The following is a 115343-nucleotide window of genomic DNA, read 5'->3' as shown; positions in this document are numbered from 1 at the left end:
TTTCCTTTGGTGAGGCATCAACGAAAGCGTCCCAAAAGCAGGCAATACACTACTTTTGGGACGTCCCTTCTTTCCTTTAATTTACTGTAATATGCACATATTGCCCTTTCGCTTTTGAATCTTTTAAGGCTGCTGGGTGAATGATGAGCATGTATTGTGTTTGTTCAGCAAGCAGCTCTGTTGTTGTAATAACGAGCTGTTTATTTTTTTGAACAACTTTTATTGGAACAGCTTCGCCACCTAAAGCTACAAGCTCGATGGAACTTGCTGGAAGCTTCGAGGCAAGCAATTGGCTATAAGAAAGAGTTACTGTTTTACTTTCCTTCACTGTAACTGCTGGCAATGCCCTATAAAGCTTAAATTTGCCTACAAGCGAATCGAAATGTGCTGTCATTATTGGCGTAGTCGTTGTAATATGTGGCTTTACGCCAACTTCATTAATTGCACTACCATTTGGACCAGAGAATTTTCCTACTGTCAGCTTTAAATAGCTGCCATCGGAAAGCTCAAAAAATCCTTGCATTGTCCCTTTACCGTATGTTTTTTCGCCATAAACAACTGCTGACTTTTGATCAACTAATGCCGCAGCTAACATTTCTGATGCGCTGGCACTAAAGCGATTGACAAGTACGCGCGTGTCCGTAGGGAATTTTGTAGGCTGGAAGCTAGAATTGTATTTCGTCGTACCTGTTGCTGTTTGCAGCTTGTAAGCATATGGTGATTTAGGAAACATGCCAATTAATTGCTCGGCGGCTGTTACATAGCCACCGCCATTATCTTGTACATCTAAAATAAAGGAAGTTGCTCCCTGTGATTTCAGCTCGTTAAATGCTTTTTTTACAAGCTTTGCTGCATCCTCTGAAAAAGAGCTTAAATGAATAAAGCCTATATTTCCGTAAAGCAGCTTTGTTGTGACGTTTGGAATGCTGAATGGTTGACGAATGAGCGTCATCATTTTTGTCTGTCCATTATGCAGTATACCAAGGCGCACAGATGTATTTTGCTCTCCCATAATCAAGGACGTTGCTTCTTGAATAGACATTGGGACAGTTGATTGTCCGTTGATGCTGACGATGATTTGCCCGCTTTTTATGCCGGCTTTGTGTGCGCTACCACCTTCAATTACCTCTTTAATTAACACACCTTTATCGTGCTTTTCTACGACAACTCCAATACCAACGGAGGTCATTTCAATCGAACTTATATATTTTTCGAATTCAGCTGCAGTGAAGAAGGTAGAATAGGCATCAAGCATATCCATGACCTCTTCGATGGAAGAGGCATTTTGTAAGCTACCGTTAATATTGCCAACATACTCTGCTTTAATTAGTGATTTTACCTCATCTAAAGCGCTCGCATTTGCTGTTATTGGTATTAATAAAAAGAAGCTAAAAAGCATTGCTTTTAGTAAGTTTTTCATTCGTTCCACACCTTTATAAGTGATATTTTAAGCATTGCGATACTTATTTTTGACGCTATGAATCATCAAGCCAATAATTGTTGCGACACAGGCAGGAATTAACCAACCGATGCTTTGCTCGTATAATGGGAGGTAACTAATGATATTTTCGTATGTGCTAATTTCAATTCCTAACGTTTTTAAACCGTCGTATATACTAATAGCAGCAGTTACTAGCAAAGGTAGCCCGTACACAATGGAGCTGTGCTGGAAATGATTTGCGAATAACGCTAATAGCATAAGCACAATGGCAATTGGATAAATCGCTAATAAAACTGGTAGTGAATAAGAAATGATTGATTCTAAACCAAAATTCGAAATGGTTAAACCTAGTATAGTGAACACTATTAAGAAAACCTGATATGAAACACGTGGGAATAGCTTGTTGAAAAATGCTGCGTTAGCTGATAATAGTCCAACAGCGGTTGTTAAGCAGGCTAATATAATCGTTGCAGCTAAAATAATGCTGCCTGCTTTACCAAAGAGAGCATTCGTCGCTTTTGCAATAATGACCCCACCATCATTGTGAAAGCCGATAACGCTTGTGCTCGTCACACCGATGTACGCAAGTGATACGTAAACAAACGCTAAACCAAGTGCTGCTACAATACCTGAAAAAATAACGATTTTAATTTGCTGTGTTTTTTGCGTTAAACCACGTCCATTTAACGCTTGGACAATAACAATACCGAATACAAGAGCAGCAAGCACATCCATCGTTAAGTAGCCTTGAATAAAGCTCTCAAAAAATGGTGAAGTTTGATAATTCCCCTGTGATTCTCCGATTGGACCGAGTGGTGTAATCACACTTTTTAGGGCAAGTGCTAAAATAATTAGCAATAAAGCAGGCGTTAAGATTTTCCCGATACGATCTACAATTTTTGTAGGATTAAACGCTAAGTATAGCGTTATCACAAAAAATATAAGGGTTGTGATGAATAGGGAAAGTGGACTTTCAGCCATTTGCTGAGTTAAAAATGGTGCTTTAATTCCGATTTCATAGGATACGGCTGCTGTTCGAGGAATCGCAAAAAATGGTCCAATTGATAAATAAACAATCGATGTGAAAATAATACCGAAAAGAGGATTTACTTTACTGGATAGTTCATGTAAATCTCCTCCGCTTTTTGCTACCGTTATAACCCCAATAAGCGGTAAGCCAACTCCTGTAATTAAGAAGCCAATCATTGCGATTAAAATATGCTCACCAGCCTGTTGACCTAATAATGGTGGGAAAATAATATTTCCAGCTCCTAAAAACAGTGCGAATAGCATGAAGCCTACAACGAGGTTTTCACGAATAAATTTCATGGTACTTTCTCTCCTTAAAATAGTGACTGACACAAGTAGTATGTATACTAGCATACACTTTTTTGGGGGGCTTGGAAATGCCATTATTAGAATTTAACGAAATGTTTCAAATAATTAATATTGATTATGTTTAGTTTACGAAAAGGCTTTTTAAAATTGTTATAAAAGAGTTGCAGCCAATACAAAAAAGTCTGAAGAAGCTGTTAAACATGTAACATTAGAAATTCGACGTAAAAACCTAAGACGTGGTCGAGTAAGACTGAAAGATCCAACAGAAGAAAGAATATTAGCTCGCTTTAATCGTGAGTTAGGAGAGGGAAATGGGTTATCATCAAGCTAAATATCAAATCGAACTATTAAAAATATTATCGAGTAACTATGAATCAATAGATATAGAGTACCTTAAAGAGAAAATAGAAACAAAGCAGGAGTTAGCTATGCTAGAAGAATGGCTTAGTCAATTAGCAAGAGATTTTAAGAAGGAGTTACCCGAAGGAAGAGGGCACTGAAAAATCGATTTGTCACAAAATTTATGAGACAAATTGATTTTTTTAATGGAAAAGCGGTCACTCCCATTTAGGACTTGAGATGGAATTATAAAATTAGCTAGACAAAATAAAAAATCACAATAAGGGCAAATAGGCTATTGTGAATAGTTATATATATTCGTTACAATAACATTAATTATAGTAAAAAGTTCGTTATATGTAATCTAGAAAGGACGGGGTTTTGAAAATGGCAAGTAAATGGCACGCTGCGGTTGCGAGTACGCTAATATTGTCAGCGCTCGTAGTACCAGCAGCAGAGGCAGCATCTTATACAGTACAAAAAGGCGACACATTGACGAAAATCGCAAAAGAACATGAACTAACAGTACAGCAATTAAAGCAATGGAATAGTTTAAAATCAGATGCTATTTTCGTAAATCAAAAGCTAATGCTAGCAAGTCCAGAAGTAAAAGCAACTAAAGTGGAGAAAGTCGAAAAAGCTGTAGTTGAGGAAAAGACAACGAATGCAACTACTTATACAGTTAAGAGAGGCGATACATTAACAGTTATCGCTCAAAAAAATAATATGACAGTTGAGCAGCTAAAAGAACTGAATAAGCTGCAATCGGATTTTATCTATATTAATCAGCAGCTACAAGTAAATAACGTGGCGCAATCAAATTTAATATCGGAGCAAGTTATAACAGTTGCGCCGGGAACAAATGGACAAGCTGTTTATCACCGTGTTGTTGAACTTGCTCATGAATTGCTTGGGACACCTTATTTGTTTGCTGGAAATACGATAGAGGGCTTTGATTGTAGCGGCTTTGTCAAATATGTTTATAGCAATGCGGGCTTAGATATTTCTCGTAAAAGTAGCTTAGATTATTTTTTACAGGATACAACTGCAGTAGAGGAGCCTATGCCAGGGGATGTAGTGTTTTTCAAAAATACGTACATACCAAATATTTCACATATGGGTATTTATATAGGTGAAGATCAATTTATTCATGCGGGGACAACAGGTGTTGAAATCTCTAAAGTAACTCATAGCTATTGGGCGGAGCGTTTTGTTGCGTTCAAGCGCTTTAATGGTATTGAATAATTAAATCAGACTGCTAGAAAGCTAGGAAACGAGGCTTTTTGGTAGTCTTTCTTTTTGTTAAGTAAATGCCTAAAAAGTGCGTAGAAGTACCCTTTTTGGCTCCCTGAACAAAAAGTGAAAAGTATGTACAAGCAACTGTTATAGGTTTTGAAGATGCGTTGAAAATTAAGACTAAATTAACCTATGTTATATTACAAATGTTACAAAGGTGTAAGATGAAATTAGGGGAATGTCTCTAATGTTTTACATAGAACTGCAATGTTTTTGTAAAAAAGATGTTTAAATGTTGATATAACAGGGTATAGAAGGAAGTCGTCATTTAACACAGCTTTTTATATGTGTAACTGTATTGTTACAGAACTGTAATGTTACAGTGGAGCAACTCATGTTAATCTTAGAACAGTTAAATTATCAGAAAATTATTCGGCTGTGTGGAGGATTATTAATGAGTTACAACAATATTTTACGAAATACATTATTAACATTTTTAGCAGCATTAGCTATCTTCTTATCACCTATTGGGAACGATAAAGCATCTGCTGCGGATTTTACTTCAAGCGATTTTAAATCAACAGCTCAAAAATATTTAGGTGTACCATATGCATATGGTGGTACTACAACAAGAGGCTTTGATTGCTCTGGATATGTTCGTGCTGTATTCAGTGATTTAGGCATTACTACATTACCTCGCACTTCAGCATCTATGTACAGTGTAGGAACAGAGGTTAGTAAAAACGATTTAATTCCAGGTGACTTAGTATTCTTTAATACTTCAGGTAGTGGTATTTCTCACGTAGGTGTTTACTTAGGCGGTGGCAAATTCATCCACTCCCAAACGAATATTGGTGTAAGTGTTACAGATATTAATGACAAATGGTATTGGGGTAATCGCTATGTAGGTGCAAAACGAGTTGCGAATGTTTCATTCGAATAATATTATACATACTCTATACATAGTAAAATATACAGCTAATAAAGATTGGTGCGTGAGAACTATTTCACGTGTCAATCTTTTTTATATGACCCATTTCCCAATGTATGATAGAGTGCTGTGAAATATACCATAGGACATGACTTTAGGGAGAGTTGCAAAAATATGAGATGAGTGCCAATAGAGCACGGCAGGTCGCTGATAAAGAGGGACCGCATGCAAATAAAATTCAGCAAGCCACAACAAATGCTGAAACGCCAATAGAATCAAGACAAACGCCAATAGAAACAGACCATCCACAACCCTCTCAATCAAACAAAAAATGTTAGACCAAGTTAATCTCGGTCTAACATTTTGTTTTTATTGCTGTGGTACGCGTGCTGTCCAGCGTGAAAGGTCAATTCCTTTTACGTTTACTAGTTGGGCAGGGAAAATAAATGTCCACGGCTTTGTTGTATTTGGTAGTACTGTTAAAACAGGGTCAAGTTTGAATGAGCCTTTTGCTACTTGCTTACCGCGCGCGTCGATAATTTCAAGTGGTAGCTGCTCTAAGTTAATTGCTTTGTCGTTACCGTTACGAATAAAGATGGATACATGTAAGCTTTTATCGTTTTGAAGCTTTGCCTGTAAGCCAGTAAAGTTGACCTCTGATTTACCTAGCTTTGGTAAGTCCTTGACGATTTTTTCTAACGCTTCTTGCTGATCCACTGGCAATTGTTTTTTCCACGTTTCATCTAAATCAAGCTGATGCCCACGTAAAGAAATTAAGTTGAAGGCAATTTTCCATTCGTCTTCTTTTGGTACTTCCTTTACACCTTCTTCAATAGAGCCTTTATCAAACTCAAATACCCAAGGGCGGGCACTTTCAGCGGGAATAATGCCTAAATCCTGGAAGTGGAACGTTTTAGACGCTAGACGCTTGTCATCCTTATCTAAAATAAGTAATTCGATTTCTCCAAGTTCAATCGGTTCTGGTAATGAAGAACGGAAAAATACTTTGACATTCCATGTACCCGTGCGTGGGTTTTCTTCAATATTAATTGCTGATAGTGATAGCTGATTTGGTTTTAATGGCTGCAATTCATTTGCTAAGAAATTAAATACGTATTGTTGCTCTAATGGCACATTCCATTGTGGATGGAAGGATAATTTTGTTACGACATCACGTTCATCACCTGATTGCTTCGTATCCTTTAATAATTCCTTTGAGTCAACAGCGCTGTCTGCTCCTACTTTATCACCTTTTTTGAAAAAATCGAATAAGCCCATGTTTATAGTTCCTCCTGCTCTTCAATCATTGAAAGATTTTTCATAAATGCTACAAGTTCTTCTACAATGCTACGGCGCAGTTCCTGATAGTTTTTACCGAATAACTCTAAGCCTTCACGTTGGTAAATACGCATTGGGTCTTCTTGCTGGTAATGACGTAATCCGATACCTTCTTTTAAATGCGTCATTTGCTCTAAATGTTTTACCCATGTTGCGTCAATATAGCTTAATACAACTTGTGGGATGACACGCATCACTTGCTCGTTGCTCTCATAGCTTTCGATAAAGTCACGTAACTCAAATACACTGCTATTCAACGAATCTAAAATTTTAGTTACTTTTGTTTCTGTTCGGTCGATAGTAACGTCTGTTAAAAATAAAGTGTTAACCGTCTGCTCCATTTTATCGAAATTCCATTCAAGCGGGTCGGCTTCCTCTGGTGCATTATCGCGTACTGCAAAATCAACCGTTTCATACATCATACGTGTAATGAGTGCAAGTAAATCCTCACCTGCTAACACTCTATCGCGTAAATCATAAATGATTTTGCGTTGGTCATTAATGACATCATCTAGCTTTAAATTGTATTCACGCATGGAGAAATGAGCACCTTCTACGATGCGCTGTGTGCGATTAATAAGCTCGATAATATCTTTATTCTCAACGCGCTTAATATCGTTGACAATCATTTTTTTACGGAACTTTTCCACATCATCTTTAGCGAAGCGTTTAAACATATCGTCCTCTATTGATAAAATAAACTGGCTTTCACCAGGGTCGCCTTGACGACCAGAGCGTCCACGTAATTGATTATCCACACGACGGCTTTCATGCTTTTCTGTACCGATAACCAAAAGACCACCAAGCGCCTCAACACCTTCACCTAAAACGATATCAGTACCTCGTCCCGCCATGTTTGTCGCAACAGTAATACGTCCTTTTTGCCCAGCCTCAGAAATAAGCTCTACTTCTTGCTCCACCGTTTTTGCGTTTAAGAGCTGGTGCGGTAAGCTATATTTTTTTAGGTACTGTGATACTTTTTCAGATTGTAAAATAGAAGTTGTACCAATTAGTACAGGCTGTCCTTTTTCATGGCGACGCAGCGTTTCTTGCGCTACATACTCATATTTGTCTTCAATTGTTTCGAAGACGATATCTGTTTGGTCGATACGTTTTCGTGGTCTATTCGTTGGAATTTGAATGACGCGCATATTGTATACTTCTAAAATTTCCTTTTCCTGAGTTTTTGCTGTACCCGTCATCCCTGACAATTTCGGATACATACGGAAATAGTTTTGAATGGTAATTTGTGCTTGTGCTTTATTTTCCTCTGTTATTTCGACGCCTTCCTTTGCTTCAATTGCTTGATGCAAGCCGTCAGATAATGTTCGGCCTTCCATAATGCGACCTGTAAACATATCCACAAGCTCAATTTTATTATCACGCACGATATAGTCAACGTCGCGCTCAAACATTACGTGGGCACGTACAGCTTGAATAACGTAGTGATAAAGTGTTTGATGCTCTAAATCGTAAAGGTTGTCAACACCAAATGCCGCCTCTACCTTTTCGATACCTTGATCTGTTAAAGAAGTGGCCTTTGTTTCGTCGTCAAAATCGTAGTCCTCATCCTTTACAAAGCGCTTCGCTAGCATCGCAGCGATACGATGCAACTCTTCATTTGCCGACATTTTACCTGCAATAATAAGAGGTGTTTTTGCTTCGTCGATTAATACCGAGTCTACTTCATCGATAATCGCAAAATGATATGGGCGCTGTACTTTATCAGCAATCGAATGTGCCATATTGTCACGTAAATAGTCGAAGCCAAACTCTGTGCCGACACCGTATGTAATATCAGCATTGTAAGCATCTTTTTTTGCACCTTGCTCCATCATAGGTACGTTTAAGCCGACTGTTAAGCCGAGGAAGCGGTGAATTTGTCCAATTAATTCGAAGTCGCGCTTTGCTAAATAATCATTTACAGTAATGACGTGTACGCCTTTACCTTCTAGTGCGCGCACATAAGATGGGAGGGATGCGACTAATGTTTTCCCTTCACCTGTAGGCATTTCTGCGATATTACCCTCTGTTAATACTAAACCACCGATTAATTGCACATCGAAGTGGCGCATATTTAAAATACGCTTAGATGTTTCACGAACGACAGCAAATGCGTCAGGGATAATTGCTGTAACTTCTTCGCCATTTTCAATGCGTTCTTTAAATTTCAAAGTCATGCCTTGTAGTTCTTCATCTGACATTGCAGCATATGTTGCTTCAAGTGCATTAATTTGATCTACTATTTTATAGTATCGTTTTAATTCGCGAGCACTTGTTTGCTCTTTATTCCGTTTAAAAATTGAGAACATTTTATTACGCTCCTTTAAAGTTGTCTCCTTAAAATAGCTAGCAGACACTAGCTTATTCTATCAGAAAATCAGCTATATTACTACTCATGGCTGCATGAACAATCAGTGAGAGAAAGAGGCAAAGGTATAGTTTTCACCAAATTGCAGATAATATACAGTAATTTGCGAGAGAAACGCTATATTTTGTATATTAAACGTGTTATAATTATCATGGTTTATTTAGATTCAGTATATTATCTTGGTTAGAAAAGGAAGCGGCAAATACAAAACGTCCGCCCTGCAGATAGTGAAATGAATGCTAATTGACATTTCACTAACGTGAGCAGCGATATGCTCACTAAATCTAAATAAAGCCCCCGGCGGATGTCACGGATTTTGAAGCACTTTTCCACGCTTGCTCGAAAAAATCTGGACCAATTACGCCGAGGCGTAATTGATTATGACGATTAAATTTAAGGAGGAGAGACATGATTTACGTGTCTTTAATTGTCGCGTTTATTGCGGCCATTGTACTAACTCCACTTGTGAAGCGTTTAGCCTTTCGAATAGGTGCTGTTGATGCGCCAAACTACCGTAAAGTGCATGCTCGAATTATGCCAAGGTTAGGTGGACTAGCTATTTTTGGTGCGTTTTTAATCGGAGTAGCTGTATTGCGACCAGAGAGTGAATATACGCTAGCAATTATTTTAGGAGCGACGATTATTGTTGCAACTGGTGTTATCGACGATATGTATGAAATTTCCGCAAAGGCTAAGTTAATCGGACAAATTGCTGCTGCGGCAGTTATCGTATTTGTAGGCGGTATTGATATTGATTTCATCAATTTACCGTTCGGTGGTATTTTAGATTTTGGTTTTTTAAGCATTCCATTTACAATTATTTGGATTGTAGGAATTACGAATGCCATTAATTTAATTGATGGTCTTGATGGTCTAGCAGCAGGTGTATCAACGATTGCTTTAATTACACTTGCAGGAATGGCTTTAAGTATGGGTAATATTTTTGTACTTGTAATGGCGGCTATTTTAGCAGCGAGTACACTGGGCTTTTTATTTTATAATTTCCACCCAGCTAAAATTTTTATGGGTGATACAGGTGCGCTATTTTTAGGCTTTATGATTGCCGTTTTCTCCTTATTAGGATTTAAAAATGTAACGGTTATTTCATTTATTATTCCTGTTATTATGTTAGGTGTACCAATTTCTGATACATTTTTCGCGATTGTGCGTCGATTGCGCATGAAGCAAAAATGGTCGGATCCAGATAAATCACATTTACATCATCGCTTGCTTGATATGGGCTTCTCGCACCGTCAAACAGTGTTAATTATTTACGGTATTGCAAGTATGTTTGGTTTAGCGGCAGTTATCTTCTCAATGTCGACAGTATGGGGCGCTATTTTATTAGTGACAGTCATCTTAGTGGCAATTGAGTTATTTGTCGAAGTAATCGGCTTAGCAGGGAAAAATTACAAACCATTGTTAAACTTAGTACGTATTTTTAATAAATAAAATGAGAAACATCTGAAAAGCAGTGCTTTGCACGCTTTTCAGATGTTTTTTGTTTTCTTAACTTAAATAAATGCTATATTTCTGGTACATTAAGGGGACCTCATTTTTTTAGACTTCGCTCGCTTGGCAAATAAAAAGACTGTCTAAAAGTGGCGTATGCGCCTGCTTTTAAACAGTCCTTTTCAAATATATTATTGCTGGTTAGGCACTGTAGATGATTCTGATTGTGTTTGCTCCGAGCCATTGCCTGCTAATGATGAACCGTTTGAAGAGTTTATTGCATCATCTGTTAGGCCGAGATGGCTTTTTAAAATTACTTTTATATCTTCTAAAGATTGCTCATCAAGCTGATAGTAATATATACCAGTAGACATATCGTCATAGCCTTCTATTGACAGCGAGTCAATACGAGGCACACCTTGTGTTAAATAGCTGAAGAAACCTTTCATTTCTTTGAATGTCATGTTTGTTTTCATGTTTGCGCCAACCGCATCAATTACTTCATCATATTTCATGATTGATGATACGGAAGCCGCTTGCTGTGCAATAGCCTTTAAAATCTCCTGCTGACGTTTACCACGCTCTACGTCACTATCGAGTTTACGTGTACGTGCCAATGCTAATGCCTCGCGCCCGTTTAAATGCTGTATGCCAGGCTGTAAATTGACTGTATTGCGATCGAATTCATCCTTTTCAAGCATAGCATATGGTACTTCTGCCTCGATACCACCAAGAGCATCTACAACATCAATAAAGGCGTTAAAATTCATACGAACATAATAATCAACGGGAATATCGAATAATTCTTCGACCGTTTCAATCGTTGCAAGCGTACCACCGAATGCGTGAGCATGGGTAATTTTATCTTTATAGCCTATGTGAGGAATATAAACATAAGAATCACGTGGAATGCTTAAAAGCTTTACTGTTTTTGTCGTTCTATTTAATGTAGCAAGCAGCAATGCATCTGATCTAGAGCCCTCACCTTGACCACGTTGTTCACTATCGTCAATCCCTACGAATAATACAGAAACATTATCTTGTATAGGCTCCACCTTCACTTCAGTAGGACGTTTTGTTGAAACTTCGCGATTTTCGATTTCTTCATATGCTTGTTCAACCGCATGTTCTGCTTTTTTCGTTAAGTACATGCCGTAAGTTGTGACGCAAATTAATAAAGATGCGGCTAATATTAATGTTATTTTAAGAGCGAGAGAAAGCTTCGAAGGCTTCTTCTCTTTTTGCTTTGACCGTTTCATTTTCATTCTCCTCTAAATATGTTAGGAATATATCATTTAACCTTGTGCAAATTTACAATACTATTAATTATACTATGCTGTACCGTATCAGTAAACGGAAAAAGCGAAAATAAGGAGAGTCTTCAAAATCTCCTGGTGCTTTAAAGGATAAACTCGATAAATTGTTTGTCGACACAGGCGATTTGCGCTTGCCCATTCGTCAATTCAGTCATCCATTCAGCAAAAGCTTCTTCTTCATCCTTTAAAACGTAAACAAATACTTCGACAGCATCTGCATACTGGATTTCTTTTAAAGTATAGTGCGAATTTCGTACCTCGTTTTCTACTTTACCTAGCCATGTATAGTCAATAGACACTTGCATCAAATGATGTAATTTGCGCTCTACGACTTTTGCGGCATCGAGTCCTTCAGTAGTTGCCTTCCCATAAGCACGAATTAATCCACCGCCGCCAAGCTTTATGCCACCGAAATAGCGTGTTACGACAACGACGGTATCCTTTAAGCCTTGCTTCTTTAACACTTCTAACATAGGGACGCCTGCTGTACCACTTGGTTCCCCATCATCGTTTGCTTTTTGAATATTGTCATGCTCTCCTATTAAATAGCAGGAGCAATTATGTGTGGCAGAAGGATGCATTTTTTTTATTTTATCTATAAAATCAATGGCTTCCTGTTCTGTTTCGGCACGCTCGACATAAGCAATAAAGCGTGATTTTGAAATGACAATCTCCCTTTCACCAAAACCTTTAACAGTTGAATAATCTTTTCGCATTGTATTTCCTCCCTTAAAAATGTATAGAAAATAATGTATTTGTGAAGTAATAATTTAAAAGTATAATAATTAGTACGATACATATAAATAAGATTTATTTTTTCTGCCCTATATTATAAGATATTTTTATAGTAGCTAATGCGGAAAGCTACTTTTAAAAATAAAGGCTAAAATTCCTATTGCGGCTGGAAAAATAGATCTTCTATCGGTCTAAATTAGGGTGTTATTGTTTGACAATAATCATGAACTATATGTAAAGTTTGATTCAATACAGCACATATAGATGTCCAATGAGAATGGGGAGATTTGGTGTTTTTAAATGAAAAATTTGATATCGCCTCACTCGATGTTATTTTTAATCGCATGCTTGAAACAATTATGAGCTCTAAAAATGATATATTTATTATAAGTGAACAAAGTCAACGAAACTTCGAAGAAATGCAAAAAGAATTGGCAGCTATTCGAGAAGAAATCGCAGTAGTTATCGACGAAACAGATTGCTTAGAAAGAACTACACAGCTCGCAAAGCAGCGCCTTGTTGTAGTAAGTAAAGCATTCAATACGTTCACAGAAGAGCAGGTGCGTGAAGCATACGAAACGGCTAATAATTTCCAAATACAATATATGCTCGTTCAAGAAAAGGAAAAACAGTTGCGCGAACGACGCGATGATTTGGAAAGACGAATGAAAATACTCTATGATACGATAAAACGGGCTGATCAAATTGTCAATCAAGTAAATGTTGTCGTCAATTATTTAACATCAGATTTAAGGGATGTAGGTCAAGCGCTTGAGCAAGCGAAAATTAAGCAGGACTTTGGCATAAAAATTTTAGCTGCGCAGGAAGAAGAGCGAAAACGTCTGTCGCGTGAAATACATGATGGACCTGCACAAATGATGGCAAATGTTTTAATGCGCTCAGATTTAATCGAGCGTATTTACCGTGAAAAAGGTATGGATGCGGCAATTGAGGAAATTGCACATTTGAAGTTAAATGTGCGTGAGGCCTTGTCAGAGGTGCGCCGTATTATCTACGATTTACGCCCAATGGCATTGGATGATTTAGGTATTTTACCGACATTGAAGAAGTATTTATCAACGGTTATGGAGTATAATGAGGGTGTTAATATTCAATTCCAAACGTTTAATCAGGAAAAAAGATTGGATACAAATTATGAAGTGGCGATTTTCCGATTAATTCAAGAATGTACGACAAATGCTATTAAGCATGGAAAAAGCACAGAAATATCCGTAAAGCTAGAGTGGTTGAAGCGCGACGTTAATATTAGCGTGAAAGATAATGGTGTCGGTTTCGATAAGGAACTGATAAAGGACCAGTCATTTGGCATTATCGGTATGAAGGAACGAATTGACATTTTAAATGGTAAAATGAATATTCGAAGCGAAATTGGAAAAGGCACACTTGTAACATTTAAAATACCTTTTCAAAATGACGAAATATAGATTATAAGTGAAAATTAGGGGGAAATATTTATGACGAAAATTGTAATTATAGATGACCATCAACTTTTCCGTGAAGGTGTCAAACGCATTTTAGATTTTGAGGATACTTTCGATGTAGTAGCAGAAGGTGATGATGGTGTGGATGCGGTAAGCTTATATCGCACGAATACGCCAGATGTTGTCTTAATGGATATTAATATGCCAGGTAAAAATGGCGTAGAGGCTACGCGCGAATTAATCGATGAGTTCCCAGATGCAAAAGTAATTATGTTATCGATTCATGATGACGAATCCTATGTTACGCATGCATTAAAATCAGGTGCACTTGGCTATATGCTAAAGGAAATGGATGCAGATGAAATTGTAGAGGCGATTAAAGTTGTAGCAAACGGAGGCTCTTACTTACATCCAAAAGTAACGAAAAATTTAGTTGCCGAATTCCGTCGTCTGTCTGAGCACGAAAATAATGGCAACTTCCATCAAACAGAAATTCGCCGACCATTCCATTTGTTAACGAAGCGTGAATGTGAAGTATTACAGCTTCTTACGGATGGACAAAGCAACCGTACAATCGGCGAGACACTTTATATTTCTGAAAAAACGGTAAAAAACCATGTATCAAGCATTTTACAAAAAATGAATGTAAACGACCGTACTCAAGCTGTAGTAACAGCAATTAAAAGCGGCTGGGTAGAGGTACGCTAAAAACAAAGGGCTAGGGAGAAAGTTTAAACTTTCTCCCTAGCCCTAATTTTATTCTACCTGAAAACAAGGGGAAACTGATAAAATCCGGCTAGCCGTCTAAAAACAAGGCAAGCCGCAAATATATTCGAGAAGTCGCAAATAAAATGGGCAAGTCGCAAATATAATCGGGAAGTTGCAAATAAACCGAGGCAAGTCGCAAATATAATCGGGAAGTTGCAAATAAACCGAGGCAAGTTGCAAATATAATCGAGAAGTCGCAAATAAACGGAGGCAAGCCGCAAATAAAATGGGTAAGTTGCAAATATAATCGAGAAGCCGCAAATAAATCGTGGCAAGTCGCAAATAAAATGAACCTCCCAGCTACTTAAGGAGCGAGGAGCCACCAAAGTGCAAGGTACAGCTTCATAAATGCTAAAAAATTTCGAAATCGAGATGAAACCTCCTACTAGCTAATGCGTCTATATGAAACGGAATATTAAATAAGCAGATGTGCATGATATATGCTACAATATGTGCGCAGGAGGTTTTGAGGAAGATGAAAAAATGGTTGATAATGCTAATAGCAGCTTTTGGGTTAGCAGCATGTGGAGATACAGAGGAACAGCTAAGCGCGGAGCAAACAGCTGATATTATTGAAAAGGGTACGGTTGGCTTTGAGGTAATGGGGGACAAAGTCGAAGCTGCACCGGATGTACCAGATGCGGAAAGAGAGAAAATAATCGGGGTCTTCAATGAGTATATTGCAGCGTTTAATGATGAGGATCTTGATCGCTACAGTGCGACACTTTCCAAAAATGCAACAGGCTTTGATTATGAAAAGGATTTAGTAGAGGCGACAAAAGTTTTTAATTCCTATACAATTAATCGTCAAGCGGACAATATTACGATTATCAAATATGAAGAAAATGAAGCACAAGTATATGCAAATTTAGAAATTGAAATGACTGAGGATGAAACTGGAACAGCGCTTTCGAGTAAAGGCCGTCAAGTAACAGTTTTAGCAAATGAAGACGGAGCATGGAAAGTAACGAGCGTTTTTTATATCGGTAATGAATAAGCCAATATAATGTTTCATATAAATTCATGTTCCACTTTGAAGCTACATAAGGTAGAATTATCTTGATTCAGCAAAAAAGCTCCCACCTTACATAGGGCGAGATGAATGCTTAAATGGCTTTTCATTCAACGGATGGCTGAATCAAAATAAAGCCTCCGGCGGATGTCACAGGACGTGACGGTTTTAGGTTAACTCCACCAATTAGCTCGAAAAAATCTGGACTCGAGTTAGCTGAGGCGTAATTGAGGATGGCAGAGGAGTGGAATAATTGATGAAAATTGCAATTGTAACAGACAGTACAGCCTATTTAACAGCAGAGGAACGTAGCCGTTATAATATTCATATGATTCCTCTAAGTGTCAATTTAGAAGATGGTAGCTATGAAGAAGAGGTCGAAATTACGACTTCTGAATTTTATGATAAAGTGCGAAACTCAAAGGTTTTCCCAAAAACAACACAGCCACCAGTTGGCAAATTTGTCGAGTTATTCGAACAGCTTGCAAAAGATTATGATGAAGTCATTTCCATTCATTTATCTAGTGGGATAAGCGGTACATACCAAGGGGCAGTACAAGCTGCTGATATGGTTGAAGGCATTAAAGTAACAGCTTTTGACAGCGAAATAGCTTGTGCAATACAAGGGATGTATGTGTTGGAAGCAGCTAAAATGGTCGAACAGGGCGCCACTGTAGAGGACATTATAGCTCATTTAGAAAATTTAAGACCAACGTTGAATGCTTACTTTATCGTTGATGACTTAGCGCATCTACAGCGCGGCGGTCGTTTATCTGCGGCAGCTGCATTGATTGGTGGCTTGCTACAGGTAAAGCCTGTCCTACATTTTGTGGACAAAGTAATCGTGCCATATGAAAAAATTCGCACGCGCAAAAAAGCACTGCGTCGTGTGGAAGAGTTGCTGGCCGAGGCGGTTGAAAAGCATGGTGACCTGCAAGTAGCAGTAATCCATGGCAATTGTGAGGAAGAGGCAGCAGAGCTGATGGCGCAATTGCAGGCAAAACACCCAAATACAAGCTTCAAGTTAAGCTACTTTGGTCCAGTCATTGCCACGCATTTAGGCGAAGGCGCACTCGCAGTAGGCTGGTTAAAAAAATAACATTTCAAAAGTCTCTACATTGAATGTAGAGGCTTTTTGTTTTGAGTAGTAAAAAGGAGTTGATATATATTTTAAGAAAAACAAAAAAAGCGCATTATATAGGGCTGCTTATTGACCCTGCGCTAGTAAACTTAATGGAAGGTCGTATTATGCGTAGAGAAGACCTACCTTTTGGACAGGAAGTAATCGAGTCATATATAAAGCGTGGATTTTTTAAAACACATGAAGCAATTTCGGTAACGAATAGTTTTTGGAGGAGGCGTTATCGGTGTGAGCGTTGTTTCAATGAAGAGCAGAGAAAATTCATTCATTTTTATTGTGCGAAATGTGAGCAAACTTGCACTTATTGTCGACATTGCATTGTAATGGGGAGAATTTCGAGCTGTACACAGCTATTGACATGGGGGAGGTCATTTTTCCGTGCTTTAAAAAAACATCAATTTAATTGGGCTGGCACACTGACAAAATTGCAGCAACAAGCATCGCTTGAGTTAGCGAGCAGCATTATGAACAAGCGCTCGCATCTATTACATGCGGTATGTGGAGCAGGGAAAAGTGAAATTCTTTTTCAGCCTATTTATAGAGCACTACAAAAGGGACAGCGCATTTGCATCGCGACACCCCGTACAGATGTCGTATTAGAATTAGCCCCGCGACTTCAGCAAGTATTTCCTACAACAGTAATTCATGCATTATACGGGGGAGCGCAAAATCAGCATGGCTATGCACAGCTTGTTATTGCGACCACCCATCAGCTATATCGCTTTGTTGACGCCTTTGATGTGATGATTGTCGATGAAGCTGACGCCTTTCCTTATCGCTTTGATGAAGTACTGCAAAAAGCTGTGTATAAAGCGAAAAAGAAGGATGCCCCGGTTGCTTTTGTAACCGCCACTCCAGACGCTAAATTACTCCAAATTTGTGAGGGTTATTCGTTTATATCGAAGCGCTACCATGATTATCCACTACCTATTCCACGATTTCAGCCATTATGGGGCTATAAACAGCACCTAAAAAAAGGTAAGCTACCAAAGCCACTTCAGCATTGGACGGAACAACAAATTATTGCAAAGAAACCATTTCTCATTTTTTTCCCAACGATTGAAATGTTAGAGCAAGCTCACTCGCTCTTTCAACAGCTAGATACGAATATTTTAGCTGTGCATGCTGAAGATCCGACACGTAAAGAAAAAGTCCAGCAATTACGCAACGAAGAAATTCTAGGTTTATTAACGACGACAATTTTAGAAAGAGGCATTACGATTGCTAACTTACAGGTCGCTGTTGTTGGTGCAGAAAGTCCCATTTTTACTGCAGACGCACTTATTCAAATTGCAGGGCGTGTTGGACGTAGTGAGCTGTATCCGACAGGGGATGTCGTATTTTTTTATCATGGTATCTCGCTAGAAATGGATTTAGCGAAGCGAGAAATTCTGCGTTTAAATGAGGTGTCGAATGAATAAAGAAATAATAAACTGTTTGCTTTGTGAGCGAGAGCTACAACAAATAATAACTTGGCAAACGTTATTTGAACGAAGATTAGCTCCTGTTATTTGTGAACGCTGCAAGCTAAAATTTGAGCTTGTAAATTATCAAAAGGAGGGGCTCTATGCTATTTTTCAATATAATGAAGCAATGAAAAACTTTTTAAGGCAATATAAGTTTTTACAAGATATTATACTAGCAAAAGTTTTTCGACAGGAATTACATGATTTATTAAGCAAGCGTAGCGAAATAATTGTACCGATACCAATGCATCCACTAAAAAAGAAGGAGCGTACATTTGCTCATATTGATGAGCTACTGCATGCGGCTGAAATACCTTATGAGCATTTACTTGAAAAAACAACGGTAGAAACGCAAGTTGGTAAAAGCAAACTGGAGCGGCAACAAGTAGCTCCGCTTTTTCGTATCGCTCATCAAAAACAATTAACTGCTAAGCATTATATTATTGTAGATGATATTGTAACGACTGGTACGACGATTGCACATGCCAAAAGGGCGTTGCTTGACGCAGGGGCAGAAAGCGTAACCGCGATAGTTTTAATAAAAGGATAAAATTCAAACAATCCGTGATGTATGAAAAGCTCATGGATTGAAGATTCACTTTATTGTATAATGGAGGAAATTAAACGTAGCATTTAGGAGGAAAACATTATGGCGGAGATTAGAAATTGTCCAGAATGCAATGAGTTTTTTAATTACACAGGTTTAAGAGATGTATGCTACAAATGTGCACAAAAGGAAGAAGACATGTATCAAATTGTCTATCGCTTTTTACGTAAACGTGAAAATCGTGCGGCTAATGTCGACCGAATTGAAGAGGCGACAGGTGTAAAAAAAGATTTGCTCTATAAATGGGTACGTAAAGGCCGCTTGCATCCAGCATTATTTCCAAACTTAGGCTATCCTTGTGATAACTGTGGGCGTTTAACGACATCGGGCAAGCTCTGTGACAATTGTCAAAATGAATTGAAATCCGAGTTACGCACATTTGACGCAGCAAAAGAATTCCGTGAAAATGTAGTGCAACGTGAGAAAGGCACATATTTAGCAGATAGAAAGAAATAAAGAAACCGTAGAGACGTCTAAAAAGCCGTGCATAGCCGGCTTTTTGGACGCAAGCTAGAATGAGAGAAACCTCAGTGAAAGAAACAAAACGAACATCCGCTTTTGAAGTGAGTGCTATGAATAATCTTGAGAACGTAGAAGAAACCCTCAGAAATTTAGAATCCCCCTGAAAAACGTAGAATAAATCCCATAAAACGTAGAATAACTATCCGAAATTTTCAAAAGGGTAAATAAATATTAAACGAAGAAACAATTATCTGCCTGTTGCACTGATGATTATATTTTTCGCGTGGGCGTGTTAAATCCTTAATCAAAAAATATTAATTAAACAATTTCATCTACAAACCGAAATATAATGTAGAAGGAAATTGAAGGGAGGATATATAGTATGAAAATTAATCCATTAAATTTGAGAGCGATTAATCCATACAATGCCCAGCCACGAGTTACTAAAAACGAAGAAAAAGCAGCATCTTTTGCAGATAAAATTGAGATTTCTTCAGCTGCTAAGGAAATGCAAGTAACGGCTGATTACAATACAGAGCGTGCTGTTCGCGTACAACAGCTAAAGGCTGATATTCAGTCAGGTGAATATAAAGTGAATGCAAGGCAAGTGGCTGAGGATATGCTGAAATATTACCGATTCTAAGCATAATTTTGAAATAAAGGAGCTCATATGATATGTCAGTGCTATCCACACTTGAAAAACTAGAGCGCATGCACAAAAGCTTATTGGAGCTTGCACATAAAAAAACAGACATTATTAAAGCGAACGATATAGAAGCACTAGATGAATTAATTAAAACGGAGCAGGCACATGTAGCGGCGATCACTACACTTGAGCAACAGCGTCAGTTGATGGTAACGGATTACCTCCGAGCAAAAGGAATTGCTTACACTGACAACCCAACTGTAGCCGAGCTAATTGACGCCATCGATAGTGAAGAGGAAAAGCAGCAGCTAATCGCTACGAGGGAACGCTTGCTCACATTATTAACTGAGCTTAAAGTGCAAAACGATTTAAACCAAAAGCTCGTCTATCAATCTTTGCAATTTATCAATATCCAATTAGAGCCATTCCGCCCCACACGTCCAGATGCCTTTAACTATTCAGGCGATGAAGTGCGCGGTCAATCAAATCAAAAAAAAGTAACATACTTCGACTCACAAGCATAGAGAGGAGTGTCCCAAAAGCTGTGTATAGCTTTTGGGACGTTGCCGGGTGTGCTTCTATAAAGAGCACACCCTTTAAAATAGAGAGTGCTCTTTGAAAATAGCAAAACACTAGATTTAGCGACTTTCTTATGAATTTAAAGGAGGAACACTATGCGTTCAACATTTATGGGACTAGAAATAAATAAATCAGGCCTATTTTTACAGCAATCAGCACTTTATACAACTGGTCATAATATCGCTAACGCTAATACATTAGGCTACTCACGCCAACGTGTAAATATGCAAGCATTACCAGGTTACCCATCACCAGGCTTAAATTCACCCAAAATGCCTGGACACTTAGGAACGGGGGCAGAGGCTCACTCTGTTCAACGCGTTCGTGACGAATTTATCGACCGCCAATATCGCCAAGAAACGAATAAACTTGGCTATTGGGAGGAACAAACAAAGGCAATCGAGCAAATGGAAGATATTTTATCTGAGCCTTCTGAATTTGGTATAAATAAATCATTCGACAACTTTTGGCAGGCGATGCAGGATGTAGTCACAAATCCAAAAGATACAGCAGCAAGACAGGTGCTTATTGCAAAAGCACGTGCATTAGCAGAGTCTTTCAACTATACGGACAAGCAATTAAAAACAATTCAAAGTAATATCGGTGCACAAATCGAAGCGGATACGAATACAGTAAACTCTTTGCTTCGACAAATTGCGGATATTAACAGACAAATTATGGCGGTTGAACCGAACGGCTATGTGACAAATGATTTATATGATGCGCGCGATGTACTTGTAGATAGGCTGAACGAATATTTACCCGTACAAGTGGAGCGTGTACCGTCAGGTGGAAATGCTAGCCCTGTATCGGAAGGGAGTTTAACTATTACATACCGCCCAGTAGGCAGCGCGGAGCCAATAATACTCGTACATGGTAAAGAGTTTGCAGAAATTAGCATTAATAATGCTAGTGGTAAAATCAATGGAACAGAACCGCTCGAGCCCTTTACAGAAATGCTTGTTGATTGGAAAGGTAGTGCATTAGCAGATATCGTGCCGCCAATCGATAAATTGAATTCGGGTGCTGTGTTAGCCATAAATGAAAGCTATGATTACAGCACGTTTGAATCAGGCAAAGGCAAGCTTTTATCCAATATTAACTCTTACGGACATAGCGGTAATCAAGGGTTATACCCAGAAGCTATAGCTAATTTAAATGCACTTGTTGAAGAATTTGTCACAGTAATCAATAATCAGCATCGTTTAGGAATAGATTTAGATGGTAATTTAGGAGATGACTTCTTTGATCCGGCTGGTATAACTGCCGCTACAATTCGTGTACTAATTACAGAAGCGGATAAAATCGCTGCTTCTGATACAAGTAATAATACGGACGGTGAAAAAGGGAATAACGGAAATATTCTCGAAATGGCAAGACTGCAAACAGAAGTTAGAACAAACTTGAAAAATGGAACATTCCAATCCTTCTACAAATCAATGATTGGTGACTTAGGTGTTAAAGGTCAGGAATCGATTCGTAATGAATATAACTCTGGTACACTACGCTTAAGCGTTGAAAATAAACGAGCTGCAATGAGTTCGGTATCACTTGATGAGGAAATGACAAATATGATTATGTTCCAGCAAGCATACAATGCGAATGCTCGTATGATTACAGTAGTTGATGAAACATTAGATAAAATTATTAACGGAATGGGGCGCGTAGGTTTATAACCTTGCTAAATAGATAAATGAGAGGAGAAGGAAAATGCGCGTTACACAATCAATGTTATCAAACAATATGTTACGTAACTTAAACACAAGCTACGGTAAACTAGGAAAATTACAGGAGCAGCTTTACTCTGGTAAAAAAATTACTCGTCCTTCTGATGACCCAGTGATTGCAATTAAAGGGATGTCTTATCGTACAGAGCTAGACCGCACAGCACAATACAAGCGAAACATCGGAGAAGCAAATACTTGGTTAGACACTACTGATGATGCATTAGGACAGGCAGGAGAGATTTTAAATCGTGTGAAAGAGCTTGTCGTACAGGCTGCTAACGACACGAATACGGAAGATGACCGTAACAAAATGAAGCAGGAAATTGATCAAATTCGCAATCAGCTTAAAGACATTGCTAACACCCAAGTCGGTGACAAATATATTTTCGCAGGCACTCATACGGATATGCCTTTATATGTGAACGGTGTCCCAAATACCAACCTAACAGTTGATGGTGCAAACGCAAATGTCGATATCGATGTGTTCGAAGCGGTACGTCTTAATGTCAATACGCCTGGGCAAGAGATGTTTGAAAAAGTGGATGATTTAATTGGTAAAATTTCAGAAGCCTTAGAAACAGGGGATGTTAATAATAACGGTACGTATATCGGTGGCCTGCTTGGGGATTTAGCTGCTGGAACAGACGATTCATTAGCTGGAATACAAAATTTAGTACTTGAAAAACGAGCAGATGTAGGGGCACGTCAAAATCGCGTAGAATTAATGGAGCAGCGTTTGGATTTACATGAAGTTAATGTAACAAAGCAAATGTCGTTGAATGAGGATACTGAATATGCGGCTACAATTACAGAGCTTGTGACGCAAGAATCTATCCATCAAGCTGGTTTATCAGTTGGCGCAAAAATTATACAACAAACATTAGTAGATTTTATTCGATAAGTGTAAAGTAATAGAAAAGATTAAAAGCGTTTGGACTTGTGCCAAGCGCTTTTATTGAAAGGTAGGGATATTAATGCGATTCCCACAAATTCAAATAACAACAACAGATGCTCAAATGGATTGGCAAATCCAAAAACCTGTGCAACGCATTAGTCAACCAAAGGCAGAGCAAACAATTTCCCAACCTCCTGCAACAGTTGAAATTCGAACGACACCGAGCGATTTGAAAATTGATTCATCAGAAGCACGTAGAGATTTAGGTTATTTTCCAATAGTTGAAATGGTAAAACGTTATGCACAGGAAGGTCGCCAAGGAATTCTAAAAGGTATTTCACGTCGTGTACAGGAAGGTCGTCAAATGATGTTAAATGCAGGGAAAGGGCAAGAGGGGGCTATTATTCAACAAATTGCTAAGCAAAATACAGGTCCGAAACGTCCAGGACCATATAATATTAAATTCGTTCCTTCAATCGGTTCTGTAAAAATCAAATATACGCCCGCAACAGTAGATGTTAATATTACGCGTAATGAACCGAAAATTGATGTAAAAATTAATAAGCCTGTTTACGACTACACACCAGGTAAAGTAACAGGTACAATGGTACAAAGACCGCGTGTTGATATTGATGTTATTGGTTAAAAGGAGAGGGCAACGAAATGAATATTGAAACAAAGTTTTTAGGGACTGTAGAAATTAATGAACAAGATATTTTAACATTTGAAGCAGGGTTGCCGGGTTTTCCGGAATCACAAAAATTTGTACTACTTCCTTTAGACGCGGATTTACCCCTAGTGGTCCTGCAATCTATTGAGCAGCAGGAGCTTGGGTTTGTGCTTGCGTATCCATTTGCATTTAAAAATGACTATGCGTTTAACATTAGTGAACAAGAAAAGGTCGATTTACAAGTTGAAAAGGAAGAAGATGTGATTGCCTATACAATTTTAACTTTAAAGGAAACGTTTCAGGATTCGACGATGAATTTACTTGCGCCAATTGTGATTAACACGGCTAAGAAAATTGGCAAGCAAATTATTTTACAGGATAGCACAATGTATCCTCTGCGCCATCCGATCGGCGCTATGGAAGGAAGTGCTGAATAATGCTCGTGCTATCTAGAAAAACAGGTGAATCGATAATGGTTGGCGACCAAATCGAGGTGAAAATACTAGCTGTTGAAGGAGATCAAATAAAGCTAGGAATTATTGCACCTAAGTCTGTAAAAGTCCATCGCTCAGAAGTATTTCAGGCAATACAGGAACAAAATAAAGAAGCGTTAGCAGCACCAAGTGATTTATTGAAAAAATTAAAGAAAAACTAATTAAAAGGAGATACCTACGAAATTTTGAGGTATCTCTTTTATAAGTTTTAGAATATAGGAAAGAAGTGTATAGTATAAATAAAAGTAAAACACTCATGTAAAGGAGAATTTAATATGAGTAAATTAGAGGCCATGCGTATTCATAGTTTTCGTGGCTTGACAGATGTTACGTTAGACCATTTTTCTAAAATTAATTTGTTTGTCGGAGAAAACAATGCAGGAAAAACATCCTTGTTGGAGGCAATCTATTTAATTGCTAACTATTCCACTAAACAAGGTTTTTTACGATTAGCGAGAATGAGGGAGCAATATATTGGCGGCTTAGCTCGTACACTATCTACTGAGGAGTTAATTAGTTGGTTATTTAGTGAAACTATAAAGCCCATTAAAATAGAGTACGAATGGGCAGGTATGCATAAATATATTCAATGTACTTTAGAAGAAGAAGAATACCTCATATTAAATGATAGCAGTGATGAAAATATAGATATTATAGATAGAGAGCAGGTTGTTAAGGAACAATCGATTGAAATATATGATAATGAGGACAGTATAGGCAAGCCAATCGTATATCAATTTGGCACTTTAAATGAAAAAGTAATTGGAATTATCAAGAAAGGTGACAGTCTATTTAATTGCCATTTTATTTCAGCGATTGATCATCGTATTGCCCCTTTATCACCTTATATAATTGATGATCTTGTAAAAGATGGAGAAAGACCAATGCTTATTGAGGCTTTACGCCAATTTGATAAAAAAATAAATGGTATCGAACTGCTTATGGCAAATGATAAAGGAAGAAATACAAGACCTATCCCTTATATTCAGCATGAAGATTTGGGGTTAGTGCCTATCTCTATGTTCGGTGATGGTGTTAGAAAGGCACTTGTTATTGCGTCGCAGGCAATCCGCTTTAAAGATGGAATTATTTTAATTGATGAAATCGAAACAGGTATTCATACAAAACTCATTCCAACCTTTTTCACATGGCTAGCGGAAATTTGTAATCAATATAATATTCAGCTTTTTGCAACAACACATAGTTTGGAAGCGTTAGATGGTATGCTAAAAGCGGCTGAAGCAGACTACAATCAACTTTCTGTATATCGCTTAGGGGAAGATAAAAAGAAATTAAAATATTTTTCTGGCGAAAGGCTAAAAGTACTAAGATATGAGCTAGGGCAGGATGTGCGCTAAAATGAAAAAGTACTTTTATTTTATTGTAGAGGGCGTTCATGATTCGGCAGCTTTAGGGCGTTACTTAAAAAGAAAAAACATATCGTTAATTCGAAAAATTGAACAGGTAGATTTGTTTTGGGAGAGGATAATCCCTAAAAGTTTTCCATTCAATGGCGATTTATTAAAGCGTATGCCAGTCCCAATGTTTTATAGCAACGAGCAGTACTCGATTGCTATTCAGACGGCAGGAGGCGATTCGGGAATTGTAAAAGCCTTTGACAGTCTTTTGAATTTAGATTATGAACATTTAACAGGAGTTGCTCTATTTTGCGATGCAGATACAAAGCCAGCTGAGCAATGCTTTAATGATTTAATTAGCCGCATGCTTAATGAAGTGGATGAGGAGTATCATTCGATTTTTAAAGAGGCTGTATTTGGGGAAGTAACTCTTGGAAGTCCGAGTTTTGGTGTTTATATATTTCCTAATAATGAATGTGAAGGGACTTTAGAAAATTTATTGTTAGAAGGCGGCGAAATTGTTTATTCTGACTTAATGGCAAGTGCTAAAGAATATGTGAAGCGCATTTCTCTAGACTATCGTCAAAAGCATTGGTCCATTTCTAGTGAGCCAAAAGTATTGTTTGGTGTTATGGCAAATGCATTAAAGCCAGGAAAGGCAAATCAAGTATCTATTCAAGATAATCAATGGATTAGCGAAGAAACAATTACAACAAATAGCCAATCCCGTCTAAATGATTTTTTGGAACAGTTATTAAACTAAGGTTAGTTAGCTTTGTCTTCAGAATTAAAAATTTTTAAAAATTTTTTTGAAAAACTATTAAACATTTAAAATAACTTACGATATATAGTATGTAAGGTGAGGTAGTACATACTACTGACACCAAACTTTCCCACATGGATGTGGGTTATACAAAAACAATTCAAGGAGGAATTCTATCATGAGAATTCAACACAACATTTCAGCATTAAACGCACACCGTAACCTTGGTTTCAACAACGCTCAATCAGCTAAAAACCTTGAGAAATTATCTTCGGGTTACAAAGTAAACCGTGCTGGCGATGACGCTGCAGGTTTAGCAATTTCTGAGAAAATGCGTGGACAAATCCGTGGTCTTGATATGGCTACGAAAAACGCTCAAGACTCAATTTCTTTAATTCAAACTGCTGAAGGTGCATTAAACGAAACACACGCTATTTTACAACGTATGCGTGAGTTAGCAGTACAAGCTTCAAACGATACAAACGTATCAGCTGACCGTGAAGCATTACAATTAGAAATCGACTCTTTAGCAAAAGAAATTACACGTATTTCTACAGATACTGAGTTCAACACGCAAAAATTATTAGACGGTACATTTGGTAAAGGCGGTATCGGTTCTGGTAATGACTTTGATGTAACAAAAGCTACTGCTACTGGCGGTAAAGTATTCCATATTGGTGCAAACTCAGGTCAATCAATTAGCTTAAGCATTTCAAACATGTCAGCTAGTGCATTAGGTGTTAATGCACTATCTACTGGTGGAACTGCAGAAATCGGTTCAGCAGGTGAAATTGGTGGGGGTATCCGTATTACAACACAAACTGGTGCTGACAATGCAATCTCTGTAATTGATTCAGCTTTAAAACGCGTATCTGAAACTCGTGCATCTTTAGGTGCTGTTCAAAACCGTTTAGAGCACACAATCAATAACTTAGGTGCTACATCTGAAAACTTAACTGCTGCTGAATCTCGTATCCGCGATACAGATATGGCAAAAGAAATGATGCAGTTCACGAAAAACAATATTTTAATGCAAGCTGCACAATCTATGTTAGCGCAAGCTAACCAACAGCCACAAGGCGTTCTTCAATTACTAGGTTAATTATTAGCCTAAACGAAACCTCTAGCAAACTCGCTAGAGGTTTTTTCTATAATAAAGGTGATTTTTGCCGATATAGTATAGTGAGGTGAAAGAATGAATATTGAATATTTTGAGACGAAAATAGGTTTACCAACTGTAAAAATTAATGACTATTTTATACATAGTAAATATAATCCATTAGCTGAGGCGGAGCAGTTAGCTAAAAAAATATATACACCACATCATGCGCACATACTTTTTGGTTATGGCTGTGGTTATGTAATAGATGCTTTAATTAAAATGCAGCATTTTAATGAGCCTATTTTTATTATTGACCCATTATTTAAAAATAAGCAGCTTCATATTGCAGAAAAGCACCAGCATTTACATTTATATAATGAGGAATCGATTGGTAGATGGGATATTATTTTGAAGGAATTTGCGCCTGATTATCGCACATCCTTTAAAGTCCATTGTTTATCAAATTATGATAAACTTTTCCCAGCAATATATAAAGAATTGCTACTAGATATAAAAGGGGTGCAGTATAAGCATCGAGTCAATGATTATACGCTAGTGCGATATGCTAAAGACTGGCAAAAAAACTTGATGGATAATTTATTTTATTTAGAAAAAGATTATAGCTTATACGATTTACAGAAAAAATATACAGCGCCTGTTGTAGTGGCTGCTGGTGGACCATCTTTAAATAAGCAGCTACCATTGTTAAGAAAGTATCGACGGCAGTTCATTTTAATTGCTGCTGGCTCTACGGCAACGACATTATTGAAGGAAGATATTGAACCAGATTATGTAGTAACAATTGATGGTGGCGTACCAAACTATAATCATTTTAAAAATTTACTTTTTGAGCATGCAAAAATTTTATATACACCGCAGAATCATGCGGGTGTTCGTCAATCCTTTAAGCAGGAAGGTTATATGTTTACGACAGAAGGCTTTGCGACTTCTAATAGTTATTTAGCAACACAACTAAAATTAACGCTGCCAGATGTACCTGGAGGAGGGAGCGTGGCCCATAGTGCATTTTCCCTCGCGCAGTTTATGACAAGTGGGCCAATTGCTTTAATTGGGCAGGATCTAGCATTTACAGATAATTTAACACATGCAAAGCATAATATTCATGCGCGAGTCGTGGATGAGCAGTTTTTAACAGAGCGAGAGGCTTTTCAAACAGAAGGCTATAATGGAGAGCTTATTTGGACAACACCCGTTTTTTATTCCATGAAACTAGAGTTCGAGGATTTATTAGTAAAAGATCCGCCAAGCAATTTATTTTTTAATTGTACTGAGGGGGGGATCAAGCTAAAAAACTATGAGCAAATTTCTTTTGAGCAATTTTGTGAGCAATTTGCAGAAGAACAAGCTATTGAAATTATTACAACAGTAGGGCAAGGTATTTATCAAAATGCAATTGAACAATTGACTAAAGAAATTACTTTATATAAAGCGATTGTAAAGCAGTTGGATGAGGGGATTCGTGCTTTGAAGCGAAATAAGCTAAAAGATGCATTTGATCCTAAAACGATAAAAGAGCTTGATCGCATAGACAAACAAGTACAAAAAAGATTAAGACAGCTGGCTATTGAAATGATTACAGTTCCTGTAACGATGAAGGTAATGCGAGGCTATTTACCAAAAATTAATGAAACAAAGCAGGAGCAGTTTAATCGTGTGAAAGAGCAGACAGAGGTACTATACAAAGAGTTAAAGGAAGCGGTAGAATATTGTATAGAGGCAACAGAGCAAGTGCTAAATGAGAAAAAAGGTGGTCAAAATGATGAATGAAGTGGTTTCAGAAGTAGTGGAAAGCTATAATCAATATATAAAAAATATTGCGCCGGGGAGTCTACAAATTGCCACGCACTTACGACAAGATGAAATTCAGGAAGCATTGCAGTTAATCTTGCAATTTTCTGAAGGAATGGGCTGGCTTGTACAAGCGAGTGATTTATTAGCGAAAAATGAAGTGAAAACAACGCTTCAAATTGATCAAATTCATGATTTTTTAAATGAAATTAATAGCGGTTTAGAAATTCAAGACTATGTACTGGTAGCGGATATGTTTGAGTATGAAATCGCACCGTTTTTTGAACAAGTAACACAAATTGAAGGAATTGAGCAGTAGTGGAATGGGAAGTAGTAACAGCTAAAAATGGAGAGCCTTCTCTACAATTAAATAAGGTTTCCTTATATAGCCGTTACCGACCACGTGAGGATGCGTGGCGTTGGATTGATTCACAGTTTGAGCATGCACACTCTAGCTATTTGTTAATAGGATTAGGGCTAGGCTACCATGCAGAGCGATTAGCACAATTAGCAGAGGGAAAGACCGTATTCGTCTACTGCTTTGAGCAGCAGGAGTATAATTTATATAAACAACATAACCCTCAATCAACTAACTTTGAAATAATAACGAATGTGGAAAATAAGCAATTAGATGACAATGTACAAATTCTTATACCAAATCAATTGTTACAGGCAATAGGGGTGAAGCATCCTTTATTCAGTTCTTTAGAAGCGATTAAAATTAATCAAATAACGTATAGAAAATCTGCTGATATTATGCAGCAAAATTTCATGGCGAATATACAAGGATGGACAAAGCAAACGAGCTACCCTACATATAATAAAAAAATTGCTTGTTTAGTAGCTTCCGGCCCTTCATTGAATAGTACAATTGAATGGTTGAAAAAAATAGAAGAGCAAGTCGATATTTTCGTCGTAGGCTCTGCGTTAAAAATGTTACTAGCACATAATATTGTTCCAACAGCTACAATTATTTCAGATGCGAAGGATAGTATTATAAAGCAGCTAGCTGGAGCCAATTATCGTGGGCATTTGTATTATCTTAGCACAGCGAATGCAGCTACGGTAAATATTCATCATGGAGAGAAATATATAATGCTACAGCAAGGCTATTTAGCTGCAGAGCAAATTGCGCAGCAGTATAAGATGCCAGTATTAGAAACTGGTGGTTCCGTCTCTACGGTTGCACTAAGCCTACTTGATTATTTAGGTTTTGAGAAAATTATTTTATTCGGACAGGATTTTGGGTTTTTTGGAGATTCGACACATGCTAATCAAGCAACATCAGGACGAGTTGTGCAACAGGATGCCAATATAAGAGCAATAAAAGCAAATGATGGGACTACCATTTATACAACGCCCAATTTACAAGTATATGCTAAGTGGATTGAATCAAAGGTGCAACGTATGAAAGCTTGTGTATATACGACGTCTGCAAAGGGAGCTTATATCTCACGAATAAATTGTCTTAATGAACAAGAGTTAATAAATATAGTACAAACAGATTAAAAAACCTACACGACTGTAGGTTTTTTATTTACTTTTGAGGAATTATGTCGATATAAAGGATAGGAATTTTGATGTATAATATAATTTAATTCAGCAGAAGCCCCCTACGCTCATAAGTGAGGGAAAGAGACTCTCAAACTATCCTACCGATTTAAGTTAAGCCTCCGGTGGATGTTACAGATTTTGAAAGGGGTTTTTTGAGCAAGATCGAAAAAATCTGATTCGCAATTATACCTTGGCGCAATTGATACAATACAAAATTTTGTACGAAAAGATTGGAGAAATACATAGATGAGTATATTACAAAATAAAACGGTATTAGTGACGGGTGGCACTGGTTCATTTGGTAAGAAGTTCACAAGAAAAGCATTAGAGCTTGGCGTAAAAAAAATTATTATTTTTAGCCGTGATGAGTTAAAGCAATACGAAATGAAGCAGGAATTTGATGACAAGCGTCTTCGTTTCTTTATTGGAGATGTGCGTGACCAAGAACGTCTACATAGAGCGTTTGACGGGGTAGATATTGTTATTCATGCGGCAGCAATGAAGCATGTTGATGCGTGCGAATATAACCCATTTGAAGCAGTAAAAACAAATATTCATGGCGCGCAAAATGTTATTGAAGCTGCCATTGATTGTGGTGTTGAGAAAGTTATTGCTTTATCAACTGATAAGGCATGCGCGCCTGTAAACTTATACGGTGCGACAAAGCTAGCATCTGACAAATTGTTTGTTGCTGCAAACTCCTATGTTGGAGATAAACCTACGAGATTTGCGGTTGTACGCTATGGCAATGTCGTTGGTAGTCGAGGAAGCGTTGTGCCATTTTTTAAAAAGGTTAAAGAAACAGGTGTGCTACCAATTACGGATGAGCGTATGACACGTTTTTGGATTACGCTTGATCAGGGCGTTCAATTTGTACTAGACAATTTAGAGCGCATGCACGGTGGCGAGATTTTTGTACCTAAAATTCCAAGCATGAACATTATGGACTTAGCGAAAGCGATTGCTCCAGAGTGCAAAACAGAGATTGTAGGCATTCGTCCAGGAGAGAAGTTGCATGAAGCGATGATTATGGAGGACGACGCACGTCATACGCTAGAATACGATTCATACTATGTGATTCAACCTGAGTTCCCGTTCTGGTCAAAGCAGTTTGCTGATGGTGGGAAAGAGTTGCCTGAGGGGTTTGAGTATACGAGTGATAAGAATGATGAGTGGTTGAAGGTTGAAGAACTAAAAAAATTAGTAGAAGATATGTAGTGTTGGTTTGTAAGTTATTCCAAACATTTCGCCTATTTCTGTATTAACTAATTAACAATACTGAGTTTAAATGTAAAATTAATATAAAAAACTTTCCTTATTGTAATTATTATGATGAGTAAATTATAGAAGGATATGTTGAGTCTGTTAGGAGGAGAACGTAAATGAATATTTATGCTTTACAAACTGCTAGAGGTGGAAGCAAATCAGTACTACAAAAAAATATACAAATAGTAAAGGATAAGCCTCTATATTTACATAATATTTTATATGCCAAAAAATCAAAATACATTAAAGATGTATATGTAAGTACAGATATCGAGCTGATTAAAAATAATGCAGATGAATATGACTATAAAATTATTGATCGACCTAAGGATTTAATGGGAGACGATGCTTCCCACCATGATACGATAAAACATGCCATACTATGTATGGAAAAAGAGTTAGGTGAAAAAATCGATATTATTGTTATACTTCTAGGCAATAGTATTGGAGCTAGAACAGTCGATTTAGATAGTGCAATACAAATGTTAGCGGATTGCCAGGACCTAGATTCTGTACAAAGTGTTTCGAAATATAATATGTATAATCCATTTAGAGCTTTTAAAATTGAGAATGATAAATTAATTACATCAATCCCACAGAATCAAATTAAAGAAAATGCTGTTACATCTAACATTAATGAACGTGCTGCGGCAGGAGATATTTATTTCTTTAATGGGTCGTTTTTCGTTATAAGAAGAGATGTTGTATTTAAAGATGATGGGTTATTACCATTCACATGGTTAGGGAAAAATATAGCACCATTTATTCAAGATGCTTATATGGAAGTCGATGCCGACTGGCAATTAGAATACTTAAGAAAAAAAGAATTTTAAAAAAATTGGTGGGCAAATTAAATGAGTGAGAAAGTAGTTTTATTAACTGGCGGTACAGGGGGAATAGGAAGTACTATAAAAAAAATGTTGCTTCAAAATGGATATACAGTTATCACGCCATCAAGACAGGAGTTAGACCTAACTGACAGGGCATCGATAAAAACGTATGTTGAAAATCTACCATGTACTATTGATATATTAATTAATAATGCAGGTATTAATCCGATAAATACGGTTGAAAATTTATTAATGGAAGATGTAGAAAATACATTTGACATTAATCTGATCGCCCCGCTACTGTTAGTAAAAGAAGTAGTACCTTATATGAAAAGAAAGAATAGCGGCAATATTATTAATATTAGTTCGATTTGGTCTAAAGTATCTAAGGCAGGTAGAAGTGTTTATTCTGCAACAAAATCTGGGTTGGACGGGATTACAAGGGCGTTAGCGGTAGAACTAGGTGAGTACAATATTTTAGTGAATTCTATTGCCCCAGGCTTTGTATTAACGAATTTAACAAGAAAAAATAATACAGACGAGCAAATAGATGAATTAATGAAACAAATTCCACTTAAGCGACTAGCGGACCCGGAGGAAATTGCTAACTTAGTGCTATTTTTAATTTCCAACAAAAATACTTATATCACAGGACAAACAATTTATATAGACGGAGGCTTCACTAGTCAATGAAATCTATTACAGTTAAATCGGCTACAAAAAATTACCAAGTATTTTTTGAAGAAAACCCTAAAATACTACTTCAAAATCTAATTAGAACTGAAAATGCAATTTTTGTCATTGATAGAAATGTTCATGAACAATATAATGTGCTTTTTCAGACAATTGATGAATCAAAAAAAAGCATTATAGACGTTTCTGAGAATAGAAAGAATATGGATATGGTTTTAGAGTTATATTCATTAGTTTTAGAGAAGTCTATAAAACGTAATTTTACACTTATTTCTATTGGTGGAGGCATTACACAAGATGTCACAGGATTTGTAGCATCAACGTTATTCAGAGGAATTAAGTGGATTTATATACCAACAACATTATTAGCACAGTCAGATAGCTGTATAGGAAGTAAGACTTCATTAAACTACAAAGATTATAAAAATCTTATAGGTACTTTTTATCCACCAGACAATATTTATATATGTACGGAGTTTTTAAATAGCTTGTCAAATTCAGATTATTTAAGTGGGATGGGAGAAGTAGTTAAATTGAATATTTTAGCTGGTGAGGAAAATATTTTAAAAATGAAAAATACTCCAAAATTCTTTGATCAAGATAATAAGAATCTTTCGGATGTTATCTTCGAAGCTTTAATGATTAAAAAGGATTATATTGAATCTGATGAATTAGACAAGGGTAGAAGAAATTATTTAAATTACGGCCATTGCTTCGGACATGCTATTGAATTTGAAAGTCAATATCAAGTTCCTCATGGGCAAGCTGTAGTGATGGGAATGATATTAGCCAATATAGTATCGTTTAATAGGAACGAACTTTCTTTTGAAAAAGAAGAATTTTTAAGAAAAGAAATTTTAGCGAAGCTCCTACCAAATGAATTACTTCGATATCAGTTTAACAAGAAGGCTATTGCAAATGCAATGAAGAAAGATAAAAAGCGTGAGGGAACAGATTTGCCTTTAATTTTAATTGATGATAAATATAGACCTTCAAGAATTAATGATTTGAAAATTGATGAAGTGTATAACTCTCTTGACAAATACGAATCTTTGTTTCGTTAGTTTGCTTATTTTGGAAAATGGGAAATTTATAAATTTTGGAGGTGATTCAAATGGGGAGTGTCAAAATACTTGATTGTACATTGCGAGATGGCGGATTTGTTAACAATTGGTCTTTTGGCTTTTTAACGATTAAAGAAATTGTGAAATCATTGAATGAAAGTAGAATAGATATTATTGAATTAGGATTTCTAGATCGCGATGGAGTAGAGGATTACAATTTTACAAAATTTAATAGTTTAAATAACATTAGATATTTTGTGGAAAATGTTAAAGATAAAAAAAGTGAGTATGTCGTAATGATCGATTATGGAAGGTTTTCTTATGAGGAACTCTTGTTAGAGGATACAACTTTAATTGATGGAATACGAGTAATTTTTAAAAAAGATGATATGGAAGAAGCCTTGGAATTATGTAATAACATTAATAAAATGGGGTTAAACACCTATATACAACCTGTATCGATTACTTCATATTCAGATTTAGAAATATTACAACTGATTGAAAAAGTAAATTTAATTAATCCCAGTGCTCTATCTATAGTAGATACATATGGGCTTTTACAGAAAAGAGATTTATACAAATACTTTTATTTATTTGATACAAATTTAAATAAAAATATTGAATTAGGTTATCACTCTCACAATAATTTTCAACTTGCATTTTCAAATTCTATTGATTTTATTCAATTGGCAAAAAATAGAGATGTAATTTTAGATTGTTCTTTATATGGAATGGGGAAAAATGCAGGTAATGCCAATACGGAGCTATTGTTAATGTATTTAAATCAGTTTGGAGATAATTATGATATTAATTATATTTTGGAAATTATTGATACGCAAATAATGAAACTGAAGCTTAAGTTTAATTGGGGATATTCATTTAATCAGGTATTATCTGCCATGAATGACTGTCATCCATTATACGTTAAATATTTAGTAGATAAAAAGACATTAGATATTTCAAAGATCAATCAAATACTTACTAAAATACCGGTAAAACAAAAATTGAAATTTGATGAAGATCTTATTAATTCATTATACAACGGAGAAACCATCGATAATCAACTAGATTATTCAGAACTACTTCAGAAACACTTAAATGAAAAGGAAATTTTGATTTTAGCTCCTGGGAGTAGTTTAAAAAAAGCGCATGATCTAATAAAAAACATGAGAAAAGGTAAAGTTACAATTTCTTTGAATTTTGTATCGGAAGATATCGAAACTGATTTGGTCTTTATTAGTAACCAGAAAAGATATTTGCAAATAGCTAATAACAACAGAAATATTCCTATAATAGCTACATCAAATATAAATGGAAAAGCAGATTATCTCATTGATTATACCATGTTAACAGAAGGAAATTTAAAATTAAAAGATTCTAGTTTGTTATTACTTTTATCATTACTAGTCAAACTGAAGGTAAGGAAAGTATATATAGCTGGAGCGGATGGTTTTTCAGAAAATCAAAATTATGTGAATGGATTTTATGAATTAAGTAGTATGGAAAATAATTTTGCTAAAGAAAATAAAAGAGTTAGAGAGTCTATAATGAACTTCAGAGAATCAATTGAAATAGAATTTATTACAGAAACAGTTTATCTTAGCGAGTAATAATAAATATAGAATAAATTCGGATAGACATCGAAATTTATTCTTAGAAAAGATAACTACTCTAAGGGTTGCCCCTTCCGGATGTGCAGTAACGCCTAACCTGTAGATTGAATTTTAACAAATATATTTACAATATAAACTATTTTATAGAAAGACTTCTATTCTAGGATTGTTTGTCGCGACTTAATTCTACTTATAAAAGGTCTTTCTTTTATGGCTCTTTACCAAAACATGTTCTTGACTAAGAGCCATACTGAATCCATTCTTCATTGCATTCTAATAAAATATGTTGTTTATAGCACTCCCAGTTACGCGTGAAATAGTGACGACGTTGAAGCGCCTTGATTTTATTGTTTTTCCCTTCAACGGCCGCATTCGTAAAGCGTAATTGATGGTAATTACAGATTTCCTCTTGCCAATTAAGCATTGTTTTTAAACAGGATTCTACAATCGGATGCCCAATTGCTTTCCCTTGTGCCAGCCATCTTTTGTAGCCTTTTTGGGCAATTACATAGGATGGACTACAGTCATACCAAGCAATAAAGGCTTCTTTCCATTCATACACTTGGCGAAGTAATTTTGCATAACCTAAGAGTCGTTTTAAGATATCCATTTCGTCTTTTGTGAGCTGGTCATGGCGCTTCCCTAGTATACGGAAGTGTTGCTTTACATCCGCTTTCGCAAAGGGGGAGAGGCTTTTTTGAACCAACTTTCGCGTATTTTGTAGAGCGTCCGTTACATAACGATTGACGTGAAAACGATTGGCAATTCGAATGGCATTTGGGTACATTTCTTTTACGAATGTATGATAGCCTTGCGCTAAATCCATGACGACAGCGACGGGATTAAGCGTCTGCCAAATCGGCTGCGCTTGATAATAATCCTGTAATTCTGCAATCGTACGACCTGGGATGACATCTAAAAACGTGCCACCACGTAAATCGTGTAAGCCGGTGTTATAGCGATGTCCTTTACGAATCGCAAAGTCATCGATACCCAGTGCAAGACCCGTACTCACTTTGGCCTGTTGTTCGCATCGTCTTTGAACGCGAACCGACTCCACTGCCATCCATTGACGTACAATACGGTGAACCGTTGTTGGTGGTGTTTCAGAGAGGCGCGCTGCATGGGCAATCGTCGCCCTATCGCTTGTTTCGGTAACGTGGCTTCAAATGCCTTTGTATAGCGCTTTTTTGGCGCAACACAGTCGTAATGCCACACAAAATGGGCATGACAATCTTTGCATGTTAAACGGATTGCGGGCAGAAGTAAATACAATCGCTTCCCAAACGCAGCGAGGTGACGTACTTTTCGTTGATATGCCGTGCCACGACGAATCGTTTGCGTTGATGCACAAACTGGACAAGGCTGTGTGGCATCAAACGGTGTCACTTCAATGAGTACTTGATCTTTTTCTTTTTGAATAGCACATACATTTAACTCTGGTAAATCGAGTAAAACCTTGATAGAATGGGAATGCATCTGTATACCTCGTTCTGTTGTTTGGTCGTACTTTCAACATTAACGGATACAGATGCTTTTTTGTATGCTTTTTTAAATCAAGAACAGATTTTGGCGTTGAGCCTATATTTATACTGATTTGAATTTGGATGGGCGATATTTGAATTTAGCAGACGAAAATTTCTTTACGAAAGTTTTAGATGAAGTAACTAGAGTTTTGGAGCAGGAATATTACGTAGAAGTATTCAGACTCAGTATAAAAAAGCATTAGATATATTAGTAGATAGAAAGAACAAGGTGAATATAGATTTATTGAATTGGTTAAAGAAAAATGTAACTAGATAGAGGAAAAAGGAAATTATTTGACTTCTATTTTATGAATTAGGCTATAAATTATATAATATTATAAATATAACCTTAGGAAATGAATATGATATACTACTAATTGGGATTTTAAGGAGGAAAAATGATAAATTCTTTTAAAGATGGAAAAAAAATAATAGTTTATGGTTATGGACAAGCATTTCAAATTGTAAAAAAAATATTAAAGATGAATATAGAATTTATTATTGATGGTGATAGAACAAAAAGAGGAATAAATAATGATGGTATTGTTAAACATATTGATGATGTGAACAATGAAGACTTCGTTGATAAAATAATTTTTATTCTTCCATTTGAGTCTAGAGAAATAATGAAGGTTCTTATGGGAAAGGGGGTAAAAATCAATCAGTGTATTTTTTTAAAAGAATTATTAGATAACGAAATTTCTTTTAAAAATCAATATTTTACTAGCTTGAGTGAATATTCTAAAGGATTAAGAATGGAAAGGGCAAATAAGCTAGATTATAAAAATATTGATGCTGAAAAATTATTCAAAAAATGGTTTGAACAAGATCACTTATTATATAGAGGAATAAATTTAATAGAATTACTAGCTTCTGATATTTCTATAATATTAGATTATATATACACACCTCTAGCTGAAGTATACCTTTATTGGCATCCGTATGAAGAGAGTTACACTATTTATGGAGAAGGTGACATATTATATCCAATGTTTGTTAGAGGAAGAAATGACTATTATAAACGTTTAGAAAGTATTACAGCAGGAATCAAAGATGTGAAAATTATTACTTATTCAGATGTAAAATTAGATTTTACTAAGGATATGCCAATAACAACATATAAATTTGTATTTGAAAATAAAGCACATTATGATGAAATATCAAAATATTTTGTAGACCAATTTGAGAGGCTTTATATCAAATTAAATGCAACAGAAAAAAAATGGTTAGATTACTGTATTAGGTTTTATATGAACTGCATAGACTTTTATTTAGATACTTTAAAAATTAATTTTAAGATTTTAGTTTCGACATTACCATATTATGGTGAGGAGAACATTTTCAAGCAGTTATGTAATAAGGGAGAAGCAAAATCAGTACATTATCAACACGGTTATTATCCTTGCAAAAAGGATTATACGAAAATATATCACTATATTATTCATTTTTCTTCAAAAAGTGATTATTATTTATTATGGGATGAAAAAACCAAACAAATATTTGCTGAAGACTTTAAAATACAAGATAGTAATATGCATGTTTTAGGAGTAACTCCAGTACCTGAGAAAAAACAGTCAAAGAGATTAACTAACTCTTTTGTTGTAGTTTGTCCAGGAAAAATTACTAACGATATGGTTGTAATTAATGAATTAATTGAAGATGCTATTGAAATATCAAAAATTTTTGGTTTATCTTTTACAATTCGCTATCACCCATTAAATGTTAAATTTATTAATATAGACTCAAAATTATATAAAGGGACAGTTAGTTTGGATAATTTTAATGTCAATGACTACGATTTTGCAATAGGGACAATGTCGTCATTACTTTTTGAATTAAATGAAATGGGATTAGCAGTATACGAGAGAATTATACCTAATTGGCAGGGGAATTATAAGACAATTACAGAATTAATCGAAAAGATAGGGGTATTTTACAAGAAATATGAAATGAAAGAAACGCTTAAAATAATTCATGAAGAACCGGAAAAAAATCTTTATGGAGAATTTATAAAAAAACTTGTAGAAGAGTTATAAATATGCGATTTAATAAATGACAATTGAGGAGCTACTATGAAATTTGAATTTGAAAAAAAGAAAATTATTAGTGCTGACATATTTGATACATTAGTTTATCGTCTAGTTTCCAAGCCAGACGATATTTTTACACTTGTCAAAGATAAATATCAAGAAAAATACGGCGTAATTGAAGAAGATTATAAATATTTAAGGCGAATAGCAGAGCATAAAGCAAGAAAACAGACAATTACTTCAGAAATATCCTTTGAAGATATTTTTAAGGAAATGCCATATGATCAAGTTATTAATCAACGTTTATTGCAATTAGAATTCGAAATCGAAAAAGAAAATCTAGTATTAAATAATAAAATCTATGAACTACTTTTGGAACAAAAAAATAATGGATTAGATATTATTTTGATATCTGATATGTACTTTAGTAAATCCCAAATTACGGAACTTTTAATTTCGGTTGGTTGTGATTTGAATTTATTTAAAGATATACTCGTTTCTTCCGAATATAAAGCATCAAAAGCAAAAGGGGATTTATACATGATCTATAAAAATTTGTTCTCAGAATATTCAACTGACGAAATGGTTCATATAGGGGATAATTACAATTCTGATGTTGTTTCTGCTAACAAATTTGGCATTGAAGCAATATATTATCAAGATATTGTTGAAGATACGTTAAGTATATATTCTTTAGAGGAAGCTTGGTATGGTGAGTCTATCCAACAATTAAGAAGCTTAAGAAAACTTGTGAATGCAAATGATTCAGAAAATGGAGAAGAAAATCAATTGTTTAATATTGGTTCCCAAATATTCGGACCGGTATATTCATTATTTATTGAGTGGGTTATTCAATATGCTGTAGATAAAAATATAAAAAAAATCTGTCCTCTTATGCGTGAGGGTGAATTATTTTCGCATATGTTAAATGTAGCATTAGCCAATAGAAATTTAAATATTGATGTAGCCCCAATTTATGTATCAAGAAAAGCAACATATTTGCCAAGCTTAAAAGCATTTGACGAGGATGTAATAGAAGAATTGTTAAAGCGCAAGAAGTTATTACTTAAAGATCTATTTGATTTAATCCAATTAGATATTGTAAATACTATTTTTGAAGATCATTCATTGATTAGTATTGATGAAACTAAAACTACTAAGCTAGCAGAAAATACTTTATATAAATTGTTAGAGCAATTTTTATATGCAGAAGATACAAAAAATAAAGTAGAAGTGAATATTAGAAATCAAAAGCAACTGTTAAAGCAATATATTGATGAATTAACAAATAAAGAAGAGTTTATTACCGTTGACTTAGCTGGAAGTGGGTCTATTCAAAAGCAATTAGATTATACATTAGATAATGAGTATAAATCTCATCATTTAATGCTTTTAGGTAGAATTAAAACATTAGAATACAAAATTGACGGGCATAATTTTAAGACTTGGTTGGGGTATGATGATAAAAAAAACTTGAAAATAAAATCCATCTTTAGAAGTCCAGAAGTGATAGAAGCAGTAACAAATATTGCTGAACCGGGTACTAGTAAATATAAATCAGAAAATAATATGGTACTTCCTGTTAAAACTAACACTGTATATTCAGAAGCGATGATAAATAAACAAAAGGTTATTTGGAAAGGAATAATGGCTTTCCAGAAGTCATGGTTTAAATTGGATAAAGAAAAGAATATCAAAAGGGAATTGTTGTTGAATCGAGATGGATTTATAAATATTTTTAGTCGATTAATTAATTATCCTCTAGCAGAAGAGGCTGTCTTATTAGGTTCATTAATACAAGATGACCAGTCTCATTTTTCGAGAGACGAGACTATTGTCCGTATTAAGGAAAAAGAATTATTAAATAAAATAGGAGTTGAAAAATTCGTACTGTACGGTAAAGAAAGCTATTATGTAAATGAAATTTATTGGCCTCAAGGTGTGATTGCAACTGTCTTGCCTGAATTTTATATTTCTAAGTTTTTAAATGAAAAGCTATCAGACAATGTAACCCGAAAAGTCTATTTAACGATTTTGAAAATAAAGCAATTAGATATTAAGAAATTTTGTGTATACGGAGCAGGTGAAATAGGTCAAAAGATTTCTTATTTATGTAATAGTAACGGTATTAAAATTGACTCATTTATAGATAAAAACTTCGATAAGTCCCCTAAAAATATTTTAGGCATACCTGTGAATGGGAAACATTATTTAGATGAATCAGTTGATTGTATTTTGATTGGTTCTCAAGCATATTACGAAGAAATAAAAGAAGAATTAGTTGAATATTATTTGGGCAAAAAAATTCCTAATATTATAGGACTATTTAACAAATAGACATAAAATAGCTTGTTGTTATTAGGTACCCTCGTTAATAATTATGTAAAATCGATTAACAGAAAAGAGGCTAAGATTATTTTTAATATGGATATTTTATTAAAAAATATTGACTTGCAAAAATATGACACTATTAGCTTTGATATTTTTGATACATTAATATATAGAAACTGCTCTGTTCCAAAAGATATTTTTAAATTGTTGGCGCAGGTAGCGAATAAAAAATTTCAAGATAAATTTATGTATACACCTCAAATGTTCTGTGAATTAAGGAGTTCTGCGGAGCAACGAGCAAGAAAAAAAAATAAAAAGATGAATAAATTTGAAGTTACTCTTACAGATATTTATGCAGAATTGCCGCTTGAAGAAAATTTGAAAATACAGTTGTTAAATCTAGAACTAGAAATAGAGTGTGAAAACATTGCTTTAAATGAACAAATATATGACTTTATAAAATATTGTGTAAAAGAGAACAAAAAAATCATTTTGATTTCAGATATGTATCTTTCTCTGGAACAAATAAAAAAATTACTTTTAGTAGCTAACATTGATTTGAATTATTTTGAAGATATCTTTGTTTCTTCAGAGTATAATGCCACAAAGTCTAAAGGTACTTTATATAATATTGTAGAAAATAAAATGGGAAATCTGAAATATTTACACATTGGTGATAACTACCAAGCGGATGTGATAAATGCAAAAAAAGCAGGTTTTGATGCATTGCATTATGGAGCTATTCCAGAGGATTTCACAAGTATATTTTGTATGGAAGAATATTTATCCAAAGATGTGGCAAATGAATTACGCACTTTACGTAAGTTAATTGGTTATACGGAAAAGTATAATGGAGAACAGTTAGATATTTATAGATTAGGGGCTCAAGTTTTTGGACCAGCATATGCTTTGTATTGTGAATGGGTAGTTGATTTTGCAAAAAAGAAAAAAATTCATAAAATTTTTCCTTTAATGCGGGAGGGAAAGCTTTTTTCGAAATTAATTAATGAAATTTGTCAGCATGAGGGTTTAGATTATCAAGTAGAACCCATATTTGTTTCACGCAAAGCGACATTCCTACCTTCATTTTCGGAGATTAATGAGGATGATATCCAAACGATAATGGAGAAAAATGGGCTTCAATTAGAAAATTTGTTTAACTTATTAGGTCTTGATATTAATGAAACAGCTTTTTCAAAACTTGCACAAAATACTATGAAGGATTTTGCTGTAAATGATATGGATTTATTTAAACGGATATATTCATTTTTAATTAGTGAACAAACTCTAAGTGAAATTAATAGAAATGTAAAACAACAAAAAGCATATTTATTACAGTATATTAAGGAATTATCTAATAATAAAGAGTTTATTACCGTTGATTTTGGTTTTAATGGTACAATTCAAAAAAACCTTGATAAGACGATATCAGAATTAGATTTACAAATTGAACATCTTCTTTTTGTGCCGAGCGATAAAGTTCCAGATAATATCCTAAATGGACATAAAATATTTACATGGGTAGATATTGCAAATAAGCAGACAAGAAAAAATATTCAAAAAAGCACAGAAATTTTGGAAGTTATCATTAATGCAACGCATGGGACAACAATAAATTATGAGCAACACCCAACAAAACATAATGTAATTCCAGTTTTAGATAGCTATGAGTATCCTGAGTTTCATAAAGAATTCCAAAAAATTTGTTGGGAAGGGATTCTTGATTTTCAAAAGTTATGGTTGAATAGTAAATCTAGACGTAATAATCTTACAGCACTTTTAAATAAATCAAATGCATTCGCTGTAATATTTGAACGCTTAATACGTTATCCTCTTCATACGGAAGCAAAATTGATTGGCAAGCTAATTCAACATGAATGTTTCAACTTTACAAAAACAATGCCAATTATTAGTTCTGATGATTATAGATGGCTAGACGAATTAGGTGTCGATATATTTTTAAATAAAACTGCTCAGGCATTTGCACCATATGAGGTGTATTGGCCACAAGGTGTTATAGAAAATCGGATTCCAGAATATTATACAAAGAAGTTTTTAGAAGAATCTTTAGAGGATGAATTATTATTAAACATTTATAACACATTAAAAAGTTTGGATTTAAGTAAATATCATAATATAAGTATTTATGGTGCTGGAGAATTAGGGTTAAAGGTTTTAAAAATATCAAATATATTAAAGGTAGATATCAAATATTTTATTGACCGCAATTATCTTAAAATGGAGTTTGGTTTTGAGGGAGTCCAGGTTAAAGGTATGGAAGAAGTGAAGTCAGAGACAGATTTGATTATCATCGCTTCAATTGCTTATTTGGAAGAAATTGAAAAATATATTATAGGGATTTATGTAAATGATAAATGTCCAGATTTAGTAAAGTTTGATTAATAAAATATTAGATTTTTATGCTATTAAAAAGAATAAAGAGCAATAAAAATGGGAAGTTATGCTTTAATTTTGACAGGCGATATAGGCATCAACATGGGGAATATAGATAAGCCAAAGCAATTCATGGAGGTTTATGGAAAACCAATCATTTCCTATACATTAGAGACGTTTTCTATTCATCCTGAAATTGTAGTTATGATAAGGTCATGTAAAAGCTTTAGTTCGTAAATTTGAAATGAGTAAGGTGACAGTAATTATAGAAGGGGCTTTACGAGACATCTTTCAGTATTTAAACGAACTAGCTAAACAAATTGTTAATCCGGAGTTCTCTATAGAAAAAATCAAGAAATTCAATAAAAGATTTCATTATAAATTAGATGGGAAAGCCACAGAACGTGTAGCAGAATATATTTTTGGTGACCTATTGGAAGGGAGATAGACAGTGAATTACGCAATTATTTTAGCATCTGGAACAGGCAGCAGAATGGGAAATGTTGATAAACCTAAACAATTTATTGATGTGTATGGTAAGCCAATTATTATTTATACACTTGAGACTTTTGCTAACCACCCAGAAATTGACCAAATTATTATTGTTACATTAGAAGAGTGGATTGAGGATGTCAAAATCCTCGTGCGAAAATATGAGATTGATAAAGTAGCGACGATTATTGCAGGAGGAAATAGCAGACAAGCTTCAGTTTATGAAGCGATAAAGTATTTGGCTAACACTGAGAGGGATTGTTTGGATGATATTGTTGTTGTTCATGATGCAGTGCGCCCATTAGTAAGTCAACGTATTATATCAGACAATATTGAGGCAGCTAAACAATATGGTGCAGTTGATACTGTCATACCAAGTGCAGATACAATCGTTAAGAGTTTGTCTAATGAAACGATTACAGAAATCCCTAAGAGAGATTACTACTATTTAGGACAAACACCACAAAGCTTTAAATTTGCTTTGTTAGAAGAAGCGCATAAATATGCATATAATAACCCTGACATTGAGACAACGGATGATTGCAAGCTAGTTTTAACATTAGAGCATCCTGTTCATTTAATTATGGGGGATAAATTAAATTTTAAAGTTACGACATTTGAGGACCTCTTATTATTCAAAGCGATTTTAAAGTTAGGTAAAATAGAGGTGATATAAATGCTTGGAAAGGTGTTTAAGATTATCGAACCAAAAAGGTTTGATATGTATATTGAAGATGTAAAAACGGATGTAAACGACGTTCTAATCAAGGTCGATTATATATCAATATGTAAAGCTGATTTACGTTATTATGAAGGAACAAGAGATGCAAGGCTATTATCATTAAAGTACCCTATGAGCTTAATACATGAGGCAACAGGAATTGTTTTAAAGGATTCACGGGGTTTATTTAATGTTGGACAAAAAGTAGTAATGATTCCTAATCGAATTGAGAGAAAAGCTTGTGAGCATTGCGTCTGTGATCACCCACAATTAGGTGAAAATTACTGTCCAAATGCATTATTTGCTTCTAGTAATAGTGATGGTTTTTCGAAAGAAATTATTGCGTACCCCCATCAGTATATTTTGGCTGTTCCAACAGATTTGGAAAATAAATATGCTGTGTTTGCTGAAATGCTTTCAGTAGCAATAGCAGCGATTAGAAGAGTTGAAGTTCCTAATGGGACAATTGCTGTTTGGGGAGACGGTGTATTAGGTTATTTAATTGCTGCAGCTCTTCGATTTTTATATAAAGATAATCGCATTGTGGTTATAGGGAAGCATCCAGAAAAAGTAATGCAATTTCCAGTAAATAAGTATTACATGATTCATGAGAAAATTGATGAGCAAATCGCACTGGCATTTGAGTGTGTAGGCGGTAATGGGGCTGTATTAGCCATTAATCAAATTTTGAAGGAGATTTCTGTAGGTGGAGAGCTTGTATTAACAGGCGTTACAGAACAAGAGGCCCCTATTTCTACTAGAAAAATTTTAGAAAAAGGCTTAAAAATCACTGGTATAACTAGAAGTCAAAAGTCCGATTTTGAGATTGCTCTCCAGTTGCTACAACAAAAAGATTTTTTACAATTAATTGACTCTCTAATCTTAAGTGAAAATAAGATTTCATCCATTACAGAATTTTATTATGCTTTTGAAAAAGAAGCTAAAAATAAGCAACTTGGAAAACATTTGATGCAACTTCAGTTTTAAGGAGGAGAAAAGTTGATACTAAAGCGAAAAGACAAGACGATGCATATCGCAGAACATATACACACTGTATATTTAGTACAGCCTCTGCTACCTATAATAAGTAAAACTTTTATTACTCCTAATATGATAACGATTGGCAATATATTGTATTCAATCCTACTATATTATTGGGCATATCATAATCACTTTTTGCTAGTTGCAATCGGTATACAGTTATATTTATTTCTTGATATTTTAGATGGTAACTTGGCAAGGTACGCGCAGTTACAAAGTAAGCTAGGTGCGTGGTTAGATAATACGTATGACCGTATATTTTATACTTTGTTTTTTATATTTTTAGGAATCCATAATGTGGACTATATTCTAATTTTTATATTGGTTGTTTTTATAAACTTGTATGGCTGGATAGCAACATATTATATTGTTCCAAGATTGAAAAAGCTATCAGAAATTAAGAGAAGGCCTTTAAAAAAATGGTTTATGGAACGGGGATTTATTGTCGGTATGGATGTAGGAACATTGCTAATATTAACAACTTTGTTTTTATTATTTGAGCAAGTACATCTATTATTTATTGTATTAATAATCGGCATAATGCTAGATATTTTCGCTCGACTTACAGAACTATGGCAAAATATGAAGAGAGAAGGTTTTTTATGAGACAATCTCTATTAGTCTTAAGTGCTGCCAATAAAGTACCTTTATTAAGTATAATAAAAAAATCTGTACCAACAGTAAAGTTAATAGCTGGTGATGTTTCAGCTAATGTTTTAAGTAGCTATTTTGTAGACGATTTTTGGGAAATGCCATTGTTAAAGGATATAGAAATAGACTACTTTATTACCTATTGTAAAAAGCAAAGTGTGAGATATGTTATCCCGACGAGGGAAGGGGAGTTATTGCATTTTGCTAAGTGGAAGGATGTTCTTGAAAAAGAAGAGATATATGTAATGATTTCTAATAGAAGCGCTATCGAATTAACATCTGACAAGCTGATTTTTTATCAAACATTAAAAGAATACGGCTATCCTGTAATTAAAACAAGTTTGAATATTGCTGATATTGAATCAAGTTCATTCGTTATTAAGGAGCGTGAAGGAGCAGGTTCTAAAAACCTTCATATTAATATTCAAAAAGATGAAGCCATGAAAGTATGGCCTAGGCTAGATAATCCAATTTGTCAACCTTACATTGCAGGAAAAGAATATAGTGTAGATATTTATATGATGAAGAACGGAAAGGCAAAGGGCGCTATAGTTAGGGAGCGAGTTTTAATTATAAATGGAGAGTCACAAATTACTCAAACTGTACATAAGCCGGAGCTTGCTAAGTTAGCGATGGATGTAGCTGAATCATTAAATTTATATGGTCACGTAATGTTTCAAATAATAGAAGATACAAATGGGAGATTGCATATCATTGAATGTAATGCGAGGTTTGGTGGGGCATCTACATTAAGTATTGAGGCGGGGCTAGATAGTTTCAAATGGTTTATACAGGAAGCGAACAATCAATCAATAAACGATATAGAGTTTAAACCGCCGACTAAGCCGTTAAAACAAATACGATATTCAAAGGATTTGATTATATGAAATATGTGATTGTTTTTGATATGGATGATACACTATATGACGAGCTTACATATGTACAAAGTGGCTTTCGAGCTGTAGCCGAATATTTGAAAAATTTAACTTCTGTTGATAAAGATGAGCTATATAGTTTTATGTGGGAGCGACTTCTTCAAAATGGAAGAGGTCGTATTTTTAATGATGTATTACTAGCATATTCAGGGCAGATAGATGAACATTTGCTGAGAAAATGCATAGAGGTTTACCGAGAGCATGAACCGAATATACAATTACCACGACAATCTGTGCAAATATTAGAGAAATTTAAAGAACATGCACTATACATTGTCACAGATGGAGATGTGGGTGTTCAAGAAAAAAAAATAAAAGCATTGGGGCTAAACAATTATGTTAAAGAGGCAATTGCAAGCTATAAAAAGGGTGTAGATAAAGGGAAGCCTTCGCCATATTGGTTTAACTATATTGCGAAAAATGAGGAGGTAGAACCGCAGCAAATAGTATATATTGGGGATAATGCGAATAAAGATTTTGTTGGAATTAACCGATTGGGTTTTAGAACAATTAGAGTAAAGCAAGGTCAGTATGTTAAAGATGTACCCTCTACATTACATGAGGCAGAAGTAGTGATAGAAAATTTAACCGACTTACCAAATGCGTTAAAGAAAATATGGACAAACTTTATAACAGAGGGTGATTGAAATGAATATTATTGCAATCATACAGGCGCGTGTGGGCTCTACACGTCTACCTGGTAAAGTATTGAAGCCACTAGGGGATGAAGATGTACTAAGTTACGACATTGCACGCTGCCGCGCTATCAAAGGTGTGCAAGAGGTAATCGTAGCAACGAGCACGTTAGCGCAGGATGATGCCATTGCGAAATGGTGTAAGGAGCATGAGGTAGCCTGTTATCGTGGCTCAGAGGATGATGTATTAGACCGTTATGTGCAATGTGCGAAAATCTATAAACCAGATTATGTTATGCGAGTAACATCTGATTGTCCTTTTGTTGATTATGAGATGGCGAGTGAAATAGTAGCATTGATGGAAAAAGAGTGCAAAGATGTAGTACTACTTGAAGGCGAGATACCACGGGGGTTGGCAGTTGAAATTATTTCCTATGATGCATTGTTGCGCATCCACGAGATGGGACAAGAACCGCGCCATCGTGAGCATGTAACCTATTATGCTTATGAATTTAAGGGGCAGTTTACAACTACAACGTACGAGGTACCTGAAAACCGTCAGGCACCAGAGCTTCGCATAACATTAGATACAGAGGAAGACTATGAATTGTTAAAGGCCGTAGCGGCGCATTTTCGAGATTCATTAGTATCGAGTGTGGATGTTATTCAATATTTAAAAGACCATCCTGAGGTAGCGGAAATTAATGCTCATATTGAGCAGAAGCCGGTTATTTAAGAAGAGGTTATGTGGGTTGCAATCTGAACAAAAAATGATGAAAAAATAAGGTGATTTGTTTAGGTGGTAGATAAACAAATCATCTTCTTTTACTTATGAACGAATTTTTAGATTTTCGTATGCAATGACCTTATAATTATAATATTTAAGTGTGTTAAACTTAATATAAGTAAGCTAATCATATGGAATATTTGAGAATGAAGCGTTAGTAAAGTTATTTTGGAATGGGTGGTGTGAAATGAAAATAATTATTCGTACAGATGCTTCTGTTACAATTGGTAGCGGTCATGTGGTGCGCTGTTTGACGATTGCTAAAAAACTTCAAAACAACGGACATCAGGTGATATTTTGGATGGAGCCTTTAAAGGGAAATTTAATTGATTTTGTTGTCAATGAAGGTTTTTCAAATATTACTTTTGCAGAGCAGGCAGATTTATATATTATCGATCACTATCAATTAAATAAACAGTGGGAGCAATCGATGCGTCCATATACGAAAAAGATTGCTGTTATTGATGATTTGGCGCGAGCGCATGATTGTGATTTACTGCTAGATCAAAATGTGATTCCGCAATTTGAAACGCGCTACGATGGAAAGGTGCCTGTGCATTGTGTGAAGCTGTTAGGACCGAAATATTTAATTATGCGTGATGAGTTTATTGAAGAACGTGAGCAACTACGTAAGCGTCATGATAAAATAGAGCGCTTACTTGTTTTTATGGGGGGCAGCGACCCAACGAATGAAACGTTGAAAGTTTTAAGGGCATTAGAGAGCTTCCATTTTATACATATCGATATAGTTGTCGGTAATAGCAATCCGATGAAGGAGCAAATTCAGAAAATTTGCGAAAAGCAAAATTATCATTATCACTGTCAAATTAACTATTTAGCAAGACTAATGCAGTTGGCAGACTTTTCTATTGGTGCTGGCGGTAGCACGCTTTGGGAGCGCTGCTATGTTGGACTTCCTTCAAGTTCGACAATTGTGGCCGATAATCAAAGAGAGACGACTATTTATGCAGATGCCCTAGGTGTCACGATTAACTTAGGCTGGCATGAGCAAGTAACTATAAATACATATCGAAAGTTACTAAGTAATTTACAATTAAAAGCTATGGGTAGGAAGGGATTGGAATTAACAGAAAATCGCAACCCCAATGCATGGCTACATAAACTAATGGAGTTGATAAAATGATCAAAATTGGACATAAGGAAATTGGGCAACATGCGAAGCCATTTATTATTGCAGAAATGTCAGGTAACCATAATCAGTCTTTAGAAAGAGCGCTACATTTAGTTGAGCTCGCGGCTGAAGCAGGAGTCGATGCATTAAAGCTACAAACTTATACGCCTGATACGATTACGCTTGATATACATACAGGTGAGTTTTTTATTCAAGATGATGCAAGTTTATGGAAGGGCAGCTCCTTATACAATTTATATAAAGAGGCGTATACACCTTGGGAATGGCATAAGGCTATTTTTGACAAAGCAAATGAGCTAGGTTTATTAGCGTTCAGCTCGCCCTTTGATGAGACAGCAGTTGATTTTTTAGAAACATTAAATGTACCTGCTTATAAAATTGCTTCTTTTGAAAATGTTGATATTCCGTTAATTCGAAAAGTAGCAAAAACAGGTAAGCCAATTATTATTTCTACAGGTATGGCAACTGTTGCAGAGCTAGATGAAGCGGTACGTGCGGCTCGTGCGGAGGGCAATAATCAACTTATTTTATTAAAGTGTACAAGCACATATCCCGCGACACCTGCAAACTCAAATTTGGCGACAATACCACATATGCGAACTTTATTTGGAACAGAGTTAGGGCTGTCTGATCATACGATGGGTGTTGGTGTATCAGTAGCAGCTGTGACACTTGGGGCAACTGTGATTGAGAAGCATTTTACGACATCTCGTGCAGAGGGGGGAGTCGATTCCGCTTTTTCAATGGAGCCACATGAATTGAAAATGCTAGTGGAAGAAACAGAGCGTGCTTGGCAAAGCTTAGGGGAAATCAAATACGGGCCTACAGACGCTGAAAAACCGTCATTATTACATCGACGCTCACTCTATATTGGAGAGGACTTGAAGGCTGGGGATATTTTAACGGTTGAAAATTTACGTAATGTGCGTCCAGGTTTAGGATTACCTACTAAATATTATGATTTAGTATTAGGCAAAGCTGTGAAGCAAGATGTTGCAAAAGGCACACCGCTTAGTTGGGAGATATTATTGTGAGTGAAGAATTAAAGCAAATGGATCAGCTATTCGACCGCCTTTTCCCCATTATGCGTAGTATTACAGGAGATGGCGTGCGCGAAACAATCCATATTTTACAAGAATATATTCCCCTTGAGATGGAGGGAATTCCGACAGGTACACAAGCTTTTGATTGGGATATCCCGCAAGAATGGGTTATTCGAGAAGCATGGATTAAAGATGCGGAAGGGAATAAAGTTATTGATATTAAGGACTTAAACTTGCATGTTATCAACTACAGTGAGCCGATTGATGAATGGTTTACTTTAGAGGAATTAAAAAAGCATATTCATATTATAGCGAACAAGCCAAATGCTGTTCCGTATGTGATTTCTTATTATGAAAAACGCTGGGGCTTTTGTATGAGTAAAGAGCAGCTCGATGCGTTGCCAGATGGACAATATCACGCATATATCGATAGTGAAAAAATTGATGGGGAATTAAATTTTGCCCATGCAGTTTTGCCGGGAAAATCAACTAAAGAAGTGTTAATTAGTACATATATATGTCACCCTTCTATGGCTAATAATGAGCTAAGTGGGCCTCTTGTTGCAACGTTTTTATATAATCGTTTAAAGCAATGGGCTAACCGAGAATTAACGTATCGTTTTGTTTTTATACCTGAGACTATCGGTTCAATCTCTTATTTATGGAAATATGGGGAGCATTTAAAAAAACAGCTTTATTCAGGAGTAGTACTTACGTGTTTAGGAGGAAAAGAGCAGCGACTGTCCTTTAAGCAACCACGCGCAAAAAATACACCGATGGATCTATTAATAGAATACTTAAATAATCGACAAAAATACGAAATGCCTATTCGTCCATTTACACCTTTAAATGGATCAGATGAGCGTCAATATTGCTCTCCGGGCTTTAATTTACCAGTAGGACAGTTTTCGAAAATGGTTTACAGCATGTATGCAGGCTATCATAATTCATTGGATACAAAAGAAGTAATGACAATTGAAGCATTGGTTGAGAGTGTGAATGAAATCGAAAAGCTTTTAAAGCTACAAGAATTGAACGGCTATTATGTAAACCTAAAACCATTTGGTGAGCCGAAGCTAGGTAAATATAATTTATACCCAAATATTAATGCACCGATGCTGAGAAATCGTTCTACAAATTCTAAAATTGATAATCGTCAGCAGTTAAATCAAATATTAGCGCTATTAAATTATTCAGATGGACAGCATCGCTTATCAGATATAGCGAAAACATTACCTTATCTGCTTGAGGATTATGAAATTTCGATTAAGGCATTGAAGGAGCATGGACTACTTTCAGGGCCATTTTATGAAGAACAGGAGTTGTGAAATTGAAAGTACTATTATTAACTGGTTCCCATCCGAGACATTTATATTTAGTTAATCAATTAGCTAAGCTTGGAATTGTTACAGCGCACGTCATTGAAAAAAGAGGCGCATTTATTCCACAGCCGCCAGCTAATTTGGAGGAGCTTGATCACAAAAATTTCATTCGCCACTTTGCAGATCGTGATGAGGCAGAGCATCGCCATTTTAAAGGAAATAATCAAGTAAATTATGAAATCCCTACATTAGATGTGTCTCTTGCTACTTTAAATAGCTCGGAAACAATTGAATGGGTAAAAAATCAAACATTTGATTTAGCGATTAGCTACGGGGTGCATAAATTAAGCGACGAGCTGCTTGAGGTAATGCCTGCACATTCTTGGAATATTCATGGTGGTCTTTCGCCTTGGTACAAAGGGAATACAACGCTATTTTGGCCTTTCTTCATGTTACGTCCGAATTGGGCGGGTATGACCATTCATCGACTAACAGCGCGTCTAGATGCAGGAGAAATTATCCATCAATCTGTACCGCAATTAGCTTATGGGGACGGCTTACATGACGTAGCTAGTAAAGCAGTTATACAAGTAGCAAAAGATTTAGAAACAATTATACAAAACATATCTTTAGAAAATATTCAGTATATACCCCAAAAGGGGAATGGCAAACTTTGGATAGGGACAGACTGGATGCCACAGCATTTGCGCTTTGTTTATAATGTTTATAACAATGATATTGTCGACCAGTTTTTAGATGGTAAATTACCAAAGGTAGAACCACCAATAATTTCTGCATTGTGAAGTGAGGAATAGTTATGGAAAAATTCAATCATTTTATCTCATATGGACGTCAAACAATTGATGATGAGGATATTCAGCTAGTCATTGATACATTGCGCTCATCCAATTTAACGCAAGGCCCAAAAATTTTAGAATTCGAGCAGGCTGTTGCTAATTATGTCGGTACAAAATATGCAGTCGCATTTTGCAACGGTACAGCAGCTCTACACGGCGCCTGCTATGCTGCTGGAATTGGTGAGGGAGATGAGGTGATTACTTCACCCATTACTTTTGCGGCAAGCGCGAACTGTGTACGCTATGTCGGAGGTACTGTTGTTTTTGCTGATATTGATAGAAAAACATACAATATTGACACCGAGCAAATTCGCATGAATATTACAAAGAAAACGAAGGCGATTATACCTGTAGATTTCACAGGGCAACCAGCTAATTTGGACGAAATTATGGCAATTGCAAAGGAGCACCATCTAGTTGTTATTGAGGATGGAGCACATTCTTTTGGGGCTAGCTATAAAGGTCACAAAGTGGGCACACAGGCCGATATGACAATGTTTAGCTTTCATCCAGTAAAGCCGATTACAACAGGTGAAGGTGGTGTCATTGTTACAAATAATGAAGATTACTATAAAAAACTGTTGAAGTTCCGCAGTCATGGCATTGAGCAAACTGCTTATGCAGAGGAGCAGGGGAGCTGGTACTATGAAATGACAGATCTAGGCTATAATTATCGTATGACCGATTTACAGGCAGCCTTAGGAATATCACAAATGTCCAAGCTAGATGCATTTTTGCAGAGACGCAAAGAAGTTGCCTCGCTCTATACAGAGAAATTAAAGGATGTTGAAGGTATCCAAGTACCGTTTCAGTTAGAGGGCGTGGAATCCGGCTGGCATTTATATATGATTCAGTTAGAGCATGCTAATCGCAAACAAATATTTGAAGCGATGCGTGCAGCAAATATTGGGGTACACGTTCACTATTTACCAGTGTACTGGCATCCATATTATCAGCAGCTAGGCTATGACAGAGGAATATGTCCTATAGCTGAAGATTGGTATGAGAAGGCATTAACATTGCCAATTCATCCAAGCTTAACGAATGAAGAGATTGATTATGTAATTAAAACTTTATTGTCATTAATTTGAGGTAGAGGATTTTTAGAAGGTGTTGAACGCAGAAGGGACGATTACAATGAGACCCATACTTATACCAGACTATTTTACAGAATTTAAATGTATAGGCAGTGCTTGTGAAGATACTTGCTGTGCGGGATGGAATATCGAAATAGATAAAAAAACATATCAAGCATATCGTAAAATTCAACATCCAGAAATGACAGAAAAACTACAAAATAATATAAAGGTTAATCATAAATCAAATAATGATAAGAATTATGCACAATTTGAACTGAATAATAAGCGATGTAGCATGCTGTTAGATGATGGGCTATGTAGTATTCATAAGGAACTTGGTGAAGAGCTTTTATGTAATACTTGTGCAGTATATCCAAGAATTCTTACAAAAGTGGGGGATATTACAGAGAAAAGTCTAACGCTGTCTTGTCCGGAAGCAGCTCGCATCGTTCTTTTGCGCGAAGAGGGAATAGGCTTTAAGGAGATGGAGGAGCCTAAAAATACAAGAGGGCTACTTAACAAACAACTTCGTTTAGAAGATAACCCCTATTTTTGGGATATTCGAATCTTTATTATACAGCTTTTGCAAAGTCGTCAACAATCTCTCGAAATACGCTTGATTTTACTAGGGTTATTTTTACAAAAAATAGGGCAATTAAAGGAGAAGGAATTTAAGCTTGAATTGCCTATGATTATGCAAGATTATTTAAATCGCTTGGATAATAGGTCATTTATTACTTCATTGGAAAATATAAAAGGCAACTTGAATTTTAAATTTAATATTGCTCGCGAATTAATTCGTTATCGGATGTCTGGCGGAGGGGCGTCAGAAAAATATTTAACAATTCTTCATCAGTTGTTGGAGGGCTTAAATTTAGAAGAGGATGACGAGCACCAATTACAAGATATAGAACAGTCGATTTCAAAATATCAAGCAGCATATGAGAATCTTTACGAACCATTTATGCAAAAACATGAATATATGCTAGAAAATTATGTAGTGAACTATATATTTAAAAGTCTATTTCCCTGTGATTATAAATCATTATTTGAAAGTTATATGATGCTTGTTATACATTTCACTCTTATTAAATTACATTTAATAGGGATGTCGGTCAAACAGCAAAAACTAACACAAGAAATGGTTATTGAATGTGTGCAGCAACTAGCAAAGATGATTGAACATAATTCATCCTACTTACAAGGTGTGCGTGAAGGGATGGAGAGTGCAGGCTATAATACTATGGCATATATGTTTGTTATGATAAAAAGTTGATGAATTCATTATGAAGACGTTGTCGCCATATTCAAAAATAAAAAAGAATGATCTATTGGCATATAAAACAAGTTGCAAAAATTCATAAAAGCTTATTTGCATATATGGTAAGCAAGTCTATGTTAATATTATTTCAAGGAAAGAAGAAAAGGCGGTCACAGAGTGAATATACAAGAGCGATATGAACAATGGGTACAGCAATCCCTCCCTGATTATTTAACAAAAGAATTAGCAACCATTGCTTCAAATGAAGAGGCGATAGAGGACCGATTTTATCAGTATGTATCATTTGGTACAGGTGGTATGCGTGGTGTGTTAGGTGCTGGGACTAATCGAATGAATAGTTAGTCCCTGTTAGAGAAGGCTTACGTGCATTTGGCTTTCAAGAGGTAGCAGTTGTGGCAGCGCAGGCTGTGCAGGACGGTGCTTTTTCAACGGTGCCTTATCCGAATCCAGAGGAGGCAGCAGCGTTTGCATTAGCGATAGAGCAGGGACAACAAATAGGAGCAACGCTACTTTTAGCGACAGATCCAGATGCCGACCGTTTAGGTGTGGCAGTGTGGAATGGTGACCGATACGAGTTGCTAACAGGCAACCAGCTCGGTGCTTTATTGTTACATTATTTAATGGTGACAAAACAACATAACGGAACATTGCCAGCGAACGGTATAGTGGTGAAAACGATTGTTACAGCAGAGCTTGGGGCAAAAATTGCAGAGCGCTTTGGGGTTGTGACAGAAAATACACTGACAGGCTTTAAATACATTGCCGAAAAAATTGCGCAATATGAAATAACAGGGGAGAAAACGTATGTATTTGGCTATGAAGAAAGCTATGGCTATTTAATCGAACCTTTTGTACGTGACAAAGATGCTGTGCAGGTGACGCTAAAAGTAGCTGAAATGGCCGCATTATATGCGTTACAGGGCAAGACATTATTAGAGCAACTGGACAAGCTCTATCAAGAATTTGGCTATTACCAAGAAACATTGATTTCTCAAGTGTTCGCAGGGAAAAATGGACAAGCAGAAATGCAGGCAATTTTACAGCGCTTACGTGAGCAAATGCCAACTGAAATTTCAGGTATCCGTGTGCAACGTATAGAGGATTATTTAACCGGTAAAGCGGTTTTAGCGAATGGTGAAATTGAGGCACTTACATTGCCAAAGGAAAATGTCTTGAAATTTATTTTAGTAGATGATACATGGATTGCGGTACGTCCTTCTGGTACGGAGCCGAAATGCAAGTTTTATATTGGCGTAGTTGATAGTACCCTTGAAGCAGCTCAGGTGAAGCTTGAGAAGGTGAAAGAGGCTATGCTCTCTGTAATAAAATAATAGCTGAAACAGTAATATCGTAATGGAGCATTGCGATATTACTGTTTTTTATTTAACAATGTTACACAAAAAACTGAAATTCTTATTTTTTCAACCGATACTATTAGCAAAGATATCTGTATTAGATTCAAGGAGGATGAAAATATGCGTATTACAGGGAATGCAGATGCGGGTGCAGCAGCTCTCAATAAAGCAGTACCTCAAAGTGTACAAGCAATTAAAGCTGTAACCATTGAAGAAAATGTAGTGAAGCAAGGAAGCGAAGCTACGATAAAAAACGTTGTACCAAATACTGAACAAGCTCAGCAACTGACAAATGATGAGGAAACTAAAGCCAAAGTTCAAGAAGTTGTAGAGAAAATGAATAAAATGCTAGAGGTGAATCATAACACCGCAAAATTCAAGTATCATGAAGGTTTAGATCGTTACTATGTGACTGTTGTGGATCGCGATACGGAAGAAGTAGTGAAAGAAATTCCACCGAAAAAGTTACTCGATGCTTTTTACGAAATGCAAAAAATGTTCGGTATGATAGTGGATGAAAAAATATAAGTATTTTAGGAGGAACATACGATGGTAATGAGAGTTGGCGGTTTAGCGTCAGGCATGGACATTGATTCATTAATTGAAAAGCTTATGCAGGCGGAGCGTACGCCATTAAATAAGGCTTTCCAAAAAAAGCAAACATATGAATGGCAAAGAGATGCGTATCGCAATGTAAACACATTAACGCAAAAGTTAAACAAATTTTTAGAAGATAAGATGTTTTTACAAAGTCAAGTCATAAAGAAAACAGCAACATCTTCAAATGACAAATTAGTATCAGTTAATGCAACGAATAGTGCGACTGGGGCATTAAATATTGAAAGTGTGACTCAATTAGCTACTGCTACGCAAATGGTTGGTGAGCAAACAGCATATACAGGTAGTACAAAATTATCTCAGTTAGGCATCACAGGTACATCTTTAGAACTTAGTGCTATTGATAAAGATGGTAATCTAGGAAAAGCAGTGAAAATTAGTTTTGACTCAAGTAAAGATACAATTAATGATTTAGTGAAAAAAATTAATAATAGTAATGCAGGGGTGACAGCTTTATTTGAAAATGGACAGCTTTCATTAACAGCAAATAATACTGGTAGAGAAAAAACTGGAGCTGGTGAGATTGTTTTTGGTCAAGGTAGCGCGGTATTTGATGCTTTAGGCTATGCAGATTCAACTAAAGTAACAACTAGAGAAGGTCAAAATGCAATTTTACAAGTGAACGGTATTTCTATGGAGCGTTCATCGAATAAAATCAATATTTCTGGTTATGAAATTACACTAAAAGAAACATTTAATGCGAAAGCTGGTGCTGGGGAGCGTTTAGCAGCAGCACAAACTGAACTAGCTAACGCTGAGAATGCTTTAATCAATTTGGGTACAGCAAAAAACACTGCAAATACTGCATATAACACATATTTGAACGATACTTATCAGCCGACATATGATAGCTTATTTACTACAAATGAGCTAAAAGACGCTTATACTACACTTGATAAGAAGTTTTTATCGGAATTAACAACAGACGATATTGATTTTTTAGCCTCAATTAGAGGGAAGGATAGCGCAGAGATAGATGATGCATTTGCAGATTCAAATTTATCTGAAGATGTTAGAAAGAAGTTTTTCGGGCTTAATAGAACAGATTTAGGAAAATTGGCAGATTTAACGGAAAAGGAAAATCCGGGTGATGCTAAAAACTATTTGGAGCGATTCCAAGATTTCCGTACCATCGAGCAGACAAACTCTGCAAATAAGAAGGCGTCTGATGCGGCAGATGCTGCTTATACAGCGGGAGAGAGTCGCGTATTACAAGCCGAAAAGTCTGTTGAAAATGCACAGGCGGCTGTTGATGCGACACAAAATGATAGTTCTAGCCCAGTCGCTACAGTGGCGCTTAATTCTACAACAGATACTGATGCTATAAAAGAGCGAATTAAAGAGTTTGTTGCAACTTACAATGAGATGCTAGAAACATTAAATGGTTTATTAAAGGAACAAAAATATCGTGATTATCCACCTTTAACAAAAGAGCAGCGTGAAGATATGTCTGAAAATGAGCAAAAGCTTTGGGATGAAAAAGCGAAAAGTGGTCTTTTAAGAAATGACTCTTTAGTTCGAGATGGATTAGCAAAAATGCGTATGACATTTATGAGCTCTGTAGAAGGTTTAGGAGATAAAACGATTGATGCATTAGCGGAAATTGGCATCACTACCTCTAGTAAAATGTCGGATAATGGTAAATTGGTGATTGACGAAACAAAATTAGATGAAGCTTTAGCAAAAGATCCGCAACAGGTTGTTGAGATGTTTACGAAAACAGGCTCTGTTACGACGACATACGATGCAGATAAAAAACGTAATGTCACAACAGACTCACGAGGTATTACACAACGTCTGCGTGATGAGATTTCCGCACTAACTAAAAATATTGAGAAAAAAGCTGGAAAAGAAGGAGCAACAAATCATACATTTAATTTAGGACGTAGTATTGTCGATACAGAAAATCGCATCACACGTTTGCAAGCAAAGTTAATGGATATTGAAGCACGCTACTGGAAACAGTTCACAGCGATGGAGCAAGCTATTAACAAAGCAAACCAACAATCAACAATGTTCTTCCCAGGCATGAGTCAATAATAAGGGGTTTAACAACAAATGGATAAACTTCAACAACTATTACAAGTTTCAGCGAAGTTATATCAGCATTTAACAGAAATTCCAGCAGGAGAAACTCGCGATAAATATATTGAGCAAATCGATGTTTTGCTTGATGAGCGTGGTGCTTGTATGGAAAACTTATTAGCTGATGGCTTTCAATTCGACACAGCTAATCGCTCACATAAAATGTTAGCCGAGCTTGATAAAGGGATTCGTGAGCGATTAAATAAAGTAATGGATACTGTAAAAGAAGATATGAAAGATTTGAACAATGCTAAGAAGAATGAGAAACAATATATAAATCCTTATGCAAATGTTAGCACAATGGACGGACGTTATTACGATAATAAGCAGTAATATTAAAGGAGTGTCATGATTGACAGCACAAATGAACGCTTACAATGCATACAAGCAAAATAGTGTAACGACTGCCTCACCAGGTGAATTAACGTTAATGTTATATAATGGCTGTATTAAGTTTTTAGGAAAAGCAAAAATAGCAATTGACGAAAAGAATATTGAAGAGAAGAATACTAATATTCAAAGGGCGCAGGCAATCATTGCTGAGCTGATGGCTACATTAAATATGAATATCGAAATTTCTAAGCAAATGTTGCCATTATATGAATATATGAACCGTCGTTTAGTTGAAGCGAATATTCAAAACGATGCAGCAATTATCGAAGAAGTAGAAGGCTTAGTAACAGAATTCCGCGATACATGGAAGGAAGTACTAAAAATTACGCGTCAGCAGCAATTTGGTGGCGCACAGCAAGTATAATTAGCTTTATTTGGCCGCATGAAACGGAGTAAATCCGGTTTTATGCGGTTTTGTTTTGCATAATTTCAAGAAATATCTGCTTATCAAAGGGAATTCGATAAAAATATGGATTTCCTTTTTTAGTGACTATTTTTTCAAATAGCAAAAAATGAGTCAAAAAGCACAATTCATTTTGTCTAATTTTGAAAGCTTTTGTCGGATTAAGAAATTGTTAATAAAATATGTAGACACAATAGGTACAATGGTATACTATATAAAAAATCAGAGAAATATTACACAATTTACCTGTTCATCTAATTTATTGGTCTTTACAAATGAGAGCTATAGATGACTAAAAAAGATTGTAGGGGGAGGGCATGTCGCACAAGAAATCAGATAGAATTATTTTCGAATAACTTTTTTGTAGTAGCAGTTTTTCATAGTGAAGGGTATTTTAGGTCTATATAAGACGAAATATTAGGCATGTTTAGCAGAGAAAAACATTTTTTTAGGGGACTCATCAGTTGATTGTAAGATAGGGCGTCTTGAGTATGAACAGTACGGACCAAAATAAATTAGTTGAAGCTGAAAGCTTTCGCGTAACGGAAATCAACAGATTCGTAGTATTCTCTGTAAAATAGAAGTTAATCAAATCGCCTAGTAAAATATATCTTTCTTAAAAATTTTCGGTGCAAAGTATACTAATAATATTTAAAGTATATTCCTTTTAGGAACAGTAGAGGGGGAAATGGCATGGAATTATTGAAAAATTATATTTTTACTACTGAAACAGCAATGTTATATGAGGCTACAAATGAGTTTGCAGAGCCTTTTTCCATTGTTATTGAAAAGCATCGTGTGGTGTATGTCGCTATGTCGAAGCAGAAGTTATTGGAGTATAATTTAAAGCATTTTGGGTCGAGTTATCGAGGAGCAAGGGATGGTTCGCGTGCGGTTTTAGGGAATGTGCATATGTACCCAATTGCGGTTAACCCAGCACAAAATATTTATTGGTTTCCAAGTGAATCTATTACCTCCTCGTCGAGTATTTGGATTGCATTACATTGCCTCTGCCATTATGAGGATGCTGGTAATGAGCGAACGAAAATTATTTTAACAAATGGGCGAAGTTATTTTGTACCTGTTTACTACAAAGCATTTAAGAAGCGTGTAGACCATGCTCATTTATTAAAATCGAAGATGGAGCAACGTGCTCAGCATATGGCGTTGCTTATTTTAGAGCGCTTATCGGAATATGAAACAATTGATTTGAAAACAGGGAATCTCCCTCTTAGTTAAGACATTTCACAAAGCTTTTACCCCTAAATACTCAGAAGTATTTTCAAATATTAGGGTAAATCATCCTTATCTTTTCACAGAATTGTTGCTTTTTTACTATCTAATGCTATTTTTATAGTGTAAAATATAGTGAATAAAGCAAAAAGGGGATGTCAACCATTGTCAGCACATACATCTGTATATAATGCATACAAGCAAAATAGCGTTACAACAGCATCGCCGGGTGAGTTAACACTTATGTTATATAATGGTTGTTTAAAGTTTTTAGTAAAGTCAAAAAGAGCAATTGAGGAGAAGAAATTCGAAGAGAAAAATACAAATATTTTAAAGGCACAGGCTATTATTGCTGAATTAATGTCAACTTTAAATATGGATATTGAAATTTCTAAGCAAATGCTGCCATTATATGAATATATGAATCGTCGTTTAATAGAAGCAAATACAAAAAATGATTTAGCAATCTTAGAGGAAGTTGAAGGGCTTGTGACAGAGTTTCGTGATACGTGGAAAGAAGTGCTGAAAATTACACGTCAGCAGCAGTATAGAAATACACAGCGAGTATAGAAAGAATCAATATCCACAAGGTATTAAATATGCTTTGTGGGTATTTACATATTATTCAATGTAATTATTTCACTATATTTCAGTCTTTTATATTTAGGTATAAAGACATATCGTATGTGTTTGTAAAATAGTGATAAAGATGATAGACGATTGCTAGCTCTTTATGAATAATGAGAGTATGAGTAATCGTTAGGAGGGTTTATATGTTTTTTAAAAGGCAAGAAAGTTTTCGCTTTTCATTTGATGAGCCGATACCAGCGAAGGTGAAAATGCTTGTAGATGGACAACCAATTATGAAAGATGGTGTCGAAATTTTTGATGCAAGTATATTAGATATAAGTCCCCGCGGTGTTAAAGTGTTTTCAGAAGTAAATTTTAATGAAAGCGGCAAGCAAATCCCGCTTCTTGAAGTTCAATTTGTTTTAGATTCAAGTGAAATTACTGGGGTTGGTGAGGTTGTTTGGACTAAAGTATTTGGGCAAGGAAAGCAGTACGGGATTATTTTTCAAAATCAATCGTCGCTGGAAGATTTGATTATTAGCGAATTAAAAGTACGACGGAAAAAAGAAGTAATACAAGCAAAAATGTCGAAAATGTAACTGTTTTTCGATTTCATTTTTAGGGTAATAAAAAAATGTCGATATTTGAAAAAGAATTTTAAAAAAAGAAGGAGAATTCTTTACAATGTCGAAATAAATTAATATAGCCTTAAATGAAGGAGGAGTTCATATGCTAAACTTTAATATTCGTGGAGAGAACATCGAGGTAACTCCAGCGATTCGTGAGTATGTTGAAAATAAAATCGAGAAGGTCGAGCGTTATTTCAACGATGATATGAACGCAAGCGCTAACGTTAACTTAAAAGTGTATAACGATAAACAAACAAAAGTCGAAGTGACAATTCCAATGAAAAACTTAACGCTTCGTGCTGAGGAGCGCAATGGCGATATGTATGCAGCTATTGATTTAATCGTTGATAAGTTAGAGCGCCAAATCCGTAAACATAAAACAAAGGTAAATCGTAAATTCCGTGAACGCGAAGGAGCAGGGATATTTTTCGCAAATGTTACACAAAGTGAGCCTGCTGAAGAAGAAGAGTACGCAATTGTTCGTACGAAACAATTTAACTTAAAACCTATGGACCAAGAAGAAGCTATTTTACAAATGAATATGCTTGGTCACGACTTCTATATTTTTACAGATGCAGAATCAGACAGCACAAACATCGTTTATAAACGTAAAGATGGGAAGTATGGTCTAATCGAAACAAATTAAATGAATGAAGAGGGCGTCCAAAAAGCCGTGCAGTTGCCGGAGTTTTGGGCGCTAACATTTTGTATTTTGAGCGAGCTGGTGAGCACTTCTCGCTACGGAAATCAATATTCTATAAAATATTTAGTTAGGAGGAATTAGATGATTGTTTTGCCACGTGAAAGACCGGTAAGGGAGGCGGTACTAGCAGCCGCAGTTCGTCGAGGCTTTTCAGAATTTAAAGAGGAGCTTATTCGCGTGCAGCAAGGGTTAGCTGGCGAGTTTTATGTTGACCGTCAATGGTAAGATATGCAATTGCATGAACCTTATTTTTTACTCCACGATTTTCAAACAGATGCCCATCAAATTGATACTATTTTCCTTTGTCGAAAATTTCTTCTCCTATTAGAAATAAAAAATATTGCAGGACGGATTCATATAGATGAAGCGACCCATCAATTTACTCGCAAGCTCGGCGACGGCAGCGAGCAAGGTTTTCGCAACCCATTGAATCAGGCACAGCATCATCAACGTATGCTTGCACAGTATATTTCTACATTGCCAATTTATTATGTTGTTGTATTGGCTCACTACAAAACAATCATCGAGCAGATGCCACCAAATGCCCCAATTATTCATAGCAGTGGACTAGAGTTGCATGTTCGCAAGCTTTTGGCCTCTCATAAATCTATTTTATCCAATGAACAGCTTAAGCAGCTATTACATCAATTACTTCAAATGCGTACTACTCACAGTCCACGATTAAATATTAATATATCTTCCATACGAAAAGGCGTACTTTGCAACAATTGTTCTGTAACGATGTATTATAAGCACGGTCAATTTACTTGCCCTAAATGCGCCTTGCGTGATAATGGTACCTTAGTACAAGAAGCGCTACATGACTATGCCTTGTTAGTCGATGAATGGATTTCCAATGAAAAATTAAGAGTCTTCCTCAAAATCGACTCCATCCACGCCGCCAAGCGCTTACTAAAAAAACTAAATTTACCACACGAAGGACAAAAAAGACATCGGAGATATAAAATAATTAAATAGTGAAACGCCAATAGAATCACAGAAACCGCCAATAGCCCCCCCAGCAAGTGCCATGCCTCCCGTGGGAAGTGCTAGCAACCCCAGAATAATCCCCATGTAGCCAACGCAAAAAATATGTCACCAATACGAACTTTTTCGCAATTGAGAAAAATACAAAAAACACGCGCGTCCATTTGCACCACATATATATATAATGCTAAAATGAAGGTTAGAGAAAATACAGGAAGTGAAAATAGATGTTAAATATATTAAATAAAATGTTTGACTTTAATAAAAAAGAATTAAAGCGTTTGGAGAAAAAGGCGGATGCTGTTGAGGCGTTAGCTAGTCAAATGGAAGCATTGCCTGATAGTGCTTTACAGGCGAAAACTGAAGAATTTAAAGCACGCTTCCAAAAAGGAGAGACACTGGAGGATTTATTGCCGGAGGCGTTTGGTGTTGTGCGTGAGGCATCACGTCGTGTGCTTGGGATGTATCCATTCCGTGTGCAAATTATGGGTGCTTCTGCTTTAAATGATGGAAATATTGCGGAGATGAAAACCGGTGAAGGGAAGACCCTAACTTCTACATTAGCCGTTTATTTGAATGCATTAACTGGCAAAGGTGTGCATGTTGTTACGGTGAACGAATATTTAGCGAGTCGAGATGCTTCTGAAATGGGCGAGCTGTTCCAATGGCTCGGCCTAACGGTAGGCTTAAACTTAAATAGTTTATCTAAAGAGGAGAAACGAGAGGCTTATGCGGCTGATATTACTTATTCTACAAATAATGAGCTCGGCTTCGACTATTTACGTGATAATATGGTGCTTTATAAAGAGGAACGTGTGCAGCGTCCGTTGCATTTTGCTGTAATTGACGAGGTTGACTCGATTTTAATTGATGAGGCGCGTACACCATTAATTATTTCAGGACAGGCCGGTAAAACAGCGCAACTTTATGTACAATCAAATGCTTTTGTTCGGATGTTAAAGGCGGAGGAAGATTTTAACTATGATGAGTCAACAAAGGGTGTGACGCTAACTGAGAATGGGATTGAGAAGGCAGAGCGAGCATTTGGGATTGACAACTTATTTGATTTAACGCATGTTCGTTTAAATCATGCAATCAACCAATCGTTAAAGGCACATGTATCGATGCATGTGGACGTTGATTACGTGGTGCAGGAAGGTGAAGTTGTTATCGTTGATGGCTTTACGGGTCGTTTAATGAAGGGGCGTCGTTATTCAGATGGTTTACATCAAGCGATTGAGGCGAAGGAAGGCTTAGAAATTCAGAACGAGTCGATGACAATGGCGACGATTACGTTCCAGAACTATTTCCGTATGTATGAAAAGCTAGCTGGTATGACAGGTACAGCAAAAACAGAGGAAGAGGAATTCCGTAATATTTATAATATGGATGTTATAGTTATTCCTACAAACAAGCCAGTTGCACGTGATGACCGACCAGATTTAGTTTACGCTACAATGAAAGGGAAGTTTGAGGCGGTGGCACGTGATATCGCTGAGCGCCATAAAGCAGGACAGCCTGTGTTAGTAGGTACTGTTGCCATTGAAACGTCGGAAATTATTTCTACATTGTTAACGAAGCATAAAATTCCACATAACGTATTAAACGCCAAAAACCATGAACGTGAGGCGGAAATTATCGCAGATGCTGGTAAAAAAGGCGCTGTAACAATCGCTACGAACATGGCTGGACGTGGTACAGATATTAAGCCTGGCGAAGGTGTTCTAGAGCTAGGTGGTTTAGCTGTAATCGGTACTGAACGTCATGAATCTCGCCGTATCGATAACCAGCTACGTGGGCGTTCTGGTCGTCAAGGAAATCCAGGTGTGACGCAATTTTATTTGTCGCTTGAAGATGATTTAATGCGTCGTTTTGCTTCGGAAAATATGAAATCGGTAATGACAAAGCTTGGAATGGATGACTCACAGCCAATTCAATCGAAAATTGTTTCGAGAGCTGTGGAATCAGCACAAAAGCGTGTTGAGGGTAATAACTTTGATGCACGAAAGCGATTATTACAATATGATGATGTATTACGTCAGCAACGTGAGGTTATTTATAAAGAGCGTCAAGATGTAATTGAATCTGAAAATATGCGCGCACTTGTTGAGACGATGATTCGTGAATCAATTGAAAATGCCGTGGCGCTTCATACGCAAGGTGAGGAAAAGGATTGGAACCTAGAGCCGCTTGAAGATTATATCGCAGCAAATTTACTTGATGAAGGAAAAGTCACTGTGAATGATTTACAGGGCAAAGCGCCAGATGCGATGATTGAGGTCATCTATGCAGCTGTACAAGAGCGTTATAACGATAAGGAAGAGCAGTTAACGCCTGAGCGCATGCGTGAATTTGAAAAGGTTATTTTACTTCGTTCCATTGATACGAAATGGATAGACCATATTGATGCGATGGATCAACTGCGCCAAGGGATTCATTTACGTGCATATGGTCAAACGGATCCACTTCGCGAATATCAGCAAGAAGGGTTTGCGATGTTCGAGGATATGGTTGCGGCTGTGCGCGAGGATGTAGTGAAATATGCAATGAAGGCTGAAATTCGCAGTAATTTACAACGTGAAGAAGTAGCTAAAGGGCAGGCTGTTAATCCAAAGGAAGAGGCAGCACCAAAGAAAAAGGCGCCTGTTCGTAAAGCAGAAAATATCGGGCGTAACGAGCCTTGTCCATGTGGAAGCGGAAAAAAATATAAAAACTGTCACGGTGTTGCGAACTAACTAGGTATAAAAATGGAAGTCGGGCTGTCTAGAAAGTAGTGCGCTAGCTATATTTTCTGCGATGAGTAATCGTAGTAGCACGCTTTTTAGGCAGTCCCTTTCTACTTCTTCATATAGAAGAAAATCAACGGAGGAATAAATATGATTGAATTAGCAGAAGCAAGAAACATTTTAGAAAATACAGCGGGGAAATTAGCTGATTTTAGGGGGTCTCTTTGACTTAGAAAATAAAGAGGCACGTATTCAGGAGCTTGATGAATTAATGCTCATGCCTGATTTCTGGAATGATCAGCAAGCGGCACAAACGGTTATTAATGAAGCAAATGGTATTAAAGCAATTGTCAATGATTACAATGAATTACTCGCGACACATGAGAATTTAGAGATGACAATAGAGCTTTTACGTGAGGAGCCAGATGAAGATTTACAAATGGAGCTAGAAAGCGAACTAGAGCAGTTTGAAGAAAAGATGGAAGACTTTGAATTGCAAATGCTGTTAGCCGATCCATATGATAAAAATAATGCGATTTTAGAGCTGCATCCCGGTGCAGGTGGTACGGAATCTCAAGATTGGGGCTCTATGTTGCTTCGTATGTACACACGCTGGGCTGAAAAGAGAGGCTTTAAAGTATCAACAATTGATTATTTACCTGGTGAGGAAGCGGGGATTAAATCCGTTACACTTTCGATTACAGGTCATAATGCATATGGCTATTTGAAATCGGAAAAAGGCGTACATCGTCTTGTACGTATTTCGCCATTTGACTCTTCAGGTCGTCGCCATACATCATTTGTATCATGTGAAGTAATGCCAGAGTTTAACGACGATATTGAAATAGAAGTGCGTTCCGAGGATTTAAAAGTTGATACGTATCGCTCGACAGGTGCTGGTGGACAGCATATTAATACGACGGACTCTGCTGTTCGTATTACGCATATACCAACAGGTGTCGTAGTGCAGTGTCAGGCGGAGCGCTCACAAATTAAAAACCGTGAAAAAGCAATGCAAATGTTGAAGGCTAAGCTTTACCAATTAGAAATTGAAAAGCAACAGGCGCAGCTTGATGAAATTCGTGGTGAGCAAAAGGAAATTGGCTGGGGCTCGCAAATTCGTTCCTATGTATTCCACCCATATTCGATGGTAAAGGATCATCGTACGAACGAGGAAACAGGGAATGTTGGCGCAGTAATGGACGGAGATATTGATGCGTTTATTAATGCTTATTTACGTTCGCGCATTATAAAATAGAAAGCTATGGGGCTATTCAGAGGAGGTTACACTTTTCTGAAAAGCCTTTTTTCAAGTGTAGAGGATAGAGGGGTGCTCATACATTAAATTAATATAAATGCGTCCATTTTGATGTTAAGTGCTTATGTAACATCGCTGCACTGACATACTGTTTACAAAAAGATGTATATTGAATATCTAAATCGGAATCTAAAAAATTTTTGAATGTGACGTTAATTTGACCTTCTTGGTCTCGGATATTGATTAAGGAGTTGAATGATACCCAGCCGTTCAAAGGGGATTTTGGAGACATTAAAGGAAACATAACACAAGGGTCTCCGTAATTGATTGCGACGACAATGGGGAGTTTATGCTTGTTTGCGCCGAAGTATTGTTTGGAAAGCTCTATCGCTGATTGGTAGCTGCTTCCCATTTGTCTGCATGAGGCGCGAATGATTTTCATGGGACTTTGTGAAACGTAGAGACAACCGGCTTTATCAAAGACGAGTGTATGCAACCGCTTGTCTTTTTTTATTGGTAAAAGTAAATAAGTTGCATTTGTAACACAGTAAGAATTTAGATGTTTAATGCTTGTATTCAAATTAGAATCTCCTCCAATAAAATAGAACAATCCACCTATCCTCTATAATATCCAGTATAATACATCTATGTTAATGAAATCAACAATAATGATGATAAAGCAATAAAAATATTTAGAAAAGATAAAATTATCAGAAAATATTGCAAATTGATTTTCTGTTCTATATAATAGAAAAAAGAGCATCGAGGTGATTAACATGGATAAATTCTATTCATACACTGAGTTTTTACGCGCAGTGGGTCAGCAAGGTACTAAAAATCAATGCGAGCAATTGTTGAGTGATATTTATCTGGACTTATTCTTAAGTAGGCTCCAAAGGCTGCAAAGAATTGAAAAATTGAAAGAGTTAATCGATGTGGCATTAGATGAAAGGAATGAACAAGATTTTTATAATTATACAAGCGAATTACGCGAGCTGGAGGAGCAACCAAATGAAGAAAGCATTGCCTTTATGTGAATCACTTAAAGGATGGCAAAAAAATAGGGCAGCATGTTAGAAAAGTGAAAATCTAACATGCTGTTTTTATTTGCATTAAAAAGCTAAATTTAATTGAGGCTTCCCAAAAGCAGGAAATACAATGCTTTTGGGACGCTGCGATGAATTAAACTTGCTTGAAAAGTAGATTTTTAAAAAACGAAGGAATATATGTTCGCTTAATTGTCGATATTTGAAAATGAATATGCTAAAATACAACTAACTAGATTGGCAAGAAGGGACGAAAAAGCATGACGGAAATTTTTGATTTACAATCGGCTTATAAACCTAATGGTGATCAACCAAGTGCCATTCAGGAGCTTGTTAAAGGCATTCGAGAAGGAAAGCGGCATCAAACGTTACTAGGTGCAACAGGTACAGGGAAAACATTTACCGTTTCGAATGTTATCCAGCAAATAAATAAGCCTACACTTGTTATGGCACATAATAAAACATTGGCAGGTCAGCTTTATAGCGAATTTAAAGAGTTTTTCCCAAATAACGCAGTGGAATACTTTGTCAGCTATTATGACTACTACCAACCCGAGGCATATGTACCACAAACGGATACGTATATCGAGAAAGATTCGAGCATCAATGATGAAATAGATAAACTACGACATTCAGCAACATCCGCATTATTTGAGCGTAATGATGTAATTATTATTGCTTCAGTCTCTTGTATTTATGGCTTAGGTTCGCCAGAGGAATACCGAGAAATGGTTGTTTCTATTCGCACAGGGATGGAAATAGAGCGTAATGAACTGTTACGTCGTCTTGTCGATGTGCAATATGAGCGCAATGATATTAACTTTATTCGTGGAACATTTCGGGTGCGCGGTGATGTAGTTGAAATTTTCCCAGCATCTCGTGATGAGCATTGTGTTCGCGTCGAGTTTTTCGGAGATGAGATTGACCGTATTCGCGAGGTCGATGCATTGACGGGTGAAATTTTAGCGGAGCGTGAGCATGTAGCTATTTTTCCGGCATCTCACTTCGTTACACGTGAGGAGAAGATGCTTAAGGCCATTAAAAACATTGAGGTGGAGCTGGACGAGCAGTTAACAAAGTTTCGTGCGGAGGATAAATTGTTAGAGGCACAGCGCCTAGAGCAACGTACAAATTATGATTTAGAAATGATGAAAGAAATGGGCTTTTGTTCAGGTATTGAGAATTACTCACGTCATTTAACATTGCGCGAATCGGGGGCTACACCATACACATTGCTCGACTATTTCCCCGACGATTTTCTACTCATTGTTGATGAAAGCCATGTAACATTGCCGCAGGTGCGTGGAATGTACAATGGTGACCAAGCGAGAAAGTCAGTGTTAGTGGAGCATGGCTTCCGTTTGCCATCAGCTTTGGATAATCGTCCACTAAAGTTTGAAGAGTTTGATTCAAAGATTAGTCAGGCGATTTATGTATCAGCGACGCCAGGTCCGTATGAGCTAGAGCATACACCGGAAATGGTTGAACAAATTATCCGTCCAACAGGCTTATTAGACCCGCTAATTGATGTGCGTCCAATTGAAGGGCAAATTGATGATTTAATAGATGAAATCCATCAACGCATGGAGCGCAAAGAGCGAGTGCTTGTAACGACATTGACGAAAAAAATGTCGGAGGATTTAACTTCTTATTTAAAGGAAGCAGGCTTAAAGGTAGAATATTTGCACTCTGAAATTAAAACGCTAGAGCGCATTGAAATTATTCGCGAGCTGCGCAAAGGGACATACGATGTGTTGGTTGGCATTAATTTATTGCGAGAAGGACTTGATATTCCAGAAGTATCACTTGTAGCGATTTTAGATGCTGATAAAGAGGGTTTCCTTCGCTCTGAGCGTTCACTTATTCAAACTATTGGGCGCGCTGCACGGAATGCGAATGGCCATGTGATTATGTATGCAGATAAAATGACAGACTCAATGCAAAAAGCGATTGAGGAAACAAAGCGCCGTCGTTCCATTCAAATTGCCTATAATGAGGAACATGGTATTACACCTAGAACGATTATTAAGAAAATTCCAGATGTTATTCGCGCAACACAAGTAGCAGAGGAAGAGGAAACATACGTAACAAAAGTGACAAAAGGTAAAAAATTAACGAAGGCTGAAATTGATAAATTGATTGCATCATTGGAAATAGAGATGAAAGAAGCATCGAAGGCGCTTGATTTTGAACGTGCAGCAGAGCTTCGAGACACAATCTTTGAATTGAAGGCAGAAAGGTGATTCCACTTGAAAAATACAGAAATCGTTGTACAAGGTGCCCGGGCACATAATTTAAAAAACATTGACATAACAATTCCTCGTGATCAACTAGTCGTTTTAACAGGGTTATCTGGCTCAGGAAAATCTTCATTAGCATTTGATACAATTTATGCTGAGGGGCAGCGCCGTTATGTTGAGTCACTATCTGCTTATGCACGCCAATTTTTAGGACAAATGGATAAGCCGGATGTTGATACGATTGAGGGCTTGTCGCCAGCAATTTCAATTGACCAAAAAACAACGAGTCGTAATCCACGCTCGACTGTTGGAACAGTAACGGAAATTTATGATTATTTACGATTATTATTCGCGCGTATCGGTACACCTATTTGTCCAACACATGGAACGCCTATTACGTCACAAACAGTTGAACAAATGGTTGACCGCTTAATGGAATACCCTGAACGCACAAAAATGCAGCTTCTTGCACCGATGATTGAAGGACGTAAAGGAACGCATGTAAAGCTATTGGAGGACTTGAAAAAGCAAGGCTATGTGCGTGTGCGTATTAATGGGGAGCTTCGCGATTTAGACGACAATATTGAGTTGGATAAAAATAAAAAGCATACTATTGAGGTTGTCGTTGACCGTGTTGTAATGAAGGAAGGGATTGCCGCACGTTTAAGTGATTCATTAGAGGCTGCATTACGTCTAGCTGAGGGACGTGTACTTGTCGATGTGATGGAGCATGAGGAGCTTTTATTTAGCGAGCATCACGCATGTCCACAATGTGGTTTTTCTATCGGAGAGCTAGAGCCACGCATGTTCTCCTTCAATAGCCCATTTGGTGCGTGTACTTCTTGTGATGGGCTAGGGATGAAGCGTGAGGTAGATAAGGATTTAGTTGTGCCAGATTGGGATAAAACGTTGCTTGAGCATGCTATTGCGCCGTGGGAGCCGACGAGTTCTCAATATTATCCACAATTATTAAAAGCGGTATGTAACCATTACGGTATTCCAATGGATGTACCAATTAAAGATATACCAAAGCCACAAATGGATAAAGTGTTAAAAGGCTCTGGAAAGGAAAAAATTCAGTTTGATTATGAAAATGAGTTTGGGCATAAGCGTAGCCAATTAATTGAATTTGAAGGTGTATTGAATAATGTAGAACGTCGTTTTCGTGATACGTCCTCAGACTATGTGCGTGAGCAAATGGAAAAGTATATGGCAGAGCAGCCATGTCCAGCCTGTAAGGGGTACCGCTTAAAGCCAGAGACGCTAGCGGTGAAGTTAAGCGACAAGCATATCGGTGAAGTAACGCAGTTTTCTATTTCGGAAGCAAATGCGTTTTTTGATAGCTTAAAATTATCGGATAAAGATTTGCAAATCGCGCGTTTAGTTTTACGTGAAATTCATGAACGACTAGGCTTTTTAGTAAATGTTGGCTTGGACTATTTAACCTTATCACGTGCGGCTGGGACTTTGTCAGGTGGGGAAGCACAGCGCATACGCTTAGCTACACAAATTGGCTCACGTTTAACAGGTGTACTGTATATTTTAGACGAGCCATCGATTGGCTTGCATCAGCGCGATAATGACCGTTTAATCACGACGCTGCAAAGCATGCGGGATTTGGGAAATACATTAATTGTCGTAGAGCATGATGAAGATACAATGCTAGCAGCAGATTATATTATTGATGTTGGACCGGGAGCAGGTGTGCATGGTGGACAAATAGTTGCGCAAGGAACGCCAACAGAGGTCATGGGCAATGATTCATCGTTGACGGGGCAGTATTTGAGCGGTAAAAAATTTATTCCTCTACCTGCTGAACGACGCAAACCGGATGGCCGCAAGCTTGTCATTAAAGGTGCGAGCGAAAATAATCTGAAAAAAGTGAATGTCGATATTCCACTTGGCGTATTTATTGCTGTAACAGGTGTATCAGGCTCTGGTAAATCTACGCTTATTAATGAGATATTATATAAATCGCTCGCGTCAAAATTGAATCGCTCAAAGGTAAAGCCTGGAGCGCATAAATCGCTAGATGGTATTCAGCAGTTAGAAAAGGTCATTGATATTGACCAGTCACCAATTGGGCGTACACCACGCTCCAATCCTGCAACTTATACAGGCGTTTTTGATGATATACGCGACGTCTTTGCTGTGACGAATGAGGCGAAGGTACGCGGCTATAAAAAAGGGCGCTTTAGCTTTAATGTAAAAGGTGGTCGCTGTGAGGCTTGTCGTGGTGATGGTATTATAAAAATTGAAATGCACTTTTTACCAGATGTATATGTGCCATGCGAGGTATGTCACGGCAAACGCTATAATCGAGAGACGCTAGAAGTGAAATATAAAGATAAGAATATCGCTGAAGTGCTTGATATGACAATTGAGGATGCGGTCGTCTTTTTCGAAAACATTCCAAAAATTCATCGCAAGCTACAAACAATTGTGGATGTTGGCTTAGGCTATATGAAGCTAGGACAGCCTGCAACGACATTATCAGGTGGAGAGGCACAGCGCGTAAAGTTAGCCTCTGAGCTGCATCGTCGTTCAACAGGAAAGTCATTTTATATTTTAGATGAGCCGACGACAGGCTTACATGCGGACGATATAGCTCGCTTATTAGTCGTGCTACAGCGACTTGTTGATAATGGTGAGACAGTACTCGTAATTGAGCATAATTTAGATGTGATTAAAACAGCTGATTATATGATTGATTTAGGTCCAGAGGGTGGCGACAAAGGTGGAACTATTGTTGCAACAGGTACACCTGAGGAAATTTGTGCGAATGAGGCGAGCCACACAGGACGTTATTTAAAGCCGATTTTAGAGCGCGATCGTAAGCGCATGGCAGAGCAAATTGCTAATATGGTAGCAAAATCGTAAATTCTGTAGATTGTATAGGTTTTTTCTAAGCTATTTTTGATAAAAAAACATGAAACCTTTTTCCTCCCTCGGGCGTATAACTTAGTATACAAATCAGAGGGAGGCTTTTTAATATGCAAAGTGAACGTCAACGTATTTTAAAATTAGTTGAAAACGGAACAATTTCAGCAGAAGAGGCCATTGTATTACTAGAAGCATTAGGGAAAGATGAGTCTGGACAAGCGACGATGCCAGTCGCACCTAAAGTAGAGGAGCAGCAGGCGAAAAGCGAGGACTTTAGTAAGGTTGATGATTCAGAAAAGCGTACAACATCCGGTTTTGAGGACCTATTTAATAAAGCGTTCAATGATAAAGAAGCAAATCATAAAATGAACGAATTTATGAATGATTTAAAAGAAGATTTATCTCAATTTAGCAATCGCATGATGGGCCTAATGAATGGTGCTTTTTCAAAGGTGAAGGAATTCGATTTTGAGTTTCCATTTGGCGAAAAAGTAGAGTTTAATAAAACATATGTGTACGATGCAGAGCAAGTAAAAGGTTTTGAAATTGATTTACCAAGCGGTAAGCTGACGCTTGAAAAAGCGGCAGATGATAAGGTGCTTGTGGAAGCTCATGTGAAAGTAACGAAATCCGATAATGATGAGGAACAAACAATTGCTAAGTTTACAAATGATTTTGTCACATTGAATGATGGCAAGCTGACGATTGCAACAGCAGTAAAAATGTCATCTGTTGATTTACACCTTCATGTACCGGAAAAGCACTATGATATTTTAATCGTTCGTTTATTGAATGGTAGTATGACGGCAAGCAATATTCACTCTACTTTACTAAAATTAAAAACGTATAATGGGGCAATTCGCATTGAAAAATCAGAATTCCAGCGTGCAGACTTAAATTCTGGTAATGGCATGATTGAAGCTCGTTTAGTGAAGGGGGAAGATTTAGAGGCAGAGTCAGTAAATGGTCGCATTTATATTGATGGGGATATTCAGGAAATTGAAGCGGAATCTGTTAATGGTGCTGTTACATTAACGACAAGCTCTGACAAAGCTCGTAAATTAAAGGGCTCGGCTGTAGCTGGTACAGTGGAGCTCTATGTACCAAAAGGCTTATCGTTAGATGGGCGTGTGACGACAAACTTTGGAAAAACAGATGTTGGTCTGCCAGATGTCACTGTCAGCACAAACGAAGACCAATTTTTATTAAAAACAGCACACTTCAGCAAAACAGTTGAAGGTGCACCTGTTTTAAAACTACTAGGCGAAACACGTACAGGCTCAGTAATCGTTCGCTACCATAATAATTAAAAGGGCGTCTTCAAGACACGCCCGTTAAATGAGAGAGCTTTCTTTGGGAAAGGAAGAAACACTGTGTTTAGTAGTGTTTCACCTAAATGAAGAAACGTAAATTAATTTGTCTTTGCAAAACAAGGCTGCCTTTCCGGGCAGCCTATTTTTTATGAGCGAATTATGACTTTAGTATTATACATAACTATAACGCTGATTTATAATGCGCTTTATCACGAAATATTTTGTAATAATTGTTGCAAAGTAGGAGGCGTTAAAACGCTCTAAGACGTAGTTTGCAAGGGTGCGTGAAAATCAATCTATATTGACATGAAAATGTAATAGCAAGAAGCGTATACAATGTTATAATGAGGAAGAGTAAAAAAATTGTCAACTTGTGATATGACGAAATTTAGGTGGTAAAAAATGATTCAAATGAACAATGTTGTAAAAAAATATCCGAATGGTGTTGTAGCTACTAATGGTATCACTGTTGATATAAGACAAGGTGAATTCGTTTATGTTGTCGGTCCAAGTGGTGCAGGGAAGTCTACATTTATAAAATTAATGTATCGTGAAGAAAAAGCAACTTCTGGTGATGTAATTGTAAATGGTATAAATTTAACGACATTAAAGCAAAGCCGCATTCCGAAAATGCGCAGACATTTAGGGATTGTCTTTCAAGACTTTAAGCTATTGCCACGGCTAACAGTGTATGAAAATGTGGCGTTTGCAATGGAGGTTATTGAAGAACAGCCTAGAAAGATTCGTCAACGCGTGCTAGAGGTTTTAGAGCTTGTCGGTCTTAAGCATAAAGTACGTATGCTTCCTAGCGAGTTGTCTGGGGGGGAGCAGCAGCGTGTAGCTATCGCTCGCTCTATTGTGAACATGCCTAAAGTTGTGATTGCGGACGAGCCTACAGGAAATCTCGACCCTGAAACGTCATGGGAAATTATGAATATTTTTGAAGAAATTAATGCGCGTGGTACGACAATTGTCATGGCGACGCATAATAGAGAAATTGTCAATACGATTCGTCGACGCGTAATTGCGATTGAGGGCGGTATGATTGCTCGTGATGAGTACGGAGGTGATTATGGCTATGAAGGGTAGAACAATTCGCCGACATTTCCGAGAAAGTTTTAAATCATTAGGACGCAACGGCTGGATGACATTTGCCTCGATTAGTGCAGTAACTGTAACATTGCTACTTGTTGGTGTATTTGCAGTCATCATGATGAACTTAAATAAAGTTGCAACAGATTTAGAAAATGATGTTGAAATACGTGTTTATATTGATATAATCGCGGATCCTGAAGAGGCAAAGCTAGCCGAAGACCAGCTTATAGATGAAATCCATAACTTACCTGAAGTAGCTGAAGTTGTCTACTCTTCAAAAGGACAAGAACTTGATAAGCTCATTAAAGATTTTGGAGATGAGCTTAGCTTGTATGAGCAAAACAACCCGTTACACAACGTTTTATATGTAAAGGCAGTCGATCCACACGAAACAGCAAATGTAGCAAAAGCGATTGATAAGTTCGATAATACATATGAAGTGAAATACGGTGAAGGAAAAGTAGAGAATCTTTTTAACTTTATTAAAATTAGTAGAAACGTAGGTTTAGCGCTTATTTTAGGCCTGCTTTTCACAGCAATGTTTTTAATTTCAAATACGATTCGCATTACGATTGTTGCACGAAGAGATGAAATTGAAATTATGAAGCTTGTCGGTGCAACGAATTCATTTGTGCGTATTCCATTTGTTTTAGAAGGTATGTGGCTTGGTATTTTAGGCTCAATCATTCCAATCATTGCAGTATCGGCTGCCTATTACAATATTTATCAAATACTATTGCCACGTTTAAAAGGGCAAATGCTGCAAATTTTGCCTACGACCCCTTTACTTTATCAAGTAAACGGCTTAATTCTCGCTATTGGTATATTAATTGGGGTATGGGGTAGCTTTATGTCCGTACGCAAGTTTTTAAAAGTTTAACATTTCTCAATTAAATATTGGCATGTGTCGTCACAGTTTCAGGTTAACTTCTACCAACTAGCGTTAGCTGAGGTGTAATTAATAGTAGAAAGGAGTTTATCGGATTGAAGTCAGCAACATTTAAGTGGCTAGCAATCATTCTAGCGTTATTGCTTGTTGTGCAAATGCCAGCAGTTTCGGCAAATACGTTAAATGATTTAAAGGGCAAAAAAAATGAAGTAGAAAAGCAGAGAACAAATATAACGAACTCCATTAATGAAACAAGCTCTGAAATTAGTTCAAACGAAAAAAGACAGCAGGAGATATTGGCACAAATTGAAGCACTTGATCAAAAAATTGTGCAAACAAATAATGAAATTGATGCTGTTGTCGAAGAAATCAAAATAGCTAATCAAGAGATTGCCGTGCTTGAGGAAGCGATTGCGGAGCTAGAGGACAAAATTGCGCAGCGCGATGAATTATTGCGTGAGCGTATGCGCGCAATTCAGGCAAATGGGACAGTTTCTTATTTGGACGTGCTTCTTGGCGCCAATAGCTTTGTTGATTTTATTGACCGTTTCTCGGCTGTTAGCACATTAATGGAGGCGGACCGCCAAATTATGCGCGATCAAAAACGAGATATTGAAAGCTTAGAGGAACAAAAGCTTATTTTAGAAAATAAGAAAAAGAAATTGCAGGAAAATCAAGCAGAGCTTGAAAGATTACGTGCTTCTTTAGATACTCAAAAGAAGGATAAAAATAAATTAATTGATGAGCTAGAGCGTGAGCAAGAAAAGCTGAAAGATGAAAAGCGCTTACTAGAGGCTGAGTATTCAGAAGCACTGCAAATAGAGGAGGAATTGCAGAAGCAAATTATTGCAGAGCAAAACCGCCTTGCAGAAATTGCTCGTCAGCAAGAATTACAGCGTCGACGTGAAATGGCAAATAATAATATTCCTGTCGTGTCCTCTGGTACGTGGACAAAGCCTACAAACGGACGTTTAACATCTGGCTATGGCTGGCGTAATATTGGCTATGGTACAGAATTCCACTATGGTGTTGATTTAGCAAATGCAACAGGAACGCCAATTGTTGCAGCAACAGACGGAGTTGTTTCCTATGCTGCCCCATTATCTACATATGGTAATGTGATTATTTTAACGCATTCAATTGATGGTCAAATATTTACTTCGGTATATGCCCATTTAAGTGGCTATAACGTAAGTGTAGGTGAGACGGTAAGTAAAGGACAAAGAATTGGTTCGATGGGTAGTACGGGTCGTTCAACAGGACCTCATTTACATTTTGAAATTCATATTGGACCTTGGCGTGGACAAAGTGTAGGTTCGGTAAATCCACTGCGCTATATTCCGCTATAATTTAACTTCTTTCAGCAGAACACTGCCACCTCAATAGCTGGCGGGACGCACACACTTAGTTCTAATTACGGCTGACTGTCCCACATCGAATGGACCTAAAGCTGAATCCAGACTAAAGTTAGCTAAGGCGGAACTGATTTGAAGAGCATAAAGGCTGCCGAGGAAGTTTAAATCTTCCAAGGTAGCCTTTCATATTTTGGGAGGATACTTGATGAAAAAAACAATGAGTTTGCTGCTCGTGCTCTTACTAGTAACGATTGCGTTAGTGACATATATAAAAGGGCAAGTTGAAGATAGTCAAAGGCTTGCTGAGGCGACGATTGGACAAGAAGTTGAGTTGGTAGGTTTGAAGAAAGGGCAGTTTGCACCTAATTTTACATTGCAAACACTTGATGGACAAACGGTGTCATTGGAAGATTATCGTGGAAGGAAAGTAATGATTAATTTTTGGGCAACTTGGTGTCCACCATGTAAAGCAGAAATGCCACATATGCAAAATTATTATAAAAAGTATGCCGCTACAGATAATGTAGAAATTTTAGCTGTTAATTTAACGTATCAGGATGGCTCTAATAAACAAATTCAGCAATTCGTTAATGGCTTTGATGTGCAGTTTCCTGTTTTACTTGCACAATCAAAAGACATTGCGGAAACATATAAAATACTTGCGATTCCTACCACATTTATGATTGATTCGGAAGGGCGTGTTCAGCATCAAATTACTGGTCCACTTGATTTAGAGGCATTGCAACTATATGCATCGAAATTAAAATAAAGCAACAGGACGTATCATTTCCTACTATTATTCATAATTTGTTTAGTAGGAGGTTAGTAGATGCGCAAAAGCCGAATTGTTTTATTATTTTGTGTCGTTGCCATTGTGGGAGGTAGTTTGTATTTATGGAATAATGACTTTTTATTTGCTAAAAAGGCCCCAACTGAGGAGCTCGCAGTTGTAGATGAATTGTATTCAATTATTTCACAGCAATCTGTTTATGATACAACCTCGAATGTATTAGTAGAAGGTGCATTGCGTGGTATGGCATCAGCAATTAAAGATCCGTATAGCACATATTATAGCGAACAGGAGGCTGCTATACATAGACAGTCACTTGCAAGCGAACGAGTCGGCATCGGTGTGGAGCTAGCGGAAACGCACGGTAAATTTGTCATTGTTTCACCTGTTAAAGATTCACCTGCTGAGCAAGCCGGAGTGCGTCCATTAGATGAAATTGTTCAAATTGATGACGAGCGACTTGATGGTAAAACGATGGGCGATGTTATGCGCCTAATGCAAGGCAAAATTGGACAAAAGGTAACGCTTGTTTTATACCGACCACAGGCAGAACGTCATATTAAGCTGACGATTGAGCGTGCAGCGCTAAAAAATGAAACTGTGGAGGCCGCTGTTATAGAGCGTGCCGAGGAATCATTTGGTTATTTATCACTTAGCATGTTTGGTGAAAAAACAGCAGAGGAATGGAAGAATGCTGTTGCAGAAGTAGAAAAGAGTGATGTGCAAGGCTGGATTGTTGATGTGCGTGATAATCCGGGTGGTTATTTGCATAGTGTTGCAGAAATTATTAGTACATTGGAAAATCGGGAGCGTATTTTTGCCTATATGCAAAACAATACGGGGGCATTAGAGCCTCTTGCGACAAAGCCAGAGCAAATTGCCTCGTTAACAAAGCCGATTGTCATTTTACAAAATGAAGGAAGTGCTTCTGCAAGTGAAGTATTTGCCGCTGCAATGCAGGCATGGGAGCGGGCGACGATTATTGGCAATACAAGCTTTGGCAAAGGAACAGTCCAAAAATCTTGGGAGCTACAAAATGGCGGTGAAGTGAAGCTTTCAACGAATAAATGGTTAACACCAACGAAGGATTGGATTCATGGAAAGGGCGTTTTACCAGATATCGAGGTAAAGCAACATCCGCTCTTCGCGCTAGAAATGATGCCGTTAGTAGGGACTTTCAAGCAAGGTGATTTCAGTGAGGAAATTGCTTACGTTCAAAACGTGTTAAATGAACTTGGCTATTCAGTCGCTCGGCAGGATGGGTTTTTCGATGAGGAAACAGCCGAAGTGGTACAGCAGTTCCGCAAAAAACACAATTTGATAGCGGGAGAAGAGCTAGAGGAAAGCTTCTTTGCTGCATTGCAAAAGGAGGCCCTTTCCTATAAAGAAAAGCCAGAGCACGATTTGCAGCTAGAAATGGCGATTAGCTTTTTATTGCATGAATTAGATAGCCGCAAGTAAGGCGATAGGGCGTCCGAAAAGCCATGCATAGCTTTTCGGACGCTAACAATCCGTGGAGAAAACCATCCACTGATTGAAGTTTCACTTTGTCCCGCATTAACAGGCATTAAAACTCCCACTTCAAGACTTAAGTAAAAAATACGCTAAGGATAAGTGGGAGATCAACTGCCTGTAAAAGCCCGATTGGTTCAACTAACAATCAGTGGAGAAAACCATCCACTGATTGAAGTTTCACTTTATATCAAGAGGTTTTGCGGGAGTCGATTTTCAGTGGATAATCCTATTACAAATTATGCTACGCAATAGGCGGGTGTTTTGCTACAATATAAAGTGAACCTTCAATCAATAAGAAGTTATAGGGCTATTTGAAAAGGCGAATGAATTTTCACTTTTTTCAGCAGATTCCTTTAATTAGCTTAAAAAATTTGGGCGTGATTGATAATTTTTATCCCGTCCTTTTGTACTTAAGAGAAGCATCGCTGAACGCTGTGTTTTTCTCGCTGTCAAAGAAAGCCTACTTTTTCAATAGGCAATTCTTTGCCAAAACGCTATCGTTAATGTCCAATAAGCAGGCAACTGTATGACTTATCGGATATCCCATATTTGATGAAAAAGATGAAGCTTGGTAGGTGAAGTTGTGTATATAGATATCATCATAGAAGTACTTATGGCAGTTTTACGCTTTGTTATGAATCCATTATTGTATATTGCTGCTTTTTTTGCAGTTTATCTTGGGTATCGCCGCGTGAAAAGGGAGCGCCGTTTTTTTAGAATTCGAATTTTAAATGGATGGTCAGAGTTAACGAGCTTTCTGAAAATAAATTGGATGGAAAGCCTCATTATTTCTGTCCTTATATTGGCGATTGGCTTAGTTGTTCCAAATGAATTTTTATTGTTATTAATAGCTGTCAGCATATTAGCCACTATCGTTTTTATATTCCATTTATTATCACCTATCGTAACAATTGCGATTAGCTTTAGTGTGCTTGCTGGGATGGCTTACTTTGGTCAAACATTTACTGTACTAAACTTTACATTCAAGGGCTTTTCATATGAAAATGGGGCTGCAATGACGGTTGCTTTATTAGCTGGAATGTTATTAATTGTAGAGGCACGCTTTATTCGTCTTGCTGGACCACGATTTGCTTCACCTGTAGTGCAGCAAACAAAGCGAGGTAGAAATGCCGTCACTTATTTTAGTAAGAGCATTTCGGTCGTACCACTTTTTTTCATTATTCCAGGTGACGCAATTGCTGCTTATATTCCTTGGTGGCCACAATTTAGCTTAGGTGCTAAAGAATTTTCGCTCGTGCTTTTTCCATTTGTTTTTGGCTTTCAGCAAATGACAAAACGTACTTTACCAGTCTATTTTTATCCGAAATATAGTCGCTCCGTTTTTATTTTGGCACAGCTCGTATTAATTGGCGGTTTAGCCTCGTACTTTATACCTTTAGTTGGTGTTATAACGTTAATTAGTGCAGCTATTTTACGTTTATTTATTAGTCTTTATTATAAAATTCAGGAGCGAACGGACCGTTATGCAGTCGCTCCCTTATCTAGCGGTGTTATTATCGCTGGCGTACTGCCAAACTCACCGGCTGAAAAAATGGGCTTAGTTGCTGGGGAAGTTATTCGCAAAGTGAATGGTAAGGAAGTATTTACTGAAAGTGAATTATACGAGGCGCTGCAGGTGAATGCTGCTCACTGTCGCTTAGAAATATTAAATCACCAAAATGAAGTGCGTTTGGCACAGCATGTTGTTCATAGTAACGATCATTATAAAATAGGTTTACTGTTAGTAAATTAACAAAGAGCTGTCGAAAAAGCAGGCTTGAACCCGCCATTTTCGACAGCTCTTTGTAATTTTCATCGCAACTAAAGTGTATGTTTCACGTCTATATTGTGTAAAATATAGTTGTAAAAATGGCGAAAAATGTTGAACAATGTTAGAAAATAATTAGATATTCGTATGTTAAAATAACTATAAAGTGAAGCTTCGACCGATTCGCAACCCCGATGAAATAGGGAGCGACCCTGTAATAGATATAGAGGTGACAGCCAATGAAGGATTGGTTTACAATTGCAAATTTAGAAAATTTAATAGAGCATTATCATTTATTAGGGCCGATTTTTGGCATCTTTTTAACTGCTATCGAAGCTATTATTCCTGTATTACCGCTCGTTGTTATCGTCGTAGCCAATGTGAATGCATATGGCATTGTTGTGGGAGGTCTTATTTCTTGGCTTGGTGCTGTGATCGGAGCTTACGGATTATTTTTAATAGCACGCAAATTTGGAAAACACCCGAAGCTACAACGAGTTGTACAAAATAAGCGCGTGCAAACATTAATTAGATGGGTAGATATGAGGGGACTAGCCCCAATATTAGTGCTTCTTTGCTTCCCGTTTTCACCAGCCTTTATCATTAATATCGTGGCAGGATTATCCAATATCCGCAAGCACTACTATTTAATAGGGCTTATTATCGGGAAATTTGTTATGATTGCTGTGACAGGTGGATTAGGCTATGATTTACGTGCAATATTAACACATCCATTAAAGCTAATTCTCACAATATGTGGAGTTTTCCTGCTATGGATTATTGGAAAATGGATTGAAAATAAATTAAATAAACGAGTGGAACGTGATTTACGAGCAGTAAGTAAAGAAAGTCACTCTTAGTGAGCTGTTGGAAATGTAGGACATCCCTGCTTTCCAGCAGCCTTATTTTTCATTATGGTAAAACATGTGTTCTGTTATATAATAGTAGTAAGAGGAGGGGGACAATATGTCTTTACGCATTATTTCAGGTCGAGCTGGAACGGGAAAAACGACATTGCTTCATCAAGAAATTGTGCAGCATTTAAAGGATAATCCTTTCGGTGCGCCGTTATTTGTCATTGTTCCTGATCAAATGTCATTTAAAACAGAGTATGATTTGACGAATCGTTATGATATTAATGGAATGATACGAGCGCAAGTATTAACATTTAAACGCTTAGCTTGGTTTATTTTGCAGGAAACTGGAGGCGTTGCTCGCGATAAAATTGATAGCTTTGGCTATCGAATGTTAATACGTCGTATTTTACAGGATAATAAGGAGCAGTTTTCGATTTTTACGCAAGCTGCTAGTAAGCGAGGATTCACGCAGGATATTGAGCAGTTATTACGTGAGTTCAGTCAATATGATGTGACGAGCAATTCCATTGTTAATTTAATAAACGAGCTTGAGGTATATGGAGCAGCTCATACATTAATTGCAAAAATGAAGGACTTCCAAATTATTTTGCAGCAGCTAGAGGAAAGCATTGGAGAGAGCTATGTAGACGGAGAAGGCTTTTATCCAATTTTAGTTGAGCAATTGAAAAACTCCGAAAAAATACAGCAGGCAGAAATATTTATAGATGGCTTTACGGCATTTACAATAAGGGAGTTTGCGATTGTTGAGCAATTATTGCAGCTAGCAAAACGCGTAACGATTGTTTTGCCTTTTGAGGATGTGCAAGATGCAGCAGATCCACAAGCATTATTTCATCGTGCGGCTTTCACCTATGATAAATTAATAGATTTTGCAACACAGCATCATATTGAAGTGGAAAACCGCGTGCATTTAGCAGTGAATTATCGTACAGCACAAGCCGATTTATTACATATTGAGACGAATTTTCATGCAGCGGTACCCGCAGTACAATCGGCATCAGGAGCAGTGCATATTATTGAAGGTACAAATCGACGTGCGGAAGTTCAAAGTATTGCGCGGGAAATAATTGCTCTCGTCACAGAGGGGCAAATGCGTTATAAAGATATTGGTATTATGTATCGTCAAGCGGATGTCTATGATCCACTTATTGCGACAATTTTCAAGCAGCATGAAATTCCGTTCTTTACGAATGAAAAGCGACCAATGCTGCATCATCCATTTGTTGAATTTATGCGTTCTTCCTTAGAGGTAGTAATTTCAAATTGGCAATATGAGCCTGTTTTTCGAGCAGTGAAAACAGATTTATTTTTCCCATTACATGCGGAAAAAAAATACAATCGGGAGCAGCTAGATAGGCTTGAAAATTTTGTTATAGCGAAGGGGATTATCGGTAAGCGTTGGCATGACGAAGAGATTTGGCAATATCGCAGATTCCGTGTGTTAGATAAAATAGGGGCAATACAAACCGATAAAGAGCTTGAAATGCAGCAATTGTTACAGCAGGCGCGTGACATTGTACGTGAGCCGTTGTTTATGTTAGAACAAGCTCTGAAGGAAGCGCAAACAGGCTTAGAAATAGGACAGGCTTTGTATGACTATGCTGAACATTTACAGCTCTATGAAAAGTTACAAATAATGAAAGAACAAGAGCTTGAAACGGCTGCACTTGATTTTGCAAGTGAGCATGACCAAGTATGGAATGGTTGGGTGAATATACTTGACCAGTTTGTTTTAATGTTTGGTGAGCAGCAAATAACATTGCAAGAGGCGGCACAAATACTTGATGAAGGCTATGATTCATTGCAATTTTCCAATATCCCGCCGGCAATTGATGAGGTGACTGTTGCCACATTAGAATATTCACGCTTTGATAATATGAAAGCTGTGTTTATTATCGGTGTGAATGATGGTGTTTATCCGATGCGCATCGATCAAGAGGGGCTATTAACAGATGCCGATCGTGCTTATTTTGAGCGCCTTGATTATGAATTAGCACCAAATGCAAAAAGTAAGCTATTGCAGGAGGCATTTTTAATTTATCGTGCGCTTACTTCTCCAACTGACAGACTGTACATTACATTTGCTAGTGCGGATGAAGAAGGAAAAAGCCTGCTACCGTCGCTCTATATTAATCGTTTGCATAAATTATTTACCGTTAAGGACAAGCGTACATTATCGCATAGACGTGTATTCATAGACCCGATTGAGGAGTTTGATAAGCGTCATCTTTTATCTTATTTACGCCATCCGAGGGCATCGCTTGCTTTTTTAGCGACACAGTTAAAAGAGGCTGAGCAGACAAAAGCACTATCTGCAGAGTGGCGTGCACTACACGCATTTTACCTTGGTTACCCAAAATGGGAGCGAATGTTGCAATTTGTAACGAAGCCTCTATATACAATGAATAAAGCTGAGCCCTTACAGCCTACTATTACCGATAGGCTTTATGGTGAGGAATTGCAGGCAAGTGTTTCCCGAATCGAGAAATTTTATCGCTGTCCATACGCGCACTTTGCTACTTATGGGTTGCGATTAGAGGAACGTGCTGAATATCGTTTGGAAACTTTTGCAATGGGTGATTTATTCCATGAAGCGCTACGCAGCATTTTAACGGGGAACGAGGTGCCACCAGCAAACTATAGAGAATGCTTGCAAAAGGCAAGAGAGGCAGTGGAGCCACTTATTCATATATTTTCTTATCGTATTTTAGAGAGCAATTCACGTTATTTATACATTAAGGAGAAGCTCATTCGAGTTGTTGCACGAACGTTATTTGCTTTAACAGAGCATGCGAAAGTTGCAAAATTTAAACCGATTGTTCATGAAAAACCATTTGGTAAAGCGGATGATAAAACGACAAAAAAAGGAATAACTCCACTTCCTCCGTTAGAAATACCACTTGAAAATAAGCGCAAAATGTATTTGCGTGGGCAAATTGACCGCATTGATGCCTATGAGGAAAATGGTCAATTGCATTTACGTATAGTCGATTATAAATCGTCAAGTCGCGATTTAGACTTAAATGAGGTCTATCATGGGATTTCGTTGCAGTTGCTAACGTATTTAGATGTCGCTGTGAAAAATGCGAAAGAGTTATTGGCATTGCCTGAAAATCAGGAAGTGACTGTGACGCCTGCTGGAGTATTATATGTGCATGTTCATGACCCTCTCGTACGCTTGGAGGAATATGTGGATGAGCAAATGCGTGAGCTACAGCGCCTTGAAAAATACCGAATGCAAGGGCTTTTAATAAATGAAATTCCCGTGTTAGAGGCGATGGATGAAAATTTATTAGAACAAAAAAAGTCACCAGTTATTCCTGTGAGTATGACATCAAAAGGTGCAATTGGAGCATATTCAAAAACTGTTGATGTGCAGACGATGCCGATTTTGCAGGATTTCGTGATTGAAAAGCATAAGGAGGCGGGCAATAAAATATTTACAGGTGCTACTGAAATTTATCCATATAAATTAAAAAATCGGACAGCCTGTGATTATTGTCAGTTCAAGGCAATATGCCAATTCGATCCATCAGATGGACAGCAACAATATAATCATTTCACGGTGAAAAAGACTGATGAATTGATTGCACGAGTAAAAAAGGAGTGTGGCTATAGTGACATTAATGATACCGAAGAAACCGACTGATGCGCAGTGGACAGATGAGCAATGGAAGGCAATTTGGGCAACTGGTCAGGATACGCTCGTATCGGCAGCAGCCGGCTCGGGAAAAACGGCTGTTTTAATTGAGCGCCTTATCCAAAAAATTATCGCTAAAGAGGAGCCGCTTGATGTAGATGAGCTACTAGTCGTAACCTTTACCAACGCATCGGCTGCTGAGATGCGTAGTCGCTTAGCTGCCGCATTGGAGAAAGAAATCACGAAGGACCCACATAACCGATTTTTAAGACGTCAATTGAGCTTAGTAAATAAAGCGCAAATTTCAACATTACATTCTTTTTGTTTAGCAATTTGTCGTCAATATGCGTATATGATTGACCTTGATCCTGGGTTCCGCATAGCGAGCCAAGATGAAGTAGCTTTATTACAGGATGATGTGCTTTCTACTATATTGGAGCAGGCGTATAGTGAGGACGGGAATCTAGCGCAGGCGGAGGTGTACGAGCTTGTTGATAGCTTTTCTTCAGATCGTCATGATCAAGAAATAGAAGTGCTATTGGAGCAGCTTTACAATATGTCACGTGTACAACCTGAGCCATATAAATGGCTCGACACATTAGCGCGGGAATATGATATTACAGAAGATGCTGCCATTGATGATTTAGCATTTGTTCCACAGTTAAAAACATCAATTTTACATTCTTTACATGCTGCTGAAAATAATTTATTAGCAATGCAGCGCTATGCCGATGGTAATTTTGGATTAGGTGCATATAGCGCCTTAGCAGCGGAGGAGTTAGCCTTCGTACAAGTAGCAATTGACAAGCTAAATAATAGCACATGGCAAGATGTGCATGAGCATATGCAAAAAGCACAATGGAGTAGGCTTCCGTCTATCAAGAAATCGGATGAGGCAGATCCAGAAATTAAGGATATTGCTAAAAATCATCGGGACGAGGCGAAGGACATTGTCAAAGCCCTTAAAGAAACATTTTTTGTGCGCCAACCACATCATTTATTAAGTGAAATAAGACAGATGAAGCCAGTTATCGAGACGCTTGTAAAGCTTGTGAAAGTTTTTAGTGAAGCGTTTAAAGTAGCTAAGCAGGAACGCGCATTAGTCGATTTTTCCGATTTGGAGCATTATGCCTTGGAAATATTGACTGAGCAAACAGAGGTGGGCATGCAGCCTTCAGCAGTAGCAAAGGATTTTCAGCAGCGTTTTAAAGAAGTGCTTGTAGATGAATATCAAGATGTAAATTTATTACAAGAAACGATTTTACAGCTTGTGAAAAGTAATGATGAAGCGAATGGGAATTTATTTATGGTCGGCGATGTTAAACAATCCATTTACCAGTTTCGATTAGCTGAACCACGCTTATTTTTACGCAAATATAAAGAATTTGCTGAAAACCCGCAAAATACAGGATTGAAAATTGATCTAAATGCGAACTTTCGCAGCCGCCAAGAGGTGCTAGAGGCAACGAACTATATATTTGAGCGAGTGATGGATGAAACAGTTGGGGAGATTGACTATGATGAGCAAGCAGCGTTAAAATTCCGTGCGCACTATAGCGAGGCAAATATTCCTGTCGAATTTGTTGTACTTGACCAATATACAGAGCAAGAGGAGGAGATAGAGCTTGATGAAGAGCTAGAGGAGCTCAAAATCTCGCAGCAAGAAGCTCGCTATATGATTAAAAAAATTCAATATATGATTGAGAAAGAGCTGCCTATTTTTAACCCGAAGGATGGTACTACAAGACCTATTCGCTACAGCGATATTGTTATTTTAATGCGCTCTATGACGTGGTCTGCTGATTTTGCTGAGGAATTCAAGTTGGCAGGTATTCCGCTCTATTCAGAATCCTCCAAAGGTTATTTTGAGGCATTAGAAGTAATGATTATATTAAATGTTTTAAAAATTGTTGATAATCCGTATCAGGATATCCCACTCGCTTCAACATTGCGCGCGCCATTTTTCGGTTTAACTGAAAATGAACTAGCCGAAGTGCGTTTAGCTAAGCGCAATGTACCGTTTTTTGAAGCCTTGACAGCTTTTATGGAGCAGCCATCCAATGCAAAACTTGCAGAGAAGCTAGCACATTTTTTAATATTATTAGAAAAATGGCGTCAGCTAGCACGGCGAGGCTCGCTTGCGGATTTAGTTTGGACTATTTATTTAGATACAAATTATTATGAGCTTGTTGGCACAATGGCAAATGGCAAACAACGCCAAGCAAACTTAAGAGCATTGCATGACCGCGCGCTTGCATATGAAAAAACTTCATTTCGCGGTCTGTTTCGGTTTTTACGTTTTGTAGATCGAATGAAATCGCGAGGGGATGATTTGGGTATTGCCAAATCGATTGGAGAAGGTGATGATGTCGTGCGTTTAATGACGATTCACTCTTCAAAGGGATTAGAGTTCCCTGTTGTTTTTGTTGCTGGTATGGCGAAACCCTTCAATCAGCAGGATTTTAAAGGCTCCTATTTATTTGATCAAGATTTCGGTCTTGCTGTAAAGGCGATTAATACAGAAGAACGCACGATGTTTACATCCTTGCCGTATTTAGCTATGAAAGAGAAGAAAATAGCAAAACTTAAAGCAGAGGAAATGCGTATACTTTATGTAGCAATGACACGTGCAAAAGAGCATTTAATTTTGCTAGGTACAGTGAAAAACTGGCAAAGAAAGCTAGACAAATGGGAAGCGTTACAAAACCTAGCACCGAAAACATTGTTACCAAATTATTTGCGAGCTAGTGCCAATTCATTTTTAGATTGGGTCGCTCCTGCGCTCGTTAGCCACCCCGATTTTTTAACAAGAACGGTACAGGACGAGGTATTTGGAGGAAGTGAGGTCACAGGGCAAAAAGCTTCACTATGGTCAGTCAAAGTTTTATCAGCAACGCTATTGAAAGGGACAGAGGAGCAGGAATCTTTCGTGCAAATGCTAGTCGATGACGAGGTGGATGAGCAGCTTGTTGAAGTACTGACAGAACGCTTTACTGCAACATATCCGCATAGACAAGCGACAGTTAAAAAATCGAAAACATCTGTATCCGAAATTAAACGCTTCGAGGCATTGCAGCAGGAGGAAGATATCGTTTATAATCCACAAGCGATGCAACAAGCATCCATTGCAAAACGTCCAAGTTTTATACAGGCGAAAGCACTAAGTGCCGCAGAAATGGGGACAGTTGTTCACTCGATTATGCAACATGTGCCACAGCAGGGCTTTGTATCACTTGATGCGGCAAATGAGTTTGTCGCTAGTTTAGTGGAGCGAGAACTATTAACAAAGGACGAGGCTGCTCTTATCAATATGGAAAAAGTATTGGCGTTTTTTTACTCCCCAGTCGGAACACGTTTTAAGAATGCGAAGAAACTTTTGAGAGAAGTACCTTTTACGATAAGTAGAACGGATCATGAAGGTGATAGCCAAATTGTTCAAGGGATTATTGACTGCTTGTTTGAGGAAGATGGACAATGGATATTATTAGACTATAAAACAGATAAAATTCGTCCTCCATTTAACGTTGAGCCAGCTTTAACAGAGGAAATGGCAAAACGTTATCAAATACAACTGCAAATTTATAGCGAGGCAATTGAAATGGTTAATAAAGTAAAGGTAAAAGAAAAAATACTATATCTTTACGATATTGGCGAGGCGATTGTGTTGTAAACTGTTAGGGAGGTCTGCATGATGCAGGTCAGTTAACCGTTGTCACAGGACGTGACGGTTTAAGGTTAACTTCCACAAAATAATTTGGAAAAATATGGACGCAATTACACCGAGACGTAATAGATACGGGCTAAAACATAAACGACCAAAAAGCAGTGCTATAGCACGCTTTTTGGACGCCTTGGAAGGGAGTCGTGATTGTGAAATTTCAACCTACACTAATGCAAGAACGTGTACATACAATTGATGTTTTACGTGGTGTAAGCTTACTTGGCATTTTATTAGTCAATATGTATGGATTTTACTTGCCGCAGCCGCATATAGATTTAGCTTATTGGTTTACTGAGGCAAAAGATATTATATGGCAGCAAACTTTGGATATTTATGTGCAAAGTAGCTTTTACCCGTTATTCTCAATCCTATTTGGCTATGGTTTAGCGATGCAGTATATGAAATCGCAAAAAACAGGCATTAATTTTTACAAATTTGCACCAAAGCGCCTACTTATTATATTAACAATCGGTCTCATCCATGCTTTTCTCATTTGGTGGGGAGATATTTTAGTTATGTATGCATTTTGCGGCTTCTTTTTAATCGTATTCATGCGTTTGAAAAGCCCATGGTTAATTACGATAGCGCTAGTACTCAACGCGATGATGCACGCTTTTATTTTATTTATTTATCAGCTTGCCGGCGTTTTAAATATGGAAGTCGAGCAAATATCCGTTAATATTGTTATGATTCAAAACGCCATTACAGCCTACGGTACAGGAACATGGATGGACGCATTAACACAGCGTATAGCAGATTTATCTATACAAATGCGAATAGATATGTGGATAATCTCATTGTTTACTATTTTGCCGTATATGTTAGTCGGCGTAGCAGCAGCTAAATGGCGTTTAATTGAACGAGCAAAAGAGCTGAAAATAGTGTGGCTAATTTTCGCTGTAGTTGGTATCGGTCTAGGTTTATTTATTAAAAGTGCGCCATATATGTATAATCGCACGTACTTATTAGATTATTTAAAAGTATTCATTGGGGGGCCGATTTTAGCAGTTGGCTATATGGCTGCTATCATCGTTATTTGTTTATTGCCATTTGCAATAAAACTGCTATCACCGCTAGCGAAACTAGGTCGTATGTCGATGACAATGTATATCATGCAATCCGTCGTGGCAACATTTATTTTCTATAGTTTTGGATTCGGATTATACGGGAAAATGACTGTGCAAATGGGCGTATATATGGCATTAGGTATTTTTATCGTGCAGCTTATACTTGCAGAGTTATGGCTATCAAAGTTTTCACAAGGTCCAATTGAGGCAGCTATGAAAAAATTAACTTATAATAAAAAATTATCAGAAAAATAAGGCTTTTTGTCGTATAATAATGTATGATGTATAAAATGAAACTTCCATCGGTGGACACTCTTTTTCTACTGTTGGCTAGCTTTCATCAATCAGACATTTACAGAATTATTGAAAAGGGACTATGCTTACTTTTTAATAAAAGTCTGTTTATGCGGGATAAAAAGAAGGAGTGCAGATGCGATTATGAAATTATTATCTTTTAAATTAAATGGACAAGTAAAATTTGGACCGAAAGTAAAAAAAGAAGAAGCAGTTTGGGATGTATTAGCAATTCAAGAAGCACTACAAGTTTTTCCTTCTTTTCCGTCAACAATTATTGATGGTATTGCATTAGGTTATGATTTTGTAGAAAAAATGAGAAAGTTAGTCGATGCCGTACAAAAAAGTGAAAACGCGGAGCAATTTAAACATACATTTAGTGAAATCGAATGGTTAGCCCCAATTCCACGCACGCCGAAAAATATTTTGTGCGTAGGGAAAAATTATGAGGACCATGCAAAGGAAATGGGAGCAGACGCAGTGCCAGAGGATATTATTGTGTTCACAAAATCACCAACAGCCATCGCTGCGGATGAAGCAACACTACCAATTCATGCGGAAAAAACGTCAATGCTAGATTATGAAGGTGAGCTTGCTGTTGTCATTGGAAAGCGCGGAAAAGATATTCCTAAAGGAATGGCCTATGATTATGTGTTTGGCTACACAATAGCTAACGATTTGACAGCTCGTGACTTACAACAAAAGCACAAACAGTTCTTCCTAGGAAAAAGTCTAGAAGGAACTTGCCCGTTAGGCCCTTACCTAGTATCAAAGGATGAGATTCCAGATCCACAAGTGTTGACAATTGTAACGAAAGTAAATGGCGAGCTACGTCAAAATGGCTCTACAAAAGATATGATGTTTAAAGTAGCAGACTTAATTGCAATCTTATCAAAGTACGTTACATTAGAGCCAGGTGATATTATTTTAACAGGCACGCCAGCGGGAGTTGGAAAAGGAATGAACCCACCAGTATTTTTAAAAGCTGGCGATGAGGTGAAAATTTCAATCGAAGGAATTGGCACGTTAGCAAACCGTTTTGCATAAAGTGAAACCTCAATGCTTCACTTTTATTGAAGATAAACATTGCTAAAGCGAATGTTTATCGTGTTTTAAAAGATGCCTTCTCTATTTAGTTGAGTTAATATTTTGTCAAACATCATCGCCACTGTCCAAAATGCCGGCTATGCACGGCTTTTTGGACAGCCTCAACACCATTTCATTGAAACAACCTACCTCACATGATAGGATATGTCTTGAAGAGAAAAAATGAGGTGGGATATGATGGATTTTTTAACTAGCACAACGCATCTCCATATTACAACATGGGTACTTGCACTTGTACTATTTTTCATTGGCGCATTAGCAAGTAAACCAAACAAAGGTGTGCATATGGCATTGCGTGTTATGTACATTTTAATTGTCATTACAGGTGCAGCATTGCTTATGGAATGGCGTGGTGTCATTACAGAAAGCAGCATGTACTATGACATCAAAGCTTTATTCGGTATACTTGTTATTGGATTCATGGAAATGATTTTAGTACGCAAGAAAAAAGACAAGCCAACAACAATGTTCTGGGTACTATTCGCAATCGTGTTATTAGTAACGCTTTATCTAGGATTATCAGTTGGAATTGGTGTGAATTTCTAAAAAAGATAAAGGTGTCTGAAAAGTAGGCTAGCAAGCCACTTTTTAGACACCTTTTGCTTTGTGTTGTTCACGTATTTGACGTATTTCATTTTAATTTACAGTATTGTAATAGTAAAAGTGCCCGGAAGTTTGATAAAATGACGATGGACTATTGTTAAATTAGGAGAGACATTCGAATGAAGATGATGAAATGGGTTTCTGCAATGATGGTGACAATCTTATTAATTTCTCCATTTTCAGCTGTTAGCTATGCGGAGGAAGCACGAACGATTGCAGATGAAAGTATATATGACGTACTAATCGACCGCTATTTTAATAAAACAGCGGAAAACGATATTAATGTAGATAGGCAGAATGCAACACAATTTGCTGGCGGTGATTTTGCTGGCTTAATTGAAAAGCTCTCCACAATAAAAAAAATGGGTTTTACAATTGCTTCCATTGGAACAGTGTTTACAACTGAAACATATGATGGTTGGACACCTACAAGCTATGAAAAAATAGAGCCACATTTTGGCACTGAGCAGGAGCTAAAGGATGTAATTGCTGCCTATAATAAAGAGGAAATTTCCATAATGGTTGATTTCCCCCTATCTAATGTAAGTGCAGAGCATGAATGGGTGAAAGATTCAGCTAAAAAAGACTGGATTAAATTACAGCAAGATGGCATTGTACATTGGGATTTAGCAAATGTGGAGGTTCAAGCTGCTTTGCAAGAAGCGCTACTGCAATTTGCCCAAAGCTATAATTTTGGTGGTATTCGCTTAACAAATATTGGTGATGCCAATACAGCGTTTTTAAATAGCTTGATTGAAGCATTGAAGGCACAAAATAGTGCGATGTATGTTATTTCAAATGAAGTCAGCGATGCTAACTTCGATGCAAAATTTGCTTCAGATGCAACCGATTTATACCGCGAGATGTTTAAAAATGTAGATTTATCAACAACGGATTTCTTAAAATATGTTGAGCCATACTTGGCGGGTGAGCAAATAGCACCACAGTTAATGATAGATTCATTACAAACAGATCGCTTTGTATTCGATGCGACAGAGCAAAAAATGTTCCCGCCAACACGTTTGAAAACAGCGTTGTTACCAATCATGTTCTTACCTGGCGTGTTTGTTATGCAATATGGTACGGAAATTGCTATGAATGGTGAGGCAGGTGAACAAGCACATCAAGTTTATAATTTTAAAACAGATGAGGAGCTTGTCGATTTTATCGGAGACTTACAAAGCATACGGAAGAAATCAACTACTATGCGTCACGGTGATTTTAATTTAGTTGAAAACGATAACGGATTGATTGCTTTTACTCGTACGTCTGAAGAAGAACAATGGCTAGTAATATCGAATAACACGAGTAAAACGAAGCACGTAGTTTTAACAGCACAGGAAATTGGTGAAGACAAGGAATTACGCGCTGTTTTAAGTAGTGAAATTGTTAAGCAAAATAAAAATGGGGAATATATTGTTGTATTAGACAGAGAAGTTTCAGATGTGTTTCAAATTATAGATAAGCGAGGCTGGAATATCCCTTATTTAGCAGCGCTAAGTATTGTCTATTTATTATTTATAGTTTTTGTGATTGTGTTCGTAAAACGTGGTCGAAAAAATCGTAAGCTACAGGACAGTAATGCAAAATAAAAAATACCTTATCATTCCTTTTATGGGAATTGATAGGGTTGTTTTTTTATTCATAGAAAAAAATTTAAAAAAACTTTTTCTATGAATAAGTGCGGAAATATTGGTTTGATAGGTGAAATATAACATATTATATAAGAGTATTCTTTATAAATATGAAGAAATAGTAGGGAAAGTGAATTAAAATACGGTAGCTTAGTGGTAAGTAAATTATTATTTTTTCATAACTATTTAATTATGCTACAAGTGTTATATATGATGATAATTTCTAACTCTAATAGTGAATCTAAATTCAGTTTAACGCAGATATTGCCATTTTAGAAAACTAATGTTTGAATATTCTTATATATGAAAAAACTTATAATAATTATTTTTATATAATTTATTCTTTGTAAAAAAATGTACAAAATTAGCGTATTATGTAGAATATAATGCATTAACTAGCACTTTAAAGTGCTGAAGTAAGAGAAAAATAAAAAAAAGCTTGTCAAAAATATTATTTAATTTTAGAATCATGTTATGTCAGAATAGCTAAACATGGAGATATTGACTTTAAAGAATTACAAAGAGTATAATGTGAAGCGGTATAGTCAGCTTTTTCATTATGCCATCAAGAATTGGGAAACAGTTTTGAATGATTGATTTTTGCTGAATAGTAAATTGTCGTAATATTCTTAACTGGTTGCTTGAAAGGAGAAAGAATTTGAAAACGTCAGAAGAGCTTTTAGTAATTAAAGATTTACATACAGGTTTTCGAATTAAGGATACGTATTTTGACGCAGTTGATGGCGTGTCTTTGACATTAAGAAAAAACGAAATCCTGGCGATTGTTGGCGAATCGGGCTGTGGTAAAAGTACACTAGCCACATCGATTATTGGACTTCACGATCATAATAAAACGCGAGTGCAGGGTGAGATTTTATATAAAAATAAAAATCTTGCAAAATTAAGCGAGGATGAGTTCAACGATGTTCGTGGTATGGATATAGGAATGATTTTCCAAGATCCTCTTTCTGCATTAAATCCATTAATGCGTATTGGAGAGCAAATTGAGGAAAGTTTAATTTATCATACTAAATTAACAAAAGAACAGCGTGTGTCTCGAGTTTTCGAACTATTAACACAAGTTGGAATTCCAAATCCACAGCGTGTTGCAAGGCAATTCCCTCACCAATTATCTGGTGGTATGCGTCAGCGTGTTATTATTGCGATTGCGATTTCTTGTAAGCCGCAAATTATTATTGCGGATGAGCCGACAACGGCGCTTGATGTAACAATTCAAGCCCAAATTTTAGATTTACTAAAAGACTTACAAGCAGAAACGGGCTCAGGAATTATTTTAATTACACACGATTTAGGTGTTGTAGCTGAAGTAGCTGATCGCGTAGCTGTTATGTATGCGGGTCAAATTATTGAAGAGGCACCAGTAGAAGAATTGTTTAATAATCCGAAACACCCATATACACGTTCATTATTTAACTCAATTCCACAGATGAACTCAGATGGGCAAAAGTTAAATGTTATCGAAGGAATTGTACCTTCTTTATTGAAATTACCACGTCAAGGATGCCGTTTCTCACCGCGTATTTCTTGGATTCCAGAAAGCGCACATGAGAAAGATCCTGTGTTGCATGAAGTAGCACCAAATCATTTTGTAAGATGTACATGCTACAAGGAATTCTACTTTAAAGGCGAAGAAGGAGGACGTGCATAATGAGCTTTATGCAAATTAACGATTTAAAAGTCCATTACCCAATTCGCGGTGGATTTTTTAATACAATAATTGATAATGTATATGCCGTTGATGGTATTTCAATGGAGTTTGAAAAAGGGAAAGCATACGGTCTTGTTGGGGAATCTGGTTGTGGTAAGTCTACAACTGGTAAATCAATTATCGGCCTAGAGAAAATTTCAGCAGGCTCTATTATTTATGAGGGTGAGAATGTAACGAATAAGCGTCGTGACCGTACCTCTGCTTATAATCGTGATATTCAAATGATTTTCCAAGATTCTCATTCAAGCTTAAATCCGAGAAAGCGCGTACAAGATATTTTAGCAGAGCCAATTCGCAACTTTTTGAAGCTAACGCCACAGGAAGAAAGTCGTAGAATTAATGAGCTTTTGGCGATTGTTGGTATGCCAGAAGATGCGAAATTAAAATATCCACATGAATTTTCTGGTGGTCAAAAGCAACGCCTTGGTATTGCGCGTGCTATTGCAACAAATCCAAAATTAATTATTGCGGATGAGCCAGTTTCGGCACTGGATTTATCTGTACAAGCACAAGTGTTAAACTTCATGAAGGATATTCAGGATGAATATGGCTTAAGTTATTTATTCATTTCACATGATTTAGGTGTAGTAAAACATATGTGTGACTATATTTCTATTATGTATAAAGGCCGTTTCGTAGAGACGGGCTCGAAAAAGGATATTTACGATAATCCACAGCATATTTATACGAAGCGTCTACTATCTGCGATTCCAGATGTTACACCGAATGGACGTGAAGAACGTAAACTTGAGCGTATCGAAGTGGAACGTAATTATCAATTAGAGCATAAGCAGTATTTTGATGAGAACGGTCGAGTATACGATTTATCACCAATTTCAGACACGCATTTTGTAGCTGCAACTTCTTCAGCACTGAAGGGAGGCAATTAATATGTGGAAAACGGTTGTTAGACGTTTTTTAATTATGATTCCACAATTATTTGTGCTAAGTTTATTAATTTTCATTATGGCGAAAAACATGCCTGGTGACCCATTCACAGGTAAAATTACGCCAGAAACAGATCCCGCGCGTATTGAAGAATTGCGTGAAATAAATGGTTTGAACGATCCGTGGTATCAGCAATATGCACGTTGGATGGGCAATGCTTTTAAAGGGGAATTTGGGAACAGTTACACGTACAAGGTGAAAGTATCGACGCTAATCGGTGAACGTGCAATGAACACATTCTGGTTATCGTTATTAACAGCTATTATGCTTTATGCAATCGCAGTGCCATTAGGGGTATTGGCAGGGCGTTTCCAAAATAGCTTGTTTGATAGAGGGGTAGTTTTATATAGTTTTATAAGCTTTGCGATACCGACATTCGTACTAGCATTAATTATGCTATACTTCTTCGGTTATAAATTGCAGTGGTTCCCAGCAGGCGGTTCTGTTGATGTTCGGGAAGCACCAGGTACTCTCGGCTTTTATATGAGTAAAGTTTACCATATGATTTTACCTGCATTTACGCAAGCGGTATTAGGTACAGTAGGGATTATTCAATATTTACGTACAGAAGTAGTAGATGCAAAGAGCATGGACTATGTACGTACAGCGCGTGCAAAAGGGGTACCAGCACGCAAGGTTTACTCAAGACATATTTTCCGTAACTCGCTATTACCAGTAGCTGCGTTTATCGGTTTTACAATTACGGGCTTATTAGGTGGATCTATTTTCATTGAAACAATTTTCGCATATCCAGGTATGGGACAACTATTTATTTCATCTATTTCATCTCGTGACTATAGTGTTATTACAGCACTCGTTATGCTATACGGCTTCTTAGCGTTATTAGGTAGTCTATTATCCGATATTATTATGAGTATTGTTGACCCACGAATTAGGATTGAATAGACAAAATAATAAGTTAAGGAGAGGTGAAAAAAAGTGGTTAAAGAGAAAGACAACAAAAAAGAGCAAGAAGTAATAAGCGCTCCGCCAACTGGTATGCAGGTAGTATGGCGTGAATTTATAAAAGATAGAATTGCAATGATATCTTTAGTTATTATGATTGTAACAATTTCTGGTGTATTCATTGCATCATTATTTTTCGACCCAGCAGAGGTAATGAAAATTTCATTACGTGGTAAATATGCACCTCCAAGCGCTGAGCACTGGCTTGGTGCCGATGTTGGTGGTAGTGATATTTTCGGACAGCTTATTATTGGTGCGAAAAACTCACTGTTAATTGCGATTGCAATTACGTTGATTACAGGTACAGCTGGTATTTTCATTGGTTTAGCTTGTGGTTATTTCGGTGGATGGATTGATAATATGTTCATGCGTATTATTGACTTCTTTATTACATTACCATCATTAATGATTATTATTGTATTTATTACAATTGTACCGAAATATACTGTATTAACTTTTATTTTAATTATTAGTTTATTCGGCTGGACGAGTATTGCACGTCTCGTGCGTTCAAAATCATTATCAGAAAGCCGTCGTGACTATGTAAATGCTTCAAAAACACTTGGAACAAACGACTTTGTTATTATTTTCAAGGAAGTAATGCCAAATATTAGTTCGATTTTAATTGTTGAAGCAACATTAAACTTTGCAGGGAATATCGGGATTGAAACAGGTTTAACTTATTTAGGCTTCGGTTTACCGCCGTCAACGCCTTCATTAGGGACACTTGTAGCATATGCAAATAACCCGTTAGTTATGTCAACATATTGGTGGGTTTGGCTACCAGCAGCATTATTTATTTTAATTTTAATGCTTTCAATCAACTATGTTGGGCAAGCGTTACGCCGTGCAGCAGATGCTAAGCAACGTTTAGGTTAATCTCTTAGGGAGAAGATTGTGTAGGGATTTAGAAAATATTTTCTAAATTTCCCTCACAATTTATGAAAATATGCTAGACTTTTTGCATATAAAATAGTTAAGATATGAAAGAAGTAACCAGTTATGGATATTTCTTTCGGAAACTATTAAAATATTATATTCAGAAAAAACTGAAAATTGATTTTTTTGAAAAGATTTACTAGAATAAGTGTTAAGCTTCTGTAAACGGCGCTAACGCTTTAGGTACAAAAAAATTGGTACCATCACATTTATCATCACTTGATAAATGTGTTTTGATAAATATGGCTAGTGTTTATAGGTACAATTTCTAGCTGAGGCAAAAAAGGGAGGAAAAAAAATGAAGAAACAACGTTGGGCTCTTCTAGCAATGTTATTTGCACTAATGTTAGTATTAGCTGCATGTGGCGGAGATAAAAATGAAGACGCAGGCAAGGGCACTGATACAGGTAAAACTGACGGTGGCACAACGACTAATGAAGAAGCTAATAATGAGCAAGAAGATGGCTTCGCGTTATCTGTTGAAAATGAAGGAACTGCTATTGACGGCGGTACATTAATGGTAGCTATGCAGAAAGATGAGCCTTTCCAAGGTATTTTCTCATACGCACTATATGAAGATGCATATGATTCAGATTTAATGGCTTTTGCATCTAACACGATTTTCAGCGCAGACGGTGACTTCTTACTGACTGACGAAGGTATTGCAAGCTTTACTTTAGAAGAAGGTGAACCAAACATCGTAACGATTAAAATTCGTGAAGGTGTAAAATGGTCTGATGGTGAGCCATTAAAAATTGAAGACTTAATGTTACCATATAACATTATTGGTCATAAAGATTACACAGGTGTACGTTATAACTCATTCTTCCGTAACATCGTAGGTGCTGAAGCATACCATGATGGTACAGCAGAAACAATTTCTGGTCTTAACAAAATTGATGAAACAACTTTAGAATTACAACTTCTTGAAGTATCTCCAGGTTTATTCTCAGGTGGAGATGGTATCTTAACTTATGCTGAGCCAAGCCACATTCTTGGTGATGTTCCTGTTGCTGACTTAGTTGAACATGATGCAGTTCGTAAAAACCCAGTTACACTTGGTGCTTTCGTAATTGACCGTGTTGTTCCTGGTGAGTCTGTACAATATAAAGCAAACGAAAACTACTGGAAGGGTCGCCCAAAATTAGATGGAGTAATCGTGAAAGTAGTACCATCATCTTCTATCGCGAAAGCATTAGAATCTGGTGAATATGATTTATCATTATCATTCGGTTCATCAAAATATACTGAAATTAAAGATTTAACAAATATTGATGTTTTAGCTCGTCCTGAGCTTTACTACTCATACCTAGGCTTCAAAGTAGGTAAATGGGATACAGAAACAAAAGCTGTAGCAACTGATTTAGAAAACGCTAAAATGGGCGATGTAAACTTACGTCAAGCTATGGCTTATGCATTAAACGTTGAAGAGGTAACAGAAGTATTCTATGAAGGTTTACGTGAGCGAGCAAACGCAATCGTTCCTCCAGTATTCTCATCATTCCATGATGCAAGCTTAGAAGGATACAACTATGATCCAGAAAAAGCAAAACAATTATTAGAAGACGCTGGCTTCAAAGATGTTGACGGCGACGGTATCCGTGAAGATAAAGACGGTAATCCACTTGAAATTAAATTTGCTACAATGTCAGGTGATGACGTAGCTGAGCAAATCGCTGCATTCTGGTTACAAAACTGGAAAGACGTTGGTTTAAATGTTGTGTACACAGATGGTCGTACAATTGAGTTTAACTCATTCTATGACAAAGTAGAAGCTGATGATCCAAACATTGATATCTTTATGGCTGCATGGGGCGTAGGTTCTAACCCATCACCATCTGGTGTTTATGCACATACAGCGGCATACAACTTCTCTCGTTACACATCAGATAGCTTACAAACAACTTTAAGCAACATCGACTCTAACAAATCATTTGACGCTTCTTACCGTGCTGAGCAATTCGCAGCATTCGAAAAAGAAATGGCTGAAGTAGCACCAGTGGTACCAATGATGTACCGTTTAGAGCTTACACCAGTTAACAAACGCGTTAAAAATTGGAGCGTTGATTACAGCAATCAAACAATTGATAACTTAGAAATGGTAGAATTAGTAGCTGACACACCAGTTAAATAATAATTTGTGTGAAGCTGAAAAAACCCCTCCCTTGCATTTGCAAGGGAGGGGTTTTTAATTTCTTTACAGCAAAGTAGTAAATTAAGCTAGGAGGAGAGCTCGTTAAAGCTTTAAACGCTCTGCTAAAAACTTCCCAATGCCATCTTCGTTATTGGATAATGTAATTTCATTCGCGATATTTTTTAGTGGCTCTATGCCGTTGCTCATTGCCACGCCTATTCCAGCATAATCAATCATTTCTAAATCGTTATCCTCATCACCAAATGCGATAATGCGCTCCCGTGGAATTTGCATATCATGGGCGATATGTGAAATACCAACAGCCTTGTTCAAGCCTTTGCGCACAACTTCAATAATGTTGAATGGCGCACCCCAACGGCGATGCTCGATTAATTCGGCATGTACATCTTCTAAATGCTGACGGATTGCTGCTGCATGTGCATCAGTTGCTTGAATGAGTAAACTTGTTGGGTCTTCAAGTAAATGTGTTTTTAAGTTACCTGTTGTGACACGTGGATTGCCCATCCCTAAAATATGCATCATTTGTTCATCCTCATTATGCAAGTAGACATCATCCATTATTTCAGCGATTAAATTTTCATAATTATATTGGTCAACTGAATCGACAACATCATGAACGACACGCATCGCAAGCGGTGAATGCAGTTGCTGCCAAGCGCTATTTGTAGGATGGTGCACTAATGCGCCATTAAAATTAACAATCGGAGTTTGTAAGCCGAGCTCCCGATAATAAATTTCACTTGCACGATAAGGGCGACCCGTTGCAATCATGACGGCATGACCTTCCTGCTGTGCTTTCTTCAAAATATCCTTTGTATAGGAGGAGATTTGTTGTTGGTCCGTTAATAATGTGCCGTCTAAGTCTAAGACGATTAAATGTTGCTTCATACTAGTTTAAGTCCCCTTTCTCAAGCATTCACAGATAGTTATTAATTTGAACCAAAAGTAGATTGGTTATTTCTAAATTAATTTTCTGTAAAGCTAATTGGTAAAGCAAACAATCAGAAGGGTGAAGAAATCCTCACTCATTGAAGTTTCACTCTATTTTACTGTCTTTTACTATTATACGTCAAAGTTTTGTCATATCATTCAATTTTTGTTACTCTTAGTATAGAGATATTTCGTAGGAGTGAGAATTAGTGATTGTACAACGTGAAGTATGGGAGCACATACCGTTATTACATGTGCATACGTCCGAAATGACTGTTGAAAGTCCGACAGTTATTTTTATTCATGGTTTCGGCAGTGGGAAGGAGCATAACTTACATTTTGCCTATCAGTTAGTAGAAAAAGGTGTCCGAGTAATTTTGCCAGATGCATATTTACATGGTGAGCGTGCCGAGCCTAATACAACGAAAGAGCAGCTAGAGCCAATATTTTGGGAAATTGTTATGCGAGCAGTAGGGGAAGTAGAAATCCTCTATAAAAATCTCCAAGATAAAGGTTTGTTAACAACGAAGGCAATAGGTATTGCAGGGACCTCAATGGGAGGAATTACGACTGTAGGATGCTTAAGCAAATATGACTGGATACAAACAGCGGGGATTTGCATGGGAGCAACGAGCTATCCAAAATTTGCGCAGCATCAGCTTGCTCAGTTTGAAAAGGCAGGTATTGAATTACCTTTTACCGAGCAGCAGCTTGCAGAGACAATGGCAATGCTAGATGCCTATGATTTAGAAAACAAGGCGAATATTTTACAGCAAGTGCCAACGTTTTTTTGGCATGGCAAAGAAGACAAAGTTGTCCCATTTGAGATGAGTTATCCATATTTTGAAAAGCACGGGGAAAATTCGCGTTCTGCATACATGATTGATGAAAAAGCGGGGCATGTTGTATCAAGAGCAGGTATGCTTGCTGTAACAGACTGGCTAGCACAGCATTTGGCATAAGCATGGAGTTCTGCTATCATTAAATATAACATAGAAAGGAGTGTTAAAAATGGCAATTGACCAAGATATGAAAGATAGTATGTATGGCGCTTTGGAAAACGTAATTGATCCCGAGTTAGGAATTGATATTGTTAACTTAGGCTTAGTATATGATGTAGATTTAGATGAAGAAGGTTTAGCGACAGTAACGATGACATTAACTTCAATGGGTTGCCCACTTGGCCCTGTTATTGTAGACCAAGTAAAAACGGCTTTAGGTGAGCTACCTGAAGTAAAGGATACAGAAGTAAATATTGTATGGACACCAGCGTGGTCAAAAGATATGATGTCACGCTATGCGAAGATGGCATTAGGCGTTCGCTAAAGGAAAAAAGAGTACTCCAAAAGCCGTACGTAGCCGACTTTTGGAGCGCTAGCGATAGTGTTTTGTCAAGGAATTTACTTGAAAAAAATGGCAAATTATTCTTTGAAAATAGAAAAACACATGTTTTAGGGGATATTCTCCTGGATGAAAATGGAGATTGAATTTTTGTTACACAAGCAAGTCGGGGCTGTCTGAAAAGACAGCCCCGTTTTTTAAAGGTTATTTTAGGAAAAAGTCAGTGTTTTCTCATTTTAAAGAGGGTCCTCTCAATTTTAATGAGCAAACATTTTACCAAAACACCACCCCGCCAGAAGTTGTCCGAAAAGTCCATTTTGTTTTGACACTGCATTGAAATCAATGTTTTCTTCGCTTCCCTTTTACTGAAGGAGTACACTGCTAAAGCCAATGTTCATCCCATTTTTAATAGAGGCGTTCTCTGTTGATACGAAACTACATTTTGCGAAACATCATCGCTACTGTCCAAAATGCCGGCTATGCACGGCTTTTTGGACAGCTCCCCCCACGCTTTAATCGATTCGGCAAATTGTTAAGGGACAATTTTCGCAATTAATTTCATTTTTTAAAAAAGGCAAGTCATGTACTGTAATATGACCTTTATGGAAGGAAATAATCTGATGTTTTTTCAAATCATTAAGCATGCGGTTAATCAGCTCTCGGCTTGTGGCGCAAAGATTAGCTAGTTCTGTATTTGTTAAAGCAAAATTAATAAAAATTGAACCATCCTCTTGTTTTTGACCATACGTATTTGTTAATCGAATTAATGTGGAATAGAGTGCCCCTTTTTTTCCGTGAAGCATTAAATCACGTAAGCGACTTTGGTGTTTCATTATTTCAATTTGTGCCCACTGCAAATATTCCATCATTAATTTAGGACGCTCTGTTAATAATAATTCAAATGTGTGGTGTGAAAGTGATAATAGCGTAGCCGTTTCTAGCGCTCTAGCATTTACCATATGGTAATTCAATTGGCAAAACGGGGAGCTCTCACCAATTAGTACATCATTACCACAAATACGCAATGTTATTTCTTTGCCCTGTTCTGTTTCTTTACTAAGTTGGATAACGCCCTTTTTAATAAGAAAAATGTTTTCGGCTTTTTCTCCTTCTTGGAAGAGTTGGTGACCTTTATCTATTTTTATTAACGAACCATGTTCTATAAAAAGTTGAAAAATTTCTGCAGGTACTGTTTGAAAAGACATGTAAATACATTCCTTTCTTACGTAATCTAAAAGCTAAGATAAACGTTTTTCAAAATTGATTAAGGTTATAATAACATAATATGTATAAGGAAAATACAGCTTCTTCATTAATTTACTCGAAATTAATAGTTCTTGGAGCATTTTTTTGCAAACTAAATTTCAATATTTTATAATTCAATTAGTCAGTAAAGGTCAAATTGTTTTGATTTCCAAAAAACAATGACAAAAGTGGGTACTTGAGTTTGCCTAAAAAAATTGGTTTGGAGGGATATTTTATGCAATTTAAACAAACTGAAGATAATCGTCCCCCTTTAGAGCAATTTGGACGTAACTTAATTGAAGAAGTGAAAAAGGGGAAAATGGACCCTGTTATCGGGCGAGATGAGGAAATTCGCAATGTAATACGTATTTTAACGCGCAAAACAAAAAACAATCCGGTGTTAATCGGTGAGCCTGGTGTAGGAAAAACGGCCATTGTCGAAGGATTGGCGCAGCGCATTGTGCGTCAGGATGTTCCTGAAGGATTAAAGGAGGCTCAGCTTTACGAGCTTGATATGAGTGCATTAATTGCAGGGGCAAGCTATCGTGGTCAATTTGAGGAACGCTTAAAGGCTGTGCTAAAGCAAGTAAAAGATTCAGAAGGACGCATCATTTTATTTATTGATGAAATTCATACAATTGTCGGAGCAGGCAAGACGGACGGCGCAATGGATGCGGGCAATATGTTGAAACCGATGCTAGCACGCGGTGAGCTACATTGTATCGGTGCAACGACATTAGATGAATATCGCATGTATATTGAGAAAGACCCTGCATTAGAGCGTCGCTTTCAGCAGGTTTTAGTGCGTGAGCCATCCATTCAAGATACGGTATCAATTTTACGTGGCTTGAAGGAGAGCTTTGAGCTACATCATGCTGTGCGCATTCATGACCGTGCCATTATAGCGGCAGCGGAATTATCAAATCGTTATATTACTGAGCGCTTTTTACCAGATAAAGCAATTGATTTGATTGATGAGGCGTGTGCGATGATTCGGACAGAAATCGATTCAATGCCACAGGAGCTAGATACAATTAAACGTCGCTTAATGCAGCTTGAAATTGAAGAGCAAGCATTACAAAAGGAAAAGGACGAGGCGAGTAAAAAGCGTCTTGAAGCATTGCGCAACGATATTAAGGCGTTAAAAGAATCGTCAAATGAGATGATGAAGCAATGGGAGGCTGAAAAGGCCGATTTGCAATTAATTCAGCAAAAGCGTGAGCAGCTCGGGAAATACCGTCGTGCATTAGAAGAAGCAGAAAGCAAGTATGACCTAAATCAAGCGGCTGAACTTCGCCATGGTAAAATACCAACATTGGAAAAGGAGCTAGCTACGCTTGAAGTATCTTTAAACGGTGAAGAGGCACGCTTATTACGTGAGGAAGTGACAGCGGATGAAATTGCCTCCATTGTTGCACGTTGGACAGGCATTCCTGTAACGAAGCTTGTAGAAGGAGAACGCGAAAAGCTACTGCGTTTAAAGGACGTTTTACATGAGCGTGTCGTAGGGCAAGATAATGCGGTAACACTTGTATCAGAGGCAGTATGGCGTGCGCGTGCGGGCATTAAAGACCCAACAAAGCCAATTGGCTCATTTTTATTTTTAGGTCCGACAGGTGTAGGGAAAACAGAGTTAGCAAAAGCTTTAGCTGCACAATTATTTGACTCAGAGGACCATTTTATTCGCATTGATATGAGTGAGTATATGGAAAAGCATAGCGTTTCACGGCTGGTTGGGGCACCTCCAGGCTATATTGGCTATGAGGAAGGGGGACAGCTAACAGAGGCGGTTCGTCGCAATCCATATGCAGTTGTATTGTTGGATGAAATTGAAAAGGCACATCCAGACGTAGCAAATATTTTATTACAGGCTCTAGATGATGGGCGTATTACAGATAGCCAAGGACGCAATGTCAACTTTAGTAATACGGTCATTATTATGACATCGAATATTGGTTCAAGTTATTTGCTTGAGGCGAATGAGCAGACAGAGCAGCTTGTCACGGCAGCACTTCGTCAGCATTTTAAGCCAGAGCTACTGAATCGTGTTGACGATATTATTACTTTCCACGCATTAACAGATGAACATTTTTATGCAATCACTTGGAAATACGTTCGCCAGTTACAGGAACGAATTGCGGAGCAGGAAATTACAGTGAATGTGGATGAGGCGGTCGTTCATTGGGCTGTCAAAGAGGGAGTTGATGCACAATTCGGTGCTCGTCCATTAAAACGCTTTGTACAGCGCCATATTGAAACAGCGGTGGCAAAGGCATTATTGCAAGGAGATGTATTGCCAGGAGACACATTAGAGGTAACACTTGAAAATAATGCAGTGCATATTGAAAAAAGTTAACTTAATCAAAAAATTGCCTGAAAAGTAGTGCATTAGCACACTTTTCAGGCAATTTCTTTTAATGACTATCAGCGTCTGCTATTGGGTCGTTTGGAATAATTGCAGAAATGATAAATACTAAAATACTTACTGCTACAGAAAGAATAGCTGCTAAACCGAAGTTAGGGTCTACACCTAAAATCGAGCTCACTACATAAGTTAACATTGATACTAGTAGGAATGACCAAATAAATGTCATGATGTATTGCATTTGATTCACCTCTATTTAGACTTTGTATATCGTTTTCATTAAATCACATCTTTAATATAATACCACACGTTAGGTAAAAATAAAATTACTGTTTTTAAACAATTGTGAAGGTTGTTTGAAAAAGAATTTCTTGCGATTCAAAAAATTGTTGGCTATAATTAGTACCAAGTATTAATAATTAGTGTTAACCAAGAAAGGGGCCGCTATATGAATGCAGGTATTATCGGCGTTGGAAAATACGTACCGGAAAAAGTAGTAACGAATGAGGATTTAGAGAAAATTTTAGATACAAGTGATGAGTGGATTCGTACGCGTACAGGTATTGAAGCACGTAGAATTGCGGCTGACAATGAAGAAACATCAGATATGGCATATAAGGCAGCTGTTGCGGCGATAACAAATGCAGGTATTCAGGCTGAGGAAATTGGTTTAATTTTGGTAGCAACAGTGACGCCGGATCAAGCATTTCCAACTGTAGCATGTCAAATACAGGAGGCGCTTGGCGCTAAAAATGCAGCAGCTATGGATATATCTGCGGCTTGCGCAGGCTTTATGTATGGTTTAATTACGGCAAAGCAATTTGTTGAAAGTGGTAGCTATGACAATGTGCTCGTTGTCGGTGTTGAAAAGCTTTCAAAAATTATTGATTGGCAAGATCGCAATACGGCTGTATTATTTGGTGATGGCGCAAGTGCGGCTATTGTATCAAAAGTATCTGAAGGACGCGGAATTTTATCGTTTGAGCTAGGAGCAGACGGCACAGGTGGTAAGTACTTATGTCTAGATCAAAACAAGGCGATTGCAATGAATGGGCGCGAAGTATTCAAATTTGCTGTACGTCAAATGGGTGAATCAGCAATGAATGTTGTGGAAAAAGCAGGTTATCGTAAAGAGGACGTAGACTATTTAATTCCGCATCAGGCGAATATTCGCATTATGGAGGCTGCTCGTGAGCGTTTAGGCTTACCAGAAGAAAAGATGTCAAAAACAATTCATAAATATGGTAATACATCAGCAGCATCTATCGGCATTTCATTAGTCGATGATTTAGAAGAAGGCAAAATTAAGAACGATGATTTAATCGTATTAGTTGGATTTGGTGGCGGTCTAACATGGGGCGCTGTCACACTACGTTGGGGAAGATAATACTAGAGGGGGAAGAGACATGACAAAACGTAGAGTAGTAGTAACAGGAATTGGAGCAGTAACACCGCTTGGAGCGACTGCCGAAGCAACATGGGATGCCATTAAAGCAGGTAAGTCGGGTATTGGTCCATTAACACGTGTAGATGCAGAGAAATTTACCGCGAAAGTAGCAGCAGAAGTGAAAGAATTTGATATTGAACAATTTGTAGAGCGTAAAGAAGCTCGTAAAATGGATCGCTTTACACAATATGCAGTTGCAGCATCTATGATGGCGACAAAGGATGCAAACCTAAATATTACTGAGGATATGGCACCGCGTGTAGGTGTTTGGATTGGCTCTGGTATCGGTGGTATGGAAACATACGAGCAACAATTTTTAACGTTCCAAGAGCGTGGAGCACGCCGCGTAAGCCCATTCTTTATTCCGATGCTTATTCCAGATATGGCTTCAGGTCAAGTATCGATTTATTTAGGGGCTAAAGGTCCAAACTCATGCTCTGTAACAGCTTGTGCCTCTGGTACGAACTCTATCGGTGACGCATTCAAAGTAATTGAGCGTGGGGATGCAGATGTAATGATTTCTGGGGGAGCAGAGGCGCCGATTGTTAATTTAGCAATTGCTGGTTTCACAGCAAATACAGCATTGACGACAAATGCTGACCCAAAGACGGCAAGCCGCCCATTTGATAAGGAGCGTGATGGCTTCGTTATCGGTGAAGGTGCAGGTATTGTGATTTTAGAAGAGTTAGAGCACGCTTTAGCACGTGGTGCAAAAATTTATGGTGAAGTAGTCGGTTATGGCACGACAGGTGATGCACATCATATTACAGCGCCAGCGCCAGAGGGTGAAGGGGCTGCGCGTGCAATGCAGCAAGCAATAAATGACGCAGGTGTTGAGCCGAATGTAGTTGGTTATATTAATGCACACGGTACAAGTACACCATACAATGATTTGTTTGAAACACAGGCAGTAAAAACGGTATTCGGCGAGCATGCCTATAAACTAGCAATGAGCTCAACGAAATCGATGACAGGTCATTTATTAGGTGCTGCTGGTGGAGTGGAAGCCATTTTTACGGTGCTAGCATTACATGAAGGAATTTTACCACCGACAATTAATTTACACACACCAGACCCAGCGTGTGACTTAGATTATGTACCGAACGAAGCGAGGGAAGCTTCTGTTGAGTACGCATTAAGTAATTCACTTGGCTTCGGTGGCCATAATGCATGTTTATTATTCAAAAAGTATAATTAGGGACGCTGGAGCTGTCCAAAAAGCCGTGCATAGCCGGCATTTTGGACAGTAGCGATGATGTTTCATAAAATGTTGATTCATATAAACAGAAAATTCCCCTTTCAAAAATGTGGTGAACATTGGCTTTAGCAGTGTACCCCTTCAGTAAAAGGAAAGCGATGAAAACATTGATTTCAACGCAGTGTCAAAACAAAATGGACTTTTCAGTCAACTTCAGTGGTGTTGATGTTTTTAAAGAAAATTAGCTCAGGTGTAGAATGGTGCTAGAATTTTTTTGGGTGGAGGAGTACTATCACTTGAGTGTTATGTGGTACCTCCCCCTACACAAAATCAAAATTACATTTTGAACAAAGTGGATAAAAAGAATGGAGAGTAGTTTCCTGAGCTCTTTAATTACCAATTAACACCAAATTTACTTGAATTATAATCATATTATGTTCAGCGTATAGAATACACCTACTACTTTTAAAAACATAGATCTAGCACCATACAACCTGGATTAAAAGAAGTTTCTAGAAGTTTCTTTTTTTATTAAACGGTTACTTAGAGCCTAATTTGCTTATTTCGAAAAATATTGATAGCGCTCGACAAATCGTCTATTTTTAGGCGAGCGTTTTCACAGCAGCATGCATAGTGATGATGTTTATGGAAAAGGACATGCAATCGTTCAAACTATTTTGGACATGGCAATGATGCACTTTTATCATCCGCTGTTGGCAAGCAGGAGACGGCTGAGTCTGCCTTTGTAATTTAATAGAATTAGCCACATCCGTCTCAAGTGCTTGAATTTTCGTAATTTATATCCCTTTTAATCCTGAAATATTCATATCAAAATTTTTACTTCACAAATCATCTTTTTATTGCTTGCTTCTCATCAATTTAATTATATATAATAATGATTATGTCCCTTTTTTATATGTAATCATTTAAATAGCCTAGTATATGAAAAGTCTCATATACTAGGCTATTCGTTCATTATAGATAAGGATGTTTATAAAGATCTTCGCAAGCTTTAGAACCACACTGTGGTGCAGCATAAATAGCTGTGGCTGGCCCAAATGCCATTAAAGCTACGAGCATTAAGATAGATAATTTCTTTTTCATATATAAAAATCTCCCTCCTTTATTATATTAATCATTATAACATTTGGAATATTCTATTTTAAATGGTAGTATAGTCTAAAAAATAAGATGAATTTCTATGTATTTCGACAAAAAATTTGAATAAAGAAAATGAAAATTAAATCTATTATAATGGAGGAACGAAAAACAGAACTATAATTCAATAAATTAATTAAAAGTATGCTTATACAAAATTTTCCTAAATCACTTAAGTGTTAATGAAAGTGAAGTGTATGTAATGTCAAATGGAGAAGGTTTGTTTGAAGCTATGTTTGACTTCTTACGAATAACTAAACACAATGATAATTGTATTAAGCATAGTGAAAAGTGGAGTAATCAAGAATACTATACCGAATTATGTAAAGAAATTTCTTATTCTTCTTTATGTTATGCTCTTTGAAAATATGAATTGGAGTTGGAGGAAGAAGGATTGGTACCTGTAGGTTAAATATTGTTGTGTTTTATCTAACTAAGAAATAGATTAATATAATATTAAAAGATGTGCTGTGAATTAATAAGTAATAATTTTTGAATACGTATGGACATTCTACTCTGTGAAAATTAGTAAGAAAAAGCTGTACCACCTAAATTTTTATATCATGGAAGTTCGATAGATTTTATAAATTTTATTAGTGAAAAGGGTTGTTGCCAGCATCTAGATAATATTCCAGTTTATTGGAATGTGTCGAAATTGGTTCTATAGTTGAAAAGTATAAGGCTATAGAACCAATAATCTTAATTATCAATACTGAAGAATCACGAAAAAGTGGGGTTAAACTTTATTTAGGAAATGAAAAAGGATGAAAGTCTGATTATATACTTACTGGATTTATTTCAATTAAAGATTTTAAAAATGGTGAAATTATCAAATAAAAAGAGTCAGCAGTCATATTTTCTATGGCTACTGAATTTTTTATTTTGTACTATTTTCAAAATAACTGTAGATTATTTCAACGGGTATAATTATTTAAAAGTAACACCGACAGTGTCGAGTAAATTGGTAATTGTACGGACTTGCTTAACCCCTTCTTGCATTCATGTTTTTTCTTTTGCTTTCATATTTCTGTAAGGAAAGGATGGTGTTATCGTACGCTTTGTTTTGTTTTTGTTTTGCTACGGTATTAGTGTCGTATCCATTAGCAATTGCATTTTGTATTTAAACTATCGAACGCTCGGCTACTCATGGTCGGCAGTATGGAACTTTTTACTTGGTACATACGAGCTTTATATAGCTATCGCTTCACTTTGCGTGCTATTTATCGTCGTTTTCGACCTAAACCCATGGCGTTCTCCATTTTCTTAAGTGTTTTAGAGGCGATGGCATTCGCTTTTTCTGCTCCAGCATCTAAAATATCGTCTAATTCAGGAGAATCAATCAATGCGTAGTAACGTTCTTGAATTGGCGTTAAATGCTCAATTACAG

The 115343-nt window shown here is 36.9% G+C and carries 100 protein-coding genes and 1 pseudogene (1 of these 101 running past the window's edge); 87 read left to right on the top strand and 14 right to left on the bottom strand.

The genetic code is table 11. The annotated features are described in order from the left end of the window. Positions 1–76: 76 nt before the first annotated feature. The gene (locus MHB51_RS08740) at positions 77–1420 is read right to left on the bottom strand and encodes a S41 family peptidase (protein WP_342559418.1); all 1344 of its coding nucleotides are present in this window, start codon (positions 1418–1420) and stop codon (positions 77–79) included. 27 nt (positions 1421–1447) lie between these two features. Then, complete coding sequence (gene brnQ, locus MHB51_RS08735; RefSeq protein WP_066164984.1) at positions 1448–2770, bottom strand: branched-chain amino acid transport system II carrier protein; 1323 nt, start codon at positions 2768–2770, stop codon at positions 1448–1450. A 320-nt stretch (positions 2771–3090) separates the two neighbouring features. On the opposite strand from brnQ, the gene MHB51_RS08730 reads away from it, so the two are divergent. From MHB51_RS08730 to MHB51_RS08715, 4 genes are all read left to right on the top strand, one after another. Then, complete coding sequence (locus MHB51_RS08730; protein WP_342473048.1) at positions 3091–3279, top strand: hypothetical protein; 189 nt, start codon at positions 3091–3093, stop codon at positions 3277–3279. A 226-nt stretch (positions 3280–3505) separates the two neighbouring features. Continuing rightward, complete coding sequence (locus MHB51_RS08725) at positions 3506–4363, top strand: LysM peptidoglycan-binding domain-containing protein (protein ID WP_342473047.1); 858 nt, start codon at positions 3506–3508, stop codon at positions 4361–4363. 445 nt (positions 4364–4808) lie between these two features. After that, on the top strand, positions 4809–5297 hold the full coding sequence (locus MHB51_RS08720; protein WP_066164996.1) for a C40 family peptidase: 489 nt from the start codon (positions 4809–4811) through the stop codon (positions 5295–5297). 152 nt (positions 5298–5449) lie between these two features. After that, positions 5450–5623, top strand: a complete 174-nt coding sequence (locus MHB51_RS08715; RefSeq protein ID WP_161485066.1) for a hypothetical protein — start codon at positions 5450–5452, stop codon at positions 5621–5623. A 31-nt stretch (positions 5624–5654) separates the two neighbouring features. Here the strand turns inward: MHB51_RS08715 and MHB51_RS08710 are convergent, their stop codons facing one another. Together MHB51_RS08710 and secA2 are read right to left on the bottom strand one after the other, a co-directional pair. Beyond that, entirely contained in the window at positions 5655–6563 is a 909-nt protein-coding gene (locus tag MHB51_RS08710) for an accessory Sec system S-layer assembly protein (protein ID WP_342559417.1), read from the bottom strand. A gap of 2 nt (positions 6564–6565) precedes the next feature. Then, on the bottom strand, positions 6566–8935 hold the full coding sequence (secA2, locus tag MHB51_RS08705) for an accessory Sec system translocase SecA2 (protein WP_066165002.1): 2370 nt from the start codon (positions 8933–8935) through the stop codon (positions 6566–6568). 467 nt (positions 8936–9402) lie between these two features. Here secA2 and MHB51_RS08700 point away from each other — a divergent pair, with 467 nt between their 5' ends. Further along, entirely contained in the window at positions 9403–10446 is a 1044-nt protein-coding gene (locus MHB51_RS08700) for an MraY family glycosyltransferase (protein ID WP_066165005.1), read from the top strand. A gap of 191 nt (positions 10447–10637) precedes the next feature. Here the strand turns inward: MHB51_RS08700 and MHB51_RS08695 are convergent, their stop codons facing one another. Then, positions 10638–11705, bottom strand: a complete 1068-nt coding sequence (locus tag MHB51_RS08695; RefSeq protein WP_342559416.1) for an LCP family protein — start codon at positions 11703–11705, stop codon at positions 10638–10640. A 140-nt stretch (positions 11706–11845) separates the two neighbouring features. After that, positions 11846–12478 carry a YigZ family protein gene (locus MHB51_RS08690; RefSeq protein WP_066165011.1) on the bottom strand — a complete coding sequence of 211 codons (633 nt, stop codon included), beginning with the start codon at positions 12476–12478 and terminating at the stop codon, positions 11846–11848. Positions 12479–12787: 309 nt separating this feature from the next. On the opposite strand from MHB51_RS08690, the gene MHB51_RS08685 reads away from it, so the two are divergent. The 25 genes from MHB51_RS08685 to MHB51_RS08565 all read left to right on the top strand — a co-directional run bounded on the left by MHB51_RS08685 (position 12788) and on the right by MHB51_RS08565 (position 36455). Continuing rightward, positions 12788–13942: a sensor histidine kinase gene (locus MHB51_RS08685; protein WP_342473043.1), complete on the top strand. Its 1155-nt coding sequence runs from the start codon at positions 12788–12790 to the stop codon at positions 13940–13942. Positions 13943–13972: 30 nt separating this feature from the next. Further along, on the top strand, positions 13973–14647 hold the full coding sequence (locus MHB51_RS08680; RefSeq protein WP_066165014.1) for a response regulator transcription factor: 675 nt from the start codon (positions 13973–13975) through the stop codon (positions 14645–14647). A gap of 535 nt (positions 14648–15182) precedes the next feature. Beyond that, complete coding sequence (locus tag MHB51_RS08675) at positions 15183–15704, top strand: nuclear transport factor 2 family protein (protein ID WP_066165018.1); 522 nt, start codon at positions 15183–15185, stop codon at positions 15702–15704. A 271-nt stretch (positions 15705–15975) separates the two neighbouring features. Continuing rightward, positions 15976–16818 carry a DegV family protein gene (locus tag MHB51_RS08670; protein ID WP_066165021.1) on the top strand — a complete coding sequence of 281 codons (843 nt, stop codon included), beginning with the start codon at positions 15976–15978 and terminating at the stop codon, positions 16816–16818. 41 nt (positions 16819–16859) lie between these two features. Next, a complete protein-coding gene (locus MHB51_RS08665; protein ID WP_342559415.1) occupies positions 16860–18281 on the top strand; it encodes a DEAD/DEAH box helicase in 1422 nt (473 codons plus the stop codon). Beyond that, entirely contained in the window at positions 18274–18876 is a 603-nt protein-coding gene (locus MHB51_RS08660; RefSeq protein ID WP_066165024.1) for a phosphoribosyltransferase family protein, read from the top strand. The genes MHB51_RS08665 and MHB51_RS08660 overlap by 8 nt, the downstream gene beginning before the upstream one ends. Before the next feature lie 99 nt (positions 18877–18975). Then, positions 18976–19389: a TIGR03826 family flagellar region protein gene (locus MHB51_RS08655; protein WP_066165027.1), complete on the top strand. Its 414-nt coding sequence runs from the start codon at positions 18976–18978 to the stop codon at positions 19387–19389. A gap of 388 nt (positions 19390–19777) precedes the next feature. After that, the gene (gene flgM / locus MHB51_RS08650) at positions 19778–20038 is read left to right on the top strand and encodes a flagellar biosynthesis anti-sigma factor FlgM (protein ID WP_066165030.1); all 261 of its coding nucleotides are present in this window, start codon (positions 19778–19780) and stop codon (positions 20036–20038) included. Positions 20039–20070: 32 nt separating this feature from the next. Further along, positions 20071–20565: a flagellar protein FlgN gene (locus MHB51_RS08645; protein ID WP_342559414.1), complete on the top strand. Its 495-nt coding sequence runs from the start codon at positions 20071–20073 to the stop codon at positions 20563–20565. A gap of 150 nt (positions 20566–20715) precedes the next feature. Beyond that, positions 20716–22296 carry a flagellar hook-associated protein FlgK gene (gene flgK / locus MHB51_RS08640; protein WP_342559413.1) on the top strand — a complete coding sequence of 527 codons (1581 nt, stop codon included), beginning with the start codon at positions 20716–20718 and terminating at the stop codon, positions 22294–22296. Between the two features lie 34 nt (positions 22297–22330). Then, on the top strand, positions 22331–23248 hold the full coding sequence (gene flgL, locus MHB51_RS08635; protein WP_342559412.1) for a flagellar hook-associated protein FlgL: 918 nt from the start codon (positions 22331–22333) through the stop codon (positions 23246–23248). A 73-nt stretch (positions 23249–23321) separates the two neighbouring features. Then, a complete protein-coding gene (locus MHB51_RS08630; RefSeq protein ID WP_342559411.1) occupies positions 23322–23888 on the top strand; it encodes a DUF6470 family protein in 567 nt (188 codons plus the stop codon). A 17-nt stretch (positions 23889–23905) separates the two neighbouring features. After that, positions 23906–24349: a flagellar assembly protein FliW gene (fliW, locus tag MHB51_RS08625; RefSeq protein WP_342559410.1), complete on the top strand. Its 444-nt coding sequence runs from the start codon at positions 23906–23908 to the stop codon at positions 24347–24349. Next, the gene (gene csrA / locus MHB51_RS08620; RefSeq protein WP_342559409.1) at positions 24349–24567 is read left to right on the top strand and encodes a carbon storage regulator CsrA; all 219 of its coding nucleotides are present in this window, start codon (positions 24349–24351) and stop codon (positions 24565–24567) included. Before fliW ends, csrA begins: the two co-directional genes overlap by 1 nt. Before the next feature lie 114 nt (positions 24568–24681). After that, on the top strand, positions 24682–25764 hold the full coding sequence (locus MHB51_RS08615) for an AAA family ATPase (protein ID WP_342559408.1): 1083 nt from the start codon (positions 24682–24684) through the stop codon (positions 25762–25764). A 1-nt stretch (position 25765) separates the two neighbouring features. Continuing rightward, positions 25766–26527 carry a DUF3226 domain-containing protein gene (locus MHB51_RS08610; RefSeq protein ID WP_342559407.1) on the top strand — a complete coding sequence of 254 codons (762 nt, stop codon included), beginning with the start codon at positions 25766–25768 and terminating at the stop codon, positions 26525–26527. Between the two features lie 178 nt (positions 26528–26705). After that, positions 26706–27629 carry a flagellin Hag gene (gene hag / locus MHB51_RS08605; RefSeq protein ID WP_342559406.1) on the top strand — a complete coding sequence of 308 codons (924 nt, stop codon included), beginning with the start codon at positions 26706–26708 and terminating at the stop codon, positions 27627–27629. Between the two features lie 93 nt (positions 27630–27722). After that, positions 27723–29417, top strand: coding sequence for a 6-hydroxymethylpterin diphosphokinase MptE-like protein (locus MHB51_RS08600; RefSeq protein WP_342559405.1), 1695 nt, complete (start codon positions 27723–27725; stop codon positions 29415–29417). Next, the gene (locus MHB51_RS08595) at positions 29407–29757 is read left to right on the top strand and encodes a hypothetical protein (RefSeq protein ID WP_342559404.1); all 351 of its coding nucleotides are present in this window, start codon (positions 29407–29409) and stop codon (positions 29755–29757) included. Before MHB51_RS08600 ends, MHB51_RS08595 begins: the two co-directional genes overlap by 11 nt. Then, on the top strand, positions 29757–30947 hold the full coding sequence (locus MHB51_RS08590) for a 6-hydroxymethylpterin diphosphokinase MptE-like protein (protein WP_342559403.1): 1191 nt from the start codon (positions 29757–29759) through the stop codon (positions 30945–30947). Before MHB51_RS08595 ends, MHB51_RS08590 begins: the two co-directional genes overlap by 1 nt. A 291-nt stretch (positions 30948–31238) precedes the next feature. Continuing rightward, complete coding sequence (pseB, locus tag MHB51_RS08585) at positions 31239–32210, top strand: UDP-N-acetylglucosamine 4,6-dehydratase (inverting) (RefSeq protein ID WP_342559402.1); 972 nt, start codon at positions 31239–31241, stop codon at positions 32208–32210. Between the two features lie 164 nt (positions 32211–32374). Next, positions 32375–33091, top strand: coding sequence for a hypothetical protein (locus MHB51_RS08580; protein ID WP_342559401.1), 717 nt, complete (start codon positions 32375–32377; stop codon positions 33089–33091). Between the two features lie 21 nt (positions 33092–33112). Next, on the top strand, positions 33113–33781 hold the full coding sequence (locus tag MHB51_RS08575) for an SDR family oxidoreductase (RefSeq protein WP_342559400.1): 669 nt from the start codon (positions 33113–33115) through the stop codon (positions 33779–33781). After that, positions 33778–34845, top strand: coding sequence for an AroB-related putative sugar phosphate phospholyase (cyclizing) (locus MHB51_RS08570; RefSeq protein WP_342559399.1), 1068 nt, complete (start codon positions 33778–33780; stop codon positions 34843–34845). Before MHB51_RS08575 ends, MHB51_RS08570 begins: the two co-directional genes overlap by 4 nt. Positions 34846–34895: 50 nt before the next feature. Next, the gene (locus tag MHB51_RS08565; RefSeq protein ID WP_342559398.1) at positions 34896–36455 is read left to right on the top strand and encodes an aldolase catalytic domain-containing protein; all 1560 of its coding nucleotides are present in this window, start codon (positions 34896–34898) and stop codon (positions 36453–36455) included. A gap of 241 nt (positions 36456–36696) precedes the next feature. On the opposite strand, the gene MHB51_RS08560 is transcribed toward MHB51_RS08565, so the two are convergent. Then, positions 36697–37590 carry an ISL3 family transposase gene (locus MHB51_RS08560; RefSeq protein WP_342559478.1) on the bottom strand — a complete coding sequence of 298 codons (894 nt, stop codon included), beginning with the start codon at positions 37588–37590 and terminating at the stop codon, positions 36697–36699. 158 nt (positions 37591–37748) lie between these two features. Then, a pseudogene (locus MHB51_RS08555) lies at positions 37749–37937 on the bottom strand (transposase); the annotation flags it as partial. Positions 37938–38382: 445 nt separating this feature from the next. Here MHB51_RS08555 and MHB51_RS08550 point away from each other — a divergent pair. From MHB51_RS08550 to prfB, 30 genes are all read left to right on the top strand, one after another. Beyond that, complete coding sequence (locus MHB51_RS08550; protein WP_342559397.1) at positions 38383–40020, top strand: hypothetical protein; 1638 nt, start codon at positions 38383–38385, stop codon at positions 40018–40020. Between the two features lie 36 nt (positions 40021–40056). Continuing rightward, positions 40057–42351 carry a hypothetical protein gene (locus MHB51_RS08545; protein WP_342559396.1) on the top strand — a complete coding sequence of 765 codons (2295 nt, stop codon included), beginning with the start codon at positions 40057–40059 and terminating at the stop codon, positions 42349–42351. A gap of 87 nt (positions 42352–42438) precedes the next feature. After that, complete coding sequence (locus MHB51_RS08540) at positions 42439–44748, top strand: HAD-IA family hydrolase (RefSeq protein ID WP_342559395.1); 2310 nt, start codon at positions 42439–42441, stop codon at positions 44746–44748. A 235-nt stretch (positions 44749–44983) separates the two neighbouring features. Beyond that, entirely contained in the window at positions 44984–45187 is a 204-nt protein-coding gene (locus MHB51_RS08535) for a hypothetical protein (RefSeq protein WP_342559394.1), read from the top strand. 3 nt (positions 45188–45190) lie between these two features. Next, a complete protein-coding gene (gene ispD / locus MHB51_RS08530; RefSeq protein WP_342559393.1) occupies positions 45191–45907 on the top strand; it encodes a 2-C-methyl-D-erythritol 4-phosphate cytidylyltransferase in 717 nt (238 codons plus the stop codon). After that, positions 45908–46939: an alcohol dehydrogenase catalytic domain-containing protein gene (locus tag MHB51_RS08525; protein WP_342559392.1), complete on the top strand. Its 1032-nt coding sequence runs from the start codon at positions 45908–45910 to the stop codon at positions 46937–46939. It abuts the gene before it with no gap. A gap of 12 nt (positions 46940–46951) precedes the next feature. Beyond that, positions 46952–47599 (top strand): CDP-alcohol phosphatidyltransferase family protein, encoded by a 648-nt coding sequence (locus tag MHB51_RS08520; protein WP_342559391.1) that lies wholly within the window; start codon positions 46952–46954, stop codon positions 47597–47599. Continuing rightward, positions 47566–48531, top strand: a complete 966-nt coding sequence (locus tag MHB51_RS08515; protein ID WP_342559390.1) for an ATP-grasp domain-containing protein — start codon at positions 47566–47568, stop codon at positions 48529–48531. The genes MHB51_RS08520 and MHB51_RS08515 overlap by 34 nt, the downstream gene beginning before the upstream one ends. Next, positions 48528–49226 (top strand): HAD family hydrolase, encoded by a 699-nt coding sequence (locus MHB51_RS08510; protein ID WP_342559389.1) that lies wholly within the window; start codon positions 48528–48530, stop codon positions 49224–49226. Before MHB51_RS08515 ends, MHB51_RS08510 begins: the two co-directional genes overlap by 4 nt. 1 nt (position 49227) lies before the next feature. Then, the gene (locus MHB51_RS08505; protein ID WP_342559388.1) at positions 49228–49950 is read left to right on the top strand and encodes a glycosyltransferase family protein; all 723 of its coding nucleotides are present in this window, start codon (positions 49228–49230) and stop codon (positions 49948–49950) included. 238 nt (positions 49951–50188) lie between these two features. After that, entirely contained in the window at positions 50189–51145 is a 957-nt protein-coding gene (gene pseG, locus MHB51_RS08500; RefSeq protein ID WP_342559387.1) for a UDP-2,4-diacetamido-2,4,6-trideoxy-beta-L-altropyranose hydrolase, read from the top strand. Then, a complete protein-coding gene (gene pseI, locus MHB51_RS08495; RefSeq protein ID WP_342559386.1) occupies positions 51142–52188 on the top strand; it encodes a pseudaminic acid synthase in 1047 nt (348 codons plus the stop codon). The genes pseG and pseI overlap by 4 nt, the downstream gene beginning before the upstream one ends. Further along, the gene (locus MHB51_RS08490; RefSeq protein WP_342559385.1) at positions 52185–53525 is read left to right on the top strand and encodes a DUF4910 domain-containing protein; all 1341 of its coding nucleotides are present in this window, start codon (positions 52185–52187) and stop codon (positions 53523–53525) included. The genes pseI and MHB51_RS08490 overlap by 4 nt, the downstream gene beginning before the upstream one ends. Before the next feature lie 2 nt (positions 53526–53527). Then, the gene (locus MHB51_RS08485) at positions 53528–54322 is read left to right on the top strand and encodes a formyltransferase family protein (RefSeq protein WP_342559384.1); all 795 of its coding nucleotides are present in this window, start codon (positions 53528–53530) and stop codon (positions 54320–54322) included. 14 nt (positions 54323–54336) lie between these two features. Next, the gene (pseC, locus tag MHB51_RS08480; protein WP_342559383.1) at positions 54337–55467 is read left to right on the top strand and encodes a UDP-4-amino-4,6-dideoxy-N-acetyl-beta-L-altrosamine transaminase; all 1131 of its coding nucleotides are present in this window, start codon (positions 54337–54339) and stop codon (positions 55465–55467) included. Between the two features lie 19 nt (positions 55468–55486). Beyond that, positions 55487–56731: a flagellin lysine-N-methylase gene (fliB, locus tag MHB51_RS08475; RefSeq protein WP_342559382.1), complete on the top strand. Its 1245-nt coding sequence runs from the start codon at positions 55487–55489 to the stop codon at positions 56729–56731. A gap of 162 nt (positions 56732–56893) precedes the next feature. Then, complete coding sequence (locus MHB51_RS08470) at positions 56894–57079, top strand: hypothetical protein (protein WP_342559381.1); 186 nt, start codon at positions 56894–56896, stop codon at positions 57077–57079. A gap of 50 nt (positions 57080–57129) precedes the next feature. Continuing rightward, positions 57130–58068 carry a hypothetical protein gene (locus tag MHB51_RS08465; protein ID WP_342559380.1) on the top strand — a complete coding sequence of 313 codons (939 nt, stop codon included), beginning with the start codon at positions 57130–57132 and terminating at the stop codon, positions 58066–58068. 144 nt (positions 58069–58212) lie between these two features. Then, on the top strand, positions 58213–58620 hold the full coding sequence (locus MHB51_RS08460; protein ID WP_342559379.1) for a flagellar protein FlaG: 408 nt from the start codon (positions 58213–58215) through the stop codon (positions 58618–58620). A gap of 21 nt (positions 58621–58641) precedes the next feature. Then, on the top strand, positions 58642–60750 hold the full coding sequence (gene fliD / locus MHB51_RS08455) for a flagellar filament capping protein FliD (protein ID WP_342559378.1): 2109 nt from the start codon (positions 58642–58644) through the stop codon (positions 60748–60750). 18 nt (positions 60751–60768) lie between these two features. Then, positions 60769–61128 carry a flagellar assembly protein FliT gene (locus tag MHB51_RS08450; RefSeq protein ID WP_066165070.1) on the top strand — a complete coding sequence of 120 codons (360 nt, stop codon included), beginning with the start codon at positions 60769–60771 and terminating at the stop codon, positions 61126–61128. Positions 61129–61147: 19 nt separating this feature from the next. Next, a complete protein-coding gene (gene fliS / locus MHB51_RS08445; protein WP_066165073.1) occupies positions 61148–61552 on the top strand; it encodes a flagellar export chaperone FliS in 405 nt (134 codons plus the stop codon). Positions 61553–62284: 732 nt separating this feature from the next. Beyond that, entirely contained in the window at positions 62285–62830 is a 546-nt protein-coding gene (locus MHB51_RS08440; protein ID WP_066165076.1) for a competence protein ComK, read from the top strand. Between the two features lie 159 nt (positions 62831–62989). Then, entirely contained in the window at positions 62990–63394 is a 405-nt protein-coding gene (fliS, locus tag MHB51_RS08435) for a flagellar export chaperone FliS (protein WP_342559377.1), read from the top strand. Between the two features lie 203 nt (positions 63395–63597). Further along, positions 63598–63993 carry a PilZ domain-containing protein gene (locus tag MHB51_RS08430; protein ID WP_066165082.1) on the top strand — a complete coding sequence of 132 codons (396 nt, stop codon included), beginning with the start codon at positions 63598–63600 and terminating at the stop codon, positions 63991–63993. A 130-nt stretch (positions 63994–64123) separates the two neighbouring features. After that, the gene (gene raiA, locus MHB51_RS08425; RefSeq protein WP_066165085.1) at positions 64124–64669 is read left to right on the top strand and encodes a ribosome-associated translation inhibitor RaiA; all 546 of its coding nucleotides are present in this window, start codon (positions 64124–64126) and stop codon (positions 64667–64669) included. A 138-nt stretch (positions 64670–64807) separates the two neighbouring features. Next, positions 64808–64951: a hypothetical protein gene (locus MHB51_RS08420; protein WP_342559376.1), complete on the top strand. Its 144-nt coding sequence runs from the start codon at positions 64808–64810 to the stop codon at positions 64949–64951. A gap of 3 nt (positions 64952–64954) precedes the next feature. After that, positions 64955–65704, top strand: coding sequence for a nuclease-related domain-containing protein (locus MHB51_RS08415; protein ID WP_342559375.1), 750 nt, complete (start codon positions 64955–64957; stop codon positions 65702–65704). 236 nt (positions 65705–65940) lie between these two features. Continuing rightward, positions 65941–68448: a preprotein translocase subunit SecA gene (gene secA, locus MHB51_RS08410; protein ID WP_066165091.1), complete on the top strand. Its 2508-nt coding sequence runs from the start codon at positions 65941–65943 to the stop codon at positions 68446–68448. A gap of 144 nt (positions 68449–68592) precedes the next feature. Then, positions 68593–69697, top strand: a protein-coding gene (gene prfB / locus MHB51_RS08405) for a peptide chain release factor 2 (protein ID WP_154098179.1) whose coding sequence is annotated in 2 segments (ribosomal slippage) — positions 68593–68664 and positions 68666–69697 — 1104 coding nt in all. Because the reading frame shifts where the segments join, the coding sequence is not laid out codon by codon here. A gap of 88 nt (positions 69698–69785) precedes the next feature. On the opposite strand, the gene MHB51_RS08400 is transcribed toward prfB, so the two are convergent. Continuing rightward, positions 69786–70277, bottom strand: a complete 492-nt coding sequence (locus tag MHB51_RS08400) for a competence protein ComK (protein WP_066165097.1) — start codon at positions 70275–70277, stop codon at positions 69786–69788. Positions 70278–70473: 196 nt separating this feature from the next. Here MHB51_RS08400 and MHB51_RS08395 point away from each other — a divergent pair, with 196 nt between their 5' ends. From MHB51_RS08395 to MHB51_RS08290, 22 genes are all read left to right on the top strand, one after another. Continuing rightward, the gene (locus MHB51_RS08395; protein ID WP_066165100.1) at positions 70474–70734 is read left to right on the top strand and encodes an IDEAL domain-containing protein; all 261 of its coding nucleotides are present in this window, start codon (positions 70474–70476) and stop codon (positions 70732–70734) included. Positions 70735–71003: 269 nt separating this feature from the next. Then, the gene (gene uvrB / locus MHB51_RS08390) at positions 71004–72986 is read left to right on the top strand and encodes an excinuclease ABC subunit UvrB (protein WP_066165103.1); all 1983 of its coding nucleotides are present in this window, start codon (positions 71004–71006) and stop codon (positions 72984–72986) included. Between the two features lie 6 nt (positions 72987–72992). Further along, positions 72993–75863 (top strand): excinuclease ABC subunit UvrA, encoded by a 2871-nt coding sequence (gene uvrA / locus MHB51_RS08385; protein ID WP_342559374.1) that lies wholly within the window; start codon positions 72993–72995, stop codon positions 75861–75863. A gap of 113 nt (positions 75864–75976) precedes the next feature. After that, a complete protein-coding gene (locus MHB51_RS08380; RefSeq protein WP_066165109.1) occupies positions 75977–77176 on the top strand; it encodes a DUF4097 family beta strand repeat-containing protein in 1200 nt (399 codons plus the stop codon). 405 nt (positions 77177–77581) lie between these two features. Then, a complete protein-coding gene (gene ftsE, locus MHB51_RS08375) occupies positions 77582–78268 on the top strand; it encodes a cell division ATP-binding protein FtsE (protein ID WP_066165112.1) in 687 nt (228 codons plus the stop codon). Continuing rightward, positions 78258–79154: a permease-like cell division protein FtsX gene (gene ftsX, locus MHB51_RS08370; RefSeq protein ID WP_342559373.1), complete on the top strand. Its 897-nt coding sequence runs from the start codon at positions 78258–78260 to the stop codon at positions 79152–79154. The genes ftsE and ftsX overlap by 11 nt, the downstream gene beginning before the upstream one ends. 104 nt (positions 79155–79258) lie before the next feature. After that, entirely contained in the window at positions 79259–80512 is a 1254-nt protein-coding gene (locus tag MHB51_RS08365) for a peptidoglycan DD-metalloendopeptidase family protein (RefSeq protein ID WP_066165117.1), read from the top strand. 211 nt (positions 80513–80723) lie between these two features. Next, a complete protein-coding gene (locus MHB51_RS08360) occupies positions 80724–81287 on the top strand; it encodes a redoxin domain-containing protein (RefSeq protein WP_342473004.1) in 564 nt (187 codons plus the stop codon). Between the two features lie 60 nt (positions 81288–81347). Next, entirely contained in the window at positions 81348–82769 is a 1422-nt protein-coding gene (locus MHB51_RS08355) for a S41 family peptidase (RefSeq protein WP_066165123.1), read from the top strand. Positions 82770–83406: 637 nt separating this feature from the next. Continuing rightward, positions 83407–84576: a PDZ domain-containing protein gene (locus MHB51_RS08350; protein WP_342559372.1), complete on the top strand. Its 1170-nt coding sequence runs from the start codon at positions 83407–83409 to the stop codon at positions 84574–84576. Between the two features lie 254 nt (positions 84577–84830). Further along, on the top strand, positions 84831–85451 hold the full coding sequence (locus MHB51_RS08345; protein ID WP_066165126.1) for a TVP38/TMEM64 family protein: 621 nt from the start codon (positions 84831–84833) through the stop codon (positions 85449–85451). A 106-nt stretch (positions 85452–85557) separates the two neighbouring features. After that, the gene (addB, locus tag MHB51_RS08340) at positions 85558–89118 is read left to right on the top strand and encodes a helicase-exonuclease AddAB subunit AddB (protein ID WP_342559371.1); all 3561 of its coding nucleotides are present in this window, start codon (positions 85558–85560) and stop codon (positions 89116–89118) included. Beyond that, complete coding sequence (gene addA / locus MHB51_RS08335) at positions 89087–92779, top strand: helicase-exonuclease AddAB subunit AddA (RefSeq protein WP_342559370.1); 3693 nt, start codon at positions 89087–89089, stop codon at positions 92777–92779. Before addB ends, addA begins: the two co-directional genes overlap by 32 nt. A 200-nt stretch (positions 92780–92979) precedes the next feature. Beyond that, complete coding sequence (locus tag MHB51_RS08330; RefSeq protein WP_342559369.1) at positions 92980–94152, top strand: DUF418 domain-containing protein; 1173 nt, start codon at positions 92980–92982, stop codon at positions 94150–94152. Between the two features lie 183 nt (positions 94153–94335). After that, complete coding sequence (locus MHB51_RS08325; protein ID WP_342559368.1) at positions 94336–95238, top strand: fumarylacetoacetate hydrolase family protein; 903 nt, start codon at positions 94336–94338, stop codon at positions 95236–95238. 237 nt (positions 95239–95475) lie between these two features. Next, the gene (locus MHB51_RS08320) at positions 95476–95844 is read left to right on the top strand and encodes a YisL family protein (protein WP_066165138.1); all 369 of its coding nucleotides are present in this window, start codon (positions 95476–95478) and stop codon (positions 95842–95844) included. Positions 95845–96020: 176 nt separating this feature from the next. Next, a complete protein-coding gene (locus tag MHB51_RS08315; RefSeq protein ID WP_342559367.1) occupies positions 96021–97493 on the top strand; it encodes an alpha-amylase family glycosyl hydrolase in 1473 nt (490 codons plus the stop codon). A 700-nt stretch (positions 97494–98193) separates the two neighbouring features. Further along, the gene (locus MHB51_RS08310) at positions 98194–99204 is read left to right on the top strand and encodes an ABC transporter ATP-binding protein (protein WP_066165144.1); all 1011 of its coding nucleotides are present in this window, start codon (positions 98194–98196) and stop codon (positions 99202–99204) included. Next, positions 99204–100154, top strand: coding sequence for an ATP-binding cassette domain-containing protein (locus MHB51_RS08305; protein WP_066165147.1), 951 nt, complete (start codon positions 99204–99206; stop codon positions 100152–100154). The genes MHB51_RS08310 and MHB51_RS08305 overlap by 1 nt, the downstream gene beginning before the upstream one ends. 1 nt (position 100155) lies before the next feature. Continuing rightward, positions 100156–101118, top strand: a complete 963-nt coding sequence (gene opp4B, locus MHB51_RS08300) for an oligopeptide ABC transporter permease (protein ID WP_066165150.1) — start codon at positions 100156–100158, stop codon at positions 101116–101118. Between the two features lie 93 nt (positions 101119–101211). Next, complete coding sequence (locus MHB51_RS08295; protein ID WP_082798990.1) at positions 101212–102057, top strand: ABC transporter permease; 846 nt, start codon at positions 101212–101214, stop codon at positions 102055–102057. 358 nt (positions 102058–102415) lie between these two features. Next, positions 102416–104251 (top strand): oligopeptide ABC transporter substrate-binding protein, encoded by a 1836-nt coding sequence (locus MHB51_RS08290; RefSeq protein WP_342559366.1) that lies wholly within the window; start codon positions 102416–102418, stop codon positions 104249–104251. 102 nt (positions 104252–104353) lie between these two features. Here MHB51_RS08290 and MHB51_RS08285 read toward each other — a convergent pair whose 3' ends face one another. After that, positions 104354–105160: a Cof-type HAD-IIB family hydrolase gene (locus tag MHB51_RS08285; RefSeq protein ID WP_342559365.1), complete on the bottom strand. Its 807-nt coding sequence runs from the start codon at positions 105158–105160 to the stop codon at positions 104354–104356. A gap of 251 nt (positions 105161–105411) precedes the next feature. Here MHB51_RS08285 and MHB51_RS08280 point away from each other — a divergent pair, with 251 nt between their 5' ends. Both MHB51_RS08280 and MHB51_RS08275 read left to right on the top strand, forming a co-directional pair. Further along, on the top strand, positions 105412–106164 hold the full coding sequence (locus MHB51_RS08280; RefSeq protein WP_066165161.1) for a prolyl oligopeptidase family serine peptidase: 753 nt from the start codon (positions 105412–105414) through the stop codon (positions 106162–106164). A 55-nt stretch (positions 106165–106219) separates the two neighbouring features. Next, positions 106220–106528, top strand: coding sequence for a metal-sulfur cluster assembly factor (locus tag MHB51_RS08275; RefSeq protein ID WP_066165213.1), 309 nt, complete (start codon positions 106220–106222; stop codon positions 106526–106528). Between the two features lie 527 nt (positions 106529–107055). Here the strand turns inward: MHB51_RS08275 and MHB51_RS08270 are convergent. Then, positions 107056–107748 (bottom strand): Crp/Fnr family transcriptional regulator, encoded by a 693-nt coding sequence (locus MHB51_RS08270; RefSeq protein WP_342559364.1) that lies wholly within the window; start codon positions 107746–107748, stop codon positions 107056–107058. 275 nt (positions 107749–108023) lie between these two features. Here MHB51_RS08270 and MHB51_RS08265 point away from each other — a divergent pair, with 275 nt between their 5' ends. Further along, a complete protein-coding gene (locus tag MHB51_RS08265; protein ID WP_107942153.1) occupies positions 108024–110144 on the top strand; it encodes an AAA family ATPase in 2121 nt (706 codons plus the stop codon). Positions 110145–110202: 58 nt separating this feature from the next. Here the strand turns inward: MHB51_RS08265 and MHB51_RS08260 are convergent, their stop codons facing one another. Next, a complete protein-coding gene (locus MHB51_RS08260; protein ID WP_066165167.1) occupies positions 110203–110394 on the bottom strand; it encodes a YjzD family protein in 192 nt (63 codons plus the stop codon). 207 nt (positions 110395–110601) lie between these two features. Between MHB51_RS08260 and MHB51_RS08255 the strand changes: the two genes are divergently transcribed. Together MHB51_RS08255 and fabF are read left to right on the top strand one after the other, a co-directional pair. Beyond that, the gene (locus MHB51_RS08255; protein WP_066165170.1) at positions 110602–111540 is read left to right on the top strand and encodes a beta-ketoacyl-ACP synthase III; all 939 of its coding nucleotides are present in this window, start codon (positions 110602–110604) and stop codon (positions 111538–111540) included. Between the two features lie 19 nt (positions 111541–111559). Next, positions 111560–112798, top strand: a complete 1239-nt coding sequence (gene fabF, locus MHB51_RS08250; RefSeq protein WP_066165173.1) for a beta-ketoacyl-ACP synthase II — start codon at positions 111560–111562, stop codon at positions 112796–112798. Positions 112799–113773: 975 nt separating this feature from the next. Here fabF and MHB51_RS08245 read toward each other — a convergent pair. Both MHB51_RS08245 and trpS read right to left on the bottom strand, forming a co-directional pair. Beyond that, the gene (locus MHB51_RS08245) at positions 113774–113902 is read right to left on the bottom strand and encodes a hypothetical protein (protein WP_342559363.1); all 129 of its coding nucleotides are present in this window, start codon (positions 113900–113902) and stop codon (positions 113774–113776) included. Positions 113903–115176: 1274 nt separating this feature from the next. Further along, on the bottom strand, positions 115177–115343 hold the 3' end of the coding sequence (gene trpS / locus MHB51_RS08240) for a tryptophan--tRNA ligase (protein ID WP_342559362.1). It continues 823 nt past the right edge of the window; the window shows 167 of its 990 coding nt (coding positions 824–990); its start codon lies beyond the right edge, outside the window — the gene reads right to left on this strand; it ends in the stop codon at positions 115177–115179.

It is taken from the genome of Metasolibacillus sp. FSL K6-0083, from assembly GCF_038630865.1.
GTDB classification, from domain to species: domain Bacteria; phylum Bacillota; class Bacilli; order Bacillales_A; family Planococcaceae; genus Metasolibacillus; species Metasolibacillus fluoroglycofenilyticus.
Note: the sequence above shows the minus strand (reverse complement) of the source record. Positions and strands in the feature narration are given on the sequence as shown.

Coding starts and splice junctions, on each gene's coding strand:
- MHB51_RS08395 (WP_066165100.1), top strand. CDS start 70,474: ATGGATAAATTCTATTCATACACTGAGTTTTTACGCGCAGTGGGTCAG.
- flgK (WP_342559413.1), top strand. CDS start 20,716: ATGCGTTCAACATTTATGGGACTAGAAATAAATAAATCAGGCCTATTT.
- MHB51_RS08575 (WP_342559400.1), top strand. CDS start 33,113: ATGAGTGAGAAAGTAGTTTTATTAACTGGCGGTACAGGGGGAATAGGA.
- opp4B (WP_066165150.1), top strand. CDS start 100,156: ATGTGGAAAACGGTTGTTAGACGTTTTTTAATTATGATTCCACAATTA.
- MHB51_RS08460 (WP_342559379.1), top strand. CDS start 58,213: ATGCGTATTACAGGGAATGCAGATGCGGGTGCAGCAGCTCTCAATAAA.
- MHB51_RS08380 (WP_066165109.1), top strand. CDS start 75,977: ATGCAAAGTGAACGTCAACGTATTTTAAAATTAGTTGAAAACGGAACA.
- brnQ (WP_066164984.1), bottom strand. CDS start 2,770: ATGAAATTTATTCGTGAAAACCTCGTTGTAGGCTTCATGCTATTCGCA.
- MHB51_RS08270 (WP_342559364.1), bottom strand. CDS start 107,748: ATGTCTTTTCAAACAGTACCTGCAGAAATTTTTCAACTTTTTATAGAA.
- MHB51_RS08515 (WP_342559390.1), top strand. CDS start 47,566: ATGGCAAAATATGAAGAGAGAAGGTTTTTTATGAGACAATCTCTATTA.
- flgM (WP_066165030.1), top strand. CDS start 19,778: ATGAAAATTAATCCATTAAATTTGAGAGCGATTAATCCATACAATGCC.
- fliW (WP_342559410.1), top strand. CDS start 23,906: ATGAATATTGAAACAAAGTTTTTAGGGACTGTAGAAATTAATGAACAA.
- MHB51_RS08645 (WP_342559414.1), top strand. CDS start 20,071: ATGTCAGTGCTATCCACACTTGAAAAACTAGAGCGCATGCACAAAAGC.
- MHB51_RS08285 (WP_342559365.1), bottom strand. CDS start 105,160: ATGAAGCAACATTTAATCGTCTTAGACTTAGACGGCACATTATTAACG.
- MHB51_RS08675 (WP_066165018.1), top strand. CDS start 15,183: ATGAAAAAATGGTTGATAATGCTAATAGCAGCTTTTGGGTTAGCAGCA.
- MHB51_RS08660 (WP_066165024.1), top strand. CDS start 18,274: ATGAATAAAGAAATAATAAACTGTTTGCTTTGTGAGCGAGAGCTACAA.
- secA (WP_066165091.1), top strand. CDS start 65,941: ATGTTAAATATATTAAATAAAATGTTTGACTTTAATAAAAAAGAATTA.
- MHB51_RS08510 (WP_342559389.1), top strand. CDS start 48,528: ATGAAATATGTGATTGTTTTTGATATGGATGATACACTATATGACGAG.
- addB (WP_342559371.1), top strand. CDS start 85,558: ATGTCTTTACGCATTATTTCAGGTCGAGCTGGAACGGGAAAAACGACA.
- fabF (WP_066165173.1), top strand. CDS start 111,560: ATGACAAAACGTAGAGTAGTAGTAACAGGAATTGGAGCAGTAACACCG.
- MHB51_RS08550 (WP_342559397.1), top strand. CDS start 38,383: ATGATAAATTCTTTTAAAGATGGAAAAAAAATAATAGTTTATGGTTAT.
- MHB51_RS08255 (WP_066165170.1), top strand. CDS start 110,602: ATGAATGCAGGTATTATCGGCGTTGGAAAATACGTACCGGAAAAAGTA.
- MHB51_RS08580 (WP_342559401.1), top strand. CDS start 32,375: ATGAATATTTATGCTTTACAAACTGCTAGAGGTGGAAGCAAATCAGTA.
- MHB51_RS08430 (WP_066165082.1), top strand. CDS start 63,598: ATGTTTTTTAAAAGGCAAGAAAGTTTTCGCTTTTCATTTGATGAGCCG.
- secA2 (WP_066165002.1), bottom strand. CDS start 8,935: ATGTTCTCAATTTTTAAACGGAATAAAGAGCAAACAAGTGCTCGCGAA.
- MHB51_RS08320 (WP_066165138.1), top strand. CDS start 95,476: ATGGATTTTTTAACTAGCACAACGCATCTCCATATTACAACATGGGTA.
- MHB51_RS08505 (WP_342559388.1), top strand. CDS start 49,228: ATGAATATTATTGCAATCATACAGGCGCGTGTGGGCTCTACACGTCTA.
- MHB51_RS08655 (WP_066165027.1), top strand. CDS start 18,976: ATGGCGGAGATTAGAAATTGTCCAGAATGCAATGAGTTTTTTAATTAC.
- MHB51_RS08360 (WP_342473004.1), top strand. CDS start 80,724: ATGAAAAAAACAATGAGTTTGCTGCTCGTGCTCTTACTAGTAACGATT.
- MHB51_RS08680 (WP_066165014.1), top strand. CDS start 13,973: ATGACGAAAATTGTAATTATAGATGACCATCAACTTTTCCGTGAAGGT.
- MHB51_RS08545 (WP_342559396.1), top strand. CDS start 40,057: ATGAAATTTGAATTTGAAAAAAAGAAAATTATTAGTGCTGACATATTT.
- pseB (WP_342559402.1), top strand. CDS start 31,239: ATGAGTATATTACAAAATAAAACGGTATTAGTGACGGGTGGCACTGGT.
- MHB51_RS08740 (WP_342559418.1), bottom strand. CDS start 1,420: ATGAAAAACTTACTAAAAGCAATGCTTTTTAGCTTCTTTTTATTAATA.
- MHB51_RS08600 (WP_342559405.1), top strand. CDS start 27,723: ATGAATATTGAATATTTTGAGACGAAAATAGGTTTACCAACTGTAAAA.
- MHB51_RS08305 (WP_066165147.1), top strand. CDS start 99,204: ATGAGCTTTATGCAAATTAACGATTTAAAAGTCCATTACCCAATTCGC.
- MHB51_RS08610 (WP_342559407.1), top strand. CDS start 25,766: ATGAAAAAGTACTTTTATTTTATTGTAGAGGGCGTTCATGATTCGGCA.
- flgL (WP_342559412.1), top strand. CDS start 22,331: ATGCGCGTTACACAATCAATGTTATCAAACAATATGTTACGTAACTTA.
- MHB51_RS08295 (WP_082798990.1), top strand. CDS start 101,212: ATGCAGGTAGTATGGCGTGAATTTATAAAAGATAGAATTGCAATGATA.
- MHB51_RS08630 (WP_342559411.1), top strand. CDS start 23,322: ATGCGATTCCCACAAATTCAAATAACAACAACAGATGCTCAAATGGAT.
- MHB51_RS08615 (WP_342559408.1), top strand. CDS start 24,682: ATGAGTAAATTAGAGGCCATGCGTATTCATAGTTTTCGTGGCTTGACA.
- csrA (WP_342559409.1), top strand. CDS start 24,349: ATGCTCGTGCTATCTAGAAAAACAGGTGAATCGATAATGGTTGGCGAC.
- MHB51_RS08595 (WP_342559404.1), top strand. CDS start 29,407: ATGATGAATGAAGTGGTTTCAGAAGTAGTGGAAAGCTATAATCAATAT.
- MHB51_RS08710 (WP_342559417.1), bottom strand. CDS start 6,563: ATGGGCTTATTCGATTTTTTCAAAAAAGGTGATAAAGTAGGAGCAGAC.
- ftsE (WP_066165112.1), top strand. CDS start 77,582: ATGATTCAAATGAACAATGTTGTAAAAAAATATCCGAATGGTGTTGTA.
- MHB51_RS08325 (WP_342559368.1), top strand. CDS start 94,336: ATGAAATTATTATCTTTTAAATTAAATGGACAAGTAAAATTTGGACCG.
- MHB51_RS08450 (WP_066165070.1), top strand. CDS start 60,769: ATGGATAAACTTCAACAACTATTACAAGTTTCAGCGAAGTTATATCAG.
- MHB51_RS08415 (WP_342559375.1), top strand. CDS start 64,955: ATGCAATTGCATGAACCTTATTTTTTACTCCACGATTTTCAAACAGAT.
- MHB51_RS08420 (WP_342559376.1), top strand. CDS start 64,808: ATGATTGTTTTGCCACGTGAAAGACCGGTAAGGGAGGCGGTACTAGCA.
- hag (WP_342559406.1), top strand. CDS start 26,706: ATGAGAATTCAACACAACATTTCAGCATTAAACGCACACCGTAACCTT.
- fliD (WP_342559378.1), top strand. CDS start 58,642: ATGGTAATGAGAGTTGGCGGTTTAGCGTCAGGCATGGACATTGATTCA.
- MHB51_RS08345 (WP_066165126.1), top strand. CDS start 84,831: ATGAAGGATTGGTTTACAATTGCAAATTTAGAAAATTTAATAGAGCAT.
- MHB51_RS08355 (WP_066165123.1), top strand. CDS start 81,348: ATGCGCAAAAGCCGAATTGTTTTATTATTTTGTGTCGTTGCCATTGTG.
- MHB51_RS08700 (WP_066165005.1), top strand. CDS start 9,403: ATGATTTACGTGTCTTTAATTGTCGCGTTTATTGCGGCCATTGTACTA.
- uvrB (WP_066165103.1), top strand. CDS start 71,004: ATGACGGAAATTTTTGATTTACAATCGGCTTATAAACCTAATGGTGAT.
- ftsX (WP_342559373.1), top strand. CDS start 78,258: ATGAAGGGTAGAACAATTCGCCGACATTTCCGAGAAAGTTTTAAATCA.
- pseI (WP_342559386.1), top strand. CDS start 51,142: ATGATCAAAATTGGACATAAGGAAATTGGGCAACATGCGAAGCCATTT.
- MHB51_RS08730 (WP_342473048.1), top strand. CDS start 3,091: ATGGGTTATCATCAAGCTAAATATCAAATCGAACTATTAAAAATATTA.
- MHB51_RS08565 (WP_342559398.1), top strand. CDS start 34,896: ATGGGGAGTGTCAAAATACTTGATTGTACATTGCGAGATGGCGGATTT.
- raiA (WP_066165085.1), top strand. CDS start 64,124: ATGCTAAACTTTAATATTCGTGGAGAGAACATCGAGGTAACTCCAGCG.
- MHB51_RS08720 (WP_066164996.1), top strand. CDS start 4,809: ATGAGTTACAACAATATTTTACGAAATACATTATTAACATTTTTAGCA.
- MHB51_RS08440 (WP_066165076.1), top strand. CDS start 62,285: ATGGAATTATTGAAAAATTATATTTTTACTACTGAAACAGCAATGTTA.
- MHB51_RS08725 (WP_342473047.1), top strand. CDS start 3,506: ATGGCAAGTAAATGGCACGCTGCGGTTGCGAGTACGCTAATATTGTCA.
- pseG (WP_342559387.1), top strand. CDS start 50,189: ATGAAAATAATTATTCGTACAGATGCTTCTGTTACAATTGGTAGCGGT.
- MHB51_RS08540 (WP_342559395.1), top strand. CDS start 42,439: ATGGATATTTTATTAAAAAATATTGACTTGCAAAAATATGACACTATT.
- MHB51_RS08260 (WP_066165167.1), bottom strand. CDS start 110,394: ATGCAATACATCATGACATTTATTTGGTCATTCCTACTAGTATCAATG.
- MHB51_RS08315 (WP_342559367.1), top strand. CDS start 96,021: ATGAAGATGATGAAATGGGTTTCTGCAATGATGGTGACAATCTTATTA.
- MHB51_RS08670 (WP_066165021.1), top strand. CDS start 15,976: ATGAAAATTGCAATTGTAACAGACAGTACAGCCTATTTAACAGCAGAG.
- MHB51_RS08535 (WP_342559394.1), top strand. CDS start 44,984: ATGAGTAAGGTGACAGTAATTATAGAAGGGGCTTTACGAGACATCTTT.
- MHB51_RS08695 (WP_342559416.1), bottom strand. CDS start 11,705: ATGAAACGGTCAAAGCAAAAAGAGAAGAAGCCTTCGAAGCTTTCTCTC.
- MHB51_RS08690 (WP_066165011.1), bottom strand. CDS start 12,478: ATGCGAAAAGATTATTCAACTGTTAAAGGTTTTGGTGAAAGGGAGATT.
- MHB51_RS08525 (WP_342559392.1), top strand. CDS start 45,908: ATGCTTGGAAAGGTGTTTAAGATTATCGAACCAAAAAGGTTTGATATG.
- MHB51_RS08265 (WP_107942153.1), top strand. CDS start 108,024: ATGCAATTTAAACAAACTGAAGATAATCGTCCCCCTTTAGAGCAATTT.
- MHB51_RS08290 (WP_342559366.1), top strand. CDS start 102,416: ATGAAGAAACAACGTTGGGCTCTTCTAGCAATGTTATTTGCACTAATG.
- MHB51_RS08245 (WP_342559363.1), bottom strand. CDS start 113,902: ATGAAAAAGAAATTATCTATCTTAATGCTCGTAGCTTTAATGGCATTT.
- MHB51_RS08570 (WP_342559399.1), top strand. CDS start 33,778: ATGAAATCTATTACAGTTAAATCGGCTACAAAAAATTACCAAGTATTT.
- pseC (WP_342559383.1), top strand. CDS start 54,337: ATGGAAAAATTCAATCATTTTATCTCATATGGACGTCAAACAATTGAT.